The sequence below is a fragment of the Micromonospora sp. NPDC049139 genome (genome assembly GCF_055586845.1).
In genome coordinates, this window is record NZ_JBVJHK010000021.1 from 1 (window position 1) to 111857 (window position 111857).

A 111857-nucleotide genomic window follows, 5' to 3' on the forward strand; every position below is an offset into this window, starting at 1 on the left:
CCGAGGCCCTCGCCGACTGGATCGCCACCCGCGGCTACGCCGCCTGATCCCACCACCACCAACGACAAGGGCCGGCCCCGAACGGGGCCGGCCCTTGTCGTCGTCTCCGTACCGGGCACGCCGGGCACGATCGGCCTCGGCGCAGGCAAGCCGGGCGGCGCAGGCGAGCCGGGCGGCGCAGGCGAGCCGGGCGGCGCAGGCGAGCCGGGCGACGCCGTCCGGCCGCCCTGCCAGCCGCAGAGGCGAGCCGGGCGGCGCAGGCGAGCCGGGCGACGCCGTCCGGCCGCCCTGCCAGCCGCAGAGGCGAGCCGGGCGGCGCAGGCGAGCCGGGCGGCGCAGGCGAGCCGGGCGACGCCGTCCGGCCGCCCTGCCAGCCGCAGACCGGTGCCTCACCGCCGGCTTCGCAGCAACGCACACCGGACGTCGGGGGTGGTGGTGGAACGCTGTCGAGCTGCCCCGTCCATGAGACCAACCGGCGCCCTTCACTGCCCCGTCCGTGCGGGCAGCTCGACAGCGGAACACGGCCGGCAGGCCGGACCTTGTACGCCCAGGCAGACACGGCAGCGCGGTGCCTGACCAGCAGCAGAACTCAGCACAGCCACGACCAACCCTGCTCCGCCCGGTCCGATCAACCGCGCGACCTGGTCCGACCGACCCGATCAACCGCGCGACCTGGTCCGACCGACCCGATCAACCGCGCGACCTGGTCCGACCAGCCCGGCAAGCCGCGCGGCTTTGTCGTACCGGTCCGGTCAGCCGCCGGAGTCGGCCAGCTCGGCGCCCTCGGGCACGGTGTCGTCGTCGCGGCTGGCAAGCCAGCCGTTGGGCAGGAAGACCTTGCCGGGCGAGTTCGTGCGCCCGCGCGGCTGGCCGAGCGTGGCGACCGGGAAGGGCTCGGTCGGGTCGAGCTTGCCGAGCAGGTCGTCGAGCTGGGCCAGGCTCTCGATCATCGCCAGCTCGCGGCGCAGCTCGCTGCCCACCGGGAAGCCCTTGAGGTACCAGGCGACGTGCTTGCGGAAGTCGGTGCAGCCGTCCCGTTCGCCCCGCGCGGGGTTGCGTGCGCCCGCGGTGAACTGGTCGACCAGCAACTCGGCGTGGCGGCGCATGGTCTGCGCGACCTCGCCCAGGCTGGGCAGCCGGCGCTCGGGGCGTCCGTTGAACGCGGCCTCCAGATCGGCGAAGAGCCACGGGCGACCCAGGCAGCCCCGGCCGATCACCACCCCGTCAACGCCGGTGTGCGCCACCATCCGCAGCGCGTCGTCGGCCTCCCAGATGTCGCCGTTGCCGAGCACCGGCACGTCGAGCGCCTGCTTGAGCGTGGCGATGGCGTCCCAGTCGGCGGTGCCCGAGTAGCGCTGCGCCGCCGTACGCCCGTGCAGGGCGACCGCCGCCACGCCGGCGTCCTGCGCGGCGAGGCCCGCCTCGACGTACGTCAGGTGGTCGTCGTCGATGCCCTTGCGCATCTTGACCGTGACCGGCACCCCGGCGGGCGACGCGGCGGCCACCGCGGCCCTGACCAGGCGGGCGAAGAGCCGGCGCCGCCACGGCAGCGCGGATCCGCCGCCCTTGCGGGTGACCTTGGGCACGGGGCAGCCGAAGTTGAGGTCGATGTGGTCGGCGAGGTTCTTCTCGACCACGATCCGCACGGCGGCGGCGGTGATCTCGGGGTCGGTGCCGTAGAGCTGGAGGCTGCGGGGCCGCTCGTTCCCGCCGAAGGCGATCATGCGCAGCGTCTTCGGGTTCCGCTCCACCAGCGCGATGGTGGTGATCATCTCGCAGACGTAGATGCCGCCGCCCTGTTCCCGGCAGAGTTGCCGGAAGCCGACGTTGGTGATGCCCGCCATCGGGGCGAGCACCACCGGCGGCCACACCTGGTGCCGCCCGAGGGTCAGCGGGCGCAGTGCGGGAACGATCGGCGCGGTCACCGCACAAGTGTAAGGAAGGGCCCCCTCCTATCGTCTGGTGCAGAGGAGGGGTCCCCTGCTAACACGACGCATATCACAGTCGGGGCGACGTCGGGCGTTCTCCACAGCGGGCAGCGCCGTCCACAGACCGATCGATCGGGCGGGACACGGGATCGTCCTGCACCCATGCTGCGCCTCATGCGTGAGCAGCCACCCGAACTCGCCGACGCGGCGGAGCGACAGCAGCAGATCGTCACCCGGGCCCAACTGCTGGCCGCGGGCTTCGACGACATGTACCTGTACCGCCAGACCCGGCGCAGCCAGTGGCAGCGCGTGCTGCCCGGCACGTACGCCCTGGTCACCGGCACCCTGACCGACGAGCAGCGACGGATCGCGGCGGCGCTCTACGCCGGGCCGGAGGCACAGCTCACGGGGCTCGCCGCGCTGATCTGGTACGGCTTCCGGCAGAGCCCGCGCACCGACGACGTACACCTGATCGTGCCGCACCACGCACGGCGCAGCTCGGCGGGATTCGCCCGGGTCGCGCGGGCCCTCGCCCTGGACGCCAAGGCCCGGCAGGCGTCGGTCTACCGGGTGTGCTCGCCGGCGCGGGCGGTCGTGGACGCGGCCCGCGACCTGCGCCACCTACGTCCGGTACGCGCGATTGTCGCCGAGGCCGTGCAGCGTGGGTTCACCGATCTCGCCCGGCTGGACGAGGAGATCGGCCGGGCCCGGCGCAGCCGGACCGCGCTGGTCAGGAAGGCGTTCTCCGAGGTTGTCCACGGCGTCCGGTCGGCGCCGGAGGCGGAGTTGCGGGAGTGTCTGACCAGCAGTCCGGTGTTGCCGGAGATCCGGTGGAATCCGCGCCTGACCGCCGGCAACGGCACGTCGCTGCCGACCCCCGACGGATATCTCGCCGACTCGGCGGTGGCGCTGGAGGTCGACTCGCAGGAGTACCACTTCAGCCCCGGTGACTGGGCGCGAACGCTCGACCGGCACAACGAACTGAGCCGGCACGGCATCCTGATCCTGCATTTCACCCCGGCGCAGATCCGTCGCGACCCGGCGCGAGTCCGCCGCACCGTGGAGGATGCGTACGAATCCCGGCGCGGCCTCGGCGCCGCGAACCGGGTCCGCGTCCAGCCTGTTGACGTGCCAGGTAACGACGGGTGAGCGCTCCGGGATGTTAGGAAGGGGCCCCTCCTCTACTGAAAACGTTAAGAAGGGGCCCTTCCTTACACCTCAGCAGCCGGGGAGGCGCTCGATCAGGTAGCGCTCGACCTGGTCCAGGGAGATGCGCTCCTGGGCCATGGTGTCCCGGTTCCGCACGGTCACCGCGTTGTCGTCCAGGGTGTCGAAGTCGACCGTCACGCAGAACGGCGTGCCGATCTCGTCCTGGCGACGGTAGCGGCGGCCGATCGCCTGCGAGTCGTCGAACTCCACCACCCAGCGCTTGCGCAGGTCCGCGGCAAGGCCCTTCGCCTTGGGCGAGAGCGCCTCGTTGCGCGACAGCGGCAGCACCGCCACCTTGACCGGGGCCAGCCGCGGGTCGAACCGCATCACCGTGCGCTTGTCCACGCCGCCCTTGGTGTTCGGCGCCTCGTCCTCGTCGTACGCCTCGAGCAGGAAGGCCAGCACCGCCCGGGTGAGGCCGGCGGCCGGCTCGATGACGTACGGCACCCAGCGCTCCTGCTTCGTCTGGTCGAAGTAGGACAGGTCGACGCCGGAGTGCTTGCTGTGCGTGGACAGGTCGAAGTCGGTGCGGTTGGCGATGCCCTCCAACTCCGCGAACTCCGTGCCGCCGAACTGGAAGCGGTACTCGATGTCGACGGTGCGCTTCGAGTAGTGGGAGAGCTTCTCCTTGGGGTGCTCGTAGAAGCGCAGGTTGGCCTCCGACAGGCCCAGGTCGAGGTACCAGTTCCAGCGCTCCTGGAGCCAGTACTCGTGCCACTGCTCGTCGGAGCCCGGCTCGACGAAGAACTCCATCTCCATCTGCTCGAACTCGCGGGTGCGGAAGATGAAGTTGCCCGGGGTGATCTCGTTGCGGAACGACTTGCCGGTCTGCGCGATGCCGAACGGCGGCTTCTTGCGGGCGACCGTCTCGACGTTCTTGTAGTTGACGAAGATGCCCTGCGCGGTCTCCGGGCGCAGGTAGTGCATGCCCTCTTCGCTCTCCACCGGGCCCAGGAAGGTCTTCATCAGACCGTTGAACATCTTCGGCTCGGTGAAGGTGCCCTTGTTGCCGCAGTTCGGGCAGTTCAGCTCGGTCAGCGAGGCCGGCGGCTTGCCGTGCTTGGCCTCGTACGCCTCTTCGAGGTGGTCGGCCCGGAACCGCTTGTGGCAGGACTGACACTCGGTCAGCGGGTCGACGAAGGCGTCGAGGTGGCCGGAGGCGGCCCAGACGTCCCGGGCCAGGATGACGGCGGAGTCGAGGCCGACCACGTCGTCGCGCTGCTGGACCATGGTCTTCCACCACTGCCGGCGGACGTTCTCCTTCAGCTCCACGCCGAGCGGACCGTAGTCCCACGCCGACCGGGTGCCTCCGTAGATCTCGCTGGAGGGGAAGACGAAGCCTCGGCGCTTGGCGAGGCTGACGACGGCGTCGATACGGTCGGCTGGCATGTTTTTTCCTCCTACGCCGACTGGCGGTCGGCGGGGACGCGGTGAAGGACGGAACGAGCAGTTCGGGACAACGGTACGACCAGCACCAGCCCGAGCCCAGGAGAATACCGGGGGCGGGTCAGTTGACCCCGCACACCTCCATGCCGCCGGTCTGCCGGTCCTGCCCCAGGACGACCTCCTGCCGGTCCTGCCGGCCGCCGGTGTAGGTCACGTCCACCGGCACGGTCAGGGTGGTGGTGTCCACGTCGCCCACCCGGAAGGCGGCGATCTGCGGCTCGGCGGCGACCCGGCGCTCGAACTCCCGCCGCGACTCGCGCCGCTGCGCGTCGTCGCAGAGCTGGTCGTACGCGGCACCGTACTTCCGCTCGACCAGCGCCTGGTAGTAGTCGGTGGAGACGGTGCGCCCCTGCTCCCGCACGGCCTGCACCCCGGTCACCGCCAGGCCCACCACGGCAGCGCCGCCGCCACCGCAGCAGAGCAGCACGGCGAGCGCCCCGGCGCCCAGCCCGAGCCAGAGCCGGGTGTTGCGCCCCTCGGTGGGCGGCGCCGCGAACGGCGGGGCCACCCCGGGGCCGGGCGGCGGGGCGGGCACGCCCGGATCCGCCGGCGGGCCGGGCACGACGGGCGGCTGCGCCCCCTCCTGGCCGGGCAGCGAAGAGTACGGCGGTGGTGCCGCCGATCCGGGAGCGGTCATGAGAGCAATCTAGTGCCCGCGGGCTCAGCGGTACGGACCAGCGGCCCGATCGCTGGCCGCCACGACCACGTCCCCGCCCGGCGCCGCGGTGGCGAGCGCCTCGTACGCGGACGGCTCGTCGACCGACTCGGCGAGCAGCGGCACTGCCGTGACCTTGACGTCGAAGCCGCCCAGGGCACGCCGGTAGGTGCCGACGGACTCCCACTCGGTGACCAGGCACCAGTGGCGCGGGTCGTCCAGCGCCCGGACGAGCTGCCCGCGCAGGTAACCGGGACGGGCCGCGAGCGCGGCGAGGGCGGCGTGCGCCCGCTCGGTGAAGTCGTCGGCGACATCGACGTCCACCACGAACCGGTTCGTCACCAGCACGGGTTCCTCCTCGTAGAGTCTGTGGGATGCAGCGTACGCAGAGCCCCCTGCCGGCCCGGTTGGCGCGGGCGAACCCGACGACGGTGTTCCTGGTCACCCTGGTGCTGGCGCTGGTCGCGTTCTTCACCCCCGGGGTGGTGGGCGGGCTGCTCACCCTGCTGCTCGCCGCGGCCGTCGCCGCGCTGCTGGTCACCACCTGGTCGGTGCAGACGGCGCCGACCCGGGTGATCCGGCTGCTGGCGCTCACCCTGCTGGTCACCGCGGGCCTGGTGAAGCTGCTCTGACATGCAAGCATGCGTTTTTGACAATCATTGTCGTTGTCGCGGAGAGTTCATGTCATGAACATCCGCTCCGCCCCGCGCACCCTGGCCGCCGCCACCACCGCCCTGCTCGCCCTCGGTGGCGTCGCGGCCTGCTCCGACGACGCGGCCGGCACCGACCCGCAGCGGGTCGACGTGGTGGCCGCCTTCTACCCGCTGCAGTTCCTCGCCGAGCGGATCGGCGGCGACGCGGTGAAGGTGACCAACCTGGCCAAGCCCGGGGCCGAGCCGCACGACCTGGAGCTCAACCCGGGGCAGGTCGGCGACGTCAGCCAGGCGGAGCTGGTCGTCTACCTGAAGGGCTTCCAGCCGAACGTGGACGAGGCCGTCGAGCAGAACGCCGGGGAGCGCGCGTTCGACGTGGCCACCGTGCAGCCGCTGCGCGACGCGGCGGCCGGCGGGCACGACCACGACCACGGGCACGAGGGCGAGGCCGCCGGGGAGCCCCACGCCGAGGAGGAGGGCGGCGGCAAGGACCCGCACCTCTGGCTCGACCCGACCCGCCTGGCCACGGTGGGCGACAAGCTCGCCGAGCGGCTGGGCCAGGCCGACCCGGAGCGCGCCGCCGACTACACCGCCCGCGCCGCGACGCTGCGCACCGAGCTGGCGAAGCTGGACGCCGACTTCACCGCCGGCCTGAAGACCTGCCAGCGGCGGGAGATCGTGGTCAGCCACACCGCGTTCGGCTACCTGACCGAGCGCTACCAGCTCGAGCAGATCGGCATCACCGGGCTGAGCCCGGAGAACGAGCCGTCCCCGCAGCGCCTCGCCGAGGTGATCGAGGAGGCCCGGGAGCACAAGGCCACGACGATCTTCTTCGAGACGCTGGTGAGCCCGAAGGTGGCCCAGACCATCGCCGACCAGGTCGGCGCGAAGACCGCGGTACTGGACCCGCTGGAAGGGCTGTCGACCGACGGCGGCGACTACCTTTCGGTGATGCGCACCAACCTGCAGACCCTCAGGACGGCGTTGAGCTGCTCGTGACATCCCCAGTCATCACCGTCACGCACGGGGTGGTCGGCTACGACGGCCGCCCCGTGCTGCGTGACGTCTCCCTGACCGTGACCGCCGGCGAGGTGGTCGCGGTGCTCGGCGCCAACGGCTCCGGCAAGTCCACCCTGATCCGCGCCGTGCTCGGCCTGGTGCCGCTCAGCTCCGGGTCGGTCACCCTCTTCGACCGCCCGTTGCGCCGGTTCCGGCAGTGGCACCGCGTCGGGTACGTCCCGCAGCGCCTCGGTGCCGGCGGCGGCGTACCGGCCACCGTCCGTGAGGTGGTGGCCTCCGGCCGGCTGGCCCGCCGGGGCGTCCTGCGCCCGCCCGGGCGCGCCGACCGGGCCGCCGTCGACGCGGCGCTGGCGGCGGTCGGGCTCGCCGACCGGGCCCGCGACCCGGTCGCCACGCTCTCCGGCGGGCAGCAGCAGCGCACCCTGATCGCCCGGGCGCTGGCCGGCCAGCCGGAGCTGCTCGTCCTCGACGAGCCGACCGCCGGGGTGGACGCGGCCAGCCAGGAGGCGTTCGCCGGGGCGCTGCACGACTTCGTGGGCGGCGGCGGCACGGTGCTGCTGGTGGCCCACGAGCTCGGGCCGCTGCGGCCGCTGATCAGCCGGGCGGTCGTCGTACACCAGGGTGGGATCTGCCACGACGGCGTGGTGCCCGAACCCGCCGGCCACCACGCGGAGCCCGACCACGACCACGTGCACCCGCACGGTCCCGACGAGCCCGCCGGGCTGTGGAGCCGCTGAGATGGAACTCTTCCAGTACCCCTACATGCAGCGCGCCCTGATCGGCGCGCTGGTCATCGGCCTGGCGGCGCCGGCGCTCGGCATCTACCTGGTGCAGCGGCGGCTCGCGCTGATCGGCGACGGGGTCGGGCACGTGGCGCTCACCGGCGTCGGCGCGGGCCTGCTGCTCAACCGCTCCCCGGTGCTCGTCGCGGTGGTCGTGGCAACCGTCGGCGCGATCACCATCGAGCTGGTTCGCGCCCGGGGGCGCACCTCCGGCGACCTGGCCTTGGCCCTGCTCTTCTACGGCGGCATCGCCGGCGGCGTGATGCTGGTCGGGCTCTCCGACAGCACGAGCGCCAACCTCAACGCCTACCTGTTCGGGTCGCTGACCACGATCTCGCCGGGGGACCTGATCACCATCGCGGTGCTCGGCGCGGCGATCCTGGTCGCCATGCTGGCCCTGCGCCCGGCCCTGTTCGCGGTCTGCCACGACGAGGAGTACGCCCGGGTCTCCGGGCTGCCGGTGCGCACGCTCAACATGCTGCTCGCGGTGGCCACCGCGGTCACCGTGACGATCGCCATGCGGGCCGTCGGCGTGCTGCTGATCAGCGCGCTGATGGTGGTGCCGGTGGCCACCGCGCAGCAGGTGACCCGGGGGTTCCGCAGCACGATGGCGGCGGCGATGGCGCTCGGCCTCTTCGCCGCCGGCTCGGGGGTCTGGGTGGCGGCGAACGCCGACACCGCTCCCGGCGCGTCGGTGGTGCTGATGGCGATCGCCTCGTTCGGGGTGGTCGCGCTCCTCGGCGCGGCCTGGCGGGTGCTGCGCCGGCGGCGCACCCCGGCCGCCGCGCCCGCGCCCGAGCCGCACGAGGTCGTGCTCCGCTGAGCCTGGTCAACGACACGCCGATGGGATTGGTTACCGTTACGGGGTGACCAGCGGATCAGGCTACGATGCCTTCGAGGGGGCGAGCGAGCTGCTGCGTGCCCTGTCGGCACCGATCCGGCTGGCCATCGTCAGCGAGCTCGCCGAGGGCGAACGCTGCGTGCACGAGCTGGTGGACAAGCTCGGCGCCGCGCAGCCGTTGGTCTCCCAGCACCTGCGGGTGCTGCGGGGCGCCGGCGTGGTGCGCGGCTCGCGACGGGGGCGCGAGATCGCGTACGCCCTGGTCGACGAGCACGTCGCGCACATCGTGGCCGACGCGGTCAGCCACGCCGGGGAGGGGTCATGACGGGTTCGGCGGTCCGCAACACCCGGCAGCGCTCGGCGGTCAGCGCGCTGCTCGCCGAGATGGAGGGCTTCCACAGCGCGCAGGAGCTGCACGCGATGCTGCGCGAGCGCGGCGAGCGGGTCGGGCTGACCACGGTCTACCGCACCCTCCAGGGGCTCGCCGACACGGGCGAGATCGACGTGATGCGCCCGCCGGGCGGCGAGCACCTCTACCGCCGGTGCAGCGAGGGGCACCACCACCACCTGGTCTGCCGCAGCTGCGGCCGCACCGTGGAGGTGGCCGGGCCGACGGTGGAGAGCTGGGCGGAGCGGGTGGCCGCGCAGCACGGCTACGCCGACGTCAGCCACACCCTGGAGATCTTCGGCACCTGCCCGGCCTGCGCCCGCTGAGACCCGCCACGACGGGTCAGCCGGACACCAGGCGCAGCCCGGCCTGCCGGCGGCTGGTCAGACTGTCCAGGAACCGTGCGCGATCCGCACCGTCCGGGCCGTGCGCGAAGCGGTCGACTGGGCGAGGGAGAAGCCGTAGCGGGCCGGACGGGCACGGCGGTGCCGGCCGTCCGCGACAGATGCCCGGAGCGGTCGCGCGTGGCACGCTGTCCGGCGTGAAGATCTACGCCGATCGCTTCCCGACCGCCGTCCGACAGTTGATCACCGACCTGCTCGTCCTCGCCTGGGTGTACGGCGCGGTCCGCGGCGCGCTGTGGCTGCACGACCTCGTCCAGAAGCTCGCCGTACCCGGCCAAAAGCTGGAGGGGGCCGGCGGCGGCCTGGCTGACAACCTGGCCGAGGCGGGCGGCAAGGTCGGCCGGGTGCCGCTGGTGGGCGACGAGCTGACCGCGCCGTTCGAGCGGGCCGCCGGCGCCGCCCGGTCGCTGGCCGAGGCCGGACGGGACCAGCAGGAGCTGGTCGACCAGCTCGCCCTCGCGCTGGCCGTCGCCGTACTGGTCTTCCCGCTCGGCCTGGTGCTCTTCGGCTGGCTGCCGCTGCGGGTGCGCTGGATGCGCCGGGCCGCCTCGGCGGCCAGGCTGGCCGCCGTGCCCGCCGGCCGGGACCTGCTCGCCCTGCGGGCGTTGGCCACCCAGCCGCTCGGGCGGCTGACCCGGATCGCGCCCGACGTGGCCGAGGCGTGGCGGCGCGGCGACGACGCCACCGTCGACGCGCTCGCCGCACTGGAGCTGCGCCAACTCGGCCTGCGGGCCGGCCGCTAAGGCGGTGTCCACCAACCTTCGCAGGGTTCGTCGGCGGTGAGATTGTCGTACCGGTGGTGTTGGCTTTGATTCGTGCCTCGTCGTCGGGATCCCGCCGCGCTGCCAGTGGTGTATCGCACCGCTCGTGTTGCGGTGCGGGTGACGCCTGGGCAGCGGCGGCGGTGTTTCGGGTTGCTGCGCTCGGCTGGTGACGTGTGGGCGTGTGTGTTGGAGGTCAACGCCTGGCGGCGCCGCCACCACGCCCCACCGTTGACGGGCTATCAGGAGTTGTGTCGGGAGTTGTCGGCGTCCGGGCCGGGCACGTTCGCCGAGTTGGACACGACCGGGGCGCGGTCGGTGTTGCGGCGGTTCTCGGATGCGTGGTTCGCGGCGGCGAAACGCCGCAAGGCCGGTGACGCATCGGCGGGGTTCCCGCGTCGGCGGCGGGGGCTGGTGCCGGTGCGCTGGTACCACGGCACGTTCACCCTCGACGGCCACCGCGTGCGCATCCCCACCGCGAAGGGCACGCCGGGGTTGTGGGTGCGCCTGGCCCGTCAGGTGCCGTATCCGGTCGAGCAGGTCCGCTCGATCACCCTGCTGTGTGAGGGCGGCCGCCTGTTCCTCGACGTCACCGCCGAAGTCCCGATCACGGTGTATCCAGCGGGTGAGGGGCCGGACCCTGCCAGGGTGGCGGGCGTGGACGTGGGGATCATCCACCCGTACGCCGTCGCCGGCCCCGGCGGGGAGGCGCTGTTGGTGTCGGGGCGGGCGATCCGCGCCGAGCATCGCATGCACCTGGCCGACACCAAAGCCCGCCAACATGCCGTCGCCCGCCGGGCACCGAAACCGGGCCAGCGCGGGTCGCGGCGGTGGCGCCAGTACCGGGCCCGCACTCGGGTGGTGGAGGGTCGGCATCGGCGGCGGGTGCGACAGGCCCAACACGAGGCCGCCCGCACCGTCGTCGGCTGGGCGGTCGGTCAGCGGGTGGGGGTGTTGCACGTCGGTGATCCACGCGGGGTCCTGGACCTGCCGGCGGGGCGGCGACACAACCTGCGGCTACGGCAGTGGCAGATCGGGCGCCTCCTGCAGATCCTCACCGACAAGGCCACCCTCGCCGGCATCACCGTCCACCTCGTCAACGAACGCGGCACGTCCTCCACCTGCCCCACCTGCCACCGGATACCGAAGCCGCGTGGGCGGACCCTGACCTGCCTGCACTGCCAGTTCTCGGGCCACCGTGACCTCGTCGCGGCGGCCAGCATCGCCACCCGCACCCCGGGCGGCGGACCCACCACCCCCACATCACCTGTAGTGCTGCCCGGGGTGGTCACGCACCGTCGAGTCGGCCGGCACCTCCCCGGCGCCGGCCGGTCCCGGCGTGACCCCCGCCGCCCACCCGGGCGGCGCGAGGGCCCAGTTGGCCCGCGGTGGCCCGCCCCACCAACCAGTGGGGAGTCGCTCGCCCACACGGCGAGGATCCACAACACACCACCGGACTCCTGGTGAACGTTGGTGGACACCGCACTAAGGTCGTCGGGTGTTCTACTTCCTGGTCGTCATCGCCATCCTGCTGCTCGGCTACGCCGCCGTGCTGGTCAACTTCGTCCGCAAGGGCCGCAAGATCCCGCCGGCCGCGTACCTGGGGTTGGCCGTGCTCAACGGGCTGCTCCTCGCGGCGATCCTGGCCTGGGCCGTCGCGAGCTGACCCGCCGGCTGCCGGGCTGGTCGGACACCGGCCCGGCACCCGGGCGGGCCGGTGTCACGCCGAGGGCGGGATGCGGCGGCGGACGTCGGGGGCGGCGGACGGGCCGGGCGACCAGCGCGCCACCCAGGGCAGGTCGTCGGCCGGGGTGACCACCCCCTCCTCCAGGCCGGCGTAGCGCCCGGCCAGGATCCGCTTCGCGGCGGCCGTGTCAACCGAGTCGGTGTTGTCCCACAGGGCGGTGAAGAGCGCGTCGACCCGGACCCGGGCCTGCCGGCAGAACAGGTCGGCCAGCTCGACGTTCTCCGGCCGGGTGTCCCGCTCGGCGTAGGCGCGCACGCAGACGGCGGACATCGCGAACAGCTCCGCGCCGATGTCCACCACCCGGCCGAGGAACGCCTGCTTGCGCTCCATCTTCCCCTGCCACCGGGACATCGCGTAGAACGTCGACCGGGCCAGCTTGCGCGAGGCGCGCTCGACCTGCCGCAGGTGGCCGGCGAGCGGGCCGAACTCGCCGTACGCCGACGGGCGCTGGCCCTTGCCTACGGCCAGGGTGGGCAGCCACTTCGCGTAGAAGACGCCGGCCCGCGCGCCGGCCTTCGCCTTGCGGCCGAGCCCGGCGTCCGGGTCGATGATGTCGCCGGCGACGGACAGGTGCGCGTCGACCGCCTCGCGGGCGATCAGCAGGTGCATGATCTCGGTCGAGCCCTCGAAGATCCGGTTGATCCGCAGGTCGCGCAGCAGCTGCTCGACCGCGGCCGGGCGCTCGCCCCGCGCCGCCAGCGAGTCGGCCGTCTCGTAGCCGCGACCGCCCCGGATCTGGATCAGCTCGTCGGCGATCCTCCAGGCCATCTCGCTGGCGTAGAGCTTGACCAGCGCCGCCTCGATCCGGATGTCGTTGCGGTCGTCGTCGGCCAGCAGGCAGCACAGGTCGAGCATGGTCTCCATGCCGTACGTCGTCGCGGCGACGAAGGAGAGCTTCTGGGCCACCGCCTCGTGCTCGCCGACGGGCCGGCCCCACTGCACCCGGTCGGCGGCCCACTCCCGGGCCACGTTCAACGCCCACTTGCCGGCGCCCACACACATGGCCGGCAGCGACAGCCGCCCGGTGTTCAGGGTGGTCAGCGCGATCTTCAGGCCCTTGCCCTCGCCGCCGATGACGTTCTCGTTCGGCACGAAGACGTCGTGGAAGCGGGTGAGGCTGTTCTCCAGGCCGCGCAGGCCGATGAAGGCGTTGCGCCGCTCGATCGTGATGCCCTCGGCGTCGCCCTCGACGACGAAGGCGGTGATCCCGCCACGCCGCCCCTCGGCGGCGGGGACCCGGGCCATCACCACGAGCAGGGTGGCGACGGTGCCGTTGGTGGCCCAGAGCTTCACCCCGTTGAGCCGGTAGCCGGTGCCGTCGGGGGTCGGCTCGGCGGTGGTGGCCAGCCGGGCCGGGTCGGAGCCGACGTCCGGCTCGGTGAGCAGGAACGCGGACACCTCGCCGGCGGCGAGGCGGGGCAGGAAGCGCTGCTTCTGCTCGGCGGTGCCGAACATCTTCAGCGGCTGCGGCACCCCGATGGACTGGTGTGCCGACAGCAGCGCACCGATCGCCGGGCTGACCGAGCCGGCCAGCATGAGCGCGCGGCAGTAGTGCAGGTTGCTCAGCCCGAGCCCGCCGTACGACCGGTCGACCTTCATGCCGAACGCGCCGAGCCGGGCCAGACCGTGGAACACGTCGTCCGGGATGGACGCGTCCCGTTCGATTGCCGCCCCGTCCACCTCGGAGGTGAGGAACTCGCGGAACCGGCCGAGGAACTCGTCGGCCCGGGCGACGTCCGCCGCGTCCGGGCGCGGCCAGGGGTCGATCAGGTCGAGTCGGAGGCGGCCGAGGAAGAGTTCCTTGCCGAAGCTGGGTCGGTCCCACGAGGACTCGCGGGCCGCCTCGGCGACCTGGCGGGCCTCCTTCTCGGAGACCTGCCCCGCCTCCTTCGGCAGCGGCCCGGCCGCGCCGGCCGTCGGCACGCCTTCGGTGTCCTTCGCCGCGGGCTGGTCGGCGCCGGATCCGTCCGGCGTGGGTCGGCTGTTCTGCGTCGTGGTCACGGCTGCCCCCTCGAACCTCGGTCCGGCTGCGTCGACGTGCTCGACAAACAGCACGCTACCCCCGGGTGTTACCCAGGGGTAGCGTTCGGTGAAGATCGAGTTTCGTCGACCCGGGTCAGTCGCCGGGTAGGTGTCGGGGGTCGTCGTCCTCGTCGTCGATGTCGTCCTCGCCCCAGTTGCGCCGGGCGAACGGCAGGAACACCCAGAAGGTGAGGAACCAGATCGCCGTGGCGCCGCTGAGCAGCAGGGCGACGCCCCGGTCCAGCACGAAGTCGGTGATCAGCAGCACCGCGCTGACCATCGAGATCAGCATGAAGGCGAGGCCGGCGCTGGCCATCCGGTGGGCGAACCGGACCAGCTCCGGCTTGCGGCCCTGCCGGAACAGCGCGCGGTGGAACGCCACCGGGGAAATGATCATCGCGGTCGCGGCGGCGGCCGCGAGCAACGAGACGATGTAGACGTCCTTCTGGAAACCGCTCGTCCTGGTGAACCCGTTGCTGAACGGCAGGGTCAGCAGGAAGGCGAAGAGGATCTGCACGCCGGTCTGCGCGACCCGCAGCTCCTGCAACAGGTCGGCGAAGTTGCGCTGCCAGCGCTGCCGCTCGGTTTCCTTGGACACGGGCTACCTCCGGTCAGACGGTACTGCCGACGGGGTTCGCCCGTCGGCAGCAACGCTGATGCCCCACCGACGGAGCCGCGAAACCGTCTCACGTCGCCCGCGCGAGCCCGGCACACGCCGGCCCGCTCCGCTCAGGAGCCGCGGCGGATCCGGCCGGCGTACCGGGCCTCCAGGGCGTTGTTGTGCTCGTCGCCGCCGGCGATGTTGGCCGACAGGTAGACCGGAGGCCGCTCCCCCGCGGCGAGCAGCCGGGCCACCACCTCGACCGTGATCTGCTGCGCCAGCAGCGCCGCCGTGATCGACGAGACCGCGCCGACCGCACCGCCGCCGGGCAGCGGCAGCGTCGCGTCGCCGTACGGGGCGCCGTTGTCGAGCACCACGTCGGCGACGTCGGCGAGCTTGCGCCCCGACGGGTGGCGCGAGGTCATCTGCCCGGAGTGCTGCGCCGAGGTGATCGCGACCAGCCCGTGCCCCTTCTCCTTGACCAGGGACGCGAACTCCACCATCGCGCCGTTGACGCCGGAGTTGGAGGCCAGCACGAAGACGTCCCCGGGGCTGACGGGGGCCAGCTCGTAGAGGCGGTGCGCCACCGACGGATCGCGTTCGAGCAGCGGCCCGAGCACGTCGGCCGGCGCGCCGCCGACCAGCACCAGGTCCCGCAGGGCGATCCGGTTGGTGGGCACCAGCCCGCCGGCCCGGCCCGCGATCTCCATCGCCAGCGCCTCCGAGTGGCCCGTGCCGAACGCGTGGACCACCCCGTCGGCGCGCACCGCGTCGGCGATCAGGTCGGCGGCCCGCCCCACCGCCTCGCGCTGGCTCGTGGCCACCCGCTGCATCGTCTCGGTCACCACGGCCAGGTAGTCCTCGGCGCTCACCGTCATGTCTCTCCTCCGTCCATGTCGTACGTCCGTCGGGAACGCCCGGCCACTCCCGGCGGGGCGAGGCCGCACCGGTCAGGCCGGGCCCAGCACCCGGGCCAGGATCGCCTCGGCCAGCGGGGCGGGTGCCTCGTCGGGGATCCAGTGGCTCACCCCGGGCAGCTCGACGAAGCGGTAGTCGGCGCTCACGTGGCCGGCGCACGCCTCGGCCGCGGTCCGGCCGATCGCGATGTCGCGGTCGCTCCACACGAAGGTGGTCGGCACCGGCACCGGCCCGGTGGCCGCCATGTCCCGCCGGGACATCGCCCGGTACCAGTTCAGCGCCGCCGTCAGCGCGCCGGGTTCGCGCATCGGGTCCGCGTACGCGGCCACCCGCTCGTCGTCGCCGACCCCGTGCAGCATCCGGCGCAGCCCGGTCGCGCCCAGCGCCAGCAGCGCCCTCTCCGCCCTGCCCGGCTTGCGGAACAGCACGATGTACGCCGAGCGCGCCTTCTGCCCCGGGTCCTCGGCCAGCGCGTGCGCCATCGCGGCGGGGTGCGGCACGGAGACCGCGGTCAGCGTCCGGACCCGCTCCGGGTGGCGGGCGGCCAGGTCCCAGGCCACCACCGCGCCCCAGTCGTGCCCCACGAGGTGCGCCGCGTCGACGCCCAGCGCGTCCAGCACGGCCACCGCGTCGGCCACCAGCTCCGGCATCCGGTACGCCTCGACCGCCTCGGGCCGCGCGCCCGGCGAGTAGCCGCGCTGGTCCGGCGCGTAGGTGCGCAGGCCGGCGGCGTGCAGCGGCGGGACGACGTCGTCCCACTCCCCGCCGTGCTGTGGAAAGCCGTGCAGCAGCAGGACGGGCGCGCCGCCCTCGGGACCGCCGACGCGTACGTCGAACGTGAGCCCCCGCGCCTCGATCCGCATGATCGCCAGCCTACCCAGGGCGGGCGGGGTCACTCGTACTGGCGTTTGGGGGTGGGCACCTGCCGCCAGGACTCCACGTCGAGGTAGGGGATCTCGGCGTCGTTGACCGGGTCCCGGGCGATCCGGTCGCTGTAGCGGCCGGTCACCTCGATCCAGGTGTCGTCGGCGAGCCCTTCGGGGGCGGCGCCGGTCAGGCCCAGCTTGACCGGCCGCCCGTCGGCCGCGCAGCAGGAGAGCACCATCCGGGCCAGGAGCGGTCGGCCGTCGGGGCCGGTGGTGACGAAACCGGTCAGCCGGACCCGTCGCCCGCCGAGCGACGCGCCCCGGTCGAACAGCGCCCGCGAGGCGTAGTCGAGCACGCTGACCTGCGCCGGATCGCCGTCGGGCAGGGGCGGGTAGTCGGACGGCTGTTGCCGAGCGGAGAGCGCGGTGCCGGCCTGCCCGGCCGCGTACGAGCCGAGGGCGGGCGGGGCGACCAGGAGCAGACCCAGCGCCGGCAGGATCAGCAACCAGCCGATCCGCGGCTCGTGGTGGCCGTGCCCGTGGTCGGCGGCCTCGTCCCGGCCGGCGCGCTCGTGCTCGCCGTCGGCGCGCTCGTGGTCCCCGCCGGCGCGCTCGTGCTCGCCGTCGGCGGTCGGGGACGCGGCGGGGCGCCGGAGGGCGGGACGCAGCTCGTACCAGAGGGTCATGACCGCGGCGACGACCAGCAGCAGGCCCGCGGCGACCAAAAAGGGGCGCAGCCCCTCCTTGACGTAGCGCAGGTAGAGGTCGGTGAGGCTGGCCCGGACCACGGCGCCCCCGAGCAGCAGCAGGACGACGGCCTGCGCCTGCCGGTTCACAGCAGCACCGCCCCGGTCGCGGCGGCAACCGCGACGGCCACCGCGAAGGTGGCCGGGGCGAACCGCAGCGCGAACCGCCGGCCGAAGACGCCGGTCTGCATCGCGATGAGCTTGAGGTCGACCATCGGCCCCACCACCAGGAAGACCAGGCGGGCGGTCAGCGAGAACTGCGACAGCGAGGCGGCCACGAAGGCGTCGGCCTCCGAGCAGAGGGAGAGCAGCACCGCGAGCACGGCCAGCGCGAGCACCGAGAGCACCGGGTCCTCGGCGAGCGTCTGCAACCAGCGCTCGGGCACGACGACGTTGATGGTGGCGGCGGCCGCCGCGCCGACCACCAGGAACCCGCCGGCGTGGGTGACGTCGTGCCGGACCGCCGCCCAGAACGCCCGCCCGCGCGGGCCGTCGTCCAGCTCCGGCCGGCGCGGCAGCCGGATCCAGTCGGCCCGGCCGAGGCGCAGCCACAGCCACCCCATCACCATCGCGACGACCAGGCTCGCGACGCCGCGGCCGAGGACCATCTCCGGGTCGTCGGGGAAGGCCACCGCGGTGGCGGTGAGCACGATCGGGTTGATGGCCGGGGCGGCGAGCAGGAAGGCCAGCGCGGCGGCCGGGGTGACCCCGCGCCGGATCAGCGACCCGGCGATCGGCACGGACCCGCACTCGCAGCCGGGCAGCACCACGCCGGCCGCGCTCGCCACGGGCACCGCGAGCGCGGGGTGCCGGGGCAGCGCCCGGGCCCAGAACGACCGGGGCACGAAGACCGCGATCACGGCGGAGAGGACCACCCCGAAGACCAGGAACGGCACCGCCTGCACCATGACCGAGACGAAGACGGTGGTCCAGGTCTGCAGCCAGGGCGCGGACAGGGCCCCGGCGAGCGGCTCACGGAACACGACCAGCAGGACCAGCAGGACCGCGAGCGCCTCGACCGACCCGAACCGCCAGGCGCTCCCGCCGCCGCCCGCCGGCTCCTGCGGGGGCACGCCCGGCGCGGCCACACCGACCGACCCCGGGGCGCGCCCATCCGGCACGGAGCGGTCAACCTCGGATGTCACGTGGTTTCCTCCGCCGATTCCGCCAGTGGCCGCCCGAGCGTACCGGCCGGAACCGACGAGATCGAGCGAACTCGCTGGTGACCAGCGAAAAGATCACTTTGCCCGATGATCTTCAAAGGTGTTAGCGTCGGCGCGACAACTTCACATCCGACAGGGGAGCGCACAGCGCTGAGAGTGCGGGCACCGCCCGCAGACCCTCGAACCTGATCTGGGTAATGCCAGCGCAGGGAGTTCGGTCGACCTCCAGCCGCGCCGCCGTCCGGGCACACCGGGCGCGGCGTGCGTCTTCTCCTGGTTCGCGTTCAGGACTGGGAGCAATCATGCGAGACAACACGACCACCCGGTGGCGCACACTCGACGTCGTCATCGCCGCGGTGATCGCGGTGGCGTTCGGCGTCATCTTCTGGGCCTGGGGCCTGCTGTGGCGGGCCGTCGACCCGGCGTTCGCGTTCTTCCCGGCCGGCCAGGCGATCATGTACGGCGTCTGGCTGGTCCCGGCCGTACTCGGCGGCCTGGTGATCCGCAAGCCCGGCGCGGCGCTCTTCTGCGAGGCGGTGGCGGCGACGGTCTCCGCGCTGCTCGGCTCGGAGTGGGGCGGCATCACCATCGTCCAGGGCCTCATCCAGGGGCTCGGCGCCGAGGTGGCCTTCGCCGCGTTCCGGTACCGCTCGTTCCGGCTGCCCACCGCGCTGCTCGCCGGGGCGCTGACCGGCCTCGGCGCGGCGCTGTTCGACTTCTTCGTCTGGAACGTCGACTACGCGCTCGGCAGCTACCGGGTCCCGTACGCCCTGCTCACCGTCGTCAGCGCCGCCGCCGTCGCCGGCGCCGGCGGCTGGGCCCTCACCCGCGCCCTGGCGGGCACCGGCGTCCTGGACCGCTTCCCCGCCGGCCGCGAACGCGCCGCCGTCTGACCCGCACCACCGGAATCGGGGTTGATCATGAGGTGGACGGCGACGTGGATCTCCGTGGGTGCCGCCAACCTCATGGTCGACGCCCGCGCGCGGGCCGGAAGGGGGACGGCGTGGGGGCGGTGACACTGCGGGGGTTCGGGTGGCGGCACGCCGGGCGCCGGGCGTGGGCCGTGCGCGGGGTGGACCTGCGCGTCGAGGCCGGCGAGCGGGTGCTGCTGCTCGGGCCGTCGGGCGCCGGCAAGAGCACCCTGCTCGCCGCGCTGGCCGGGCTGCTGCCCGAGGACTCGGGCGAACAGGAGGGCACCGTCGAGGTCGACGGGCTCGACCCCCGCAAGGGCCGGGACCGGGTCGGCATCGTCTTCCAGGACCCGGAGACCCAGCTCGTGATGGCCCGCAGCGGCGACGACGTGGCGTTCGGGCTGGAGAACCGGGGGGTCCCCGCCGGGGAGATCTGGCCCCGCGTCGACGAGGCGCTGGCCCGGGTCGGCTTCCCGTACCACCGGGACCGGCCCACCGCGGCCCTCTCCGGCGGCGAGCAGCAACGCCTCGCCCTGGCGGGGGTGCTGGCCCTGCGGCCCGGGCTGCTGCTGCTCGACGAACCGACCGCCAACCTGGACCCGACCGGCGCCGCGCTCGTCCGCGCGGCGGTGGCCGGCGCGCTGGACGCCGACACCACCCTGATCCTGGTCGAGCACCGGGTCGCCGAGGCGCTGCCGCTGGTCGACCGGGTGGTGGTGCTCGAACCGGGCGGCGGCGTCCGCGCGGACGGCACGCCCCAGGCCGTCTTCGGCGCCCACGGCGACGCGCTCGCCGCCGCGGGCGTCTGGGTGCCCGGCCGGCCCGTGCCGCCCCGCCACGCCACCGCGCCGGCCGGCGACCTGCTGCTCACCGCCGACCGGCTCGGCCTGCCGCCCCGGCTGGCCGCCGTCGACCTGGCGGTACGCGCCGGCGAGGCGCTCGCCGTGCTCGGCCCGAACGGGGCCGGGAAGTCGACCCTCGCGCTGCTGCTCGGCGGGCTGCTCAAGCCGGGAGCCGGCCGGGTCGTGGCGACGGCGGCACTGGCCGGCTCCGACGCCCGCACTCCCCCGCACCGCTGGCGCGCCCCGGCGCTGGCCCGGCGGATCGGCTCGGTCTTCCAGGACCCGGAGCACCAGTTCGTCGCCACCACCGTCTTCGACGAGCTGGCCCTCGGCCCGCGCCGCACCGGCCAGCCCGAGACGGCGGTCCGGTCCACCGTGGACGACCTGCTGTCCCGGCTGCGGTTGACGAAGCTCGCCGCGGCCAACCCGTACACCCTGTCGGGTGGGGAGGCGCGGCGACTGAGCGTGGCGACGGCCCTGGCCACCGCGCCCCGCCTGCTCGTCTGCGACGAACCCACCTTCGGCCAGGACCGGCGGACCTGGCTGGAGCTGGTGAACCTCTTCGCCGAACTGCGCGACGCCGGGCACGGCCTGGTCGCCGTCACCCACGACCCGGAGTTCGTGGCCGCTCTGGCGGACCGGCGCGTCACCCTGGAGCGGCCGTGACCAGCTCGCACAACGCGCCGGCCGCGCACCCGCGGCGTCGCCGGACCATGACCGGTCCGGCGCCGGCCGCACGCCGCGCCCGTCCCGTCCCGGAGCGGCCGTGATCACCCTCGAACCGGTCGCCGCCCCCGACGCGCCGCTGGCCCGGCGCAACCCGGTGGCCAAGCTCGCCGCGGCGCTGGTGTTCTCGTTCATCCTCGTCGCCACCCTGGACCCGGTGGCCCCGGCGATCGCCATCGCCGTCGAGCTGGCCGTGCTGCCGCTGTTCGGGGTCCGCTTCCGGGTGCTGGCCCGGCGGGCCGGGCCGCTGCTGGTCGGCGCGGTCGGCATCGTGGTGACGCTGGTGCTCTTCGCGGCCGAGCGCTCCGGCCGGGTGCTGGTCGAGGCCGGCCCCGCGGTGGTCACCTCCGGGGTGCTGCTCACCGCGCTCGGCCTGGTGCTGCGCATGTTCGCCGTGGCACTGCCCGGCGTGATCGTGTTCGCCACCACCGACCCCACCGACCTGGCGGACGCCCTGATCCAGAACGCGAAGGCGCCAGCCCGGTTCGCCATCGGGGCGTTGGCGGCGTTCCGGCTGGTGCCGCTGCTCGGGCAGGAGTGGCAGATGATCGCCATGGCCCGCCGCGCCCGCGGGGTGGCGGCGGGACGCAACCCGCTGGCGAAGCTGCGACTGTTCGCCTCCACCGCCTTCGCGCTGCTGGTCGGGGCGATCCGCCGGGGCACCCGGTTGGCCGTGGCGATGGACGCCCGCGGCTTCGACGCCGGCACCCCGCGTACGGTCGCCCGACGGCAACGCTTCGTCGCCGCCGACGGGCTGCTGATCGCCGGGGCGGCGCTGCTGGCCGGCGCGGCGCTGGCGGTCAGCGTCCTGGCGGGAACCTTCCGGCCACTGATCGGCTGACCGCCACGGCGGCTGTCGGCGCCACGTCCGGCGGTCGCCGCCGCCACGATTGCGGCGGTCGCCGCCGCCACGAGTCCGGCGGCCGAGGCCCGGCGGTCGCCTCGCCCTACCGGCGCCGGAGCTGGGCCACGCCGGTCTGGTACGCCAGCACGACGGCCTGCACCCGGTCGCGCACCCCGAGCTTGGCGAAGATGCGGTTGACGTGCGTCTTCACCGTCGCCTCGCCGAGGAAGAGCTGGTGGGCGATCTCCCGGTTGGACAGGCCGTCCGCCATCATCCGCAGCACCTCCGTCTCCCGGGCGGTCAGTTCCGCCAGGCCTGGGCTGCCCGCGGTCGCCGCCGGCGCCGTCGCCGTGTAGTGGTCGATCAGCCTGCGGGTGATCGACGGGGACAGCAGCGCGTCGCCACGCGCGGCGGCCTGCAGGGCGCCCGCGAGATCCTTCGGCGGGGTGGTCTTGAGCATGAACCCGGACGCGCCGGCCCGCAGCGCCCGGTAGACGTACTCGTCGAGGTCGAAGGTGGTCAGCACGATGATCCGGATGTCGGCGCACTCCGCCAGGATCCGTTCCGTCGCGGCGATGCCGTCCAGCCGCGGCATGTGGATGTCCATCAGGACGACGTCGGGCTTGAGGCGTGCCGCGAGCAGCACGGCGTCCTCGCCGTCGGCCGCGTCGGCGACCACCTCGATGTCGGGCTGCGTGCCGAGGATCATCCGGAGTCCACCGCGGACGAGGGCCTCGTCGTCGGCGATGAGCACCCGGGTCACGCCGTCGTGCCCGTCGGGGAGAGCGCGGGCGCCGAGCCGTCGAGACCCAACGGAAGCTCCACGCGGACCTCGAAGCCGCCCTGCTCGCGCGGGCCCGTGGTGACCGTGCCGCCGAACAGACCGGCCCGTTCCCGGATGCCGGTCAACCCGTGGCCCGTGCCGACGCCACGGCGGGCGGTGCCGGGCCCGTCGTCCACGACGTGCAGCCGGAGGCGGGCGTCGGCCACGTCGACCGAGACGGCAACGGTAGCGCCCGGGGCGTGCCGGGCGGCGTTCGTCAGGGCCTCCTGGAGGATCCGGTAGGCGCTGACGTCGGCGGCGACCGGGACCAGGTCGAGGTCGCCCGTGACGGTGACCTCGACCCGGCCGCCGGTGACGCGTACCGCGGTGGTCAACGCGTCGAGCTGTCGCAGCGAGGGCAGCGCCTCCGGCGCCGGTTCCGAGCCGCGCAAAATGACCAGCAGCCGGCGCAGTTCGGTGACGACGTCGCGCCCCACCTCCTGCACCGCCTCCAGTGACTCGCGGGCCTGGCGCGGGTCCGAGTCGAGCACGGCCTCGGCCGCGCCGGCTTGCAGCACCATCGCGGAGACGCCGTGCGAGACGATGTCGTGCAGTTCCCGGGCCACCCGCAGCCGCTCGTCGGTCCGCGCGGCTGCCTCCCGCTCGGCGGCGAGGGCGACCAGGCGTACCGCCTGCGCGCGGCGCATCCGGACCGCGTAGCCGGGGCCCAGCACCGCGAGCCCCACGAACACGATGAACACCCAGTCCGAGTCGCCGGCGGCCGTGTTCTCGATGCCGAGTGCGGCGAAGTAGCTAACCGTGGCGACGGTCGGCGCGGCGCGTCCCCCGACGGCGATGCAGCCGAAGCAGGCGAGGACCAGCGCCAGCAGCGGCACGACCGGCCACTCCGGGAGGACGGGCGTGAAGCTCTGCGCGGTGAAGCAGGCGCCGGCGAGGACGGCCGCCGCTCGCGGGTACGTCGTACAGGCCGCGACCGCGAGGCCGTAGCCGACGAGCAGCACGGTGAGCGCGGCGAGCCAGCCGGCGGGCAGCGCCGCGAGGTCGGGACCCTCGCCTTCGACGTAGCCGGCGATCGGAACGTACAGCTCGGCCAGGCCGAACCCGAACAGCGCGAGACCGGCGACGGTGGCGACGACGAGACCCCGCGGGAGACGTCGGTTGTCGGGGACGGCGGCTGACATGGTGCGAAGGGTATCGGCGGCGAGCGTGGCCGGGCGTCCACCCACGGGTGTAGAAGGCCAGACGGAGGCTCCACCTTCGGCTCAACCCGTCGGCCGACGATCGGCCCCGGGGCCGGCTCCTAGCGTCCACCACACACTTCTCGATGGGAGACCACGATGGATGACAGGACCGGGCAACGGTACGGCCGGCGGCTGACGGCGGTCGCGCTGGCTGCGGCCGGCGTTCTCTACGGCGTCGCGAACGCGTTCTACTGGGTGATGTTCCCCGACGACGTGTCCGAGACCGCCGGCAACGTGGCGTTGGCCGCCGGGCACCTCGGCGCGTGGCGGGTGGAGACCGTCCTGTTCGCCCTGACGCACCTGCTGCTCGTACCGGCGATGGCCGGCCTGGCCGTGACGCTCGGGCGGCGCAAGCCGCTGGTCGCCACGATCGGCGGCGGCATCACCCTGCTCGGGCTCTACTTCTCCACCGTCCACCTCTGGCACTACAACGCCTTCTTCGGGGCCCTCGCCGGCGCCGGCGTCGACGCCGACGCCGCCCGACCGGTCGTCGACGCCCTCGACAACGACCCGTTCGTGATGGCGTCGTTCGCCACATGGCTGCTGGGCTGGATGATCGGTCTTCTGGTGCTGGCCTTCGGGACCTGGCGCGCGGGCATGGTGTCGCTGTGGGTGCCGCTCGTCCTCACCGGCGGGCAGGTCCTCGACTTCGTCAGCGAGGGCGCCCCGCTCAAGATCGTGGTGAGCGTGCTGATGGCGGCCGGGCTGTCCAGCCTGGCGGTCGGCGTGAACCGGGATCGTCCGGCCGAGGCGACGGACCGGACGGAGGCGCCGGTGGCCACGCGCTCCTGACCCGGGCCGGGGGCCGGGCGGGGTCGCGGCGTCAGCCGCGGCCCCGCCCTGGCGTCCCGGGCCCGCCCCTTCGTCGGGCCGCGCCAGCCTCGACAGCAGGGCCGGGCGCGACGCCTGCGGAGGTGCTGCCGGGTGGCCGCGGCCGACGCAGACTCCGCTTGCCGGTCCCTGGGCGACGGGCTGGCGGAGGTGCCGCCCGTCAGCTGCGCCGGAAGGCGTACCGGCGGGCCTGGGGTGCCTGCTGGCTCCGGCCCCCGGGGTTGCGGGCCCCGGAACCCCTGACGGGCGGACCGGCCTTCGTCGACGGCGCCGCCGCCGGCAACGCCGGGACCGACGCCGGGGCGAGGCCGATCGCGTCCACCTCGATCGGCGTCAGGTCCGCGACGGTCGGCTTCGGCGTGACGGTGGTACGGGACTTCTTCGGGTTGCGCTTGGCTGGCATCCGGGCCTCCTCGTTCTGCGGGCCGTCCCGTCGTCGGACGGGGCGGGCCGCCGGTCGGTGACCGTCGCGCGACGGTCGGGCGGAATCGGGACTGCTCCCCGGGTGCGACCACGAAGGACACCGCCGCCTCGGCGACAGGGTGGGAATGCGGACGCCCGGGAGCACGCGGACCCACGGCAGCAGGGCGGCGGGCCGGCTCGGAGATGGGGCGTCAGTTGCGCATGCCCACACGCTAACCCCACCGCAGGCCGCGCGCATCCGAATTACCGGCACGATCGGCATGGCCGACCGCGAGCGCACCGCGACCGGTGGAGACGGGCTGCCGAACACCACACCGCGCCCGCCACCCGCCGCGATACGGTCACAGCGGCAGGCGTGGACGGCGGAAGGCGGCGGACGGATGGCCGAGCAGGCGACGGCGCGGATCGGCGTGACCGGGCTGGCGGTGATGGGCCGCAACCTGGCCCGGAACCTGGCCCGCAACGGCTTCACCGTGGCGCTGCACAACCGCTCGCCGGAGCGCACCCGGAGCCTGGTCGCGGAGCACGGCGACGAGGGGACCTTCCTCCCCGCCGAGTCGATGGCGGACTTCGTCGCCTCGCTGGAGCGGCCGAGGGCGGTGATCGTGATGGTCAAGGCGGGCGGGCCCACCGACGCCGTGATCGACGAACTGGTGCCACTGCTCGACTCCGGCGACATCGTCGTGGACTGCGGCAACGCGCACTTCGCCGACACCCGCCGGCGGGAGGAGGCGCTGCGGGCCCACGGGCTGCACTTCGTCGGCACCGGCGTCTCCGGCGGCGAGGAGGGTGCGCTGCGCGGCCCGAGCATCATGCCCGGCGGGTCGGCGGAGTCCTACCGCACGCTCGGCCCGATCTTCGAGAGGATCGCCGCGCAGGTGGACGGGGTGCCGTGCTGCCGGCACATCGGGCCGGACGGCGCCGGGCACTTCGTCAAGATGGTGCACAACGGCATCGAGTACGCCGACATGCAGCTCATCGCCGAGGCGTACGACCTGCTGCGGGCGGGGCTGGGCGCGGAGCCGGCGGAGATCGCGGAGATCTTCCGCAACTGGAACTCCGGCGAGCTGGAGTCCTTCCTCATCGAGATCACCGGGGACGTGCTGGCGCACACCGACGCGGCCACCGGGCGGGCGTTCGTGGACGTCGTGCTGGACCGCGCCGAGCAGAAGGGCACCGGCCGCTGGACGGTGCAGAGCGCCCTCGACCTGGGCATCCCCATCACCGGCATCGCCGAGGCGACGTTCGCCCGGTCGCTGTCCGGGCACGCCGACCAGCGGGCGGCGGCGCGCGGGGCGTTCCCGGACGCGGGCGACACGTGGCAGGTCGGCGACCGGGAGACCTTCGTCGAGGACGTCCGCCGCGCGCTGCTCGCCTCCAAGATCGTCGCGTACGCGCAGGGCTTCGACCACATCCGGGCCGGCTCGCAGGAGTACGACTGGGGCATCGACCTGGGCGGCACTGCGACGATCTGGCGGGGCGGCTGCATCATCCGCGCCCGCTTCCTCGACCGCATCCGGCAGGCGTACGACGAGCGGCCGGAGCTGCCGACGCTGCTGGTCGCGCCGTGGTTCGCGGACACCGTCAACGACGGCGTGCCGAGCTGGCGCAGGGTGGTTGCCGACGCGGCCCGGGCCGGGGTGCCGGCGCCCGCGTTCGCCTCGTCGCTGGCGTACTTCGACGCGCTGCGCGCCGAGCGCCTCCCGGCGGCGCTGATCCAGGGGCTGCGGGACAACTTCGGCGCGCACACCTACCACCGGGTGGACCGCGACGGCACCTTCCACACCCTCTGGTCCGCCGACCGCTCCGAAATCCAGGCCTAACCCACCCCACCCCCCTCCCCCGCCCCCGAGCCCCCACCCCTCGACCCCGGCGATCTTGCACTTTCTGCCCAGGCGAATCATCCCGAAAGCCGCAATACGTGGGGCGAAACTGCAAGATCGCCGAATGTGAGGCGGGAACCTCGGGGGCTGGCGGGTCAGGCGATGGTGGCGTGCATCTCCCAGACGAGGATCTCGGCCGGCTCGGTGGCGGTGACCCGTCGCCCGCCCGTCATGGTGAGCCGGGCGGCGTCGCCGGTGCCGAGCAGGCCGCTGCCCTCCAGGGTGACCGCGCCGGTCGGCACGTAGAGGTGGACGAAGGGCGCGTCCGGGAGATCGACCTCGTCGCCGGGGCGGAGCCGGGCGGCGTGCAGGGCGGCGAAGCGGTTCCGGATCCGGATCGCCGCCGCACCGTCGTGGCGGTCCATCCCGGAGGCGACGGGCACCAGGCCGCCGCGCAGGAGCTCGTCGTGGATCTCGAGCTGTTCGTAGCCGGGGTCGATGCCCTGCTCGTCCGGCAGCACCCACATCTGCACGAAGTGGACGGGATCGGTGTGCGGGTCGCGGCCGTCGAGCCGCCAGGAGTCGTTCTTCTCCGAGTGCAGGATGCCGGTGCCGGCGCTCATCCGCTGCGCCAGCCCGGGGTAGATCACGCCGGAGTGACCGGTGGAGTCCTGGTGCACCAGCGACCCGCGCAACACCCAGGTGACGATCTCCATGTCCTGGTGCGGGTGGGTCTCGAAGCCGGCGCCCGGCCGGACCACGTCGTCGTTGTTGACCAGCAGCAGACCGTGGTGGGTGTTGGCCGGGTCGTAGTGCCGGGAGAACGAGAACGAGTGCTTCGAGTCGAGCCAGGAGATCCGGGTGGCGAAGCGGTCGTCGGCCCGCCGGACGTCGACGGCCGGAGCGGGGGCGGTCACCGCGTCACCGGTCGGCGGCCCGACGCCGCCCCGGAATCGACTGGCGCGGCCGGTGGGTCGGCGGGAGGCGTCACCAGGCACGCTGCCCGGTCTCGGTCGGCGCCCAGGTGAGCGCCGGTTCACCCGTGGCCAGCTCGCCGATCTCGCCGGAGCGCGGCTGCGGTGCGTGGCCGAGCTCCTGGCAGTGCTGCTCGGCGATCTCGGCGCAGATCTCGGCCACCTGCGCGCAGATCGGGTCACCGAGGTCGGCGGCGTTCAGCGCCATGATCATCTTGTACCGGAGATCCCGCATCCCCACCCCCGAGGCTCGACGCGGTCCGGGGCACCCACCCCGCCCCCGATCCTAGGCGCCCCCACCCCCCACCCACCCCGAAACCCCGAACCCCGCCCCGCCCCGCCAGCGGCGCATGCGATTCCGGTGGCTGCCTCCACGGCGAACGCGAGGCTCGCACCCAGGCGACGGGCCCGGTGGGACGCTTTCGCGAGGCACCACAACCGCATGGTCGTCGGGCGGGGTGGCGACGGGGACGGGGTGGACGGGGAGGGGAGGTCAGCGTCGCCGGGGGGGCGACACTGACCGGCGGGGTCAGAAGAAGCGGCGGCGCTTCGCCTTCCGCGGGCGGAGCATGTCGGCACCCTTGGTGAGCAGGCGGCTCACCCCGGACGGGCCGCGGCGGGCCTCCAGCGTGTGGCTGAGCCGACGGGCGCCGGCCGCCGCCAGCGGCACCGCGACCGCCATCAACGCCCACTGGGCAATACGCTTCTGGATCATGTGGGTTCACCTCCGTCAGTGGCTGCTGACCGGAGAAATACCCCGCGCGGCGGAGCGGTAAGCCTCAGGACGGCGGGGCGACCGGGTTGGGCAGCGCGCCGCCGAAGCGGCGGTCCCGCTGGGCGTACAGCTCGCAGGCGTACCAGAGGTGCCGGCGGTCGAAGTCGGGCCACAGCGTGTCGAGGAACACCAGTTCGGCGTACGCGGTCTGCCAGAGCAGGTAGTTGGAGATCCGCTGCTCGCCGGAGGGGCGGAGGAAGAGGTCCACCTCGGGGACCTCCGGGTGGTAGAGGTACTTCGCCACCGTCTTCTCGGTGACCTTCGCCGGGTCTAGCCTGCCCGCGGCCGCGTCCCGGGCGATCGCGGCGGCGGCGTCGGCGATCTCGGCCTGCCCGCCGTAGTTGACGCAGAACTGGAGGGTCAGGGTGGAGTTGCCCCGGGACATCTCCTCCGCCGTCTGCAGCTCGGAGATGACGCTCTTCCAGAGCCGGCCGGCCCGGCCGGACCAGACCACCCGCACCCCCAGGTCGACCAGCTGGTCGCGGCGGCGGCGGATGACGTCCCGGTTGAAGCCCATCAGGAACCGGACCTCGTCCGGCGAGCGCCGCCAGTTCTCGGTGGAGAAGGCGTACGCCGACAGGTAGGGGATGCCCAGCTCGATGGCGCCCTCGATGGTGTCGAACAGGGAGAACTCCCCCGCCTCGTGGCCCTTGGTGCGAGGCAGCCCGCGCTCCTTGGCCCACCGGCCGTTGCCGTCCATCACCACGGCGACGTGCCGGGGCACCGCCTCGGCGGGCAACGCCGGCGGCCGGGCGCCCGAGGGGTGCGGTGTCGGCGGCACCGGCTCGCGCCGGCCGGCCCTCATCGATCGGATCACTCGGCTCTCTCCCTGCTCACGCCATCCGCTCCGGCCCCCACGCCCCGCGGCGGCGGGACCGGGCCGGCCGCCGGGGCACCCCGGTCGACCAGCGGCAGCGAGCGTAGCGCGCGCTCCAGGTGCCACTGCAGGTGCGCCGCGACGAGGCCGCTGCACTCCCGGCGTACGCCGGTCTCGGTGGCGTCGGCGACCCGCCAGTCGCCGCTGGTCAGCGCCGACATCAGGTCGATGGTGGCCGGGGCGGGATGGGCCGCGCCGGGGGGCCGGCAGTCCGGGCAGACCGCGCCCCCGGCCGGTACGGAGAACGCCCGGTGCCGCCCGGGCGTGCCGCAGACGGCGCAGGCGGTCAGCGCCGGCGCCCAGCCCGCATGGGCCATCCCGCGCAGGAGGTAGGCGTCGAGCACCAGGGTGGTGTCGTGGCTGCCCTCGGCGAGCGCCCGCAGCGCGCCGAGGGTGAGCTGGAACAGCCGCAGCGACGGCTCCCGCTCCACCGGGGTGAGCCGCTCGGCGGTCTCGGCGATCGCGCTGGCGGCCGTGTAGCGGGGATAGTCGCCGAGGAACCGCTTGCCGTAGAGGTCGATGCCCTCGACCTGGCTGACCGTGTGCAGTGAGCTGCCCTGGTTGCCCTTCGGGTCGCCGGCGAGCTGGAGGTCGACGTGCCCGAACGGCTCCAGCCGGGCGCCGAACTTGCTGGTGGTGCGGCGGATCCCGCGCGCCACCGCCCGCAGCCGGCCGTGCCGGCGGGTGAGCAGGGTGATGATCCGGTCGGACTCGCCGAGCTTCTGCACGCGCAGGACCACCGCGTCGTCGCGGTAGAGCTGTCGGCGGTACCCGGCCATCGGACCATTCTCCCTCGGGGTGCGAAATCAGGGTCGGCTCGGGGTGGACGCGTGAAGAACCCCGATGCGCGGCGCGCGCCGTGCCTCGTAGCGTGCTCGCATGGCTCTCCACCGGACCGCCGCGGCGCTCGCCGCGGCCGCCACCCTGATCGTCGTCGCCGGGTGCGACAACCTGGCCTCCCGTCGGCTCGACTACGACAACACCGAAGCGGCCCGGATCACCGCCATCCGGGTGCTTCCGGGGGCCGGCGACGTGACCGTCCGCACCACCAGCACGGACGACGAGGTGCGGATCAAGCGGGTGGTGCGCTACCACGGCGGCCAGCCCGACACCACGTACGAGATCAACGGCGCCGAACTGGTGCTGGACACCGACTGCGGCAAGGACTGCAGCGTCTCCTACGACGTCACCGCCCCGGAGGGGGTGAGCGTGACGGGCGAGACCGGCTCCGGTGACGTCCACCTGACCAGGGTCGGCGCGGTGGAGATCCGGCTCGGTTCCGGCAACGTCCGGGTGACCGGCGCCGACGGCCCCGTCGTGGCGGAGACCGGCTCGGGTGACGTCAGGGTGACCGGCGCCGCCGGCGCGGTCACCGTCACGACCGGCTCCGGCAACATCGACGTGGACGACGCCCCGGCCGCCGTGACCCTGCGCGCCGGCTCCGGCGACATCACGGGGCGCCGCCTCGGCGCCGGGGTGGACGCCGAGGCGGGCTCCGGCAACATCACCGTCGACCTGGCCGCGCCCGCCTCGGCGCGTACGCACACCTCCAGCGGCGACATCAAGCTCGTCGTGCCCGCGGGCCGCTACCAGGTCCGTTCCACGGCCGGCGGCGGCGACACCCGGCTGGGCGTGACCCACGATCCGACCGCCTCGCTGGTGCTCGACATCTCCACCGGCGGCGGCAACCAGACGGTCACCCAGCGCTGATCTCGACGGTCTGCGGCTCCCGCGCGGCGCGCGGCGACGGCACGCCGGCCCGCCCGGTGGCCGGACCGGACCGCGCGGCGGGGGCCGGGGCGGGCGGTGGCCCGGCGCCGGTCGGGGCGGGTGAACCGGGGCCGGTCGGGGCGGTTGGCCCGGTGCGGGCCGGTGCGGGGCGGGAGCCACCGGGAACCAGCTCCGGCGGCCGACGGGCCGCCACGTCCTCCACCCAGCCGACCAGGGCGGTCACCACCGCGACCAGGGCGAAGACCAGGGCCACCCGGATCGCCAGGCCGAGCGGATCCTGGTGCGACCAGCCCACCACGTCCACCAGTGGGGTGAGCGCCGCCACGAACGGCATGTGCCACAGGTAGACGGTGAGCGCCCGCCGGTTGAACACGGTCACGACCCGGCCGGACACGGCGCTGCGGTCCACCCAGCGCGCGCCCGCCGGCGCCCGCCCGAGCAGGACGAGGACGAAGGCCGCCGACCAGAGGGCGTTGCCCAGGGGGTTGTCGTTCAGGTCGTACCCGCGGGGTCCGGGGTGGGTGACGATCCAGGCGGCCCCGGCGGCGGCGAGGGCCAGCGCGACGGGCACCAGCACCCGGGTGGCCAGGCGGCGCAGCATGCCGGCCTGGTGGGCGAAGCCGAGCAGCCAGGCGCCGAAGTAGAGCCCGAAGTGGTGCAGCGCCCCCGGCAGCGCCGGCAGCAGGCCCAGCTCGGCCGCGGCGAGCATGGCGTACGGGGCGACCAGTGTGGGCACCGGGGCGCGCCGGAACAGCCAGAGGGCGACCGGGGAGGCGAGCACGAACCAGAGGTAGTCCCGCAGATACCAGATCACGCTCAGCGCGATCGCACCCCAGCCGTTGGCCGGCGGATCGGCGACGGGGAAGAGCCAGAGCAGCACCTTCGGGCTCAGCGGCAGCCCGGTGAGCAGCATGGCGGGTACGAAGACCGCGGCGACCACCCAGAGCGACGGCAGCAGGCGACGCAACCGGCGTACGACCGCTCCCGGCCCCCACCGTTGCAGCGAGGCGGCCATCAGCGAGCCGGCGAGCGCGAACATCACCGACATCGCCGGGAAGACGAGGGTCAGGGTGGCCCATCCGGTGACGTGGTAGACCACGACTCGAACGATGGCCAGGAAGCGGAGCAGGTCAAGGTATCGGTTTCGCATCAGCCTGCATCTATGTCCGGGGGCACGGGGGCTGGTCCTTCCCCTACCCTCCGGAGCGGCCCCGGCAAACCGCCGGCACCCCACGCGAACGTGACATCTTCCACCCGGCCGACCGACATCGATCATGCCCCGGTTGCCGGGCCGGGCGCACCCGGCCCGGCAACCGGTCAGAACCCCAGCTTGCGCAGCTGCTTCGGGTCCCGCTGCCAGTCCTTCGCCACCCGGACGTGCAGGTCGAGGTAGACCCGGGTGCCGAGCAGCTCCTCGATCTGCCGCCGCGCCGTCGTGCCGACCGCCTTGAGCCGGCTGGCCCGGTGGCCGATCACGATCGCCTTCTGGCTGGGCCGCTCGACGTACACGTCGGCGTAGATCTTCATGAGCTTGCCCTCGGGGACCATCTCCTCGACGACCACCGCGATGGAGTGCGGCAGCTCGTCCCGGACGCCCTCCAGGGCCGCCTCCCGGATCAGCTCGGCGACCAGCACCTGCTCCGGGTCGTCGGTGAGCATGTCGTCCGGGTAGAGCTGCGGCGACTCGGGCAGGTAGCGGGTCATCACCTCGACGAGCGTGTCCACCTGGTGCCCGGAGACCGCGCTGACCGGCACCACCTCGGCGAACTCGCCCAGCTCGCTGACGGCGAGCAACTGCTCGGCCAGCCGCCTGCGGTCCACCAGGTCGGTCTTGGTGACCACCGCCAGCACCGTGGCCTTCAGCTCGGCCAGCTCGCCGGTGATGAACCGGTCGCCGCGCCCGATCGGCTCGTCCGCCGGGATGCAGAGGCCGATCACGTCGACCTCGCTCCAGGTCTGTCGGACCAGGTCGTTGAGGCGCTCGCCGAGCAGCGTGCGGGGGCGGTGCAGGCCCGGGGTGTCGACCAGCACGAGCTGGGAGTCCGGGCGGTGCAGGACGGCCCGGATGACGTGCCGGGTGGTCTGCGGCTTGTTCGAGGTGATGGCGATCTTCTGCCCGACGATCGCGTTGGTCAGCGTCGACTTCCCGGCGTTCGGGCGGCCGACGAAACAGGCGAAACCGGCCCGGTAGGGGCGCTGCTCCAGGTCGCTCACGCCGCGACCCCGCCCCGCTCGCCGGCAGCCGTCCGCCCGCTCACTCGACCACCGTGCCCAGGACGGTGCCGTCCGGCGCGGCCACGTGGATCGGCGCGTCGACCGCGAGGTCCCGCACCGCCGCGTGCCCGGCGCCGTCCAGCGTCGACGCCTCGGTCACCACCACGGCGGCCTCCAGCCGGCTCGCGCCGGCCGCCGCCGCCGAGGCCACCGCGAGCTGGAGCGCGGTGATCGTCAGCGAGGGCAGCGAGACGCTGGCCGCGGCGTACGTCCGCCCGTCCTGGTCGCGTACCGCCGCGCCCTCCACGGCGCCCACCCGGCCGCGCGCGCCCCGGGCCAGGACGACCAGCTTGCCGTCCTCGGCGCTCAGCTCGATCGGGTCGGACGGGGTGGGCCGGGCGGCCGGTACGGCGGGTGACTCAGGCATCGGCGGGTTGCCTCTCCTCGGATCGGTTCGTGTCGCCCCGGGGCTCGGCGTGCTCGCCGCGGCCCGGGCCGTCCTGCGTGTCGGTCGACTCCACCCGGTTCACCAGCACGGTGTCGATCCGGTTGCGTCGGCCGGTGGTGCCCTCGGCGACCAGCCGGAGCCCGGCGACCTCGACCTGCGCCCCCGGGATCGGGACGCGGCCCAGGGACTGGGCGAGCAGGCCGCCGACGGTCTCCACCTCGTCGGCGGGCAGCTCGGTGTCGAACAGCTCGCCCAGGTCCTCCACCGGGAGCCGCGCGGTGACCCGCACCGCCCCGTCGTCGAGGTGCTCGACCGGCGGGCGCTCGACATCGTACTCGTCGGTGATCTCTCCGACGATCTCCTCCAGGATGTCCTCGATGGTGACCAGCCCGCCGGTGCCGCCGTACTCGTCGACGACGATGACCAGGTGGTTGCGGGCGGCCTGCATCTCCGAGAGCAGGTCGTCGACCGGCTTGGACTCCGGCACGAAGGTGGCGGGGCGCATCAGCTCGGCGACCGGGAGCCGGCGGTCCTCCGGCGCGCCGCCCTGGGTGCGCCGGATCAGGTCCTTGAGGTAGAGCACGCCGAGCACGTCGTCGACGCTCTCGCCGATGACCGGGATCCGGGAGAACCCGGAGCGCAGGAAGAGCGCCAGCGCCTGGGAGAGCGTCTTGCGCTCCTCGATCCACACCATCTCGGTGCGCGGCACCATCACCTCGCGGGCGATCGTGTCGCCGAGCGCGAAGACGGAGTGGATCATCTGGCGCTCGCCGTGCTCCACGACACCGCGCTGCTCGGCCAGGTCGACCAGCTCGCGCAGCTCCACCTGGGTGGCGAACGGCCCCTCCCGGAAGCCGCGCCCCGGGGTTACCGCGTTGCCGATCAGGATCAGCAGCGAGGCGAGCGGGTTCAGCGCCCGGCCCAGCCAGCGGACCAGGGGCGCGACGGACCGCCCGACCACGTACGCGTGCTGCCGGCCGAGGGTGCGCGGAGCGACCCCGACCACCACGAAACTGATCACGGTCATCGCGCCGGCGGTGACCAGCGCCGCGCGCCAGCCCGCGCCGAAGGTGTCCACCGCGACGAGCGCCACCAGCGTGGTGGCGGTCAGCTCGGCGAGCAGCCGCAGCAGCAGGAGCAGGTTGAGGTGGCGGACCACGTCCCCGGCGACGGCCTGGAGCGTGCGCGCGCCCCGTACGCCGTCGCGGGCCAGCTCGGCGGCGCGGGCGGGCGAGACCGCGGCGAGGGCCGCCTCGGTCATCGCGATCAGGCCGGCCAGCACCACCAGGCCGGCCGCGGAGACCAGCAGTTGCAGGTCGGGCAGGCCGGTGGCGCCGGCCGCCAGTGTCGGGGTGTCCATCACCGGGACCGGGTCGACCGCCAGCTCGCCAGCAGTCGGGCCTGGAGCGCGAACATCTCCCGCTCCTCCTCCGGCTCGGCGTGGTCGTAGCCGAGCAGGTGCAGCACGCCATGCACGGTGAGCAGGTGCAGCTCGTCGGCGGCGGAGTGGCCGGCGGTGGCCGCCTGCTTGGCCGCCACCTCCGGGCAGAGCACGATGTCGCCGAGCAGCGCCGGCTCGCCGGCGGCGGTCGACTCGCCGGGCCCGTGGTCGACGCTGCCCTCGTCCATGGGGAAGGCGAGCACGTCGGTCGGGCCGTCGCCGCCCATCCACCGGTGGTTCAGCTCGGTCATGTAGTCGATGTCGACCAGCAGCACGGACAGCTCGGCGAGGGGGTTGACCCCCATCTCGTCGAGGGCGTGCCGGGCGACGGCGAGCACGGCGTCGGTGTCGACGTCGACGCCGGACTCGTTGGCGATCTCGATGGACAACAGTCTTCCCTCGATGGTCTAGCGGCGCCGGCCGGCCCGGCCGCCCTGGGCTGTCCGCCCGGGCACGGCGTGCACGCTCTGCGCCTGCTGGTTCTCCCGCTCGGCGTCCCAGCGGGCGTACGCGTCGACGATCTCCCCGACCAGCCGGTGGCGGACCACGTCCGAGCTGGAGAGCTGGGCGAAGTGCACGTCCTCGACGTTCTCCAGGATCTCCCGGACCACCCGCAGGCCGCTGGTCGTGCCGCCGGGGAGGTCGACCTGGGTGACGTCACCGGTGACGACGATCTTGGAACCGAAGCCGAGCCGGGTCAGGAACATCTTCATCTGCTCGGGCGTGGTGTTCTGCGCCTCGTCGAGGATGATGAACGCGTCATTGAGGGTACGCCCCCGCATGTACGCCAGCGGCGCGACCTCGATCGTGCCCGCCGCCATCAGCTTGGGGATGGAGTCCGGGTCGAGCATGTCGTGCAGCGCGTCGTAGAGCGGGCGCAGGTAGGGGTCGATCTTCTCGTTGAGCGTGCCGGGCAGGAAGCCGAGCCGCTCCCCCGCCTCGACCGCCGGCCGGGTGAGGATGATCCGGTTGACCTGCTTGGCCTGCAACGCCTGGACGGCCTTGGCCATGGCCAGGTAGGTCTTGCCGGTGCCGGCGGGGCCGATGCCGAAGACGATGGTGTGCGCGTCGATCGCGTCGACGTAGCGCTTCTGACCCAGCGTCTTGGGGCGGATGGTGCGGCCGCGCCGGGAGAGGATGTTGAGCGTCAGGACCTCGGCGGGCCGCTCGGCGCCGCCCTGCTCGAGCATGCCGACGGTACGCCGGACGGCGTCAGTGGTCAGGGTCTCGCCTTTCTCGATGAGTTCGAGCAGCTCGCTGAAGATCCGCTCGGCGAGGGCATTGTCGGCGGGGGCGCCGGTGATGGTGATCTCGTTGCCCCGGACGTGCACGTCACTGTTGACCGAGCGCTCGACCAGTCGCAGGATCTCGTCACCCGCGCCGAGCAGGTTGACCATGATCTTGGAATCCGGAACGGTGATCCTGGTCTGCACCCGGGGCGGGCCGGGAGGTGGGGTGCCGGTCATAGGTCGGGCCGAGGGGCCCTGCGCCACCTGCTCTCGATCTCGGCGCCGGGCCTGCTGGCGCGGCGCGCTGACGTTGCCCCCATCGTATCTGCTCAACAGCGGCGGCACCGCGCCCATTTCCGCGCGTGCGGGACGGCACGGACGGGACGCGGCCCGCGCCGGCCCCGCCCCGCCCGTACGCGCCCGTCAGGAGCCGGCGCGGAAGTCGTACCGGTCGAAGGTCTCCTGGGTACGGGTGAACCGGTAGGTCGCCCAGTGCATCCGGACCACCGCGCCGCGCTCGTCCCGGGTGAGCCGCAGCAGCTCGCCCACCTCACGCCCGGAGACCGTGCGGTACACGTCCGGCTGGTCGGGCAGTGGCGCGAAGACCGCCGGCGGCTTCCCCGCCGGGTCGTCGGCGCCCCGGGCCCGCAGCGCGCCGTCGTGCCACGAGAAGACGTACTCGAAGCCCTCGCCCCACCAGCGGCCCAGCAGCCCGCGTACGCCCTCGGGGGCGGGTGGGCCCGGCCGCCACGGCGCGACGTCGGCCGGGTCGTGCTCGACGGCGGCGGCCAGCAGCCGGTGTGGCAGGTCGAGGACCTCGCCGGCGGTGCCGGAGGAGCCGAGCACGGCGACGCCCATCGCGCCGGGCGTCCCCTCGCCGCCGCGCCGGCCGTAGACGCCGGCCAGGAAGCCGGGCATCGCGCCGTCGTGCCCGACGTGCATGGTCCGCTTGCCCTGCGGCACCAGGATCAGCCCGAGCCCGAAGCCGCCGGCCCAGAGCGTCTCGTCGGTGACCGTCGCCGGCCAGCGCATCTCCTCCAGCGTGGCCGGGGTGAGCACCGCGCCCGCCGGGTCCAGCGCCGCCGGGTCGGCGAGGAAGGCCGCCCAGCGGGCCATGTCGGTGGCGGTGCTCCAGAGCTGCGCCGCCGGCCCCACCGCGCCGAAGTCCGTGGGCGGCTCCGGGTGCGCCTCGTCGGAGTACGCGTCGACCAGGAAACCGGTCGCGGCGTGCGGGCCCGGCGTCACCGAGGTGTCGGCCAGCCCCAGCGGGGTCAGCACCCGCTCGGCGAGCACCTCCGCCCAGGTGCCGCCCCGCAGGTGGCCGACGAGCCGGCCGAGCAGCGCCATACCGAGGTTGGAGTAGTGGTAGCGGCGGCCCGGCGGCAGCACCCGCTCGGCCCGGGCGAGGTCGGCGACCAGCTCGTCGACGTCGGGCGCGCGCAGGCTGTCCCAGACGTCGCCGTACGGCTCCCGTTGCAGGCCGGCGGTGTGCGACAGCAGCCGGCGCACGGTCAGCTCGCCGTGGGCCGGCAGGTCCAGGTGGCGGCCCAGCGGGTCGTCCAGGTCGAGCAGGCCGTCGTCGCGGCACTGGAGCGTCAGCACGGCGGTGAACGTCTTCGTGACCGAGCCGATCCGGAACCGGGTGCCCGGCCCCAGCTCGGTGTCGTTGCCGGTGCCGCCGACCGTGCACGTCCACAGCGGGCGGTCGGCCCGGTGCAGGGCCGCCGACACGGCCGGTACGCGAGCCTGCGCCTGGACCTGGCGCACCAGCCGGGCCAGGCGGTCGTCGACCGCCGTCACGCGAGGTCCCGGGCCAGCATCGGCCCGAGCGGCGCCCCACCGAGCACGTGCGCGTGCGCGTGGAAGACCTCCTGGCCGCCGTACGCGCCGGTGTTGAACATCAGCCGGAAGCCGTCGCCGAGCAGCCCCTCGTCCTCGGCCACCGCGGCTGCCGTGGCGAGCACCTCGCCGGCCAGCGCCGGGTCGCCCTGGGCGAGCGTCGCCACGTCGGCGTAGTGCTCCTTCGGGATGACCAGCACGTGCACCGGCGCCTTCGGGCCGATGTCGCGGAAGGCGAGCGTGGTGGCGGTTTCCCGCACGACGGTGGCCGGGATCTCCCCGGCGACGATGCGGCAGAACAGGCAGTCGGTTCCCATCGGGGCAGTGTAAGGAAGGGCACCTTGTTATCGCTTTCGGTAGAGGAAGGGCCCCTTCCTTACACCTGGGGGCCGACCGGGCATGATGGCCGGCGTGACTTCACGGGCGGTACTGGTGACGGGGGCCTCGCGCGGCATCGGGCGGGCGGTGGCGACGGCGTTCGCGGCGAGCGGGGACCGGGTGGCGATCCACCACCGCGACTCGGCGGAGGCGGCCGGGCGGCTGCGCGCCGAACTGCCCGGCGAGGGCCACGTGGTGGTCCGCGCCGACCTGACCGACCCGGACGCCGTACGGGCCATGGTGGACGAGGCGGCCGGCCTGCTGGGCGGGCTGGACGTGCTGGTCAACAACGCCGGGGTGTACGGCGACCGGGACGCCCCGCACCCGGTCTTCGGCGCCTCCTACGCGCAGTGGCGCGCGCAGTGGCGGCAGGTGGTGGAGACCAACCTGACCGGCGCGGGCAACGTCATCTGGTGCGCCGCCCAGCACATGCGCGACCGGGGCGGCCGGATCGTCAACGTCTCCTCCCGGGGCGCCTTCCGGGGCGAGCCGGACCAGCCGGCGTACGGGGCGAGCAAGGCGGGGCTGAACGCGCTGGGGCAGTCGCTGGCGGTGGCCCTGGCCCCGTACGGCATCAGCGTCGCCACGGTGGCCCCGGGCTTCGTCGAGACCGACATGACCACGGAGCACCTGCGCGGGGAGCGGGGCGCCGCCATCCGGGCGCAGAGCCCGTTCAACCGGGTGGCCCGCCCCGAGGAGATCGCCGCCGCCGTGCACTGGCTCGCCTCCCCGCAGGCGGAGTGGGCCTCCGGCACCATCGTCGACCTGAACGGCGCCTCCTACCTGCGTAGCTGAGCGTCACCAGCGGGCGAGGCGGGTGGCGAGCACCGCGAGGGCGGCCACGCCGGCCGTCGAGGTGCGCAGCACCGACGGGCCCAGGCGGACGGCGCGGGCCCCGGCCCCGGTGAAGGTGTCCAGCTCGCTGTCGGCGATCCCGCCCTCCGGCCCGACGACCAGGACGATCTCGCCCGTGGCGGGCAGCTCGGCGGTGGTCAGCCGCTCCTGTGCCTCCTCGTGCAGCACGAACGCCGCGGCGGCCCCGCCGATGCGGCGCGCGACCTGGGCGGTGGACTCGTCCGGCGTCCCCGCCACCACGGGCAGCCAGGCGCGCCGGGCCTGCTTGGCCGCCTCCCGGGCGGTCGCCGCCCACTTCTCCCGCGCCCGTACGCCCCGGTCGCCGCGCCACTGGGTGACCGAGCGGGCCGCCGCCCAGGGAACGATCTCGTCCACCCCGACCTCGGTCATCGCCTGTACGGCCAGCTCGCCCCGGTCGCCCTTGGCGATGCCCTGCACCACGACCAGGCGCGGGACGGAGGCGTCGACGAACCCCCGGGAGGTGATCTCCAGGTCGAGGGTGCCGCGGCCGACGGCGGTCACCACGGCGGCGGCGGTGCCGCCCCGCCCGTCGGCGAGCAGCAGTTCCTCGCCGACGCGGAGCCGCTGCACGGTGGCGGCGTGGTGCCCCTCGGGGCCGTCGAGGGTCAGCCGGTCGGCGGTGGGCAGCGACTCGACCAGGAACAGCGGCGCGGACACGACGATCAGGCTAGCCGCCCCGGCGGCCGCCGGGGCGCCGAGGGCGGTGGAGCCGCCGGGCCGCCGCGGAGCGCGGCGGCCCGGGGCGTGCGGGTCAGGCGTGGCCGTTGAAGGCGTCGCGCATCCGGGAGAAGAAGCCGCCCTGCTTGGTCAGCTCGGCGACCTCCTCGCCCCGGGTCTTGGCGAAGTCGCGCAGCATCCGCTCCTGGTCGGCGTCGAGCTTCGTCGGGGTGCGCACGTCGAGGTGGACGTAGAGGTCACCCCGGCCGGTGCCGCGCAGGTGCGGCACGCCCCGGGCGCGCAGCCGCAGCGTGCTGCCCGGCTGGGTGCCGGCCTTGACGTCGACCGTCTCCTCGCTGTCCAGCGTCTTGATGGTCAGCCGGGTGCCGAGGGCGGCGGCGGTCATCGGCACGGTGACCCGGCAGTGCAGGTCGTCGCCCTTGCGGGAGTAGACGTCGTGCGGCCGCTCGTGGATCTCGACGTATAGGTCGCCGGCGGTGCCGCCGCCCGGGCCGACCTCGCCCTGCTGGGCCAGCCGGATGCGCATGCCGTCCTCGACCCCGGCGGGGATCTTGACGGTCAGCGAACGCCGGGTGCGGACGCGGCCGTCGCCGGCGCACGTCGGGCAGGGGTGCGGGATGGTGGTGCCGTAGCCCTGGCAGACGGTGCAGGGGCGGGCGGAGACCACCTGACCGAGGAAGGTGCGCTGCACCGACTGCACCTCGCCCCGGCCGCCGCACGCCTCGCAGGTGGCCAGGTGGGTGCCGGCCGCGGTGCCGGCGCCGGAGCAGGTGGTGCAGAGTACGGCGGTGTCGACGGTGATCGGCGCCTCGACGCCGAACGCGGTCTCGTTCAGGTCCAGCTCCAGCCGCAGGATCGCGTCGGCGCCCGGCCGGGTCCGCGGTCGCGGGCCCCGCGACCCGCCGGCCGCGCCGCCGAAGAACGCGTCCATGATGTCCTGGAAGCCGACGAACGGGCCGGCGCCGCCGGGACCGCCCGGGCCGCCCGCGCCCCCGCCGCCCGGGGCGAGCGGGTCGCCGCCCAGGTCGACGATCTGCCGTTTCCGGTCGTCCGAGAGGACCTCGTACGCGGCGTTGATGTCCTTGAACTTCTCCTGTGCCTCCGGGTCCGGATTGACGTCCGGATGGAACTGCCGCGCCAGCTTTCGGTAGGCACGCTTGATCTCGTCGTCGGAGGCTTCCCGGCTCACCCCGAGAATGCCGTAGTAGTCCCTGGCCACTGCGTTCCGTGTCCTCATGTTCGTCTCGCGTTGCGCCGGTCGTCGGCCGGAGCCGGCCGTCGGCCCTGACTGGTCAGTTCTGGGCCAGCAGCTCGCCCACGTAGCGTGCCACGGCCCTCACCGTGGCGATGGTGCCGGGGTAGTCCATCCGGGTCGGCCCGAGCACGCCGAGCCCGCCCACGATCGTCGCGCCCGGCCCGTAGCCGGTGCTGACCACCGAGGCGGCGCGCAGGTTGTCGATCTCGTTCTCGTCGCCGATCAGCACCCGGGTCGTGCTCGGCTCCGCCTCGCCGATGAGCTTGAGCAGCACGACCTCCTCCTCCAGCGCCTCCAGGATGGGGCGCAGCGAGCCCTGGAAGTCGAGCAGGCCGCCGCGGGTGAGGTTGGCCGTGCCGGCCAGCGCGATCCGCTCCTCGTGCCGCTCGACCAGCGTCTCCAGCAGCACGGTGGAGAGGGTGGTCATGGCCGGCCGCAGGTGCGGCACCGACTCCTCGACCAGCGCCTGCACCAGCGGCGGGGTCTCGGACAGCCGGGTGCCGACCAGCTTCTCGTTGACCAGCCGGCGCAGGTCCGTGACGTCGTCGGCGGGGATCGGCCCGGGCAGCTCGACCAGCCGCTGCTCGACCCGGCCGGTGTCGGCGATCATGACCAGCATCAGCCGGGTCGTGGAGATCGGCACCAGCTCCAGGTGGCGGACGGAGGAGCGGGCCAGGCTCGGGTACTGCACCACGGCGACCTGCCGGGTCAGCTGCGCCAGCAGCCGTACGGTGCGGTGCACCACGTCGTCGAGGTCGACCGCGCCGACCAGGAAGCGCTCGATCGCGCGGCGCTCGGCCGGGCTGAGCGGCTTGACCCTGGACAGCCGGTCCACGAAGAGCCGGTAGCCGCGGTCGGTGGGCACCCGGCCGGCGCTGGTGTGCGGCTGGCGGATGTAGCCTTCCTCCTCCAGCACGGCCATGTCGTTGCGGACGGTCGCCGGGGAGACCCCGAGCTGGTGCCGCTCGACCAGCGCCTTGCTGCCGACGGGCTCCTGCGTGGCGACGTAGTCCTCGACGATCGCGCGCAGCACGGCGAGCTTGCGGTCGTCGAGACCCATCGTTCCCCACCTCCTGTCGCACGTCGGACCCCCGCGCCCCGAGGGGCGGGCGGGTTGCTGGCACTCGCTGCGGACGAGTGCCAGTCTACGTCGGCGCGCCCGCCGACGCGATGATCAACCTGGGACGGCGATCCGACCGGCGCCACCCGGCCCGTGGCGGCGGCGCCAGAGCCGATCATCCGGACATCCCGGTCGGAGTCGCCCTGGTGCGGCCTTGCCCACGGCCCCTACCGTGACGTCCATGACTGAACCACCTCGCCCTCCCGGAGCGGGGGACCCCGGCGACCGGCCGGACCCGGCCGCTCCGTCGGGGGTTCCCGGGCCGGCCGGCTCCGACGAACCCACCGCACCACTGTCCGGGGCACCGGGCCCGGGCGGCTATCCCCCGCCCGGTGGCTATCCGCCGCCCACCGGTGACCAACCGCCGTCGGGCGGCTACCCTCCGCCGGGTGGCTACCCGCCGCCCGGTGGCTATCCCCCGCCGGGCGGCTACCCCCCGCCGGGGGCCGGCTATCCGACCGGCGGCGGCTACGGCGCGCCCACCGGCGGCTACGCCAACAACGAGGACAAGAACTGGGCCCTGATCGCCCACTTCGGCGGCGCGGCCGGGGTGATCGTCGGCGGTGGCCTGCTCGGCTGGGTCGCACCGCTCATCGCGCTGATGGCCAGGGGACAACAGTCGCCGACCGTCCGGGCGCACGCCGTCGCGGCGCTGAACTTCCAGATCACCTGGGCGATCGTGGGCGTGCTGAGCTGGGTGCTCACCCTGATCACCTGCGGGATCCTGTTCTTCGTCCCGATGCTCGTCTGGCTGGTGCCGCTGATCTTCGGGATCGTCGCCGGGGTCAAGGCCAACGAGGGCGTGCTCTACCGCTACCCGATGGCCTACAGCTTCACCAGGTGAGCCGGGCCGGCCGCTCCCCCGGCCGGACCGGCCACGCGCCGCCACACGGCGTGGGCCTCTCCGGCCGCGCCGCCGCACGGCGGGGCCTCAGGGCAGCAGGTCGCGGACGACCGCGTCGGCGAGCAGCCGCCCCCGCAGGGTCAGCACGGCCCGGCCCGCCGCGTGGTCGGGGCCGGCCAGCAGGCCGTCGGCGAGCGCCCGCTCGGCGCCGGCCCGGCCCGCGTCGTCGAGGGCGTCCAGCGGCAGCCCGGAGGCGAGCCGCAGCCGGAGCATGACGTCCTCCATGTGCGCCTCGTCGGCGGTGAGCACCTCCCGGGCCAGGCCGGGCGACTCGCCGCCGGCCAGCCGCTTCGCGTACGTCGTGGGATGCTTCACGTTCCACCAGCGCACGCCGCCGACGTGGCTGTGCGCCCCCGGGCCGAGGCCCCACCAGTCGGCGCCGGTCCAGTAGAGCAGGTTGTGCCGGCACCGGGCCGCGTCGCCGCGGGCCCAGTTCGACACCTCGTACCAGGAGAAACCGGCCGCGTCGAGGGCGGCCTCCGCGGCCAGGTAGCGGTCCGCGGCGACGTCGTCGGAGGGGTACGCCAGCTCGCCGCGCCGCATCCGGGCGGCGAGCCGGGTGCCGTCCTCCACGATCAGGGCGTACGCGCTGACGTGGTCCACCCCGGCGGCGACGACCTGGTCGAGGGAGGCGGCGAAGTCGTCCTCGCTCTCCCCCGGCGTGCCGTAGATGAGGTCGAGGTTGACGTGCTCGAACCCGGCGTCGCGGGCCTCCCTGGCGGCGGCGGTGGCCCGGCCGGCGCTGTGCGTGCGGTCGAGGATCGCCAGCACCCCCGGCGCGGCGGACTGCATGCCCAGCGAGATCCGGGTGTAGCCGGCTGCCCGCAGGGCCCGCAGGGACTCCGGGGTCACCGACTCCGGGTTGGCCTCGGTGGTCACCTCGGCGTCGGGCGCGAGCCCCCAGGTGCGGTCGATGCCGTCGAGGATCCGGGCCAGGTCGTCGGCGGGAAGCAGGGTCGGGGTGCCGCCGCCGACGAAGACCGTGTCGACCCGGGGCGGCGGGGCGTCGCCCAGCACCCGGCCGGCGAGCGCCAGCTCGGCCAGCACGGTGTCGGCGTACCCCTCCCGGCTCGCCCCGCCGCCCAGCTCGGCCGCGGTGTACGTGTTGAAGTCGCAGTAGCCGCAACGGCTGGCGCAGAACGGGACGTGCACGTACACGCCGAAGCCGCGCGCGCCGACCGCGCGGGTGGCGGCGGCGGGCAGCGAGCCGTCGACGGGGACGGTTTCGCCTTCTGGAAGGACGCCGGGCATGGCCACTAGTGTGCCCGGCATGACCTCTCCCGACGTGCTCGTGCGGGCCGCCACGGCCCGTGGGGTGACCACCCTCACCCTGGACAGCCCGCACAACCGCAACGCGCTCTCCACACCGCTGATGACCCAGCTGCTGGCCGGCCTGGCCGAGGCGGTCGCCGACGAGGCCGTCCGCGTGGTCGTGCTGGACCACACCGGGCCGGTCTTCTGCTCGGGCGCGGATCTCAAGGAGACCGCCGCCGCGTACGCCAGCGGGAGCGTGCCGGCCGGGATGCTGGGTGACGTGCTCGCGGCGGTCTGGGAGTGCCCGAAGCCGGTGGTGGCGAGGGTGGCCGGCCCGGCGCGGGCCGGCGGGCTGGGCCTGATCGCGGCGGCCGACCTGGCGGTGTGCGCGCAGGAGGCGACGTTCGCCTTCACCGAGGTGCGGCTCGGGGTGATCCCGGCGGTGATCTCCGCGACCGTGCTGCCCCGGCTGCACCCCCGCGCGGCGGCCGAGCTCTACCTGACCGGGGACACCTTCGACGGCCGGCGCGCCGCGGAGATCGGCCTGGTCACCGCCGCCGTGCCGGCCGACGGGCTGGACGCCGCCGTCGCCACCTACTGCGACTCGCTGGTCCGGGGTGCGCCGGGCGCGCTGGCCGGGGCGAAGCAACTGCTGCGCCGGCCGCCCGCGACCGACCTGCGGGAGGAGATCGCCGGGCTGTCCACCCTCTCGACCGGGTACTTCCTCTCGGAGGAGGGCCGCGAGGGCGTGCTGGCGTTCCGGGAGAAGCGACCGGCCCGCTGGGTTCCCGCCGCCGAAGGGGACGCCGTCGACCGGTAGGCAGGCGGGGACGCCGTCGACCGACAGGCGGTAGGGGACGCCGTCGACCGCGTCCGTCGGGAGAGGTGAGGCCGCGCGGGAAACGGGAACATCCGGGCCCGCCCCCCCGGGGCCGTTCGGCGCTCTCGGGCGGGCGCCGCAGGCCGGTGCCAACCTCGGCGGGCCGGCCGGAACCGGTCGGACGACCCCGGCGGGCACCACGGGGGACGTACGCTTGTCGGACTGTCGAACAGGGGGTGTGGGTGCGAACTCGGGCAGTCGTGGCGGGCGGCGTCGTCCTCGTCCTCGTCGCCGTGGTCGGAATCTGGCTCGTCATCCGGCAGGTGGGTGGGCAGCTGCGCCTGCCGCTGTCCAGCCGGACGTGCACGGTGCAGGCGGACGGCCGGGTGGCCCTGGACGCCGACCAGATGGCCAACGCGGCGACGATCGCGGCGATCGGCATCCAGCGGAAGATGCCCGAGCGGGCCGTCGTGGTGGCGCTGGCCACCGCGTACCAGGAATCCGGCCTGCGCAACCTCGCCGGGGGCGACCGCGACTCCGTGGGGCTGTTCCAGCAGCGCCCGAGCCAGGGCTGGGGCAGCCCGGAGGAGATCCGCGACCCCCGGTACGCGGCGAACCGGTTCTACGCCGCGCTGAAGAAGGTGCGCGGCTGGGAGCGGATGCGGGTCACCGACGCGGCGCAGAAGGTGCAGCGCTCCGCCTTCCCAGAGGCGTACCAGAAGTGGGCGGACGAGTCGGAGGTGCTGACGCGGGCCCTGCTCGGGCACGCCACCGGCGCGGTGGCCTGCACGGTGGGCCGCGACCCGGCGATGCGCGGGGCAGCCGCGGCGACCGCGCTGACCCGCGGGCTGTCGCTGGACTGGGGCCTGGCCGCCGCCACCACCGCGGCGGACCTGACCGGCCTCACGGTCCCCGCCGCCGACGAGCGTCGGGGCTGGCGGTACGCGCACTGGCTCGTCTCCCACGCGCACGACCACGGGGTGAAGCGGGTGCGCTTCGGCGGCCTGGAGTGGACGGCCCGCGACGGCACCTGGAACCAGGTCGGTGACGACGCGGCCGGCGACCGGGTGGTCGCCGAGGTCTTCGCCGAGGCGTAGGGACTCCCATCTCCTTACCGGCAGTCACCGCACAATCCGTCATTCCCGGACATAAGCCTCGGTGACCGCTTGCGGGGCTACGGATTGTAGCGGTTCAACTCCCCACAGTTCGGGCAACGGTCGTATATCACGCGGGGTAGTACCCCGCACCGGAACCAGCGCGTTACGATCGGCGGCCTGTGCCAGCAATGGTTTTCGCCCGATGGGGAGGGGACGTCGAGGTGTTCGACTACGGCGACCGGACCGGTTACGAACCGATCAGTGACACCGACCGCAAGGAGTTCCACGAGCAGGGCTTCCTCCTGCTGCGCAACGTCCTGACGGAGGACCACCGGGCGGCGCTGGAGGCGGCGGTCGACCGCGTCTACGCCGAGGAGAAGGCCAAGGGCAACACCACCAAGGACGGCACCCTGCACCTGCTGGGCTTCCTGGAGCGGGACGAGCTCTTCGGCGACCTGCTGACCCACCCGATCGCCTTCCCGTACATGTGGGGCCTCGCCGGCTGGAACATCTACACCCACCACAACCACCTGGACGTCACCCCGCCGGCGCTGGAGCCGGAGAAGCCGTACTGGGGCTGGCACCAGGACGGGTACCGGCAGAACTCCGACCCGGAGACGATGGACCCGAACCTTCCCCGGCCGATGTTCTCCCTCAAGGTGGCCTACGTGCTCTCCGACCTGTCGGAGAACGGCCGGGGCGCCACCAAGGTGATCCCGGGCAGCCACCTGTGGAACTCGCTGCCGCGCCCGGAGGACACCTCCGTGCACAACCCGGACCCGGAGGGCACGGTGGAGATCACCGCGAACCCCGGTGACGCCTTCATCTTCGACCGCCGCCAGTGGCACTCCCGGTCGACCAACCTGTCGACCATCACGCGCAAGATGCTCTTCGTCGGCTACACCTACCGGTGGATCCGCCCGCTGGACGAGCTACACATCGACAAGGACGGCGAGTGGTGGGCCAACCGCACGCCGGTGCAGCGCCAGCTCTGCGGCGAGGGCACCCACACCGCCAACTACTGGGGCATCAACTGGGACGGCTACATCGACGACGAGATCCCGCTGCGCAAGGAGCTCAAGCAGCGCGGCCTGCTCGACCGCAGCATCCCCTGGCTCCGCTGAGCCGGTAACCCGGCTCCCGCCGAGGCGACACCGAACGGGCCCCCTCCCCCACGGGACGGGGCCCGTTCCGCGTTCCCACGCCTCCGGCACCCGTACCGCCGACGAGGCGGCAGGTCAGCCGACGAGGCGGCGGGTCAGCCGCGGCGGGCGAGGCGGCGGCGCACCTTCTCCTGGATCGGCTCGGGCAGTTCCGGCGCGTCGAGCAGCCGGGGCAGCAGGTCGGGCTCCAAATTCAACGCCCGGAACACCTCGCCGATCGTCACCCCGTGCGCGGGCCGGTCGACCACCTCGACCGGGTCACCCGGGCCGACCTCGCCCTCGCGCAGCACCCGCAGGTACGCCCCGGGCTTCGCCCGCACCGTGAACCGCTTGATCAGGTCCGGTACGCCCCAGAAGCCGGCGAAGGTGGTGCACGGCGTCCGGGGCTTGGTCACCTGGAGCAGCGCCGACCCGATCGCCCACTGCTCGCCGATCACCGCTCCGGTCACGTCGACCGCGTACGTGGTCAGGTTCTCGCCGAACCCGCCGGGACTGATGGCGCGGCCCAGCTCGGTCGCCCACCAGCCGGCGTCCTCCTCGGCGTACGCGTAGACCGCCTGGTCCGGGCCGCCGTGGTGGGCGCGCTCGCCGATGAAGTCGCCGGCCACCCCGTCGGCGCGCAACAGCACGGGGCCGTCCACCGGCCGCTTGTCGATGCCGGTGCGCCCGCTCGCGTCGCCCGCCCACTCCGCCTCGGTCACACCGCCGAGGTTCACCGCTGCCAGCCTGCCCGTCATGGCGGTCAGCCTAGCCCGCCCCGCGGACGCGCCCGGAGGGGGCAAAAGAAGGGTCCCTGGTCAACGCGGTGCGTCGACCAGGGACCCTTCCTCACGCGGGCGTCAGCCCTTGACGGCGCCGGCCACCAGGCCCGAGACCATCCGCCGCTGCACCAGCAGGAAGAAGATGATCACCGGCAGGGTGAACAGCGTGGAGGCGGCCATCACGGGGCCCCAGGCGGTGTCGTCGCGGCCGAAGAAGAACGTCATCGCGACCGGCAGGGTGTAGCTCTCCTGGTCGTTGATGAAGGTCAGGGCGAAGATCAGCTCGTTCCAGGCGGTGATGAACGAGAAGATGCTCGTCGCCACCAGGCCGGGGGCCACCAGCGGGAAGAGGACCTTCCGGAAGGTCTGCGCCCGGCTCGCCCCGTCGATGGCGGCGGCCTCCTCCAGCTCCTTCGGCACGGCGGCGACGAAGCCCCGCAGCATCCAGACCGCGAACGGCAGCGAGAAGCCGAGGTAGGTGAGGATCAGGCTGGGCAGGGTGTTGTAGAGCCCCAGCCGCTGGATCATCAGGAACAGCGGGATGACCAGCGCCTCCAGCGGGATCATCTGCACCACCAGCAGCATGATCAGGAAGGTGGTCCGCAGCTTGAACCGGAACCGGGCCACGGCGGTCGCGGCGAGCAGCGCGACCAGGCCGCTGAGCAGCACCGTGGAGACCGCGACCAGCGCGCTGTTGAGGAAGAAGTCGGCGAAGGTCACGCCCGGGATCAGGTTGCCGGTGAGGATCTGCCGGTAGTGCTCCAGCGTCGGCTCGGACGGCACCGGCCGGGGCGTGGACGAGAAGATCTCCGAACTCGGCTTCAGCGAGGTGGCGATCATCCAGTAGACCGGGAACGCGGCGAAGAGCGCGACCAGCAGCCCCGCGCCGTTGAGGGCGATCCTCTTCACGCCTGCACCGCCTCCGCGTCGCGTCACGCGTCCTCCTCCTGCTTGAGCACCATGCGGACGTAGAGGCCGGTCACCACCAGCAGGATCAGGGTGAGGATCACCGCGATCGCCGCGCCGAGGCCGTACTTGGGCGGGGGCGAGAACGCCTCCGCGTACGAGTAGATGGAGAGCATGAACGTCGGCCGGTCCTGCGTGCCGCCGGCCAGCACGAACTGCTGGGTGAAGACCTTGAAGTCCCAGATGGTGGAGAGCACGATCAGGATCCCGAACACCGGCCGCAGCAGCGGGAAGGTGATCTTCCAGAACACCCTCCACGGCCCGGCGCCGTCGACCCGCGCCGCCTCGTGCAGCTCGCTCGGCACGCTCTTCAGCCCGGCCAGCACGCTGACCGCGATGAACGGGAACGAGTGCCAGACCACCACCAGGGTCAGGATCGAGAAGAACAACAGGGGCGAGTTGAACCAGCCGTACCCGGTCCAGTCGCTGCGCCCGAAGAGGCTCTGCGAAAGCCCGTCGGGCAGCGCGTTGAACAGCCAGGTGACCAGGCCACTGGTGTCGTCGAAGATCCACTTCCAGACGATCGTGCCGGTCAGCGCCGGGGTGGCCCAGGCGAGCATCACGCAACTGGCGACGAAGGTGGCCATCCGCTTGCCGAGCCGGTTGAGCAGCAGCCCGACCAGGGTGCCCAGGATCATGGTGAGCACGACGTTGGCGGCGGCGAAGAGGACGGTGTTGCGCAGCACCGTCAGGAAGAACGGGTCGCCGAGGATCTCGGCGTAGTTGCCGAACCCCACCCACGGCCACTCGCGGTCACCGCGTAGCTGGCGGACGTTGTTGAGCTGGTGGAAGGACATCACCACCACCTGGCCGAGCGGCCAGAGCAGCAGCACGCCGATGATCACCAGGCAGGGCAGGAGCAGCAGGTAGGGCAGGCGGTCCACCCGGCGGCGCCGCCGCGCGGGGGTCTCCCGCGCGGCGGCCGCCTCCGGCGCCTCGGTCAGCGTGGTCACTTGGCGTTGAGGATGCTTTCCATCTCCGCGGCCGCGTCGGCGGTAGCCTTCTCGACCGTCTTCTGACCCTTCATGACCGAGCTGTTCATCGCCTGGGTCACCGTCTTGGTGCGGCTGACCTCCACCCACTTCGGGGTGAGCGGCGTGAGCTTGGTGTTCTGCATCGTGGTGGCGAACGCCGCCATGATCTTGTCGCTGGCGTACTTGTCGCCACCGACCAGGTCCTTGTAGACCGGGAAGAAGCCGAGGCTGTCGGCGAAGGCCTGGTCGTTCTTCTTGCTCAGCAGCACGGTCAGGTAGTCCCACGCGAGGCTCTGCCGCTCGCTGTCCTTCCAGATCGCGATGTCGGAGCCGCCGGCGAAGCCGGGCGCGGCCTTGCCGTCCGGGCCGGGGATCGGGAACGTGCCCCAGACCTTCTCGATCTCCGGGTTGTCCTTCTTGATGGCGCCCTGCTGCCAGCTGCCGCCGAAGGCCATCGCCGCGTTGCCGGTGGCGAACTGGGTCCGGGCGTCGATCTCGTTCCAGCCCGCGGCGGCCGGCGGCGCCACCTTGTGCACCGTCACCAGGTCGGTCCAGAACTTGACGGCCTTCTGCGCCTCCGGCGTGGTGTAGCCGGACTTCCAGGTGTCGCCCTGCTGGGTGGCGATCTCGGCGCCCGCGCCCCAGAGGAACGAGTAGAACGGCAGCTCGGAGTTGCCCGGCAGGGCGATGCCGTACTTGCCCGGCTTCTTGGCCTGCACGGCCTTGGCGGCGGCCACCAGCTCGTCCCAGTTCGTCGGCGGCTTCACGCCCGCCTCGGCGAACCAGTCGGTGCGGTAGTACATCGCCCGGACGCCGGCGTACCACGGCACGCCGTACTGCTTGCCGTCGAGCTGCGCGTTCTTCACCAGGTCGGGGAGGATGTCCTTGCCCTCGGCCCAGCCGTTCATCTTGTCGGTGACGTCGGCCAGCGCCTCCTGCGCCGCCCAGCCCTGGGTCTCGGTGTTGCCCAGCTCGGTGACGTCCGGCCCCTCACCGCCGGCGAGGGCGGCCTGGAACTTCTTCGGCGCCTCGAGCCAGGGGATGTACTGGACCACGACGTCGGTGTCCGGGTGCTTCTGCCGGAACTCGGCCTCGACACCGTCGAGGAACTTGGTCTGGGCCTCGCTTCCCTCGCCCATCATCCAGACCGTCAGCTTGCTGTTGTCTGCGGCCTTCTCGTCATCGGAGCCACCGCAGCCGGCCAGCACCATCGCGGCCGAGGCCACGACGGCGGTGACCGGGGCCAGCCGCTTCCACCTGTTCACGCCATATCTCCCTCGCGCCACTTGGCACTAACCTTCTCCGCCGCACCTTAGTAGGAAAAAATCCTTTACGACAGTGGGCGGTTCGGCGGAAGAGAGGCGACGGTACCGCAGGGCAGGATCCTGCGGGGGTCGGCACCGGGGCGAATCCGGTCGTACCCACGCGAACGGGCGCCCGACCTGCCGGTCGGACGCCCGTCGAGTTCAGGCTGTGATTGTTACCGGTGGGTGACGCTGCGGCGACGGCCCACGCCGGCGACCAGCGCCACGGCGATGGCGGCCAGCACGACCTGGACCAGCAGCTCCCCCCAGTCGATACCGGCGGTCTCGGTGGCGATGCCCATCGCCCGAGCCAGGACGGTGCCCAGCAGCGCGGCGCCGACACCGATCAGCATGTGCAGCCACATCGGCATGTTCTGGCGGCCCGGCACGAGCAGGCGACCCAGAGCGCCGACGATCAGACCAACGATGAGCGCAGTGATGATGCCCCAAACGGTGAGCTCCACGTCGCCCTCCTTCGGATGAAAGAAATGAGTTCCACGATCTGTGGTGTTCCTGTCGTGACCGATAGGTTCCCTGCCCGCCACAGCCCCAAACCGGCTTTTCCGGGACACCGGGTGGCCCGCTCGCCCAGACGGGACGCCGACCGCGAAAAAGGGCCGGGCGGCGTCCCACCCCGGAATGCGGAGTCCGGACACGCTCACGCGGGCCGCGCCCCCGCCGGTCGGCCCGCCCGGGGGCGTCCGGGAGGCCGACCGGACCGTCGGCGGACGCGAAACGGGCGCCCGACCCGGTGGTCGGACGCCCGTCGAACGCGGTGCGGGGGTTACCGGTGGGTGACGCTGCGGCGACGGCCCACGCCGGCGACCAGCGCCACGGCGATGGCGGCCAGCACGACCTGGACCAGCAGCTCCCCCCAGTCGATACCGGCGGTCTCGGTGGCGATGCCCATCGCCCGAGCCAGGACGGTGCCCAGCAGCGCGGCGCCGACACCGATCAGCATGTGCAGCCACATCGGCATGTTCTGGCGGCCCGGCACGAGCAGGCGACCCAGAGCGCCGACGATCAGACCAACGATGAGCGCAGTGATGATGCCCCAAACGGTGAGCTCCACGTCGCCCTCCTTCTGCGAATAATCAATTCCACGGTCTGTGGTGTTCCTGTCGTGACCGCAATGTGCCCGAGTCGTGGAAAAGCCAAACCGGTTCGCACCCGGACAGGCGGCGTCGGCCGTCAATGGCGCGCCGCGGCGAATACCGCCGCGGAACCGTCCGCGCAGGTGGCGGCCCGTCCCGTCGCGGGCCGGCCCGTCCTCGGGGCGGGCCGCAGAAATTCTTCGGACGCGAACGGCCGACGCCCCGGCCCGGGCGGGACCACCGAGGTCCGCTGCCCGGCCGGGGCGCCGGCCGTCGTACGTCGTCATCCGCCGGCGGGCCGGCGGCGTGTCACTTCTTGCCGGGGGCCTTGCCGTCCCCGGAGTCGGACGAGAGCGCGGCGATGAAGGCCTCCTGGGGGACCTCCACGCGGCCCACCATCTTCATCCGCTTCTTGCCCTCCTTCTGCTTCTCCAGCAGCTTGCGCTTGCGGCTGATGTCACCGCCGTAGCACTTGGCGAGCACGTCCTTGCGGATCGCGCGGATGGTCTCCCGGGCGATCACGCGGCTGCCGATGGCCGCCTGGATCGGCACCTCGAACTGCTGGCGCGGGATCAGGTTGCGCAGCTTCGCCGCGATGGTGACCCCGTAGTTGTACGCCTTGTCCTTGTGCACGATCGCGCTGAACGCGTCCACCGGCTCGCCGTGCAGCAGGATGTCGACCTTGACCAGGTCGGACGACTGCTCGCCCGAGGGCTCGTAGTCCAGCGAGGCGTAGCCCTTGGTGCGGCTCTTCAACTGGTCGAAGAAGTCGAAGATGATCTCCGCGAGGGGCAGCGTGTAGCGCAGCTCCACCCGGTCGGCGGAGAGGTAGTCCATGCCGAGCAGGCTCCCCCGGCGGCCCTGGCAGAGCTCCATCACCGCGCCGACGTAGTCGTTCGGGGTGAGCACGGTGGCGCGCACGACCGGCTCGTACACCTCGGCGATCTTGCCCGTGGGGTACTCGCTCGGGTTCGTCACGACGATCTCCTGGCCGTCCTCCGTGATGGCCCGGTAGACCACGTTCGGCGCGGTCGAGATCAGGTCGAGGTTGTACTCGCGCTCCAGCCGCTCCCGGATGATCTCCAGGTGCAGCAGGCCGAGGAAGCCGCAGCGGAAGCCGAAGCCGAGCGCACCCGACGTCTCCGGCTCGTAGTCGAGCGCGGCGTCGTTGAGCTTGAGCTTGTCGAGCGCCTCGCGCAGGTTGGGGTAGTCGGAGCCGTCGATCGGGTAGAGGCCCGAGTAGACCATCGGCTTGGGGTCCTTGTAGCCGCCCAGGGCCTCGGTGGCCGGCCGGGAGTTGATGGTGACCGTGTCACCCACCCGGGATTGGCGGACGTCCTTCACGCCGGTGATCAGGTAACCCACCTCGCCGACGCCGAGCGCGTCGGCCTTCACCATCTCCGGCGAGATGACGCCGATCTCCAGCAGCTCATGCACGGCGGCGGTGGACATCATCTTGATCCGGTCGCGCGCGCTGATCCGCCCGTCGATGACCCGGACGTAGGTGACCACGCCCCGGTAGACGTCGTAGACCGAGTCGAAGATCATCGCGCGGGCGGGCGCCTCGGCGTCGCCGACCGGGGGCTTGAACTGCCGGACGATCTCGTCGAGCAGGTACGGCACGCCCTCGCCGGTCTTGCCGGAGACCCTGATGCAGTCCGCCGGGTCGCCGCCGATCAGGCGCGCCAGCTCCTCGGCGTACTTCTCCGGCTGGGCGGCCGGCAGGTCGATCTTGTTGAGCACCGGGATGATGTGCAGGTCGTTCTCGAGCGCCAGGTAGAGGTTCGCCAGGGTCTGCGCCTCGATGCCCTGGGCGGCGTCGACCAGCAGGATCGCGCCCTCGCAGGCGGCCAGCGACCGGGAAACCTCGTAGGTGAAGTCGACGTGGCCCGGAGTGTCGATCATGTTGAGCACGGCGGTCTCGCCGGCCCGGTCGCCCTCCCGGACGGTCCAGGGCATCCGGACGGCCTGGCTCTTGATCGTGATGCCGCGCTCGCGCTCGATGTCCATCCGGTCGAGGTACTGCGCACGCATCTGCCGGGGGTCGACCACGCCGGTGAGCTGCAGCATCCGGTCGGCCAGGGTCGACTTCCCGTGGTCGATGTGGGCGATGATGCAGAAGTTCCTGATGCGCGCCGGGTCGGTGGCACCAGGAGCGTTCGCGCCGGAATCGAGCGTCGGTGGCACAGCGGTCCGTTCTGGTCGGCTGACGTGAGCGGGCCGGCGCGACGCCGGCCCCCTCTATGCTCCCACGTCGCCGCCGCGCGCCCGCTGCGCGGGCGATCCCCGCCGCCGAGGATCACCCGCGGACCCCACGCCGGGCACGCCGGCGCACGGCGTCACCGCGCCGAGGCCCCGGCCGGCGTCACTCGGCGGGCGGCTCGACGAAGAGGGCGGCGAGCCGGGGCAACCGCCGCCTGGCCTCCTCCTCGTCGTCGAAGTCCCAGAAGTCGTTGAGGTCCGGCACCGGCGCCGGCTCCCGGTCCGCCGGCAGCTCGGTGGCGGTGGCCCTGCGGTAGGCGTCCCACGGCACCGCCAGCATCCCCTCTGCCGAGAACTCCTCGCCGCTGAGCGACGCCGCCCGCACCTGCGGCAGCCCGGCCAGCGAGTCCGGGTCGCCGACGGCGCGGGCGAAGACCTCGCGCCCCTGGGTCATCAGCCAGCCCCGGAAGTGGTGGAAGCCCTCGTCGGACACCCCGCCGTTGATCAGGTAGGCCGCACCCCAGAGGTCGGCCTTGTGCGAGGCCGACAGCACCCGGGCCTGGTGGCGGGCGTACCCGACGATGTCGTCCGGGTCGCGCTCGGCGAGCAGGGCGACGGCCCGCGCGGCGACCGCGTGCGGCTCTCCCCCGCCGCCCGCCCGGGCCCGGTCGATCAACTGCCAGAAGTCGTCGGTCCTCATGGCCTGGCAGTCTGGCAGACCGCGCCGCCCGTCCCGCCGCAGCGGGAACACCCCGACGGGTCGCGGCCCGCGTCACGGTTCACCGTGCCTCGTGCAGCATGGTGGCGTGCCCCCGACGTTCCCGCCCCCGGTGCCGTACCACGCCACCGCCCGCCGACCGGCGTGGGAGACGCTGCCCGCGGCCCTGCGCACCGCGATCGCCGTCCGGATCGGCGCCCCGGTGGTCGCCGCCCGCGTGGCCGGCGCCGGCTTCACCCGGGGCTTCGCCGCCGTCCTCACCACCGCCGCCGGGGACCGGGCCTTCGTCAAGGCCGCGTCCGCCGCCGAGCAACCGCGCCTGGTCGACTGGTACGCCCGGGAGGCCGCGATCCTCGACCGGCTCCCGGACGGCCTGCCGGCTCCCCGCCCCCGCTGGACGCTGTACGAGGCCGGCTGGTTCGCGCTCTGCCTGGACGCCGTCGACGGCCACACGCCCCGGCTGCCCTGGGAGCCGGCCGAGCTGACCGCCACCCTCGCCGGGTACGCCGAGGTCGCCGCCGCGCTGGCCGCGCCCCCGGCCCCGCTGGCGGCGCTCGGGCTGCCCCACCTCGCCGACCTGGCCCGCGAGGACATCCTCTGGTGGGGCGAGGTGGCCGCCGGCCGGGAGCCGTCGCCGCCGCTGCCCGAGCGGGTGCGCGACCGCCTGCCCGACCTGGTCGCGCTGGAGTCCCGCCTCCCCGGGTACGCCGCCGGGGCGAGTGGCCTGATCCACGGCGACCTCCGGCTGGACAACGTGCTGATCGACGGGACCGGCCGGGCCTGGCTCTGCGACTGGACCTGGCTCTGCCACGGTCCGGCCTGGTTCGACCTGGCCAGCCTGCTCCTCACCGCGTACGCCGGCGGCCTGGACGCCGACGCGCTCTTCGCCCGGCATCCGGCGGCGGCGGGCGCGCCCCCGGACGCGCTGGACGTCACGCTGGCCGCCCTGTCCGGCTACTTTCTCACCACGGCCGCCTCGGCGCCCGCGACGGCGTCGCCGCACCTGCCGGCGCACCAGCGGTGGAGCGGCGAGCAGTCACTCGCCTGGCTCGCCCGCCGGCAGGGCTGGGCCTGACCCCCTGTGCCCCCGGCCGGCACCGGGGCCTCTCCGCACGCGCCGGCCGACTCCCCGCCCTGGTGGGGCGTGCCCGACCGGCCCGTGCCCGACCGGCCCGTGCCCGACCGGGCACGCCCCACCAGGGCCTGGGCGGAGCCGTTTTGGCTCGTCCCGGGCGACCTGGTAACCTGGCTTTTCGCGCAGCGATGACGCATGCTCGTCGCGCGCAGAAGCAGACCAACCCGAGCTATCAAGACGAGGCTGTCGCGTGGCGAACATCAAGTCCCAGATCAAGCGCAACCGGCAGAACGAGAAGCGCCGGCTGCGTAACAAGTCGGTCAAGTCGTCGCTGAAGACCGCCGTCCGGAAGTTCCACGAGGCTGCGGAGGCTGGTGACGTCGAGAAGGCCACCATCCTCATGCGCGACGCCTCGCGCAAGCTGGACAAGGCAGTCAGCAAGGGCGTGATCCACTCGAACCAGGCCGCGAACCGCAAGTCCGCGATCGCCAAGCGCGTGGTGTCGCTCTCCGCCTGACGCGGCGACCTCAGACCTGACCGGAAGCCCCGGGCACTCCCCGGGGCTTCCGGCTGTCTGCCCCTTCTGCGTTCCGCACCACCACCCGGCCGGGAGAACCCGGCCGGGCTTCCGGCATGCCGAGGATCACGGCCGAGCGGACCGACCGGGCTCCGTCCCGTCACCGGCCGCCCGCGCCACCGGCTCGGCCGTGACGACCACGCCGGGCACGCTGTGCGTGATCCAGTCGACCCTGGCCCGCCCGACCACGGGCTGCATCTGCTGGCGGAAGCGGTCCCGCTCCTGCTCCGGCACGAGGGCCGCGGAGCGGACCACCCTGGCGGCCACCATGTCGTTGAGCTTCACCATCACCGCCACCGTCGCGGGCAGGATCAGCACCGCCCACCAGGTGACCAGCTCGGCGAGGGCGAGCAGCGCGGCGAGCGCGACGGCGCCCTCGAAGAAGAGGAAGCAGAGCACCCCGCCGGGGTTGACGACGCGCAGCCCGAGGACCCGGGCGTAGAGCGGCCGGTAGCGTTCCTCGTCGGCGGGGATCGTGGCCCACGAGCCGCGGAGGGCTCCGCTCACCGGGCGCCACCCTGCCGGGCGGCCGCGACCGAGAAGACGGCCCGCTCCAGCGCGTACGCCCGGTCGTCCGCCCCGCCCTTGACGGCCGCGTTGCACTCGGCGGCGGCCCGCATCGCCTCGACCAGGCCCTCGGGCGTCCATCCGCGCCCCTGGCGCTGCGCCCGCTCGATCTTCCACGCCGGCATGCCCAGGCTGCTCGCCAACTGGTAGGGGCTGCCCCGACCGGCGGACGCCACCCGGGCCACGGTGCGTACGCCGTCGGCGATCGCGTCGGCGATCGGCACGGGGTCGACCCCGACGTGCAGCGCCCAGCGCAGCGCCTCCAGGGCGGCCGGCACGTCGCCGACCATGGTGGCGTCGGCGACCGTGAAGCCGCTCACCTCGACCCGACCCCGGTAGTAGCGGGCGACCGTGTCGGCGCCGATCCGGCCGTCGGTGTCGGCCATCAGCTGGGAACAGGCGGCGGCCAGCTCGCGCAGGTCGTTGCCGACCGCCGCGATGAGCGCCTCGGCGGCGTCGTCGGTGCACTTCCCGCCGGCGCGGCGAATCTCGTCGCGGACGAACGCCACCCGGTCGCGGTGCCCCTTGAGCTTGGCCGCCGGCACGACCGTCGCGCCGGCCGCCTTCAGCCCGTCGGCGAACGCCTTGCCCTTGGCCCCGCCGAGGTGCAGCACGACGAGCTGCACCTCGGGGTCGGGGTTCTTCGCGTACGCCAGCAGGGCCGCCACCAGGTCCTTGCGGGCGTCCTGGCCGGCGCGGAGCACCAGCACCCGCCGCCCGCCGAAGAGGGAGGGGCTGAGCATCTCGGCGATCTCGCCGACGGTCAGGGCGCCGGCCTGGTACTCGCGGACGTCCACGTCGGGGTCGACACCGCGGGCCCGGGCGACGGCTTCGGTGACCGCGCGCGTGGCGAGCAGCTCCTCGTCGCCGAGGACGAGCAGAATGGGAGCGAGGCTGGCGGCGGTCACGCCGCCCATATTCGCACGGCCGGCGGCCCGATCCAGCCTGCTCATCGGCACTGTGACGGCAGAGCCCGCACTCAGTGCAAATCCAGACATTTATCTCAATACGTTGCCAAAGCCGAGAATCGACATCGACTCCTAGGGCTGCCGGCCCGGTGGGGTGCCGCGCGTCACGACCGCGAGGCCCGACCGGCCGAGCACCGCCGCCACGTCCCCGTCGGTGTCGGTACGCAGCACCCGCGCCCCGGCCCGGGCCAGCCGCCCCAGCACCGCCGGGTGCGGATGCCCGTACGTGTTGCCGGCCCCGACCGGCACCAGGGCGACCGCCGGGCGGACCGCGTCCAGGAAGGCCGGATCCTGGTAGGCGGACGCATGAGCGCGGCGGGTACCGACATAAAGCGAGCCCGGCAGGTGCGCCAACACCTGTGATCCGGGCTCTTGACGGACACCGGAGGTCCGCCCGCTGTGAGTGTAGAAGCTGTCTCCTGGGCGCTGAACGACGCGCCCGACGTACCCCCTCAGTGCATGACCGTTCTGATCGGTCTCGCCAACCACGCCCACGCCAACGGCCGAGCCGCGTACCCGTCTCAGGAACGGCTCGCCCACTACGCCCGCAAGTCGGTCCGCTCGGTGCAGCGGGACCTGAGCGAGCTTGCCCGGCTCGGCATCATCCGCCGTGGCGATCAGCGGCACGTCGCCTACATCCCCGTTGACCGTCGCCCCGTTGTCTGGGATCTCGCGATGGAGCGTCGGCGCACCGTGCCTACCTCGCTCGACCCGTTCGCCGAGCCGCAGTCTGGTCGACCGGCCGAGGTGTCCGAGCCTGTGGAAAACCGGGGCGACGCACACGTCATCCCGGTCCAGCGGGGCGACGTACACGACCGACCGGGGCGACGTACACGACCGAGCGGCACGACGCAGGCGTCGTACAAACCGTCCTTGAACCATCAAGAACCGTCCTACCGCGCAAGCGCGGGAGAGTCCTCTCGGAAGATCAACGGCAAGAGGACCTTCACCCCTCGCGCTCTCACCGGTGCTGCCCTGCCCGTTCAGCGGGACGTGGAGCAGTGCCCGAGGCATCGGGGTAGCTCGGCTACCAACTGCGGCCCGTGCCGTTCCGAGGCGCTGGCGGGTGGCCGATGAACACCACTGCCTACGCGCTCGCCCTGGTCCTGATCGGCGGACCGCTCGCCATGCTCGCCCCGTTCGTGATCGCTCGCCGGGTAGCTGAGCGGCACGCCGAGCAGGTCGCCGACGACATCGCCCACCTCTCGGACGTCCCCAACGTCCCCGCCCGCTTCTGAGGAGCCTCGCCGTGTCCCGTACTGCCATCACCTCTCGGCTCACCACCGGCCTGGTTGCCCTGGTCGCCGGCTACGCATCGTTCTCCCACATCTACAAGGTCGCCCGGCAGGCTGGCGAGCACGTCTCGGTTGCGTCGGTGCTCCCGCTGTCCATCGACGGTCTGATCCTGGTTGGCACGCTGGCGATGCTCGACGACAAGCGCAGCGGCCGGAAGCCTCGCCTGTCCGCTCGGCTGGCTGTCGCGTTCGGCATCGTCGCCACGCTGGCTGCCAACATCGCATCGGCTCAGCCGACGTGGACTGCCCGAGCGGTTGCCGCCGTTCCGCCGATCGCCTTCCTGCTCGCCGTCGAGGTGCTGTCTCGCCGAGGCAAGCTGATCCGGCCTGAGCCGGTCGACCAGGTCGAGCCGGTCAAGGTAGCCGAGCCGGTCGCCGTCGAGCCTGAGCCGATCCGTGAGCCGGTCGCCGTCGAGCCGGTCAACGCTCAGCCGGTCAAGCGGACCAGTGAGCCGAGCCGCAAGCCTGTCCCCCGTTCGCTCACGTCGGCTGACCGGATCATGTCGGCTCACCTCGCCGAGCCCGAGGCGACGCATGCCCGGATCGCTGAGCTTGCCGGGGTCTCGCTGGCGACGGTGAAGCGTTACCGGCCTACCCGCTCGGCTGGCTCGCCGTCCCCGGCGCAGCCTGCGGAACCTGCCGTCAACGGTCGCACCCCTGAGCTTGCCGGGGTGGCGGCGTGACTGAGCTTGAGCGTGCGATCCGCCGGCTACGGCGCAAGCACACCGTGTCGCGGGTGGCCTACCGGTACGTCTCCGGTAGGCCGCTCAGCGGCAAGACCGGCTACCCGTACCTGAGCCGGGGTGCTGGTCGGCTCACCGGCTGGCAGCGTCAGGTGATCCGGCTCGGTGCGCCGGCTGCGGCTGTGCTGGCAGCGGCTCACCCTGAGCAGGTCGGCTCACTGGCTGGCTCGGCTGCGCTGGTCGTGAGCTACCGGCTCAGGCGCAAGCTGACCATGCGCCGGTTCAGCCGCGAGTACATCGCGCCGACGCTGGCTGCGCTCACGCCCGCTCTCGGCATGCAGAGCGGCGTACGCTTGCACGTTGACCCGTCGTTGGGCAACCTCACCCCTCGGCTTGCCAAGCCTCTGTCGCCGGCTGAGATGGCCGTGCGTGCCTGGTACGGCGAGCGGGTAGAGCCGGTCATCCGGTGGCTGCCTGAGCGTGCTCAACGGGCAGCCTGGTCGGTGCAGCGCGTCGCCCAGCCGATCAGCTCTCGACTGGCTGTGTTCCGCCGGCCGGTCGACGGCGACCAGGGTCCGCGTATCGAGCTGGTCGCCGACACCCCGTACCTGACCAGGGAACAGCGGCAGTTGGTCTCTTCGATCATCGGCAGCAAGATCCCGGTTGCTGACCTGGTCGAGACCTGGCACCAGGTTGGCCCGCGTGTGCGGGCAACGTGGACGGTCCGCAAGCGTCCCCCTGCCCGGGTCGGTGTCGACCAGGTGGCCGCGCACCTGCCCCGGCTGGCTGAGTGGGAGTTCTACATCGGGCAGGGTGCAGGCGACCAGCCGGTGACCCTGTCGCTGCGGGACGACTCCCCGCACATCGCCGTGTCTGCCGGTACGGGTGCGGGCAAGAGCGTGCTTGCCGAGCTGGTCGCCGTGCAGGTGCTCGCCCGGGGTGGGCGGGTGGTCATCCTCGACCGGAAGGGCTCGCACCGTTGGGCTCTCGGTCTCGATGGGGTGGACTACTGCACCAAGCCGGCGCAGATGCATGACGCGCTGGTCAGGCTGGCTGCGCTCGCCGATGAGCGGAACACTCTCGCCCTGCACGAGCCGGAAGACTGGGACTGCGGTCCCCGCGTGCTGGTCATCGCCGAGGAGCTGAAGGCCACCATCGGGCAACTGGTCAACTTCTGGGCCGAGGTGCGCGGCAAGGGCGATCCCAAGCGATCCCCTGCCGTGTCCGGTCTGGCTGACCTGCTCTTCATGGGCCGCAGCGCCAAGGTCAACGTGCTGGCCATCGCGCAGATGCTGACCGCACGGGCGATCGGCGGACCCGAGGCACGCGAGAACTTCGGCATCCGGTGCCTCGCCCGGTACACCGCCAACAACTGGAAGATGCTGGTTCCCGAGGCAGCCATGCCCCGGGCATCCCGCACCCTCGGCCGGTGGCAGGTGGTCATCGGCGGACAGGCCACCGAGGTACAGGTGGCGTACCTGTCTGCGAGCGAGGCTCGGCAGCTTGCATGTCCCCGGTCCTCGGAGACATCGCAGGTCAGCGGCCCATCAAGCCCTGCCGGGGACTTCCTGACGCTGCGCGAGGCTGTCGACTGCGGCGTGATCCCGTGGAAGTTGGACGCAGCCAAGAAGCGCCTACAGCGCAAGGTGGGCAAGGTGCCTACGCCGAGGGGCAAGAGCGGGAACGCCGACCTGTACGCCCGCGCCGAGCTGCTCGCGTGGGTGGGCAGCGAGTAGCCCGACGTTGCCGGCTGCCCGTCGCCCTGGTCCTCGGGGTGGCGGGCAGCTTCCTTGCGTGAGCCCGGTCATACATGCGCAACAAACGCCGGTCTGCTGGCGATATATCTACGTGAGGGTTCCTCGCCGAGCCCTCGGGCTGGCCGGTCCCGTGAGCCCGGTCACGAGTCCCGGTAAAACTCCAAGATCATCCCGAATTACTAGTAGAGGGTTCGCACCGAGCAACCCGCCCGGCCACCTCGCCGCGAGACTGGCTCGCGTGAGCCCGGTCACGACTGTGCATGAAACGCCGGTCTGAGCCCGTCTTAACTACGTGAGGGTTTCCCGCCGAGCAGGTCGACCAGGTGAGCCCGGTCATACATGCGCAACAAACGCCGGTCTGCTGGCGACTCTTACGTAGAAGGTTGCTCGCGGAGCAGGTCGACCAGGTGAGCCCGGTCACAAGTCCCGACAGAACGCCGGTCTGCTGGCGATATCTACATGTGAGGGTTGCTCGCCCGAGCACCCGTCGAGCCGGCTGCCGTGAGCCCGGTCACGACTGCTCACATAACGCCGGTCTGAGCCCGACTTACCTGTAGAGGGTTCGTCACCGACGCCGGCTCGACCGGCTCGACGTGTGCCCGGTCACGATGGCCGACGAGACGCCAAGATCAACCCGTCTTACTTGTAGAGGGTTCATCGCCAGCCACCCGCTCGACCAGCCCGCCGGGTGTGATCCTGTGAGCCCGGACACAAGTCCCGGTAAAACGCCGGCCTGCTGGCGATATCTACATGTGAGGGTTGCTCACCGAGCACCCGCCAGCACCACACGCACGCCGTGTCCCACCAGGGATGCGGCGTTTTTTCATGGCCCGACACAGAGAAGAAGAACCCCCCGCCCACCAAGGAGGTATTCACCGTGGAACACACCATCGACGGCGTCGCATACGTCGAGCCGGCCGAGGCGGCACGTCGGCTCGGGCTGAGCCTGCGGACCCTCGCCAACCAGCGGCACGAGGACCGCTCCCGCATGCGGTACATCAAGCTTGCCGGTCGCGTGCTGTACCCCGTGACCGAGGTCGAGCGGTACGCCCGAGAGCTTGGCCGTTGAGCGAGGAGCTGCGGCGCATCGCCGAACGGATCGCCAGCGAGGCACCACCCCTCACCCCCGAGCAGCGAGCCCGGCTGCGTGGCTTGCTCAGCGGCGAGTGACAGATGAACACCACGACCAGGAGGTGACTGAAGTGAAGCGAAGGAAGCAGCGGCAGGCAGGGTCGAGCGGACCCGTGGCGGCTGTCTCGCTCTGGCAGCTTGCCGCCGATGCAGGGCTCAGCATCGAGCAGGCATCCCACGACATGGCGGCGCTGATCGAGGCTGGCTGGATCAAGCCTGTCGGCATCAACCGCTGGGCGATCACGCCACCGAAGCGGGTGACCTGATGGGCGGCAAGTTCGACGTGCTCGGCACGATGCGAGCCGTCCGAGAGGATGACTGCCTGACTGCCTCTCAGAAGGCGTTGCTTGTGTTCGCTGCCCTCCGGGCCAACAACAGCGACGGCAAGGTGAGAGCGAGTCTGGAGATGATCGCCGAGGATGCCGGGCTGTCCCGACGGACGGCTGAGCGGGCTCTCGCCGAGGACCAGGCCGAGGCACTGAAGTACTTCAACCGGGTCGAGCGCAGCCGGCGACGGGTCGATCTCTGGTTCAACATGGACCCGAGTGCGACACCATGTCGTACTCGCGAGAGCGACAGAGAGTCGGACTCGCCCGGCCTGATCTCCCCGAGTGCGACACAGAGTCGTACTCGCAAGCCTCGCCGGCAGCCCCCTCCCGAGCCGAGTGCGACACCATGTCCGCCGAGTGCGACACCATGTAGTACTGAGTGCGACACAGAGTCGCACCATCTACCTCCATCTACCACTACATCTACAACTACAGAGATCCCCTCTCTCGGGATCTTCACCAGGCCAAGCGAGGTTGCCGAGCCTGTCCCCTCAGTCTGGGACGACGTCGAGCCGTTGACGCCGGCTACGCCGGCCAAGCCGGTCAAGGTCGAGACCAAGCCGACCGAGGATGTCTGGGCTCTGGTACTCGCCGAGAGGCAGTAGCCCTGCGGCGCTGTGCGCTACGCGCGCCGTGCCACGGTGCTCCCGGGGTGACTGGCAGCGGCGAGAGCATGAGCGGCCGGAGGCCGCATCAGCCGGGAGACCTGGTCAGCCAGGATGGGCCGCGTACGCGGCCACCATCGGGAAGCTTCCTGCCGCCGCTCCCTCTGCCCCGAGGTACCCGGGCACTCTGCTCCGCGCTCGCCACTGCACCGCGAGAGCAACCCCCATCACTTCCCCCTGCCGGCGGATCGCTCTGCCGGTGATCAACCCTGCCCACCAACAAGGAGACCCCACCCCGTGACCAGCAAGACCAGCAAGGCTGAGCGGCGCAAGGCTGCCGACCTTGCCGAACAGCGATACGCGATGGCGCATGACTGCAAGCGCCTTGCCGCCGAGCAGCTTGCCCGAGTGCAGGCCGATCCCGACTCCACTGCCGCCGAGATCATCGAGGCGACGGAAGCACTAAGCAGGGCGACCAGCCTCTACCGCGAGGCTCAGGCTGCCGCCGGCCATGCTCGGGGTGGTCAGTGGTGAGTTGCGCCCGTACCCGTACCCGCTACCGGCGCACCCCCGAGACTCACCGGCTGCCACCCGCTCGGCGCTGGGATGAGTCGAGCATGATCCTGCCGACCCTTGTGACGCAGGTTCTCCGCAACGCCTGCGGTGACCTGATCGACGTTCAGGCCAACCCGCTGCGCCGAGCGGACACGCCGGCCGACACCCTCCCCGCGATCCGGGTACGCCCGAGCGGCAACCCGTGGGCCGAGGGTGACCGGATGGCCGGTCGCCTGGTTGTCGTGTCGTTCAGTCAGGATGGCGACCCGCTGACCATCAACCCGCTCGCCCTGATCGACCGAGCTACCGGCGATGTCCTGCCCGAGTACATGGCCGGCCTCCCTGGCGTCTCGATGAAGCTGCGCACCGTTGCCCCGTCGATCCTCCGCAACACTCACCCCGAGCTTCCCTCCTACGTGGCTGCCTACTGGTCCGCTGCCGTCACCCTCGGGAGTGCCGCGTGATCCGCTACGACTTCCCCGAGCGGGTGTGGGATCTCGCCGAACGCCTCGCCGATCACCGGGTGGACGGCGAGACCATGCGCCCGAGCAACCTGCCCGAGGGGATCGCCGACGGCTACACCCGAGCTGAGGTTGAGCAGGCGATCAGGGCAAGCAAGGTTGCGCTTGCCATCCGCCGCAGTGAGGCGACCCTCGCCCGGATCAACAACCGCTCGACCGACGACGGCGACCAAGGCGACACCGAGCCGGACAACTTCGATCCCGTCGCCACTGCCCGCGCTGCTCGGCGACGCTGACCACCACAACCAACCAGCACCACCCATCCCCTCGGGCCGGCTACCTGCCGGCCTTTTTTCATGCCCCGACATGGGGCGCCTATTGAAGGAGACCCACCCCGTGGCTACCGCCAAGAAGAACACCACCCGCACCGCCACCGAGCAGGCCGCCGAGAAGCTGACCGAGGTGCTTGCCCTGGTCGACCAGCGGCAGGCCGAACACGAGCAGGCCGAGGAGACCTACGCCGAGCTGGTTGCCCGGCTGACCCGTGGCGACGCCAGCGTGAGCGCGCTCGACCTGGTCACTGCGGAAGCTGAGATCACCCGTCTCGGCTACCTGATCGAGGCTGCCCGCAAGGCGGTCAAGCCGGCTGAGCGTGCTCTCGACGCTGCCTCGGCGATCGACTCGCCGACGCTCGCCCGGTTCATCGCTGAGCGGATCGAGGCTGACCCGTTCGCGTTCGGCGTGTACGGCATGCCCGTGGTCATCAACGCCGACGACCGCAGCAAGCCGGGCGTGTACGTCAACCAGGCCAACGCCACCAAGACTGAGCCCGCCACCGGCATCATGTCCGGTCAGGTCGGCATCACCGTGGTCACGCCCAACGGCACGCCGGTTGACGGTGCCGCCATGCTGGCCGGTCTCGCCCGCATCGAGTCGACCGGCGCTGCCCTGGTGAGCGCCAACGCCAGCCCGAGCCCGCAGGGTGCGACGGTCGATGTTCGGCTGTCCAACGTCAAGCCGGATGTGCCGGCCCTGCCGGCCGAGGTCGACGGCAACGCTCTGCGGAACTTCGCCCTGGACCTGATCGACAGCATCACCAACCAGGGCGGCCGGACCAACCAGCGCACCAGCGACCCGTACGGCGGCGGCATGTACGGCGGCAACGGTCTCTGGGACCAGGCCGCGAACGTCAAGCGGATCGGCTCGGCGCTCGACACCGTGACCGTCACCAGTCAGGGGCGGGACGGCGACCAGGAGCGGCGCACCGTGCGGGTTGTGTTCGACCTGACCTCCCGCGAGTTCGGCTCTCGCCGGCTCGGCGAGTTCACCCGCAACAGCGTCGGCAACCTGGCCGGCGAGATCGCGGCCGGCATCGGCCGGGTCAAGGCTGCCCGTGTGGTGAGCGAGCAGACGACCACCGAGCAGCCGACCCCGGGCATGGAGTTCAGCCGGTCGCCCAAGGTTGGCGTGCGCGTGGTTGTCGAGGTCGACGCCGTCGCTCGGGTCGCCGGCTGACCGACTGACCACGTCGACCAGGGCGAGGGGTCCGCCATCCGCGCGGACTCCCGCCCGTTCTTCCCCCAACCCTCCCCAGCAACAACCCAAACCCAAGGAGTTCCAACAGTGTCTATCGCTCAGTACGTCGCCGACACCATCGACGCCAACAGCCTGCCTCTCGCTGTGCACGGCTTCGCCGTCGAGGTCAGCAAGGCCGAGCCGGTCTCCCCGGCTGTGCACGTCGTCCCCGTGCCGCAATGGGAGGTCATCGACGGCAAGCTGACCGGCCCGGCCCGGGTGGTTATCGCCTACCCCACCGGTCAGGTGTTCCCGCTCGACCACTTCCGCGCCGAGCTGGAGCGCGTCATCGGCAAGCCGAACGCGGGGCCGAACGGCTACAACGGCGACCAGCGCACCCCGTACGTGATCAGTCGCGTAGTCGAGCAGGCCGATGGCCGGATCGAGCTGACCCTGTCGCTGGGCTGCATCGCCTGACCGAGGGATGACCGGCAGGGCAGGGAGGTCCGCCCCTGCTCTGCCCTTCCCTCCGTGGACACGATATGACGAACACCAACCACACCACCGATCCCGGCTGCTTGGTCGACGGCTGCGAGCAACCCCACCACGGGCACGGCTACTGCGACCGGCATCGTCGGCGCATCCGGCGGAACGGGGACCTGGTCCTACGCATCGGCCGAGAGCGAGAGAACCCCGGACTGTGCGAGGAGTGCGGGAAGCCGATCCGGCCGAGCATCCAACGGGCTCCCCGGTTCTGCTCCCACACCTGCCGACAACGCGACGTGCGACGCAGGCAGAGGCAGCGAGCAGCCCGCTCAGCAGCTCTCTGACAGCCGATCACACCCCACCCGAGGGGTACGGGGCACCCCGTTGATCTCAGGCGCTCTCAGCGGCCCTGAGGGCCGATCCGCGGTGACCCGTACCCCTTCCCTGACCTGCGATAACGCAACCACCTACAGGAGACAGAGACAGTGAACATCGAGACCACCGAGCCGGCCTGCCCGCAGTGTGGCGAGCCGATCCCGCCCAAGCCTGCCGGCAAGCGTGGCCCTGCCCCGAAGTACTGCGGGCAGACCTGCCAGAGCAGGGCCAAGCATCAACGGACCTACGTCCCGACCCCTCGGGCTGCGACCGTGCCGAGCCGGCGCAAGCACGTCCCCGGCAACGTGTACAACTCCCTGACCCTGGTCGAGCGGATCGAGGGCAGCGGCGAGCCTCGGGCTCTGTTCCGCTGCGAGTGCGGGAATGTCAAGGCGTTGCAGATCAACAACGTTGCCCGAGGCATCACCACCACCTGCGCCGACCGAGCCAACCACCCTGACTCCCGACGGCAGGAGCTACTGACCTACGACGGCGCGCACAACCGAGTGAAGGGGCAGCGCGGCAGCGCCTCTCTCTACCTCTGCCGTTGCGGCGAGCAGGCCGAGCAGTGGGCGTACTCCCACGCCGACCATGACGAACGGGCGATGATCAGGGGCCGCGAGGCTCGCAAGCCGTACAGCCTCAACCCTGACCACTACTCGCCGATGTGCCGCCCCTGCCACACCCGACACGACAACGCGCATCGACGGTTGGTCGGCAACGGGATCTCGCTCGTTCACCTCGCCTACTGGACGGCGAGCCACGACCAGGCCGAGGAGGTTGCTGCGTGAGCTTGCCGACGGATGAACAGCGTCACGAGCGATGGGCGGCGAACCTGTGTGGCTGGTGCGAGCAGCCGATGCCCGAGGATGCCGCGTACCTGCGGGAGTTCTGCTCGGACCGTTGCCGGCAGGCCAACCACCGGGCGATGAAGCGGGCAGGGCTGCGGTAGCCCGGTCGATGTCACGTCGACCCCCCGGGGTGCTCCCGTATTTTTCGGCACCTCACACCTCGGGGGTTGGCATGGCCGGCGATCGTTCCCGGCGAGCTGCGTGCATAACCATGCAGCACACCCGCGCCACCCACCCTGCTCCCGGCCGTCACGGCGACTTGGGGACGGTGGCGATCAGGGAGCGCCTAAGACCCGGCGGTAGGGAGATCCCGGCTCAGAGGGTCACACCCCCACCCCCTGGCCGACATCCACGCCGACACCACTGCATGACCATGCATTGGCCGAGCCTCGCAGCGAGAGCGCGCTGTGCCCTGGTCTGCTTCAATGGCGACCATGACGCGGGCGGAGTTCGAGCCACCCTCACTGACCGTTGTTGTCGACCTGGGTACCCTGCCCACGCTCGCGACGGTCGCCGACTGCATCGGGAACCTCAACGCCATCTGGTCGTACACAATGCAGATGGAGCTTCTTGCGAGTCCGGGCGAGCAGGGGGCACGCGCGCGGCATCTGCTGTCCGAGGTGCACAAGGCCGCCCGTAGTTGGGGCTGGGACTCAGAACAGACCGATGCGGAACTCCGAACGTTCAGGAGGACTACAGGCGCGCTCTCGGCCAAGCCAGGCGTGCAACGCCTCAAGATCGCGAGCCCTCTTGAAGCTGTCTTGGCAGCGGTCGTGAGCGAGGTCAAGCCGTTGGGCTACGTCTTGACTGGCGTCTACGGCATCGAGCGCGTTCTCAGGCTTGTAATGGAGTGGCAGGCACACCGCGCGAACCTTGCGGACAGGTCACGAGAGACCATGTCTGAGAGCGCCGCTCGGACACAAGATGCCGTCGAGAGAGGGAAGCTTGCGACCGCCATCGCGGAACGGCTCTCCCGCCACGGCGACAACGGCATCCCGCTCCGCTCTGATCAAGATGAGGCAGTCAGCGCACTTGCTGCACTGTCTGTGCACCGCATCGTTGAGGTCCGAGTGACGTCCAGCGGGGAACCTGAGAACGCTCAGGACTGACGCCACCGGAACACCACCGAGGCGGGGTCGATCTCCTCGCCCTTCTTCGGTCGACCAGTCTTGACCGGCATCAACACCACCTCGACCAGTGCGGCGAGCACTGCCCGTCGCCACGGCATGTCATCCGAGGCGAGCCAGCGTTGCCCTGTCACCCCGGCCAGTACGTGGCTACCGCCCGCCTCGGTCAACCTCGCCTCAACCTCGGCAAGCCTGTCTTCCGCGCGCCGCTTGGCTCTCTTGTACTCATCGCGCGTCATGTCGCCGTCGCCGAGCATGTCGAGCAGTACGCCGAGCCGTCCCCGCAACTCGCCTGCCTCTCGCCGCAGCGAGACAAGGTCGGCTCTGTTCGCCTGGTTGACGGCGACCAGGTCGGCAACGTCGCCACGGTCGAGCCGGGCTGCCACCACCGCACCCACGAACGCATCGACGGGATCGGCTCGCCTGCTCATGTGGCAGCGTCGGCACTTGTAGATCCGGTGCCCGCGCTCGCCGTCCCGTCTCGGGTTGGTGTAGTTGATCCCCATCACCGGCTCGCCGTTCCGCTTGGCGTCAGCCTCGGTGCCTGCCTCTGCCTCGCACCGCCCGCAGGGGAACAGGTTGCTTCCGAGGTGCCGCACGCTCGACAGGTTCTCAGCGTTGGTGAGCCGGGCAGGGTCGCGCAGTACGGCTACCGATGCGCGCCACACGTCCTCTGTGATCAGTGCTTCCCACGTACCCGGGATCAACTTCCGTTGCTCGACCGGCGGACGGGAACGGGCGGACTGTTTCGACCCGAGCGGCGGCATCTCAGCGTAGGCACGCAGACCGGCGTACAGCGGGTTGAGCAGCATCACCCGCACGTTGTTGTGCCGCCATTCGTTGCCGAGGCTGGTCCGGGCACCCGCCCGGTTGAGCATGCGGGTAACCGAGTTGAGCGAGGCACCCGAGGTGATCAGGTCGAACGCCTGCCGCACCAACTCAGCCTCGGTCGGATGCGGAACCAGGGTGCCGCCGGTCCGCTCGTATCCGAACGGGCGAGGTCCGGTCATCCACGGCTTCCCCTTCTCGGCTGCCTGCCGGTTGGCTCGCCGCTGCCGGTCGCTCTTGTTCTCCACCTCGGCCCATGCCATCTCGCCGAGCATGCCGGCGACCATGCGACCGTTCGGGGTGGTCATGTCGATGCCCGTTCCGCGTACCGGGTGGAGCGATACCCCGTGCTGCCGGCATGCCTCGACCACCCGCAGCCGGTCAGCCGGTGTGCGGTACAGCCGGTCAGCGTTCCACGGCACGATCACGTCAACGGCTCGCCGCTCGACGGCGGACATCAACGCCTCAAACCCTGGTCGACGGCGACCCGAGGTGGCCGAGGTGTCGTTGTCGGTGTACGTCTCGACCAGCGTCCAACCCTTGGCATCGATCAGGGCTCGGCAGTCCTGCTCTTGGCGCTCGACCCCCTCGGCATCGCCGGTCCGATCCTTGGAAATGCGCAGGTAGAGTGCCGCCCGCATGACCCACCTTCTACTGTTCGCCCGCTTGCACCGAAGTACGGTATTCTGGCACAGCACGCCGAGCCGTGGTGCGCCACCTTCAGCACGTCGGCCCGCAGCCCGCCCGGCACGGCGCTGTCGAGCAGCGCCCGCTGCTCCTCGGTCTCGGCGTCGCCGGCGAGGAGGATCCGCACCCCGGCGACCGTGGCGAGCAGCACCAGCGAGTTGTTGTTCGGGTCCGACCGGGTGCCCCGAAGCGGGTGTGGCGGACCGACGACGACCAGGTCGAGCACGCCCTCCCGGTACCGCCAACCGGCCCGGCCGGCGACCACCTCGGTGGAGTGCGCCGCCGCCTCGGCGCGGACGAGGTCCCGCCCGGCCGCCGGCTCCGCCCACTGCGGAGCGAGCACGGCGTCCACCGGCCTTCCCCGGAACACGCCCGCCACACCGCCCACGTGGTCGACATGGAAGTGGCTGAGCACCAGCAGCGCGACCTCGCGTACGCCGAGCCGGCGCAGACAGCCGTCCGCCGCCGCAGGATCCGGCCCGGCGTCGACCACCACCGCCCGGCCCGGGGCGACCGGCAGCACGACGGTGTCGCCCTGGCCGACCGCGCAGGCGGCGACCACCCAGTTCGCCGGGGGCCAGCCGGGGGCCGCCAGCCGCACCGGCAGCGCGCCGGCCACCACCGCGACGACGACCACCGCCACCAGCCGGCGGACCACCGGGCGTCGGGCGGCCACCAGCAGCGCGACGGTCAGCCCGGCCAGCAGGAAGGCCCCGGGAACCCCGCCCGGCCACGGCAGCGTCCCGGCCGGCAGCCGCGCCCCGTGCCGCGCCACCGTGACCAGCCACCAGGCCGGCCAACTGGCCAGCCAGGCGAGGAACTCCGCCCCCACGGGCCAGACGGGCGACACCGCCGCCGCCAGCACGCCGAGCACCGTGGCGGGCGCGATCGCCGGCACCGCGAGCAGGTTCGCCGGCACGGCGACCAGGCTCACCGTGCCCGAGATCCCGGCCACCACCGGGGCGCAGGCGAGCTGTGCGGCGGCCGGCACCGCCAGTGCCTCGGCGAACCCGGCCGGCACACCACGGCGGCGCAGCCCGTCGCGCCACCTCGGAGCGAGCAGCAGCAGGCCGCCGGTGGCCAGCACGGAGAGCGCGAAGCCGGCGTCACCGGCCAGTTCCGGGTCGAACAGCAACAGCACGGCCACGCCGGCGGAGAGCGCGGGCAGGGCCGCCCGGGGACGCCCGGCCGCCAGCGCGGCCAGCCCGATCGCGCCCATCGTGGCGGCCCGCACCACGCTCGGCGAGGGGCGGACCAGGATGACGAACCCCACCAGGGCCAGCCCGCAGAGCCCGGCGGCCAGCCAGGGGCCGGCCCGCGCCCAACGGGCCAGCAGCAGCACGGCGCCGACGACGATGGCCACGTTGGAGCCGGAGACGGCGTTCAGGTGGGTCATGCCGGTGGCGAGGAAGTCCTCCTCCACCGTGGGCGGCAACCTGCTCGTGTCGCCGACGACCAGGCCGGGCAGCAGGCCGCCCTGCTCGTCGGGGAGCGGCGCGCAGGCGCGTTGCAGGCCGCCGCGGAGCGCCCCGGCCGCCCGCTGCGACGTCGGCGGCGCACCGTGCCGCTCCGGCGGGCCCGCCGCGCTCAGCACGGCGGCCGTCAGGTCCCCGCCGCGCGGGACGGCCAGTCTCCCCTCGGCGGTCAGCCGCTGCCCGGGCAGCAACCCCTTCCAGCCCGGGTCGGCGGCGAGGACCAGCACGCGGACCGGCGCGACGACCCGCCGCCCGTCCGGGCCGGTGACCCCGGTCAGCTCGCTCGGCACGAGCAGGGTGGCCGGCCGTCCGGCGACACCGCGCACGGGGCGGGGGTCGTCGCGGACGACCAGTTCGGCGGTGACGACGGCACGCTCCTCGACCAGTGCGCGTACCGGCCCGGCGTCGCGGAGGGACACCCGGGCGGCGGTCGCCGTCGCGCCGCAGACCACGCCGATCAGCACCGCGACGGCGATCCAGCCGTACCGCCGGACGGGGGCGGACGGCCGGCCGAGGACGCCGACGAGGTGGAGCCCGGCCAGGCCCGCCACCCCGGCGGTCACCGCCGCCAGCAACAGCGTCACGCCGGCAGTCAGGTGCAGCCCGGCCAGCGCGGCGAGCCAGGCCGCCACGGCCAGGCCGGCCAGCCGCAGGTCCGGCTCCTCCGCCGGCCGGTGCCCCGCAGCACCCGGCGTGCCGCCGGCGGCAGCCGTCACCGGCGACGGTCGCTCGGCCCGCGCCGGCGGTCCGCCCGCCGTCACACCGTCACCAGGTCCTTGAGCTGCTCGTACCGGGCGTCGCCGATGCCGTCGACCTGGCGCAGGTCGCCGACCGAACGGAAGCCGCCCTGCTGGTCGCGGTGGGCGAGGATGCGCTGGGCGAGCACGGGACCCACTCCGGGCAGGGCGTCGAGCTGCGCGAGCGTCGCGGTGTTCAGGTTGAGCCGGCCGCCCGCGCCGGGCGCCGCTCCCGGCGCCCCGCCGGGCGGCCCGCCGGGCGGTGGTGCCGCGCCCGGCGCGGCGGCGACGCCGACCAGGATCAGCTCCCCGTCGGTGACCTTGCGGGCAGGGTTGAGCAGGGCCACGTCCACCCCGGGCAGCGCCCCGCCGGCCGCCTCGACCGCATCGGCGACCCGAGCGCCGGCCGGCACCCGGACCAGCCCGGGACGGCGTACCTTGCCGGCGACCGCGACCACCAGCTCGCCGGCGGGGGACGCCCCCGGCTCCACCGGCCCGGTCGCCGACACCACGGGCGGCTCGGCGGTGGCCACCGGCCGGACCGGCTCGGCCTGCGGTCGGGACCGCCAGGCCCAGAAGCCGGCCCCGAGCACCACCAGCACGGCGACGACGGCCAACGCCCGCACACCCCGCCGCCCGGGGTCGAACGCGCCCGGCCCCGGCAACCGGGAGGACGTCGCCGCCTCGGCCGTGGCCGCCGTGGCCTCGGGCGGCGGAGCGGGATCCGGCGGCGCCGTCCGCCCGGCCGGGGCCGGGGCGAGGGCCGGCGCCGACCGGACCGCCGCAGCGGTGCCGGGACCCGACCCCGGCCACGACTCCGGGTCGGTCCCGGCCGGTGCCGGCGGCGACCATCCGGTGTGCTCGGCGAACCGGGCCTCGCGCGCCGGCGTACCCGCCGAGGGCGGGCCCGTCACCAACCGGCGCAGCCGTTCCCGGACCACCGTCTCCTCGTCGTCTGACACGACGCGAGGCTAGGACCGCGATGGCCGCCCGGAGGGGGTCGCGAGGCCGGCTGTGGACGGCACGGCCCCCTGTGGACAACCGCCTGATCATGCCCAAGCTGTGCTAGGCCCCGGAAAGCCGCGGGTCAGCGCGCCTCCGGATCCGGACCGAAGACCGACCGTCCCCCGTCGACCGGCAGGGTCACCCCGTTGATGAAGCCCGCCACCGGCGACAGCAGGTACGCGACGGCCTCCGCCACCTCCTCCGGCCGGCCGATCCGCCCGACCGGGTGCAGCCGGATCAGCTCGGCGTCGATCCACTCCGCCGCGGCCGGCTCCTGCCCGGCCAGGAAGGCGGCGTGCCGTTCGGTGGCGACCGAGCCCAACGCCACGGTGTTGGTCCGGATGCCCCGTGGGCCGTACTCGACGGCCAGCGACCGGGTCAGCCCCTCGACGGCGGCCTTCGCGGTCGCGTACGGCAGGCAGCCGGGCACCGGCCGCCGAGCCTGGTGGGAGGAGACGTTCACGATTGCCCCGCCCGTGCCGGCCGCCAGGTAACGGCGCACCGCCGTCGCCGCACCGACCACGGCGGGACGCAGGTTGCACCCGATCAGGTCGAGCACCTCGTCGACCGGATCGGCGTGCAGCGAGGCGTCCCGGAACACCGCCGCGTTGTTGACCCAGCCGGTCAGCGGCCCGGTCTCCTCGGCGAGGTCGGCGGCCCGGGCGGCGACCCGCTCATCGCCGGCGTCACCGACGACCGCCGCCAGCCGGTCGGCGGCCGGGTGCGCGGTCAGCCAGGCCACCGCGTCGGGCTCGTGCTCCACGACCACGACCGCGTTCCCCGCGCCGAGGAGCCGCTCCACGACGGCCCGGCCGACCCCGCGCCCGCCACCGGTCACCACACAGGACATCGCATCCTCCCCGATTCCGGCGGCGGCGCCGCCGGGCGCGCGTCGGGCCCCCCGCTGCCCCGTCCGGTGGGGCAGCTCGACAGCGTCAGCGGGGCATGACCGTCGCGGGATCGACGTTAGTCGGTGGCGGGCCGGCGGTGCACGACCACGCAGGCCAGGCCCGGCCCGGCGTGCGCGGCGACCACCGCGCCCGCCTCCGAGACGTACGCGTGGTGCAGGCGGTCGCCCATCCGGGCGGTCAGTGTCTCCAGCAGCGCCTCGGCCCGCTGTGGCGCGGCCAGGTGGTGCACGGCCAGGTCGACGTCGTCGTCGCCGGCCGCCTCGACGGCCAGGTCGACGAGCCGGGCCACGCCCCGGCTGGCGGTGCGCACCTTGTCCCTGACGACGATCGCCCCGTCCGGCATGTGCATGATCGGCTTGACCGACAGCGCGGTGCCGAGCAGCGCCTCCGCGGCGCCGATCCGGCCGCCCCGGCGCAGGAACTCCAGCGTGTCGACGTAGAACCAGATGCTGGTGCGGTCGACCGCCGCCAGCGCGGCGTCGCGTACGCCCGCAAGGTTCCCGCCCCGCTCGGCCGCCGTGGCGGCGGCGACGGCCGGGAAGCCCAGGCCCATGCCGGTCGAGCGGCTGTCGACCACGGCGACCCGGTCGTCGAACTCGGCGGCGGCCAGCCGAGCGGCCTCCACCGTGCCGGAGAGCTCGGCCGACAGGTGCACCGAGACGATCCCGTCGGCGCCGGCGTCGAACAGGTCCCGGTACGTCCGCGCGAACTGCTCGGGGGCGGGGCGGGAGGTGGTCACCGAGACCCGCCGCCCGCCGAGCGCCCGGGTGGCGTCGGCCGGGGTGACCTCCACCCCCTCCAGCCCTTCCGCGCCGTTGAGCACGACGGTCAACGGCACCACTGTCAGCCGGCGGGCGTGCGGCAGCTCGGGCGGGAGGTAGGCGGTGGAGTCGGTGACGACCGCGACGGGCATGCCCGGCACGCTAGCCGATCGCGGCGGGGAACGCCGGGGTCAGACGGCCTCGGTGGTGGCCGGCACAGTGATCAGGCCGACGTTGTGGGCACGCAGGTGCCAGCCTCGGGCGTCGTCGTGCCGCAGCTCCGTCCAGTGGCAGTTGGACAGCGACCCCACGGTGCGCAGCACCGCGTGCTCCCAGCCGAGCAGCTGGCCGACGCCCTGCCGGGCGCCGCCGCCGTGGGTAGTCACCACGACGGTGCCGCCGGGGGCCAGGTCGGCGGCGTCCTGGAACGCCGCGCCGATCCGCTTGCCGAGGTCGTCGAGGGTCTCGATGCCGGCGCCCGGATCCGGGTCACCGGCCCGCCAGCGGGCGAACTCGGCGGGGTGTCGCTCGGCCGCCTCGGTGAGCACGAGCCCCTGCCAGAGCCCGAAGTGCCGCTCCCGCAGCCGCGGGTCGGTGCGCACCGGCAACCCGGTCAGCGCCGCGAGCGCGGCGGCGGTGTCCGCCGCGCGACTCAGGTCGCTGGCGACGATGGCGTCCGGCCGCAGCGCGGCAAGCAGGGGCGCGGCGGTGCGGGCCTGCTCGCGGCCGAGGTCGTTCAGCGGCACGTCGGTCTGCCCCTGGACCCGGCTGGCGGCGTTCCAGTCCGTGTTGCCGTGCCGCCAGATGATCAGGCGGGTCATTCCGCGGCGGCGGAGCCGGTGCCGGACTCGGCGTCGACCAGGTCCCGGTCGACGAACGGGATCGTCGGGCAGTCCTTCCAGAGCCGGTCGAGGGCGTAGAACTCGCGCTCCTCGGTGTGCTGGACGTGCACCACGATGTCGACGTAGTCCAGCAGCACCCACCGGCCGCCGCGCTCGCCCTCGCGCCGGACCGGCTTGGCCTTCTCCGGAAGCTGGAGCAGCCGCTCCTCGATGGCGTCGACGATGGCGAGCACCTGACGCTCGTTCGGGGCGGCGGCGAGCAGGAACGCGTCGGTGATGGCGAGCTGGTCGCCCACGTCGATGATGACGATGTCCTGCGCCTTCTTGTCGGCCGCGGCCTGGGCGGCGGCGATCGCCAACTCGTGAGCGCGTTCGGAAACTGTCACCGTTCTCCTTCGATCAACCGTGCGATCCTCCAAGCGTCTCACACACGGCGGAATCCCGACTCGCCAGTTCTGACGCGTTACCCGGCCGAACCACCCGATACCGGGTCGAATCACTGCTGGTAGAGGCGCCGTTTGGCGATGTACTGCACCACACCGTCCGGCACGAGATACCAGACCGGCTCCCCGCGGGCGACCCGCGCGCGGCAGTTCGTGGACGAGATGGCCATCGCCGGGACCTGCACCAGGCTCACCGTGTCGGCGGGCAGGTGCGCGTCGGTGAGCTCGAAACCGGGCCGGGTCACCCCGATGAAGTGGGCCAGCTCGAAGATCTCGTCCAGGTCCTTCCAGGAGAGGATCCGCTCCAGCGCGTCGGCACCGGTGATGAAGAAGAGCTGCACCTTCGGGCCGTACTCGGCGTGCAGGTCACGCAGCGTGTCGACCGTGTAGGTGGGCCCGCCCCGGTCGATGTCGACCCGGCTGACCTGGAAACGGGGGTTGGAGGCGGTGGCGATCACCGTCATCAGGTAGCGGTCCTCGGCCGGGCTGACCGGCTGGTCCTCCTTCTGCCACGGCTGGCCGGTGGGGACGAAGACCACCTCGTCCAGGCCGAACCGGTCCGCCACCTCGCTGGCCGCGACGAGGTGCCCGTGGTGGATCGGATCGAAGGTGCCGCCCATGATGCCGACCCGCCGGATGTCCTCCTCCATCCGATGATCGTAGGCCGGGCACGGCCGACGGCGACCCGGGGCCGCCGGCCGTCCCGGCCACCGGTCCGCTCAGGCCGACGCGGCGGCCGTCGCCGTCCGGACCACCAGCGCCCGGCGCAGGTCGTCGTCCAGGTCGGTGACCCAGCGCCGCAGGCCGGGCGTGAGGTCGTCCCGGGCCAGCAGGGCCGCGGCCAACTCCTGGGTGGGCTGCGCCACGGCGTACCGGGGGAAGGCCCGCACGGTGACCGCGTCGGCCACCCAGGGGGTACGCAGCTTCGCCGCCGCCGGCATGTCGGCGAAGTACCGCTCGACGTACGGGGCGGTCAGCTCGGCCTGCTCCGGCTGCCAGAAGCCCTCGGCGGTCGCCTCCACGAGGCGGTTGGACAGCTCGGTGTTGCGCACCACGATCTCCCACGCGGCCCGCTTGGCCTCCCCGTCCGGCAGCGCCGCCCGGCAGCAGGCGGCCCGCTCCGCCCCGGTGGCGCTACGGTCCGCGGCCGCCTCGGCGGCGATCTCCGCCTCGCCGGCCGCACCCAGCACCACCAGGCGCAGCAGCAGCGCCCAGCGCAGGTCGGCGTCGACGGCCAAGCCCTCCGGCACGCCGTCACCGGCCAGCCACCCGGCGAGCAGCCTGGTGTCGGTGGTGGCCGCGATCAGGCCGCGGGCGGCGGCGAGCTGCAACGAGCCCCCGGCCGGCGCCCCGGCGAGCAGCGCCGCGCACGCCCCGGCGACCCGGAGCAGGGCGGCGTCCCGGGCGAGCGGGTCCAGGTAGCGGTCGATCAGCCGGCGGCTCAGGGTGAGCACCTCCTCGGCGATCGTCACCTCCGTCTCGGCGGGCAGCGCCGCGGCGACCAGGGCGACCAGCGAGGTGACCGGGCGCTCCCCGTCGGTGGCCGCGTCGAGCGCCTCGCCCCAGAGCAGGGCCCGGGCCAGCGGGTCGGCGAGCCCCGGCAGCACCATGGGCACCGCGTCGGCCGAAGCCGGATCGAGGCGGATCTTGGCGAAGGTCAGGTCGCCGTCGTTCGGCAGCAGCAGCCCGGTGGCCGGCTCGCCGAGCAGCGGCGTCAGCGTGGTCCGCCCGCCGTCGGCGTCCGGGTCCAGGTCGACCTCGAAGCGGCTCGCCGTGCCGTCGGCGTACCGACCCACGCCGACGCGGTGCGGGCGCAGCACCGGGTGCGACGCGGGGGCGGTCTGCACGATCGCCGCGTCCCGCCAGCGCCCGTCGGCGTCGACCGAGGTCTCGATGCGCAGGGTGTTGACCTGCGCGCTACGCAGCCACCGGTCGGCCCAGGCGCCCAGGTCCCGCCCGCCGGCGTCGCCGAGGGCGGCCAGCAGGTCCGTCAGCGTGGCGTTGCCGAACCGGTGCTTCGCGAAGTGCGCGTTCAGCCCGGCGAGGAACGCCTCGTCGCCCAGCCAGGCGACCAGCTGCCGCAGCACGCTGGCCCCCTTGGCGTACGAGATGCCGTCGAAGTTGAGCAGGGCCTCGGCGGCGTCGGCGACCTCGGCCGGGGCGACGGGGTGGGTCGACGGCCGCTGGTCGGCGGTGTAGCCCCAGGACTTGCGGCGGATCGCGAAGGTCGTCCAGGCCCGGTCGAAGCGGGTCGCCTCGGCGGTCACCCGGGTGCCCAGGTACTCGGCGAAGGACTCGTTCAGCCAGAGGTCGTCCCACCAGCGCATGGTGACCAGGTCACCGAACCACATGTGCGCCATCTCGTGCGCGATGGTGGTGGCGCGCACCTCGCGCTGGCTGTCGGTGACCGCCGAGCGGAACACGTAGTCGTCCCGGAAGGTGACCAGGCCGGGGTTCTCCATCGCGCCGGCGTTGAACTCGGGCACGAACGCCTGGTCGTACTTGCCGAACGGGTAGCGATCGGCGAAGAGTTGGTGGAAGCGGTCGAGGCACTGCTTCGTGACGGTGAGGATCTCGTCGAGGTCGGCGTCCAGGTGGGCGGCGAGGGAACGGCGGCAGTACACGCCGAGCGGGATGCCGTCGTGGGAGTCGCGGCGGACGTGCCAGGGGCCGGCGACCACCGAGAAGAAGTACGTGGCCAGCGGGGCGGTGGGGGCGAACTCCCAGCGCCCCGGCCAGGGGTTCGCGGCGAGCGCCCCGTTGGCGGCGACCGTCCACTCCGCCGGGGCGGTGACCGAGAGCGTCACCGGGGCCTTCAGGTCCGGCTGGTCGAAGGCGGCGAAGATGCGCGGCGCCTCGTCCAGGAAGGACATCGCATACAGGTACGTCTCGCCGTCGGCCGGGTCGACGAAGCGGTGCATCCCCTCGCCGGTGTTCGAGTACGCCATCTCGGCGGTGACGGTGAGCGTGTTCTCCGCCGCCAGGTCGGCCAGCGGGAACCGGCCGTCGGCCAGCGCGGCCGGGTCGAGGTCCCGGTCGTTGAGGCGTACCGTCAGCAGCTTCGCGGGCTTGACCTCGACGAAGGTCTGCGCCCCGGCGGCGGCCCGGAACCGGATGGTGGCGGTCGAGCGGAACCGCTCACCGTCGCCGGTCAGGTCGAGGTCCACCTGGTAGGACTCGACGGTGATCGCCGCGCCACGCGCGGTCGCCTCTACACGGGTCAGGCTCGGCATCCGCTTATCCTGCCCGATGGGGATCCGCACGTGTTTCCCCATGACCCCGTGGCACTGGAGGACTGAACCATGGCTTCGCACCCCAAGGGCGACTTCGACCTCTCCCGGGCGGTCTGGCAGCGGGCCGAAGGCGACACCTCCGAGAGCGCCGTCGAGGTGGCCTTCGTCGACGACCTGATCGGCATGCGCAACTCCGCCGAGCCGGACGGCCCGGTGCTGGTCTTCACCCAGGCCGAGTGGGACGCCTTCGTCGCCGGTGCCCAGGACGGCGAGTTCGACCTGGACTGAGCCCGAGGACGCCGGTCGGGTCGGTCGGCGGCACCGCCGTCGGCACCCGGCCCGCCCGACCCGCGGCGGGGCGGGGCGGGGCGGGGCCTGACATCCCGGGGCCGCGCACCCCTAGTCGCCGTCGCCCCAGCCCAGTCCGCCGGGGCCGGGAGCGTGGTGGAAGCCGGGGTGGCCGGCCACGTCGACGCAGCGCTCGCCGTCCGGCCCGGACGCGCCGCAGAACAGCCGCTCGGCGTGCTGCCACGCCTCGGCCGGCGACAACGCCGACGCGCCCAGGGCCAGCTCGGGTCGCAGCAGGCTCAGCGCCTCCGCGTATCCGACGGCGACCTCCCGGGCCGATTCCAGGTCGGGCGCGGTGAAACCAAGGTGCACGGTGAAGAACCGGCCCGGCCGGGCCGGGCGGCGGGACGGCGCGATCAACGGGGCGCCGGCCGCGTCCCGTGCCGCGCCGAGCACCCCCAGCGCCTGCCGCTGCCGCCAGTACGGCGGTCTGTTGTCCCGCATGGGTCCTCCCGTGGCGATCGTGGGCGCGGCCCTCCCCCAGGTGACCCGCCCGGGTTCCGGCCCGGCTGCCGGCCGTCGGCACGCCGTCGGCGGCCCGACCGGACCGCTCCCCCGAGCCAACCAGCTTTCCGCTCCCCTGGGAGGGGCCAGCGGGCGCGCCGTGCGCTGGCCCCCTCCCCTCACGTTCCGCCATCCGGCCGGACGTGGCCGGCGACCGGGAATCGCGTGCGAGTCCCGGTCGGCACCGGGTGCGGACAGGGTTCCCGACCGCCCGCCGCCCGGCGCCGGCCGCACGCCGGCCTGCCGCGGGATTGCGCCACGCCGGCCTGGGTAGACGCATAGGCATCGACGAGACCGGCCGGCCGGCAACGGCCGCCGCCCGCGGCAGGAGGCCCGATGGCGACCATCCCGACGGAGCGCAGCCCGGAGAGCTCGGTGGCGTTCCTGCGCGACGGCTACCGCTTCGTCGGCCGGCGCTGCGACCGCCACGGCAGCGACATCTTCCAGGCCCGGCTGCTGCTGCAGCGCACCATCTGCCTGCGCGGCCGCCCGGCGGCCGAGCTGTTCTACGACACCGAGCGGTTTGTCCGCGCGGGTGCGACGCCGATGCGGGCGCAGCGCACCCTGACCGGCCGGGGCGGCGTGCAGGGCCTGGACGGCGCCGACCACCGCGACCGCAAGGCCATGTTCATGTCGATCATGACGCCGACCGCGGTCCGGCACCTCGGCCAACTCTTCGACGACGAGTGGCGGGCCCGCGTCCCGGCCTGGGAGACGGGCGGGCCCGTCGTGCTGTACGACGAGGTCGGCCGGATGCTGACGCGCGCGGTCTGCGCCTGGGCGGGCGTACCGCTGGCGGCCTCCGAGGTCGACCGGCGCACCGCCGACCTGCACGCGATGATCGAGGGACCGGCGGCGCTCGGCCCCCGGCACTGGCGGGGCCTGCTGGGCCGCCGCCGGGGCGAGCGCTGGATCGGCGGCGTCATCGACCGCGCGCGCGTCGGCACGCTCCCGGCGCCCGCGGGCAGCGCGCTGCGGGTGGTCGCCGAGCACCGCGACGCCCACGGACGGCTGCTCCCCCGCCGGATCGCCGCCGTCGAACTGCTCAACGTGCTGCGCCCCACCGTCGCCGTGGACCGTTTCGTCGTGTTCGCCGCGCTCGCGCTGCACGACCACCCGTCCTGGCGGCAGCGGGCCCGCGAGAGCGAGGAGGCCACCGAGAGCTTCGTGCAGGAGGTACGCCGCTTCTACCCCTTCTTCCCGGTGGCCGCCGCCCGGGTCCGTCGCTCCTTCGACTGGCAGGGTTACCACTTCCCGCGTGGCCGGCGGGTGCTGCTCGACCTGTACGGCACCGACCACCACCCGGAGCTCTGGCCCGAGCCGGAGCGGTTCCGCCCGGAGCGCTTCACCGGCTGGCGGGGCGACCCGTTCCGCTTCGTCCCCCAGGGCGGCGGGAACCATCTGTCCGGCCACCGCTGCGCCGGTGAGTGGATCACCATCGAGCTGATGAGGCGGGCGGTGACGAACCTGACCACGGCCATGCGCTACGACGTGCCGCCGCAGGACCTGGCGCTGAGCCTGAGCCGGATGCCCGCACTGCCGCCCAGCGGCTTCGTGCTCACGAACGTCCGCCGCACCGCCTGAGCGCACCACCCCCGGCCGGTCCGGTCGGTCGGCAACCGGTGCCCGGGGACGGGCCGCCCGCTACCGGCGCACCGCCCGTGACGCCCGACGGAATCGGCGAACCGGTTTGACCGGCCGATATGCGGGCACCTGCTGCGGGCACCCACCGTCACCGGGAGACACCGTTGTCCTTCGACGCCAGCGCGTACGGCCGGCACGTGGCCGAGGTCTACGACGAGACGTACGCCCACCTCGCACCGGACGCCGCGGTGGAGCGGCTGGCCGCGCTGGCGGACGGCGGCCCCGTGTGCGAGTTCGGCGTCGGCACCGGCCGGCTCGCGCTGCCGCTGGTCGCCCGGGGGCTGACCGTCGCCGGCATCGAGGGCTCTCCCGAGATGGTCGCGGGGTTGCGGGCGAAGCCGGGCGGCGACGCGGTCGAGATGGCCGTCGGCGACTTCGCGCAGACCCGGGTGCCCGGCGAGTTCGCCGTGGTGGTGCTGGCGTTCAACACGATCTTCGCGCTGCCGGACCAGGCCGCCCAGGTGGCCTGCTTCCGCAACGCCGCCGCCCACCTGCGCCCCGGCGGCCGGTTCGTGGTCGAGGCCTGGGTGCCCGATCCCGGGGCCTTCCGGGCCGGCGGCGCGCTGCGCCCGGTGCGGGTGGCCGAGGACGCGGTGCTGCTGGAGGCGGCCCTGCTGCACCCGGCCGAGCAGCGGATGACCACGACGAAGGTCCGGTTCAGCAACGCCGGGGTGCGGTTGCTGCCGGCCAACCACCGCTACGCCTGGCCGGCCGAGCTGGACCTGATGGCCGAGCTGGCCGGGATGCGCCGGGAACACCGGTGGGAGGACTGGACCGGGCGGCCGTTCACCGACGACAGTCGCGACCACGTGTCGGTCTACCGCCGCCCGGAGCGGCCGTGACCGCCCCCGCCCGCCCGGCGGGCGACGCGCCCGGCCCGGACCACCACCGCGCGGCCGGGACCACCGACGACCACCGCGCCACGCCGACGGCCGGGGCCGCCGGTGACCACCGCGCCACACCGACGCCGACGGCCGGGGCCGCCGACGACCGTGGGCTGCCGATCGCGTACGTCCTGCCGCTGCGCTGGACCGACGACGCCGGGCTGCCCGAGCTGACCGGCTACCTGCGCTGGCTCAGCTCGCGGGTCGACGTGACCGTGGTGGACGGGTCGCCGCCGGAGCTGTTCGCCCGGCACCGGGTGGCCTGGCGGGGGCTGGTCCGGCACCTGCCACCCGATCCCGCCGTACGAGGCGTCAACGGGAAGGTGACCGGCGTGCTCACCGGCGTCGCCGCGGCCCGGCACGAGCACGTGGTGATCGCCGACGACGACGTCCGGTACGACGAGACGGGGTTGCGCGCCGTGCACCGGCTGCTCGACCGGGTGGACCTGGTCCGGCCGCAGAACTACTTCGACCCGCTGCCCTGGCACGCGTGGTGGGACACCGGCCGGACCCTGCTCAACCGGGCGCTCGGCGCGGACTACCCCGGCACCCTGGCGGTGCGCCGGAGCACCTTCCTCGCCATGGGCGGCTACGACCCGGACGTGCTCTTCGAGAACCTGGAGCTGATCCGCACCGTGCGCGCGTACGGGGGCACCGAGGCGGCACCCGCCTGGCTGCACGTACGCCGGCTGCCGCCCGACACCGCCCACTTCCTGGGCCAGCGGGTGCGCCAGGCGTACGACGACCTGGCCCAGCCGGCCCGTCTGGTGGCCGCGCTCGCGGTCCTGCCGGCGCTGGCCGCGGCGGTCGCGGCCCGGCGACCGGGGCTGCTGTTCGGGGCGGCCGGGACCGCCGTGGTGCTGGCCGAGGCGGGTCGACGCCGGGCCGGCGGCAGCGCGGTCTTCCCGCCGACCGCCGCCCTGGCGGCCCCGCTCTGGGTGCTGGAACGCGGCGCGTGCAGCTGGCTCGCCCTCGGCCGGCGGCTCCTCTTCGGCGGGGTCCGCTACGCCGGCGGCCGGGTCCGGCGCGCCGCCCACTTCGACCGCACCCTCCGCCGCCGCCTCCGCTGACCCGCCCCACGCCTCTCCCGCCCCACGCCCACGCTTACGCCCACGCGATCTTGCACCTCCTGCCCGGATAATCCGGTCACAAGCCGCAGAAGGTTGGCACAAACTGCAAGATCGCGGCGGGCGGCAGGGCGGCGCGGGGGCGGGGCGCACACGACAGCTCGCGGCCACTCTCCGGAACGCGCCCGGGAGTGGCCGCGAGCTGCGGCGTGCGGTGGCCGGGGTCGGTCAGTACCGCACCTGTTCGCGCGACTGCTGCGCCTGGTCCTTCACGTCCTGCGCGGCGGAGCGGGTGTCGTCCCTGACGGCGTGCACGGCCTCCTGCGCGGTGGACTTCACCGACTCGGTGGCGTGCTGCGCCGGCTCACGCAGTTCCTCCTTCAGCTCGCTGGCGACCTCGCCCAGCTTCTCCTTCACCACCCCGGCGTGCTCGCCGGCCTTCTCCTTGACCTGCGTCGCCACCTGCTGCTCACGACGGGTGGCCGGGATCAGCGAGGAGGCGAGCCAGCCGACGCCGAAGGCGATCAGGCCGGCGGCCAGCGGGTTGCCCTCGGACTTCTGCCGGATCGCGTGCGGGGCCCGGTGCGCGGCGTCGCTGACCGTCGAGGCGGCCGAGTGCGCCCGGCCGCCGACCGTCGAGGCGGCCGAGTGCGCCCGGTCGCTGACGGCGGACGCCGCCGACGAGGCGCGGTCGCCCACCGAGTGGGCGCCGTGCTTGGTGCTGTGACCCAGGTCGGAAGCGGTTCCCATCACCTTGTCCCTCACATTCTGCAGTGCGTTGCGGGCCCGCTGCTTGCGGTCGTCGACGATGCGGGCGGGGCTGACCTTGTACGCCAGCGCGTCCACGTCGGAGCTCAGGTTGCTCCGGGTGGCTTCGATCTCCCGGCGGATCTGGTCCGGGTCGGTGCTCATCGGGTGACCTCCTGCGGGTGGGGCTTGAGCGCGTCGGGAATCCGCTGCACGCTCTCGTTGGTCTGCTTGAGGCCGCGAATCCGCTCGGCGTTCCTCTTGGCCATGGAGTAGAGGACCGCGGCGATCGCGCCCCAGACGACGGCCACGATCAGCGCCGCCCAGCCGGCGTCCATCACGTTGGACAGCCCGGCCCAGAGGGCCAGCGACAGGAACAGGGCCACCATGTAACCGCCGAAGCCGGCGCCGCCGAAGAAGCCGGCGGCCTTGCCCGCCTTCTTGCCCTCCTGGCGGATCTCGGCCTTGGCGAGTTCGACCTCCTGCCGCATCAGGGTGGACAGGTCGGTGGTGACCTGACGCATCAGCTCACCGAACGAGCTGCCCCGGACCTCGTCCGCGTCGTGGGGGTGGTGACCGGAGTTCAGCCCCGACCCCTGCGTCGGCATGCTCATGCCGCCGCCTCCCTTCGGATGACTCGTGGGCTCACGGACGGGTGGTCCCGCTCGACGGCACGCCCGGCAGCGGGTCGGTCCGGGTCACCGGCGGCAGCGGCTGACCGACGCCACCCGCCGGGTCGGCGTAGCCGGTGGTGGTCTGCGGATCGGCGTACCCGCCCGGGGTCGGGTCCAGGTAGCCGCCCGGCGGCACGGCGTCCGGCACCGCACGCTGGGCCGGCGTCGGCGGGATGACCGCCGTCCGGTCCGGGTCGTAGCCGGCACCCGAGCCGTACAGGGAGCGGCCGTTGTCGTCGCCGGCGGCGGAGATGTTCCTGGTCAGCCGGCCGGCGAGCACGCCCAGCACGGCGGCGCCGACGAGGAAGGTGCCCGGGTTGCGGCGGGCGTAGTCACGCACCTCGGCGATGATGTCGCCGGGCTCCCGCTGCTCCAGCCAGCCGGCCACGCCGTGCACCCGGTCGGCGGCCTGGCGGGCGATCTCGCTCACCGGCCCGGCCTGACCGCCCTGCTCGGCCATCGAGCGCATCTCGTCGGCCAGCGAGCGGAGCCCACCAGCGGCGCGCCGCTGCTGCTCACCGGCCTGGCTGGCCACCTGGCTGCGGGCCTCGCCGTAGAGGTTGCGCGCCTGGCGGGTCGCCTCGCCGACGACCTCCCTGCCCTGCTCCTTGGCCGTCCCGGCGACGGCGCCGCCGGCCTGCTTCGCCTCCGACCCGACCTGGCGGGCCTGCTCGCGGACGCCGCCGTTCGTCGACTCCTGCCCGTACGTGGAAGTCGTGGGTGACAGATCGTAAGTCATGATGTCCCTTCCGCTCGGAAAGTCGTCGCGGTTGTGCTGGGGGGATGCGACCGGCCGTTGCTGCCGCCGCCTCCTCTGACCTACCCTCCGTCGCCGCTTCCATACCTCGTTCGTGACTTCTCCTGCGGCCCGTCGGGTGCGGACTACAAAATGGAGGATCGTCGGGCCGGATGCCGATGCCATCACGGACAGTGACGGCCGGTAGCCGCGACCCGCGCCGCGGGCAGGGCGTTCCGCGGGTCCACGGAGGTGACATCGATGGCACGGAACGCTCGCGGCGCCCCGCCGGGACGGAAGCCCGGGGTGCAGTTCGCCGCGGTGGCCGCGGCCGGGATCTTCGCCCTGGTCGGGGTGCTCGGGTTCATCCCCGGCGTCACCACCGACTACGGCGACATGACGTTCGCCGGTCACCACTCCGAGGCCCGACTGCTCGGCCTGTTCCAGGTGTCGATCCTGCACAACGCGCTGCACCTGGGCTTCGGACTGGCCGGGCTGGTGCTGGCCCGCACCGTCGCCGGGGCCCGGATCTTCCTCGCCGGCGGCGGCGCGCTCTACCTCGGCCTGTGGCTGTACGGCTTCGCGATCGACCGGGAGACCGCGTTGAACTTCATCCCGGTCAACGACGCCGACAACTATCTGCACCTGGCCCTCGGCTTCGGCATGCTCGCCCTGGGGCTGCTGCTGTCCAACCAGGTCGGCACCGGCACCCGCCCGGACAGGCCCTTCGACCGCCCCTGACCGCAGCGGCCCGGGATCGCGACAAGGAGGTCGTCGTGCTCCGCCGGCTACGGGACCACGCGCTGACGATCTCGATGTTCGGGGCCTTCCTCGTCTTCCTCGCGTTGCAGATCGTGTTCGGCTGGCACGCCCGCAACGAGGAGTTGACCGATCTCGGCGCGATGCCCGTGGCCTGGCCGGCGTACCTGCGCAGCGGGCACTTCGCCGAGGCCGTCTTCGAGAACTGGGAGTCGGAGTTCCTCCAGATGGGCGGCTACGTCCTGCTCACCGCGTACCTGGTGCAGCGGGGCTCGGCCGAGTCGAAGCCCGCCGGGCAGACCGACCGCCCCGAGGACGACGAGCGACGCGCCACCCCCGACTCACCCTGGCCGGTGCGCGTCACCGGCCTGCCGCTGGTGCTCTACCGGAACAGTCTCTCGATCGCGCTGCTGCTGATCTTCGCCGGCTCGTTCCTCGGCCACCTGGTCGGCGGCACGGCCAGCTACAACGAGGAGCAGGCGCTGCTGGCCGGCGCGCCACCGATCGGCGTCCGGGAGTTCCTCGGCACCAGCGAGTTCTGGTACCAGTCGATGCAGAACTGGCAGAGCGAGTTCCTCGCGGTCGGGATGCTGATCGTGCTGAGCGTCTTCCTGCGTCAGCACGCGTCGCCGGAGTCGAAGCCGGTCACGGCCGCGCACTCGCACACCGGCGACTGACCGGCCGGCCGGCGCCGGGCGCGGGCGCCGTCAGGCCGGCACGCGCAGCCGCTTGGCGAAGCAGACGCTGTACGGGTTGCTCACGTACTCGCCGTACACCGGGATCGGCTCGTACCCACAGGAGGTGTAGAGCCCGATCGCGGCCGGCAGATACGTGCCGGTCTCCAGGCAGACCACCGCGTGCCCCTGCCGGAAGGCCAACTCCTCCAGCGCGGCCAGCAACTGCCGGGCGATGCCCCGCCCCCGGTACGCCGGACGGACGTACATCCGCTTCAGCTCGCCGGTGCCGTCGTCGAGCGCCTGGATCCCGCCGCAGGCGATCGCCCGCCCGTCGGCCACCACCACGAGGTAGCGGATGTCGTCGTGGGTCACGGTCGCCTGGCCGTCCAACCCGCCGTCCGCCTCGCGCAGCTCGCGCTGCTGGGCGGTGACCAGGGCGTCGATCTCCGGATCCGTGGCGGGGCGGGACTCGATCAGCATCAGGCCACGCTAGGCGGCGCGGATTTCGGGCAGGTTTCCGGCAGTCGACCCGCTCACGGAGCGCGACGAGCTATTCGGCGTCGCCCTCCCCGACCCCGTCGTACGGGCCGACCTCGTCCGACGGGCCGGCCTCGACCTCGTCGGCCGGGCGCTGCCGGCGGGCCTTGCGGGCCGCCAGCCGCTCCGCCGCGGAGGCGCGGGTCGACTTCTCCTCCAGCCGGACGTCCGTGCCCCGGTTGCCCGGGACGAAGTCGGCGCCGGCGTAGAGGGTCGGCTGCCAGTCGAACTCGCGGTCGCCGATCCGGACGAGGTCGCCCGGCTCCGCGCCGGCCTTCCCGAGCTTCTCCTCGACACCCAGGCGCGCCAGCCGGTCGGCCAGGTAGCCCACCGCCTCGTCGTTGTCGAAGTTCGTCTGCCGCACCCACCGCTCGGGACGGACGCCGCGCACGAGCCAGCCGCCGTCCGGCGCGGCCTCGATCGTGAAGCCGGCGTCGTCGACCGCCCTCGGCCGGATCACGATCCGGGTCGGCTCGGCCGGCGGCGCGGCGCTGCGCGCCTGCTCCACCAGCTCCGCCATGGCGTACGTCAGCTCCTTCAGCCCCTCCCGGGTGGCCGCCGAGACCTCGAACACCCGGAAGCCGCGCTCCTCCAGGTCGGGGCGGACGATCTCGGCCAGGTCCCGGCCGTCCGGCACGTCGACCTTGTTCAGCGCCACCAGCCGGGGCCGGTCGGCAAGGCCGCCGTACTCGGTCAGCTCGGCCTCGATGGTGTCGATGTCGGCCACCGGGTCCCGGCCGGGCTCCAGGGTGGCGGTGTCGATGACGTGCACCAGCACCGAGCAGCGCTCGATGTGTCGGAGGAACTCCAGGCCGAGGCCCTTGCCGGTGGCCGCCCCCGGGATCAGGCCCGGCACGTCGGCGACCGTGAAGGTGTGGTTGTCCACCCGGACCACGCCCAGGTTGGGCACCAGGGTGGTGAACGGGTAGTCGGCGATCTTCGGCTTGGCGGCGGAGATCACCGAGATCAGCGACGACTTGCCGGCCGACGGGAAGCCGACCAGGCCGACGTCGGCGACGCTCTTGAGCTCCAGCACCACGTCGAGCTGCTCGCCGGGCTCGCCCAGCTCGGCGAAGCCGGGGGCCTTGCGCCGGGCGTTGGCCAGCGACGCGTTGCCCCGGCCGCCGCGCCCGCCCCGGGCGACCTCGAAGGTCGTGCCGGCGCCGACCATGTCGGCCAGCACGGTGCCGTCGAGGGCGTGCACGACGGTGCCGTTCGGCACCTTCAGCACGAGGTTGTGGCCGTTCGCGCCGTCCCGGTTCGACCCGGCGCCGCCCTTGCCGTTCTCGGCCTTGACGTGCGGGCGGAAGTGGAAGTCGAGCAGCGTCGTCACCTGCGGGTCGACCACGAGGGACACGCTGCCGCCGTGCCCGCCGTTGCCGCCGTCGGGGCCCCCGAAGGGCTTGAACTTCTCCCGGTGGATCGAGACACAACCGTGCCCGCCATCGCCGGCCTGCAGGTGCAGGACGACCCGGTCAACGAACGTCGCCACGGGCGTCAATCCTTCCAGCGAGGTCGACGCCCCGCACGAGAAAAGGCGCAGCGGGCCGGGACACGAGGTCCGCGGCCCGCTGCGCCGGAGAAACTACTGCTGCGGCACGATGCTGACGGTCTTGCGACCGCGCTTGGTGCCGAACTGGACCGAACCGGCGGCCAGCGCGAAGAGCGTGTCGTCTCCGCCACGGCCGACCAGGTCACCGGGGTGGAACTTGGTGCCACGCTGACGGATGAGGATCTCACCCGCGCTGACGACCTGACCACCGAAGCGCTTCACGCCGAGCCGCTGGGCCGCGGAGTCACGGCCGTTACGCGAGCTGGACGCACCCTTTTTGTGAGCCATCTGAGGACGACCTACTTCCCGCTGGAGATGCCGGTCACCTTGACCTGGGTCAGCGGCTGACGGTGACCCTGGCGCTTGTGGTAGCCGGTCTTGTTCTTGAACTTGTGGATCCGGATCTTCGGGCCCTTGGTGTGCGCGGCGATCTCGCCGGACACCGCGACCTCGGCAAGCTTCGCCGCGTCGGTCACCAGGTCGTCACCGTCGACGAGGAGCACCGCGGTGAGCTTCACCGCGTCGCCGGGGGCACCGGCGAGCTTCTCGACCTCGATCACGTCGCCCTCGGCGACCTTGTACTGCTTGCCGCCGGTCTTGACGATCGCGTACATCGGAGGCGGACTCCCTGTCGTTGAGGCTGCTGGCGGGTGTTCCCACGGCGGCTCGCCGGGTAGCAGAGGCACGGCGGCGCGGGCGCGCGGGGACTCGGCACACCAAAGTGCGCCGCAGGCAAGCGTACGCCATGGGAGGGCCGACGCCCAAACCGGCCCCGCAGGTCAGCGGGCGCAGAGCTGGTCGAGCCGCTGCCGGAGCCGGTCCAGCTCGGTCTCGTCGATCGCGTCGACGTCGGTGCCCAGCGTGCCGACCTCGGCCGCCATGTCCGCGAGCAGCGTCTTGAGCTGGGCGTCCTCGGCCCGGCCCGACTCCCGCCGCAGGGCGGCCCGCCAGTCGGTCAGCGCCGCGGAGATGCGCTTGCGGGCGGTTTCGGCGGCGGTGCCGTCGTTCGCCCCGACCGCCGCGACCATCTTGCCGAGCTCCTCGACGTACGTCCGCACGGCGGTGTCCCCGGCCGCCTGTGCGGCGGCGCACACCTCGGGGGCGTTGCCGCCCGCCGCCCCGCTGCCGGCCCCCGGCCCGCCAACCGGCCCGGAGCCCGTCGCCCCGCCGCCCGGACCGCCGGTGGGCCCGCTCGACGCGGCGCCCGAGGCGGCCGGCTCCGGCCGCTCGGCCGCGCACCCGGCGCCGGTGAGCAGGACAGCGGTGACCGTGGTGACGGCGAGCAGACGGCGCATCGTTCTTCTCCTGACCGGGTTGGCCGATCGTGGCCGGGGATCGACCATACGACAAGGCCCCCTCCCCGGGACATTGCCGGGGAAGGGGCCCTGCCAAACGCCGGGCTGGTCAGCCGGTCACGGCCGGGTGCGCCGCCGCGCGCCGCTGCGCCGGGACCGGCGCCGGCCGGAGCCGCCCTCCGGCTCGTCGCCGTCGGTGTCGGCCAGCGCGTCCGGGTCGTCCGGGGCGGCCAGCCGGGCGGACTCGCCCGTCTGGCTGTCGGCGACCACAGGCGCGGCGGGGGTGTCCGCCTCGTAGCGGGACAGGTCGTAGCCCATGGTGTCGTGGTAGTCGGCGTCCGGGCTGGTCGCGGTGTCGGGCTCGGTGACCTCGGCCACGGTCCGCTCGGCCGGCGCGCTCTTGCGGGCCCGCTTCCGGGACGCGCCGCCGCCCTGCTCGGCCGCCGGGGCGGCGACGGCCGAGGCGACCGCCTTGACCTTCTCCCCCGCGCCGCCGCCGGAGCGCGGCTTCTCCGGCACCGGCTCGGTGTGGATGATCAGGCCCCGGCCCTTGCAGCACTCGCAGGTCTCGCTGAACGCCTCCAGCAGGCCCGCACCGATCCGCTTGCGGGTCATCTGCACGAGGCCGAGCGAGGTGATCTCGGTGACCTGGTGCTTGGTGCGGTCCCGCCCCAGGCACTCGGTCAGCCGGCGCAGCACCAGCTCGCGGTTCGACTCCAGCACCATGTCGATGAAGTCGATCACCACGATGCCGCCGATGTCGCGCAGCCGGAGCTGGCGGACGATCTCCTCGGCGGCCTCGAGGTTGTTCCGGGTGACCGTCTCCTCCAGGTTGCCCCCGGAGCCGGTGTACTTGCCGGTGTTGACGTCGATGACCGTCATCGCCTCGGTCCGGTCGATCACCAGCGAACCGCCCGAGGGGAGGAAGACCTTGCGGTCCAGCCCCTTGATGATCTGCTCGTCGATCCGGTACTCGGCGAAGACGTCGGTGGTGCCGACGTGCCGGCGCAGCCGGGGGACCAGGTCGGGCGAGACGTGCGACAGGTACGACTCGACCACGTCGTACGACTGCTCGCCCTCGATCACCAGCTCGCGGAAGTCCTCGTTGAACAGGTCCCGGACGACCCGGATGACCAGGTCCGGCTCCTCGTAGAGCAGCACCGGGGCGCCGCCCTCGGCCGCCTTCGCCTGGATGTCCTCCCACTGCGCCTGCAACCGCTTGACGTCGCGGGCCAGCTCGTCCTCGCTGGCGCCCTCGGCGGCGGTCCGGACGATCACGCCCGCGCCGTCCGGCACCAGCTTCTTCAGCACGTCCCGCAGCCGCTTGCGCTCGGTGTCGGGCAGCTTCCGGCTGATGCCGGAGGCGTTGCCGTTGGGCACGTAGACCAGGTGCCGGCCGGAGAGCGCGATGTGGCTGGTCAGCCGGGCGCCCTTGTGGCCGATCGGGTCCTTGGTGACCTGCACGAGCACCGAGTCGCCGGACCGGAGCGCCTGCTCGATCGAGCGGGCCCGACCCTCCAGGCCGGTGGTGTCCCAGTTCACCTCGCCGGCGTACAGCACGGCGTTGCGGCCGCGCCCGACGTCGACGAAGGCCGCCTCCATGCTGGGCAGGACGTTCTGCACCTTGCCGAGGTAGACGTTGCCGGCCATGGTGCCGGAGGAGTTGCGGGTGACGTAGTGCTCGACCAGCACCCCGTCCTCGAGGACGGCGATCTGGGTCCGGTCGCCGCGCTGGCGTACCGCCATCACCCGGTCGACGGCCTCCCGGCGGGCCAGGAACTCCGACTCGCTGAGGATCGGCGGCCGGGTCCGGCGCTGCTCGCGGCCGTCGCGGCGGCGCTGGCGCTTGGCCTCCAGGCGGGTCGAGCCGGAGACGCCCTGCACCTCGTCGACGGTCTTGCGCGGCTCGCGGATCTTGACGACGGTCGGCACGCCGTCGTCGGCACCGGCCTCGACGTCGCCGGCACCCCGGCGACGGCGCCGCCGGCGACGGCGGGTCAGCGCGTCGCCGCCCTCGGCCTCCTCGTCCTCCTCGCCTTCGGCCTCTTCCGCCTCGGCCTGCGTGGCCTCCTCGGCCTCCTCGTCCTCGATGTCCTCCGCGCCGCCCTTGCCCCGGCCGCGGCCCCGGCGGCCCCGGCGGCGACGACGGCGGGCGGCGGTGTCGTCCTCGTCCTCTTCCTCGTCCTCGGCGGCCTCCTCGGCCTCCTCGGTCGGCTCCTCCTCGGCCTCGACGGCCTCGGCCACCTCGACGTCGCGGCGGCCACGCCGGCGGCGGCGGGCCGGCTCGGCCGGCTCCTCCTCGGCGGCGGGCTCCACGGCGGCCGGGGCGGGCGTGACGACCCGGGCCAGCGGGATCTCCTCCGGCTGCGGGGCCATGAAGAGCACGGTGGGCGCGGAGAGCGCGGCCCGCCGGCGGCGGGTGCGCGGCTCCGGCTCCGCGGCGGGCTCCTCCTGGGCGGCCGGTTCCGCTGCGGGCGCGGCGCCCGGCGGTACCTCGCCGGCGCGGGTCTCCGCAGCGGGCGGGGCGGCGGCGCCGAACTCGGTGCCGGCCTGCGGCTCGGCCCGGCCGGGCTGCTCGGCCTCGCCGGGCCCGGCCTGGGCGGCCTCGTCACCGGCGGCCGGCTCGGCGGTGCCGGCCGGGGTCTCCGCGGCCGGCTCGGCCGCCGCGGGGGCGGCCTTCTTCCGCCGGGCACGGGTGGCCTTGACCGGCTTCTCCGCCTCGGCGGGGGCCTCCTCCACCGCGGCCGACGGCTCCCCGGCGGCCTGCGCCGTGGGCTCCTCGGCCGGCGCCGCGGACTCCCCGGCGGCCTTGGCGGTGGTGGCCTTGCGGCGGCGGCGCGTCGCCTTCGGGGCGGCCTCGAGGTCGCCGGTGACCGGGGCGAGCACCTCGGCCTGGGGCGCCTCGGCGCTGCCCGGCACGGCCTCGGTCGACGCCTGCACCGGCGCGTCGGTCTGCTCGGGCTGGTTCAGGGGCGCGGCGCGCCGCCGGGTGGTACGGCGTCGGGCGGGCGCGACCGGGGCCTGTCCCGCCTCGGTGGCTCCGGCGTCCGCCATGCCGACGGCGGCGTTCTCCGCCCCGGCGGTGCTCCCCGCCTCGGTGGCGCTGCTCGCGCCGGTGGCGTTCTCGGTGGTGCCGTTGTTAGCGGTCTCGTCGGCCGGCTGTGAACCGGTCCGTTCGCCGCCCTCGGGCTCGTTCTCGAGCATGGACGTTCTCCAGTTCTGGCTGCCCCGGGCGCGGGTGAGCGCTGCCACGCAGGGTTGCCGCAAAAGTGTTTCCGCCGGGCGCGCAGGGTGCGCGACCGCCGAAGTCTGCCTGCCTGAACGCCGACCGTCGGTCAGCGTTCACCGATGGTTGCCCCGTCGCGGTCCGCGTCCAACGGATCCGCGATCGCGCCCTGCGCGGTCAGCGTGCCCTGTGCCAGCCGGATCACCCTCGGGGAGACCGGCGGCTCCAGGTCGGCCACCACGCGGAGGCCGGAAAGGACGTCATCGGGCCGCACGGCGGGGGTGACCTGCCGCACGACCAGTTCGAGTATCGCACACGGTACGGCCGGGACCCCGGAAGGCGTCTCCGTCGACGCCGCGACATCGATGTGAATCACTGCTGATCGGGCGTCGAAGGTGCGCCGGCCCTGTTTGGTCATCCGCTCGACGAGCACCTCGTCGGCGGCCGTGAAGGCGGAAACCGCCCGTTCCAGGACGGCGGGGTCGACCTCGGGCAGCTCGATCCGCCAGTGCGACGCCTCGATCCGGTCGGCAAGACTCCCGCCGCCGGCCACGACGGCGTCGAGCACGTCGAGCCCCGGCGAGAGCGCGGCGTCCAGCGCGGCGCGCAGCTCCTGCGGGTCGACCGGCTCGCGGAGGCCGATCTCCAGGTATTCCGCCTCGCTCGCGACGCCGGTGGGGGCGGCGCTGGCGTACGAGATCTTGGGGTGCGGGGTGAAGCCCTGGGAGAAGGCGATCGGCACGCCGGCCCGGCGCAGCGCGCGCTCGAACGCCCGGGCGAAGTCCCGGTGCGACGTGAAGCGCAGCGGACCGCGCTTGGCGTACCGGATCCGGACGCGCTGGACGACCGGGGCCTGGCCGCCCTCTGGCTGTGGTTTCCTACTGATCGTCGTGCTCCTCGGTGTCAGAGACCGGCTGATCGTGAAGGCACCCGCGCGACAACGCGCGTGCCGCTGACGACAGCCGCATGATCGACCCGGTGCGCGGCGGGCGGCGCGCGGGCGCCACCCGCCGTGCGGCGGGCTACTGCTGGGCGCCGGTGGGGAGCTTCAGGCCGTTGATCGGGGTGAGCGGGAGAAGTTTCTTCCCGGTCGGGCCGATCTGGATCTCGGTGTCCATGGCGGGGCAGACGCCGCAGTCGAAACACGGGGTCCACCGGCAGTCGTCCTGCTCGTACTCGCTGAGCGAATCCTGCCAGTCCTGCCAGAGCCAGTCCTTGTCCAGGCCCGAGTCCAGGTGGTCCCAGGGCAGGACCTCCAACTCGTCGCGTTCGCGGGTGGTGTACCAGTCGAGGTCGACCCCGAACTGCGGCAGCACCTCGGCGGCGGCCTCCACCCAGCGCTGGTAGGAGAAGTGCTCGCTCCAGCCGTCGAACCGGCCGCCGTTCTCCCAGACCTTGCGGATCACCGCGCCGACCCGGCGGTCGCCCCGGCTGAGCAGGCCCTCGATCAACGAGGGCTCGCCGTCGTGGTAGCGGAAGCCGATCGCCCGGCCCAGCGAGCGGTCCGAGTTGATCGCCTGCTTGAGCAGCTTGAGCCGGCCGTCGATGACCTCCGGCCGGGCCATGGACGCCCACTGGAACGGGGTGTGCGGCTTCGGCACGAAACCGCCGATGGAGACGGTGCAGCGGATGTCCTTGGACCCGGTGGCCGCCCGACCCGCCCTGATCACCTCGTGCGCCATGTCCGCGATCTCGAGGACGTCCTCGTCGGTCTCCGTGGGCAGGCCGCACATGAAGTAGAGCTTCACCTGCCGCCAGCCGTTCGTGTACGCGGTGACGACGGTACGGATCAGGTCTTCCTTCGACACCATCTTGTTGATGACCTTGCGGATCCGCTCCGACCCGCCCTCCGGCGCGAAGGTCAGGCCGGTGCGCCGCCCGTTGCGGGACAGCTCCTGCGCGAGGTCGATGTTGAACGCGTCGACCCTGGTCGACGGCAGCGAGAGCGAGACGTTGGTGCCCTCGTACTGCTGGGCGAGGCCCGAGCACATGTCGCCGATCTCGGAGTGGTCGGCGGACGACAGCGACAGCAGGCCCACCTCGTGGAAGCCGGAGAACTCCAGCCCCTGCTGCACCATCTGCCCCACCGTGGTGATGGAGCGCTCGCGCACCGGCCGGGTGATCATGCCGGCCTGGCAGAACCGGCAGCCCCGGGTGCAGCCCCGGAAGATCTCCACCGCGTACCGCTCGTGCACCGTCTCGGCGAGCGGCACCAGGGGCTTCTTCGGGTACGGCCAGGCGTCCAGGTCCATGGTCGTGCGCTTGTGCACCCGGAACGGCACGTCCGCCCGGTTCGGCACGACCCGCTGGATCCGGCCGTCGGGCAGGTAGTCCACGTCGTAGAAGCGCGGCACGTAGACGCTCTCGGTGCGGGCCAGGCGCAGCAGCAGTTCGTCGCGCCCGCCCGGGGAGCCCTCCGCCTTCCACTCCCGGACGATCGCGGTGATCTCCAGGACGGCCTCCTCGCCGTCGCCGAGCACGGCGGCGTCGACGAAGTCGGCGATGGGTTCCGGGTTGAACGCGGCGTGACCGCCGGCCACGATCACCGGGTCGGCGTCGGTGCGGTCGGCGGCGAGCATGGGGATGCCGGCCAGGTCGATCGCGGTGAGCAGGTTGGTGTAGCCCAGCTCGGTGGAGAAGGAGATGCCGAACACGTCGAAGTCGCGCACCGAGCGGTGCGCGTCGACCGTGAACTGCGGCACGCCGTGGGCGCGCATCAGCTTCTCCAGGTCCGGCCAGACCGCGTACGTCCGCTCGGCGAGCACGTCGGGCAGCTCGTTGAGCACCTCGTAGAGGATCTGCACGCCCTGGTTGGGCAGGCCGACCTCGTAGGCGTCGGGATACATCAGCGCCCAGCGCACGGTCGCGGTGTCCCAGTCCTTGACCACCGCACCCAGCTCGCCACCGACGTACTGGATGGGCTTGGTCACCTGGGGCAGCAGCGGCTCCAGCCGGGGCCAGACGGAATTGGCCGCGACGGGACGCGGCGTGGTGGACGGGACGCTCATGATGCCCAAGGGTACGCGCCCCGTCGGCGGCGACCGCGCGGACGCCACGGCGCCGGCCGGTCGCCGCGGTTCCCCGACCGGACGTCCGGCCGGCCCTGTCCCCGGGCGGTGGCCGGGATCGCCGCGCTGGCGCGTCGGTACTAACCTCGGACCGGCGCGAGAGGAGATTGCCGCGATGCCGCAGCCGGGACCGGACCGGCCGGCCGACGGGAGCATCCCGGGCCCGGACCAGGGCCGGGATCCGGCGGTCACCGAGGAGCACACGTCCTCCCCCGCAGCCGCCGCCCCCGCCGGCCCCACGGGCCCGGAGGGCACCCGTGAGCTGCCCGTCGAGGGGACGGAGGCGGCCGCGACCGACCGCGCCGAGGGCGCCGAGGGCGCCGGCGCCGACGTGACCGCCCCGCCGGACGCCGCCATCGCTCCGCCGGACGCTGACGCTCCCCGGGGCACCGCCGCCGCCCCGGACGGCGCCCTCGGCAGCGGTCCGGAGGGGTCCGACGCCGCCGGAGCGGAGGGCACCGCCGCCGCCGGTCCGGAGGGCACCCGCCCGCTCCCCGCCGACCGGCCCGCGACGGACCGCCCGGCGGCCGGGCCGCAGGGCACCCGCATGCTCCCCGCCGACGAACCGCCGACCGACCGCCCGGCGGCCGGGCCGCAGGGCACCCGCATGCTCCCCGCCGACGAGCAGCCGCCCGCGCCGCCCGCACCCCGGTGGAGCGGCTCCGCGCCCGTCCCTCCCCCGCCGCCGCGCAAGCGGGCCTGGGGCGAGTCGGCCGAGCCCACGCCGGTGCCGCCGAGCCCGGCGGAGCCGCCCGAGCACCGCACCCCGGTGGACCCGTGGGCCGGCGCGGACACCGGCGGGTGGGACCTGCCGGCGGCCGAGCTGCCGCCGCTGCCACCGACAATGCCGTACCCGGCCGCGCCGCCGGCCCGGTCACACCCCGTGCCGCCGGCACCGCCCGTCCGATCCCCCGCGCCGCGTCCCGCCCCACCGCCGGTCGCCTACCCGGTGTCGCCGCCGCCGGTCGTGTATCCGGCCCCGCCGCCGGTCTCCCGGGCACCCGTCCCGGTGCGGCCGGCGCCTGCCCCGCCCCCGCCGCCCGCGCCGCCGAGGCAGCGGCGGACGAAGACGCCGCCGGCCGGGCCGCCGCCCGGCTTCCAGGCCCCCAAGGGGTACGTCCCGGTCGCCGTCCGCAAGCGTCGCCGCTGGCCGTGGGTGCTGTTGCTCACCCTGGCCTGCTGCTGCGGCTGCCCGGCCTACTACGGGACGCCGATGGTCACGCAGTACCCGGCCAGCGCCGCCCTGCCCGCCGAGGTGGCCGACCTGCGGCTGCGCGACGACAGCCGCAGCAAGGAGACCGCCAGGCAACTGGAGGCGGAGGTACGCAAGGCGCACTGGCTGGCCGAGGACACCTTCGCCGGCGTCTACGGCACGCCCGGCGGCAAGCGGGTGACGGTCTTCGGCGGCACCGGTTTCCGGTTCACCCCCGAGTCGGACGCGCAGGACGAGATCACCCGGCTCACCGAGCAGTACTCCCTCGGCGAGGCGCAGGAGGTCGACACCGGCGTACGCGGCCGGCACGAGCGCTGCGCGGTGGGCCGCGTCGACGGCGACGACGTGGTGGTCTGCACCTCCGTCGACCACGGCAGCATCGCCACCGCGGTCTTCACCCGGCTCTCCGTCGACGACAGCGCCGCCCTGCTCGGCACCCTGCGGGACCAGATCGTTACCGCCAAGCAGGGCTGAGCTGGCGGATGGCCCGCGCCGTCGCCCAGCTCGGCGACGTGGACGACGTCGTCCGCCAGGAGAAGCGGCGCGGCGACGCCGCACCGTGACAGCTCAGCCGGCGGGCGGCGGCTGAGCGCGGGGCGGGGCGTAGCGGGGCACGTACTCCTGGCCGGTGAGCTTCTGGATCTCGGTCATGATCTCGTCGGTGATCTCCCGCAGCGACGTGCGGTCGTCCGGCCGGCCGGTGAAGTCCAGCGGCTTGCCGAACCGTACCGTGATCTTGGCGCGGCCGGGGCGGGGCACCCGGGTGCCGATGGGCTGGGCCTTGTCGGTACCGATCATGCCGACCGGGATGACCGGCACGCCGGCCGCCACCGCCAGCCGGGCCGCGCCGGTGCGCCCCCGGTAGAGCCGGCCGTCCGGCGAGCGGGTCCCCTCGGGATAGACGGCGACCAGGTCGCCGGCCTTGAGCACCGGGATGGCGGCGTCGAACGCGGCCAGCGCCGCCCGGCCGCCGGCCCGCTCGACCGGGATGGCCCCCAGGCCGGTGAGCACGAACTTGGAGAAGGCGCCCTTCGGGCCGGTGCCCTTGAAGTACTCCGACTTGGCCCAGAACGCCAGGTGTCGGGGCACGACCGTGCCGAGGAAGAGCTCGTCGGCGACGGAGAGGTGGTTGCCCGCGAAGATCGCACCACCGGTCTCCGGGATGTGCTCCAACCCCTCCACGGTCGGACGGAAGGCCAACCGGAGCGCGGGCGCCACGGTGAGCTTGCCGATGGTGTAGAGCAGGGGCACTGGTCCTCCGGCGGATCGTGTGCGGGCAGGCGGTGTCACGGTAGCGGACGGGTCCACGTGGTCCCGCGGGGGTGGCGGTGCCGGCCGGCTGGTGAGCGGGCCTGTCGGGCGCGGGCGGGGCCGGTGGTGGCGGCCCGGCGGAGCACGCCGGACCGCCACCGTCTCAATGCCTCATACCCGCCGGACGGCGACCGTCACCCGGTCGCCCTCGCCGACCTCGCCCGTGAAGCCCGCCACCCCGTCGGCGAAGTCGACGGAGTCGGCCAGCACCTCCCGGGCGACGAAGTCCGTGTACCCGGCCACCGCCGCGCGCACCTCCTCGGAGGCCGACAGCAGCAGCGCGATCCGGTCGGAGACGTCCAGGTCGGCGTCCCGCCGGGCCTGCTGCACCACCCGGACGACGTCCCGCGCCAGCCCCTCGGCGGCCAGCTCGGGGGTGACCTCCGTGTCCAGCACGACCACGCCCTCGCCGCCGGGCAGCGGCGCGGAGTGCTCGGCGTCGGCGGCGACCAGGCGCAGCTCGTACTCGCCCTCGGCGAGGGTGACGCCGGCGGCCACCGGGGCTCCGTCGACCAGCTCCCACTCGCCCGCCTTGACCGCCTTGATGACCTGCTGGACCTGCTTGCCGACCCGGGGGCCGAGCGCGCGCGGCACCACCGTCAGCACCTGCTGGCAGTACGCGGACACCTCGCCGGTGAACTCCACCGCCTTCACGTTGACCTCGTCGGCGACCAGGTCGGCGAAGGGCCGCAGCTGCTCCGCCGCCGGGGAGGCGACGGTCAGCTTCGACAGCGGCAGCCGCACCCGCAGCCCCTTGGCCTTGCGCAGCGACAGCGCCGCCGAGGCGACCGCCCGGGTGGCGTCCATCGCGGCGACCAGCTCGTGGTCGGCCGGGAACTGCGCCGCGTCCGGCCAGTCGGCCAGGTGCACCGACCGCTCGCCGGTCAGCCCGCGCCAGATCTCCTCCGCGGTCAGCGGAGCCAGCGGCGCCACCACCCGGCACAGCGTCTCCAGCACCGTCCAGAGCGTGTCGAACGCGTCCGCGTCACCCGACCAGAACCGGTCCCGGGAGCGCCGGACGTACCAGTTGGTCAGCGCGTCCAGGTAGGACCGCACGGTGGCGCAGGCGCCGGAGATGTCGTACGCGTCCAGCTGCGCACCGACGGTCGACACCAGCTCGTTCGTCTTCGCCAGCACGTACCGGTCGAGCAGGTGGGTGGAGTCCACCCGCCGCTTGGCCGTGTAGCCGTCGGCGTTGGCGTAGAGCGAGAAGAAGTACCAGACGTTCCACAGCGGCAGCAGCACCTGCCGGACTGCGTCCCGGATGCCCGACTCGGTGACCGCCATGTCACCGCCGCGCAGCACCGGCGAGGACATCAGCATCCAGCGCATCGCGTCCGAGCCGTACGAGTCGAACACGTGGTAGACGTCCGGGTAGTTGCGCAGGCTCTTGGACATCTTGCGCCCGTCGGAGCCGAGCAGGATGCCGTGGCTGAGGCAGTTGCGGAACGCCGGCCGGTCGAACAGCGCGGTGGCCAGCACGTGCATCGTGTAGAACCAGCCGCGGGTCTGCCCGATGTACTCGACGATGAAGTCGCCCGGGTAGTGGTGCTCGAACCAGTCGCGGTTCTCGAACGGGTAGTGCACCTGGGCGAACGGCATCGAGCCGGACTCGAACCAGCAGTCCAGCACCTCCGGCACCCGGCGCATCACGGACTTCCCCGTCGGGTCGTCCGGGTTGGGGCGGACCAGCTCGTCCACCGCCGGCCGGTGCAGGTCGGTGAGGCGTACGCCGAAGTCCCGCTCGATCTCCTCCAGCGAGCCGTAGACGTCCAGCCGCGGGTAGTTCGGGTCGTCGGACTTCCACACCGGGATCGGCGAGCCCCAGAACCGGTTCCGGCTGATCGACCAGTCGCGGGCGTTGGCCAGCCACTTGCCGAACGAGCCGTCCTTGATGTGCCCCGGGGTCCAGTTGATCTGCTGGTTCAGCTCGACCATCCGGTCCTTGAACTGGGTCACCGCGACGAACCACGACGACACCGCCTTGTAGACCAGCGGGGTGTCGCAGCGCCAGCAGTGCGGGTAGGAGTGGGTGTAGGTGTCCTGCTTGAGCACCACCCCCCGCTCCTTCAGCTCCCGGATCACCGGCTTGTTGACGTCGAAGACCTGCTCGCCCTGGTACGGCGGGACCAGCGCGGTGAACCGGGTGTGGTCGTCCACCGTGACGATGGTCGGGATGCCGGCGGCGTTGCAGGTGTTCTGGTCGTCCTCGCCGAAGGCCGGGGCCAGGTGCACGATCCCGGTGCCGTCCTCGGTCGTGACGAACTCCGCGCCGAGCACCTGGTAGGCGTTCGGGCCCGCCTGCTCGACGAGGAAGTCGAACAGCGGGGTGTAGCGGCGGCCGACGAGATCGCGGCCGGAGACGGCGCCGACCTGCTCGTACCCCTCCAGCTCCTTGGCGTACGCGGCCAGCCGGGCCGCCCCGACGACGTACCGCGCGCCGTCGCGCTCCAGCACCGCGTACTCGATGTCGGGGCCGACGGCGAGCGCAAGGTTGGACGGCAGGGTCCACGGCGTGGTGGTCCAGACGCCGAGCCGCACCGGCCCGCGCACCAGCTCCGGCGCGCTCTCGTCGGGGGTCAACTCGAACCACACCGACAACGTCGGGTCGTGCCGGTCCCGGTAGACGTCGTCCATCCGGGTCTCGGTGTTCGACAGCGGCGTCTCGCAGCGCCAGCAGTACGCCAGCACCCGGAAGCCCTCGTAGACCAGACCCTTGTCGTGCAGGGTCTTGAAGGCCCACATGACGCTTTCCATGTAGTCCAGGTCGAGGGTCTTGTAGTCGTTGGCGAAGTCGACCCAGCGGGCCTGCCGCGTGACGTAGCGCTCCCAGTCCTGGGTGAACTCCAGCACCGAGGTGCGGCACGCCTCGTTGAACCGGGCCACGCCCAGGTCGAGGATCTCCGCCTTGCTGGTGATGCCGAGCTGCTTCTCGGCGACCACCTCGGCGGGCAGGCCGTGGCAGTCCCAGCCGAAGCGCCGCTCCACCCGGCGCCCGCGCATGGTCTGGTAGCGCGGCACCACGTCCTTGACGTAGCCGGTGAAGAGGTGGCCGTAGTGCGGCAGGCCGTTGGCGAACGGCGGGCCGTCGTAGAAGACGTACTCGTTCTTCCCGTCGGTGCCGGCGGGACGGGCCTCGACGCTGGCCTCGAAGGTCTTGTCGGCCGTCCAGTGCTCCAGGACCCGGCGTTCGACCGCGGGCAGGTCCGGGCTCGCCGGGACGGCGGCGGTCGGGTCGTGCAACGGATAGGCCATCGGGGGTCGCTCTCCTCGCGCAGCTCACGGTCATGTGGGTCTGCGAGGACGAGCCGATCCGGTACGCCGTGCCGGCGCCCCGGGTGGCCCGCGGTACCACCCCGCTTGGCGGTCAGGATCGACCGCCCGCTCGTTGGCCGGCTGTGACGGGCCGGACCCGTCCGGTTCTACTGGGCCGGTCACCCGGCTGTTCTTCCGGAGGCTCGCCGGTGATGGCCGGGTCATCGCCTTACGGCCGTCAAGGTTACCCGACCGCCCGCCGAGATCGCCGCCGAGTAACGGCGGCCGCTCCTCGACACCCGCTGATCCCGCCCGCGTCGACCATGAGGCTGTCGCGGTACCCCCCGGCGGGTGGTGGCGACCGCCTCATGGTCGACCGGCGGACGGCGAGGTCAGCGGGTCGGGGCGGGCAGGGTGGTCGTCCAGAGGGAGGCTCCGTCGCGGTCGCGCAGGTGGACGGTGAAGGCGCCGGACGCGCCGTCGACGGCGACCTCGCCGAAATGCTGGAAGCCCTCGGCCGGGGAGGTGTTGGCCCGCGGCGGGGCGTTGACGAAGACCGCCTTCGGGCCGAACGTGCCGTCCAGGGCGTTCGGGCCGAACGCGCCGGCGTGCGCCGGCCCCGAGACGAACTCCCAGAACGGGGTGAACTCGGCGACCGACGCCCGGGCCGGGTCGTAGTGGTGCGCGGCGGTGTAGTGCACGTCGGCGGTGAGGAAGACGATCCCGGTCACCCCGGCCCGGTGCGCCGCGCCGAGCACCTGCGCGAACTCCAGTTCCCGCCCGGCCGGCGCGCCCGGGTCGCCCTGCGCGACGCCCTCCTGGGCGGCGGCGCCGTCCGGCACCACCAGCCCGATCGGCAGGTCGGCGGCGATCACCTTCCAGGTGGCCCGGGACCGGGTCAGTTCCCGGATCAACCACTCCCGCTGTTCCCGGCCGAGCAGGCCACGCGCCGGGTCGGCGTAGGTGTTGCCGTCGTTGGGATCCTTCCAGGTCCGCATGTCCAGCACGAAGACGTCCAGCCGCGACCCGTACGACATCCGCCGGTACCGCGGCCCGTCGACCGGCGCCGGCAGCCACTCGTCGAACGCCTGCCGGGCCCGGGCGGCGAGCACGTCGACGCGGCGCTCGGTGTACCGCGCGTCGGTCAGGATCTCCCCCGGGTACCAGTTGTTGGTCACCTCGTGGTCGTCCCACTGGTTGATCTGCGGCACCTCCGCCACGAACGCGCGCAGGTGCTCGTCGAGCAGGTTGTACGCGAACTGCCCCCGGTACTCGGCCAGCGTCTCGGCGACCTTGCTCTTCTCCGGGGTGACCAGGTTGCGCCAGACCCGCCCGTCGGGCAGGGTCACCGTCTCGGCGAGCGGGCCGTCGGCGTAGACGGTGTCGCCGCTACACAGGAAGAAGTCGGGCCGGGTGGCCCGCATGGCCCGGAAGATCGACATGCCGCCGAAGTCCGGGGCGATACCCCAGCCCTGCCCGGCGATGTCACCGGTCCAGACGAACCGGACGTCCCGGCGATCGCGCCGGTCGGGGGCGGTGGTCAGCGCGCCGGTCACCGGTTCGCTGGCCAGCCCCGGCCGGTCCAGGCTCTCCACCCGGACCCGGTAGTGCAGCCGCTCGCCACCGGGCAACCCGCGCAGCCGCACCTTGCCGGTGAGGTCGCCGGTCGGGTCGAGCACCGGTCCGCGTACCCGCCGGGCGCCGCGGAAGTCCGGCCGGCGGCTCACCTCCACCAGCATCCGGCCGGGACGGTCGGCGCGGGTCCAGACCAGCGCCGATTCCACGGTCACGTCACCGCTCTGCACGCCGTGGGTGAGCACCGGTCGGCCGGTCGGCCGCCAGGCCGGTGCGGCGGGCGCGGCGGGCGCGCCGAGCAGGGCGCCGCCCGCGACACCGGCACCTGCGATCAGGCCGGCGCGCAGCAACGTACGTCGGTCAAGTTCGGTCATCGTTCCTCCCGGATCGGGGACTGCCCCCGTGGGTCTACCGGGCGGAGATGACCGGCGTCGGCGTGCCGGGTGACCGGGGCCGGAACTCCGGTGGTCCGGGGCGGTCCAGGGCGGGGCGGGGCGGTCCAGGGCGGCCCGGCCGGCATGACCGGCGTCACAGTCCGGACCGTCACGCCGAGCCCCCGTCGCGTCGTCGTGTCGGTGTCACCACCACGGATCAGGGAGGTTGTCATGCAGCGGATCAACGCGGCCGAGGTGGCGCCGGAGGCGTACCACGCCGTGCTGGGGCTGGAGAAGTACGTCCGGGCCAACGTCGACCACACCGTGCTCCACCTGGTGAAGCTCCGGGCGTCGATGCTGAACGGTTGCGCGTTCTGCGTCGACATGCACAGCCGGGACGCGCTCGCCGAGGGCGAGTCGAGCCGGCGGCTCTTCGCGGTCTCCACCTGGCGGGAGGCGCCCTTCTTCGACGAGCGGGAGCGGACCGCGCTGGCGCTCACCGACGCGGTGACCCGCCTCGGCGAGCACGGGGTGCCCGACGAGGTCTGGGACGCGGCGGCGAAGGTGTGGCCCGAGAAGGAGCTGGTCGACCTGCTGATGGCCATCGCGACAATCAACGTGTGGAACCGCATCGCCGTGACCTGCCGGACCGATCTCCCGACGGACGTGTGACGGTCACCGACGCGACGCAGGCGGCCGGTGCGCTCGAGGCGCACCGGCCGATGCTGCTCGGTCTGGCGTACCGCCTGCTCGGCAGCCGGCACGACGCGGAGGACGTGCTCCAGGAGGCGTACCTGCGCTGGCTGGGGGCGGACCGGGCGGCGGTCGCCGAGCCGCGCCGCTACCTGTCCCGGGTGGTCACCCACCTGGCGCTGGACCGGCTGCGCGCCCGGCGGGCCGCCCGGGAGACGTACGTCGGGCCGTGGCTGCCCGAGCCGGTGCCGACCGCGCCGTCACCGTTCGGGCCGCTGGACTCCGTCGAGCTGCGCGACTCGCTCTCCACCGCCCTGCTGCACCTGCTGGAACGCCTCACCCCGCCGGAGCGCGCGGTCTACGTGCTGCACACCGCCTTCGACCTGCCGTACGCCGAGATCGCGGAGATCCTGGACCGGTCGGTGGCGGACTGCCGGCAGCTGCACCACCGGGCGGTGGCCCGGATCGGGCAGGACCGGCGGCGGTTCACCGCCGGCCGGGCCGAGCAGGAACGGCTGTTGGACGCCTTCCTCGCCGCCGCCCGCGACGGTGACCTGGCCGCGTTGACCGGGCTGGTGGGCGAGGGACGCCACCGCCTGGACCGACGGCGGCGGCCGGGTCAAGGCGGCGCGCAACCCCGTCACCGGCGCGGACCGGGTCGCCCGCTTCTTCGCCGGCCTGTACGGCCCGGGCCGACACTTCACCGCGCGCCGGCTGGAACTCAACGGCCAGCCGGCCGTCCTGATCATCCGCCCCGACGGCGGCAGGTACGCGCTGACCCTGGGCGCGGCCGGCGGCCGGATCACCGGGTTCTACGTGGTCGGCAACCCAAACAAGCTGCCGTGGACGCCCTGACCGGACGGTCGTGCCGGTCGACGGCCTGGACGCGTTGCGGCGGACGCCCCGACCGGACGGTCGTGCCGGATCCGGCACGACCGCTGCTCGCGGCGTCGGCGGCCGTCAGCCCAGCTCGGGGAACCAGAGCGCGATCTCCCGCTTCGCGCTGTCCGGCGAGTCGGAGGCGTGCACCAGGTTCTCGCGGTTGGACAGCGAGAGGTCGCCGCGGATCGTGCCGGCCGCCGCCTTGCGCCCGTCGGTCGACCCGACCAGCCCCCGCACCACGTCGATGACCTGGTCGCCGGAGAGCACCAGCGCCACCAGCGGGCCGCCGGTCATGAAGTCCTTCAGCGGCGGGTAGAACGGCTTGTCCACGTGCTCGGCGTAGTGCTCGTCGGCCAGCGCGGCGTCCATCGTCCGGGACACCATCGCGTCGATCCGCAACCCCTTGCGCTCGAAGCGGGAGATCACCTCGCCGACCAGCCCGCGGCGGACCGCGTCGGGCTTGATCAGTACGAGGGTGCGCTCATCGGGGCTGCTGCTGGACACGCTGGGTTCCTCCTGTGCGCGGAAGGCGGCCGGGCTGGGTACGGTCAGCCTAGCGACCCGGTCCCGGCGCCGGCGCGGCGGCCGGTCTTTCCCCCGGCGGCCGATCCGGCCTAGCCTGGCCCTTGACCCCCGGGAGGTCCACAGTGGCGAATGGCGGGAACCGGCCCATCGCGCCGGTACGCAAGCTGATCGCCGCGGTGCTCGGCACCGTGGCCACCTTCGTGATCCTCTTCGGGCTGGGCATGACCAGCTGGGCGATCGTGGCGCTCGGGGTCGCCCTGCTGGTGCTGGCCATCGCGCTGGCCACCGTGCGCGGCGGCGGGCGCACCTGGGTGGTCGGCGTGGGCCACGTGCACAGCGCCTCCGAGCCACCCACCCAGTACGCCTTCGGCCGCTGCGAGCTGCAACTGGTGATCGACGCGCCCGGCTTGCCGCCGCGGTCGAAGAAAATCATCGAGCCGCGGGTGCCGGTGGCGAAGTGGCCGTCGCTGGGGCAGACGCTGCCGATCCGGGTGGCCCTGGACGACCAGCGGCACGTCCGGGTGCTCTGGGACGAGGTGCCCACCCACGCCGAGTCCGCCGCCACCGTCGCCGCCGACCTCCCGCCGGAGTACGCGGGCCCGGATCCGCTGGACGACGTGCTGCTCCAGCAGGAGGCGCCGCCGTGGGCCGACCGTGCGCCGGACGACGACTTCCGGGACGACTTCCGCGAGCCGCTGGTCGACCCGCTGGGCGATCCACTCGGCGATCCGCTCGGCGGGGAGCCCGCCAGGCGCCCGGAGGAGCGCGAGCCCGTCGTGGTGCACCAGCGCCCCGGCGGGCCAGTCGTGCTGGAGGGCACCCTCGTCGAGCAGTCCACGACCGGCACCCTGCCACGCCGGGCCACCCCGACGCCCCGCCCGCCGGCCGAGGAGCGGTTCGACCCGCCCGCCCCGGCCGGCGGGCGCACCGACCCGCCCGCGCCGGCGGAGCCGCTCGACCCGCTCGACCTGCCCCTGGACGACCCGATCCCGCCCCGGGACCGGGCGCGCGAGGGGCGGATCAGCCCGGAGGAGCTGGACGAGGCGATCTTCGGCCGCGAGGCGACCACCGGCGCCGACGACGGGACCGCCGGGGTCGTGGAGGACGAGGACGACCTCGGCGCGCCGATCGCCGGGGTGGGCCTGACGCTGCTGGTCACCGACCTGCCGCGCTCGCTGGCCTTCTACCGGGACCTGGGCTTCACCGAGGTCGACCGGGGCTCCGGCAACGCCGTCCTCGCCTCCGGGACGACCCGGCTGGTGCTGCGGGAGGTGACCGAGGCGGCGCCGATCAGCCGCCGCCTGGTGCACGTCAACCTCGAGGTGGACGACATCGACTCCGCGTACGAGCGGCTGCGCGGGTCCGGCGTCCGGTTCACGTACGCCCCCCGGGTGGTCAACCGGGGCACGAAGCTGGAGGTGTGGGCGGCCGCGTTCCGCGACCCGGACGGCCACGGCATCGCCCTCACCCAGTGGCGCGAACGCGCCGAGGCCTGACCCCGCCGACGGGCTGACGGTGGCGGGTCAGCCCGTCAGCCCGTCAGCCCGTCAGCCCGTCAGCCGAGGATGACCCGGCGGACGTGCAGGGCGTAGGCCCAGACCAGGGCGAAGACGACGCCCAGCGCGAGCAGCGACCAGTGCAGCAGGCCGGCCAGCATCAGCAGTCCCTGCAGGGCGGTGCCGGCGTGCCAGGCCCACGGCCGGCGCATCATGCCGGCCAGCAGCACCGCCGCCACGGCCAGCGCCAGGACCGCACCGATCGCCGCGCCCCCCAGGTCGCCGCCGACCATGCGGATCGGCTGGATGGCCAGGACCAGCACCAGCGCCTCCAGGATCAGCGTCCCGGCCCCCAGCCCGCGCACCGCCCGCTCCGGGTTCCGCAGCCCGGACCGTCGCGGCCCACCCGCCGACGGACGGCCCGGGTCGCCCCCGGCGGCCGTGCCCTCCGGGCGGTCGTCGCCCGCGGTGCCCCGCACCGGGCCGGTCATCGCTTCAGCAGCCGGCGGGCGTCGGCCACGGTCACCACCGATCCGGTGACCAGCACCCCGACCCCGCTCAGCTCCCCCGGTACGTCCTCCTCGGCCATCGCCACCGCCGTCTCGATCGCGTCCGGCATCTCCTCGGCGACCTCGACCCGGTCGGGGCCGAAGACCTCGGCGGCCAGCGCGGCGAGTTCCCGGGCCGGCATCGCCCGGGGCGAGCTGTTCCGGGTCACCACGACCTGGTCGACCACCGGCTCCAGCAGTTCCAGCAGGCTGGCCGCGTCCTTGTCGCCGAGGACGCCGACGACCGCCACCAGCTTGCTGAACGCGAACTCCTCCTGCAGCGCGGTCACCGTGGCGGCCATGCCGTGCGGGTTGTGGGCGCCGTCGAGCAGAATGGTCGGCGCGCTGCGTACCCGCTCCAGGCGGCCGGGCGAGGTGGCCGTGGCGAACCCCTCCCGGACGGTCTCGACGTCGAGCTGGCGCTTCGCGCCGGCGCCGAGGAACGCCTCCACCGCCGCCAACGCCACCGCCGCGTTCTGCGCCTGGTGGGCGCCGTGCAGCGGGATGAAGACCTCCTCGTAGACGCCGCCGAGGCCCTGCAGGGTGAGCACCTGCCCGCCGACGGCGACCGCCCGCCGGAGCACCCCGAACTCGGAGCCCTCCCGGGCGATGGTCGCGCCGACCTCGGCGCAGCGTTCCAGGATCGGCCGGGCCGCCTCCTCCTCCTGCGCGGCGGAGATGACCGTCGCGCCGGCGTGGACGATGCCCGCCTTGGCCAGCGCGATGTCCTGGATGGTGTCGCCCAGCCACTCGGTGTGGTCCAGCCCGATCGGGGTGAGCACGCACACCCCGGCCTGGATCACGTTGGTCGCGTCCTCGGCGCCGCCCAGGCCCACCTCGACCACCGCCACGTCCACCGGGGCGTCGGCGAACGTCGCGAACGCCAGCGCGGTGGTCATGTCGAAGTACGTCAGCGGCTCCGCCGAACGCTCGTCCACCAGCCGGGCCAGCGGCTCGACCTCCCGGTACGTGGCGGTGAACCGCTCCTCGCCCACCGGCTCGCCATCCAGGCTGATCCGCTCCCGGACGGTCTCCAGGTGCGGGCTGGTGTAGCGGCCGGTGTGCAGCCCGAACGCCCGCAGCAGCGAGTCGATCATCCGGGCCGTCGAGGTCTTGCCGTTGGTGCCGGTCAGGTGGATCGACGGGTACGCGCGCTGCGGGCTGCCGAGCAGGTCCAGCAGCGACTCGATCTTGTCCAGCTCGAAGGCCATGCGGGTAAACCCGCGGCCCGCCAGCTCGGCCTCGACGGCGGCGAAATCGGTGCGGTCGGTCACGAGGACAGCGCCTCCAGAGCGGCGTCGATGCGGACCAGGTCGGCCTC

At 73.3% G+C, this 111857-nt stretch carries 112 protein-coding genes, 3 pseudogenes and 1 riboswitch (1 of these 116 running past the window's edge); of the genes and pseudogenes, 46 read left to right on the forward strand and 69 right to left on the reverse strand.

Annotation, left to right across the window (positions count from 1 at the left end):
* Window positions 1-752: 752 nt before the first annotated feature.
* Window positions 753-1925 (reverse strand): tRNA dihydrouridine synthase DusB, encoded by a 1173-nt coding sequence (gene dusB, locus ACZ6Q9_RS27975; RefSeq protein ID WP_396830330.1) that lies wholly within the window; start codon window positions 1923-1925, stop codon window positions 753-755.
* Between the two features lie 177 nt (window positions 1926-2102).
* Here dusB and ACZ6Q9_RS27980 point away from each other — a divergent pair, with 177 nt between their 5' ends.
* Window positions 2103-3077 (forward strand): type IV toxin-antitoxin system AbiEi family antitoxin domain-containing protein, encoded by a 975-nt coding sequence (locus tag ACZ6Q9_RS27980; protein ID WP_393460902.1) that lies wholly within the window; start codon window positions 2103-2105, stop codon window positions 3075-3077.
* 69 nt (window positions 3078-3146) lie between these two features.
* On the opposite strand, the gene ACZ6Q9_RS27985 is transcribed toward ACZ6Q9_RS27980, so the two are convergent.
* From ACZ6Q9_RS27985 to ACZ6Q9_RS27995, 3 genes are all read right to left on the reverse strand, one after another.
* Entirely contained in the window at window positions 3147-4526 is a 1380-nt protein-coding gene (locus ACZ6Q9_RS27985) for a glycine--tRNA ligase (RefSeq protein WP_393269426.1), read from the reverse strand.
* A 118-nt stretch (window positions 4527-4644) separates the two neighbouring features.
* Complete coding sequence (locus tag ACZ6Q9_RS27990) at window positions 4645-5118, reverse strand: Rv0361 family membrane protein (RefSeq protein WP_393460927.1); 474 nt, start codon at window positions 5116-5118, stop codon at window positions 4645-4647.
* A 126-nt stretch (window positions 5119-5244) separates the two neighbouring features.
* Entirely contained in the window at window positions 5245-5586 is a 342-nt protein-coding gene (locus tag ACZ6Q9_RS27995; RefSeq protein WP_350710738.1) for an antibiotic biosynthesis monooxygenase family protein, read from the reverse strand.
* A gap of 26 nt (window positions 5587-5612) precedes the next feature.
* Between ACZ6Q9_RS27995 and ACZ6Q9_RS28000 the strand changes: the two genes are divergently transcribed.
* The 9 genes from ACZ6Q9_RS28000 (at window position 5613) to ACZ6Q9_RS28040 (ending at window position 11753) form a co-directional block, all read left to right on the forward strand.
* Window positions 5613-5870 carry a hypothetical protein gene (locus tag ACZ6Q9_RS28000; protein ID WP_393269423.1) on the forward strand — a complete coding sequence of 86 codons (258 nt, stop codon included), beginning with the start codon at window positions 5613-5615 and terminating at the stop codon, window positions 5868-5870.
* A 54-nt stretch (window positions 5871-5924) separates the two neighbouring features.
* Window positions 5925-6890: a metal ABC transporter substrate-binding protein gene (locus ACZ6Q9_RS28005; RefSeq protein WP_393269420.1), complete on the forward strand. Its 966-nt coding sequence runs from the start codon at window positions 5925-5927 to the stop codon at window positions 6888-6890.
* Window positions 6887-7648 carry a metal ABC transporter ATP-binding protein gene (locus tag ACZ6Q9_RS28010; RefSeq protein ID WP_393269418.1) on the forward strand — a complete coding sequence of 254 codons (762 nt, stop codon included), beginning with the start codon at window positions 6887-6889 and terminating at the stop codon, window positions 7646-7648. The genes ACZ6Q9_RS28005 and ACZ6Q9_RS28010 overlap by 4 nt, the downstream gene beginning before the upstream one ends.
* A 1-nt stretch (window position 7649) precedes the next feature.
* Window positions 7650-8516: a metal ABC transporter permease gene (locus tag ACZ6Q9_RS28015; protein ID WP_393269415.1), complete on the forward strand. Its 867-nt coding sequence runs from the start codon at window positions 7650-7652 to the stop codon at window positions 8514-8516.
* 43 nt (window positions 8517-8559) lie between these two features.
* On the forward strand, window positions 8560-8859 hold the full coding sequence (locus ACZ6Q9_RS28020; RefSeq protein ID WP_350710747.1) for an ArsR/SmtB family transcription factor: 300 nt from the start codon (window positions 8560-8562) through the stop codon (window positions 8857-8859).
* Window positions 8856-9248, forward strand: coding sequence for a Fur family transcriptional regulator (locus tag ACZ6Q9_RS28025; protein WP_393269413.1), 393 nt, complete (start codon window positions 8856-8858; stop codon window positions 9246-9248). The genes ACZ6Q9_RS28020 and ACZ6Q9_RS28025 overlap by 4 nt, the downstream gene beginning before the upstream one ends.
* Window positions 9249-9463: 215 nt before the next feature.
* A complete protein-coding gene (locus tag ACZ6Q9_RS28030; protein ID WP_393269410.1) occupies window positions 9464-10069 on the forward strand; it encodes a hypothetical protein in 606 nt (201 codons plus the stop codon).
* A gap of 138 nt (window positions 10070-10207) precedes the next feature.
* A complete protein-coding gene (locus ACZ6Q9_RS28035) occupies window positions 10208-11554 on the forward strand; it encodes an RNA-guided endonuclease InsQ/TnpB family protein (RefSeq protein ID WP_396830372.1) in 1347 nt (448 codons plus the stop codon).
* A 31-nt stretch (window positions 11555-11585) separates the two neighbouring features.
* Entirely contained in the window at window positions 11586-11753 is a 168-nt protein-coding gene (locus ACZ6Q9_RS28040) for a hypothetical protein (RefSeq protein WP_357702753.1), read from the forward strand.
* Window positions 11754-11807: 54 nt separating this feature from the next.
* On the opposite strand, the gene ACZ6Q9_RS28045 is transcribed toward ACZ6Q9_RS28040, so the two are convergent.
* The 6 genes from ACZ6Q9_RS28045 to ACZ6Q9_RS28070 form a co-directional block, all read right to left on the reverse strand.
* Window positions 11808-13835, reverse strand: coding sequence for an acyl-CoA dehydrogenase family protein (locus ACZ6Q9_RS28045; protein WP_393269404.1), 2028 nt, complete (start codon window positions 13833-13835; stop codon window positions 11808-11810).
* A 115-nt stretch (window positions 13836-13950) separates the two neighbouring features.
* The gene (locus ACZ6Q9_RS28050) at window positions 13951-14454 is read right to left on the reverse strand and encodes a DUF6328 family protein (RefSeq protein WP_350710755.1); all 504 of its coding nucleotides are present in this window, start codon (window positions 14452-14454) and stop codon (window positions 13951-13953) included.
* A 131-nt stretch (window positions 14455-14585) separates the two neighbouring features.
* Entirely contained in the window at window positions 14586-15335 is a 750-nt protein-coding gene (locus ACZ6Q9_RS28055) for a sugar isomerase domain-containing protein (protein ID WP_393269401.1), read from the reverse strand.
* Between the two features lie 72 nt (window positions 15336-15407).
* On the reverse strand, window positions 15408-16238 hold the full coding sequence (locus tag ACZ6Q9_RS28060) for an alpha/beta fold hydrolase (protein WP_393269399.1): 831 nt from the start codon (window positions 16236-16238) through the stop codon (window positions 15408-15410).
* A 29-nt stretch (window positions 16239-16267) separates the two neighbouring features.
* Window positions 16268-17077, reverse strand: a complete 810-nt coding sequence (locus ACZ6Q9_RS28065; RefSeq protein WP_393460915.1) for a TIGR03943 family putative permease subunit — start codon at window positions 17075-17077, stop codon at window positions 16268-16270.
* Window positions 17074-18075, reverse strand: a complete 1002-nt coding sequence (locus ACZ6Q9_RS28070; protein ID WP_393269451.1) for a permease — start codon at window positions 18073-18075, stop codon at window positions 17074-17076. Before ACZ6Q9_RS28070 ends, ACZ6Q9_RS28065 begins: the two co-directional genes overlap by 4 nt.
* Window positions 18076-18274: 199 nt before the next feature.
* Window positions 18275-18380: riboswitch (TPP riboswitch) on the forward strand.
* A gap of 72 nt (window positions 18381-18452) precedes the next feature.
* Between ACZ6Q9_RS28070 and ACZ6Q9_RS28075 the strand changes: the two genes are divergently transcribed.
* The 3 genes from ACZ6Q9_RS28075 to ACZ6Q9_RS28085 all read left to right on the forward strand — a co-directional run bounded on the left by ACZ6Q9_RS28075 (window position 18453) and on the right by ACZ6Q9_RS28085 (window position 21470).
* A complete protein-coding gene (locus tag ACZ6Q9_RS28075) occupies window positions 18453-19043 on the forward strand; it encodes an ECF transporter S component (RefSeq protein ID WP_350710764.1) in 591 nt (196 codons plus the stop codon).
* A gap of 110 nt (window positions 19044-19153) precedes the next feature.
* The gene (locus tag ACZ6Q9_RS28080; protein ID WP_393269393.1) at window positions 19154-20569 is read left to right on the forward strand and encodes an ABC transporter ATP-binding protein; all 1416 of its coding nucleotides are present in this window, start codon (window positions 19154-19156) and stop codon (window positions 20567-20569) included.
* 100 nt (window positions 20570-20669) lie between these two features.
* A complete protein-coding gene (locus ACZ6Q9_RS28085; protein ID WP_393460921.1) occupies window positions 20670-21470 on the forward strand; it encodes an energy-coupling factor transporter transmembrane component T family protein in 801 nt (266 codons plus the stop codon).
* Window positions 21471-21576: 106 nt separating this feature from the next.
* Here the strand turns inward: ACZ6Q9_RS28085 and ACZ6Q9_RS28090 are convergent, their stop codons facing one another.
* Entirely contained in the window at window positions 21577-22236 is a 660-nt protein-coding gene (locus tag ACZ6Q9_RS28090; RefSeq protein ID WP_393269387.1) for a response regulator, read from the reverse strand.
* Window positions 22233-23438, reverse strand: a complete 1206-nt coding sequence (locus ACZ6Q9_RS28095; protein ID WP_393269385.1) for a sensor histidine kinase — start codon at window positions 23436-23438, stop codon at window positions 22233-22235. The genes ACZ6Q9_RS28090 and ACZ6Q9_RS28095 overlap by 4 nt, the downstream gene beginning before the upstream one ends.
* Window positions 23439-23594: 156 nt before the next feature.
* Between ACZ6Q9_RS28095 and ACZ6Q9_RS28100 the strand changes: the two genes are divergently transcribed.
* The gene (locus ACZ6Q9_RS28100; RefSeq protein ID WP_393269383.1) at window positions 23595-24290 is read left to right on the forward strand and encodes a hypothetical protein; all 696 of its coding nucleotides are present in this window, start codon (window positions 23595-23597) and stop codon (window positions 24288-24290) included.
* A 199-nt stretch (window positions 24291-24489) separates the two neighbouring features.
* Here the strand turns inward: ACZ6Q9_RS28100 and ACZ6Q9_RS28105 are convergent, their stop codons facing one another.
* The gene (locus tag ACZ6Q9_RS28105) at window positions 24490-24732 is read right to left on the reverse strand and encodes a hypothetical protein (protein ID WP_393269381.1); all 243 of its coding nucleotides are present in this window, start codon (window positions 24730-24732) and stop codon (window positions 24490-24492) included.
* Between the two features lie 400 nt (window positions 24733-25132).
* On the opposite strand from ACZ6Q9_RS28105, the gene gndA reads away from it, so the two are divergent.
* Entirely contained in the window at window positions 25133-26575 is a 1443-nt protein-coding gene (gene gndA, locus ACZ6Q9_RS28110; RefSeq protein WP_396830331.1) for an NADP-dependent phosphogluconate dehydrogenase, read from the forward strand.
* Between the two features lie 155 nt (window positions 26576-26730).
* Here gndA and ACZ6Q9_RS28115 read toward each other — a convergent pair whose 3' ends face one another.
* The 5 genes from ACZ6Q9_RS28115 to recO all read right to left on the reverse strand — a co-directional run bounded on the left by ACZ6Q9_RS28115 (window position 26731) and on the right by recO (window position 29980).
* Complete coding sequence (locus tag ACZ6Q9_RS28115; protein ID WP_393269375.1) at window positions 26731-27492, reverse strand: pirin family protein; 762 nt, start codon at window positions 27490-27492, stop codon at window positions 26731-26733.
* Window positions 27493-27562: 70 nt separating this feature from the next.
* Window positions 27563-27784 (reverse strand): thioredoxin reductase, encoded by a 222-nt coding sequence (locus tag ACZ6Q9_RS28120; protein ID WP_393269373.1) that lies wholly within the window; start codon window positions 27782-27784, stop codon window positions 27563-27565.
* Between the two features lie 294 nt (window positions 27785-28078).
* Entirely contained in the window at window positions 28079-28264 is a 186-nt protein-coding gene (locus ACZ6Q9_RS28125) for a hypothetical protein (protein ID WP_350710782.1), read from the reverse strand.
* Window positions 28265-28328: 64 nt separating this feature from the next.
* A complete protein-coding gene (locus ACZ6Q9_RS28130; RefSeq protein ID WP_357460517.1) occupies window positions 28329-29129 on the reverse strand; it encodes an isoprenyl transferase in 801 nt (266 codons plus the stop codon).
* Window positions 29130-29137: 8 nt separating this feature from the next.
* The gene (gene recO / locus ACZ6Q9_RS28135; protein WP_393269371.1) at window positions 29138-29980 is read right to left on the reverse strand and encodes a DNA repair protein RecO; all 843 of its coding nucleotides are present in this window, start codon (window positions 29978-29980) and stop codon (window positions 29138-29140) included.
* A 100-nt stretch (window positions 29981-30080) separates the two neighbouring features.
* Between recO and ACZ6Q9_RS28140 the strand changes: the two genes are divergently transcribed.
* Window positions 30081-30911, forward strand: coding sequence for a DUF4097 family beta strand repeat-containing protein (locus tag ACZ6Q9_RS28140; protein ID WP_393269368.1), 831 nt, complete (start codon window positions 30081-30083; stop codon window positions 30909-30911).
* On the opposite strand, the gene ACZ6Q9_RS28145 is transcribed toward ACZ6Q9_RS28140, so the two are convergent.
* From ACZ6Q9_RS28145 to ACZ6Q9_RS28180, 8 genes are all read right to left on the reverse strand, one after another.
* Window positions 30898-32082, reverse strand: coding sequence for an acyltransferase (locus ACZ6Q9_RS28145; protein ID WP_396830332.1), 1185 nt, complete (start codon window positions 32080-32082; stop codon window positions 30898-30900). The two genes, ACZ6Q9_RS28140 and ACZ6Q9_RS28145, sit on opposite strands and share 14 nt — an antisense overlap.
* 167 nt (window positions 32083-32249) lie before the next feature.
* Entirely contained in the window at window positions 32250-33146 is an 897-nt protein-coding gene (era, locus tag ACZ6Q9_RS28150; protein ID WP_393269364.1) for a GTPase Era, read from the reverse strand.
* A 40-nt stretch (window positions 33147-33186) separates the two neighbouring features.
* Window positions 33187-33573, reverse strand: coding sequence for a cytidine deaminase (locus ACZ6Q9_RS28155; RefSeq protein WP_350710790.1), 387 nt, complete (start codon window positions 33571-33573; stop codon window positions 33187-33189).
* Window positions 33566-34978, reverse strand: coding sequence for a hemolysin family protein (locus ACZ6Q9_RS28160; RefSeq protein ID WP_396830374.1), 1413 nt, complete (start codon window positions 34976-34978; stop codon window positions 33566-33568). The genes ACZ6Q9_RS28155 and ACZ6Q9_RS28160 overlap by 8 nt, the downstream gene beginning before the upstream one ends.
* Entirely contained in the window at window positions 34954-35424 is a 471-nt protein-coding gene (ybeY, locus tag ACZ6Q9_RS28165; protein WP_350684821.1) for an rRNA maturation RNase YbeY, read from the reverse strand. The genes ACZ6Q9_RS28160 and ybeY overlap by 25 nt, the downstream gene beginning before the upstream one ends.
* Before the next feature lie 18 nt (window positions 35425-35442).
* The gene (locus ACZ6Q9_RS28170) at window positions 35443-36501 is read right to left on the reverse strand and encodes a PhoH family protein (RefSeq protein WP_393269360.1); all 1059 of its coding nucleotides are present in this window, start codon (window positions 36499-36501) and stop codon (window positions 35443-35445) included.
* A gap of 186 nt (window positions 36502-36687) precedes the next feature.
* The gene (locus ACZ6Q9_RS28175; protein WP_393460302.1) at window positions 36688-38064 is read right to left on the reverse strand and encodes a serine hydrolase domain-containing protein; all 1377 of its coding nucleotides are present in this window, start codon (window positions 38062-38064) and stop codon (window positions 36688-36690) included.
* Window positions 38061-38420, reverse strand: a complete 360-nt coding sequence (locus ACZ6Q9_RS28180; protein ID WP_357702713.1) for a histidine triad nucleotide-binding protein — start codon at window positions 38418-38420, stop codon at window positions 38061-38063. Before ACZ6Q9_RS28180 ends, ACZ6Q9_RS28175 begins: the two co-directional genes overlap by 4 nt.
* A gap of 94 nt (window positions 38421-38514) precedes the next feature.
* Between ACZ6Q9_RS28180 and ACZ6Q9_RS28185 the strand changes: the two genes are divergently transcribed.
* Entirely contained in the window at window positions 38515-39276 is a 762-nt protein-coding gene (locus tag ACZ6Q9_RS28185; protein ID WP_393269354.1) for an SDR family NAD(P)-dependent oxidoreductase, read from the forward strand.
* Between the two features lie 3 nt (window positions 39277-39279).
* Here ACZ6Q9_RS28185 and ACZ6Q9_RS28190 read toward each other — a convergent pair whose 3' ends face one another.
* The 3 genes from ACZ6Q9_RS28190 to hrcA form a co-directional block, all read right to left on the reverse strand.
* The gene (locus ACZ6Q9_RS28190) at window positions 39280-40014 is read right to left on the reverse strand and encodes a 16S rRNA (uracil(1498)-N(3))-methyltransferase (RefSeq protein ID WP_393269352.1); all 735 of its coding nucleotides are present in this window, start codon (window positions 40012-40014) and stop codon (window positions 39280-39282) included.
* 94 nt (window positions 40015-40108) lie between these two features.
* A complete protein-coding gene (gene dnaJ / locus ACZ6Q9_RS28195; protein WP_350710901.1) occupies window positions 40109-41254 on the reverse strand; it encodes a molecular chaperone DnaJ in 1146 nt (381 codons plus the stop codon).
* Window positions 41255-41327: 73 nt separating this feature from the next.
* Complete coding sequence (hrcA, locus tag ACZ6Q9_RS28200; protein WP_393269349.1) at window positions 41328-42350, reverse strand: heat-inducible transcriptional repressor HrcA; 1023 nt, start codon at window positions 42348-42350, stop codon at window positions 41328-41330.
* Between the two features lie 241 nt (window positions 42351-42591).
* Here hrcA and ACZ6Q9_RS28205 point away from each other — a divergent pair, with 241 nt between their 5' ends.
* Window positions 42592-43254, forward strand: coding sequence for a DUF4870 domain-containing protein (locus tag ACZ6Q9_RS28205; RefSeq protein WP_396830333.1), 663 nt, complete (start codon window positions 42592-42594; stop codon window positions 43252-43254).
* A gap of 87 nt (window positions 43255-43341) precedes the next feature.
* Here ACZ6Q9_RS28205 and hemW read toward each other — a convergent pair whose 3' ends face one another.
* Window positions 43342-44565: a radical SAM family heme chaperone HemW gene (gene hemW / locus ACZ6Q9_RS28210; RefSeq protein WP_393269442.1), complete on the reverse strand. Its 1224-nt coding sequence runs from the start codon at window positions 44563-44565 to the stop codon at window positions 43342-43344.
* Between the two features lie 19 nt (window positions 44566-44584).
* On the opposite strand from hemW, the gene ACZ6Q9_RS28215 reads away from it, so the two are divergent.
* From ACZ6Q9_RS28215 to ACZ6Q9_RS28225, 3 genes are all read left to right on the forward strand, one after another.
* Window positions 44585-45388, forward strand: a complete 804-nt coding sequence (locus tag ACZ6Q9_RS28215) for an enoyl-CoA hydratase-related protein (RefSeq protein ID WP_396830334.1) — start codon at window positions 44585-44587, stop codon at window positions 45386-45388.
* A 236-nt stretch (window positions 45389-45624) separates the two neighbouring features.
* Window positions 45625-46485 carry a hypothetical protein gene (locus tag ACZ6Q9_RS28220; protein ID WP_393269340.1) on the forward strand — a complete coding sequence of 287 codons (861 nt, stop codon included), beginning with the start codon at window positions 45625-45627 and terminating at the stop codon, window positions 46483-46485.
* Between the two features lie 188 nt (window positions 46486-46673).
* Window positions 46674-47609: a phytanoyl-CoA dioxygenase family protein gene (locus ACZ6Q9_RS28225; protein ID WP_350710905.1), complete on the forward strand. Its 936-nt coding sequence runs from the start codon at window positions 46674-46676 to the stop codon at window positions 47607-47609.
* A gap of 134 nt (window positions 47610-47743) precedes the next feature.
* Here ACZ6Q9_RS28225 and ACZ6Q9_RS28230 read toward each other — a convergent pair whose 3' ends face one another.
* The 8 genes from ACZ6Q9_RS28230 to ACZ6Q9_RS28265 form a co-directional block, all read right to left on the reverse strand.
* Window positions 47744-48385: an MOSC domain-containing protein gene (locus ACZ6Q9_RS28230; protein ID WP_396830335.1), complete on the reverse strand. Its 642-nt coding sequence runs from the start codon at window positions 48383-48385 to the stop codon at window positions 47744-47746.
* 102 nt (window positions 48386-48487) lie between these two features.
* The gene (locus tag ACZ6Q9_RS28235; protein ID WP_357704552.1) at window positions 48488-49318 is read right to left on the reverse strand and encodes a carbohydrate ABC transporter permease; all 831 of its coding nucleotides are present in this window, start codon (window positions 49316-49318) and stop codon (window positions 48488-48490) included.
* A 23-nt stretch (window positions 49319-49341) separates the two neighbouring features.
* Window positions 49342-50328 (reverse strand): carbohydrate ABC transporter permease, encoded by a 987-nt coding sequence (locus ACZ6Q9_RS28240; protein WP_393269334.1) that lies wholly within the window; start codon window positions 50326-50328, stop codon window positions 49342-49344.
* Window positions 50325-51614, reverse strand: a complete 1290-nt coding sequence (locus ACZ6Q9_RS28245; RefSeq protein ID WP_393269331.1) for a sugar ABC transporter substrate-binding protein — start codon at window positions 51612-51614, stop codon at window positions 50325-50327. The genes ACZ6Q9_RS28240 and ACZ6Q9_RS28245 overlap by 4 nt, the downstream gene beginning before the upstream one ends.
* Before the next feature lie 215 nt (window positions 51615-51829).
* Window positions 51830-52117, reverse strand: coding sequence for a GlsB/YeaQ/YmgE family stress response membrane protein (locus ACZ6Q9_RS28250; protein WP_091104043.1), 288 nt, complete (start codon window positions 52115-52117; stop codon window positions 51830-51832).
* 320 nt (window positions 52118-52437) lie between these two features.
* Complete coding sequence (locus ACZ6Q9_RS28255; RefSeq protein WP_091104043.1) at window positions 52438-52725, reverse strand: GlsB/YeaQ/YmgE family stress response membrane protein; 288 nt, start codon at window positions 52723-52725, stop codon at window positions 52438-52440.
* A gap of 331 nt (window positions 52726-53056) precedes the next feature.
* The gene (gene lepA, locus ACZ6Q9_RS28260; protein WP_393269325.1) at window positions 53057-54934 is read right to left on the reverse strand and encodes a translation elongation factor 4; all 1878 of its coding nucleotides are present in this window, start codon (window positions 54932-54934) and stop codon (window positions 53057-53059) included.
* Between the two features lie 178 nt (window positions 54935-55112).
* Window positions 55113-55649: a DUF4240 domain-containing protein gene (locus ACZ6Q9_RS28265; protein WP_393269322.1), complete on the reverse strand. Its 537-nt coding sequence runs from the start codon at window positions 55647-55649 to the stop codon at window positions 55113-55115.
* A 91-nt stretch (window positions 55650-55740) separates the two neighbouring features.
* On the opposite strand from ACZ6Q9_RS28265, the gene ACZ6Q9_RS28270 reads away from it, so the two are divergent.
* Together ACZ6Q9_RS28270 and rpsT are read left to right on the forward strand one after the other, a co-directional pair.
* Complete coding sequence (locus ACZ6Q9_RS28270; protein WP_393269319.1) at window positions 55741-56742, forward strand: phosphotransferase family protein; 1002 nt, start codon at window positions 55741-55743, stop codon at window positions 56740-56742.
* Between the two features lie 250 nt (window positions 56743-56992).
* Window positions 56993-57259 (forward strand): 30S ribosomal protein S20, encoded by a 267-nt coding sequence (gene rpsT / locus ACZ6Q9_RS28275; RefSeq protein WP_091104033.1) that lies wholly within the window; start codon window positions 56993-56995, stop codon window positions 57257-57259.
* Between the two features lie 126 nt (window positions 57260-57385).
* Here the strand turns inward: rpsT and ACZ6Q9_RS28280 are convergent, their stop codons facing one another.
* From ACZ6Q9_RS28280 to ACZ6Q9_RS28290, 3 genes and pseudogenes are all read right to left on the reverse strand, one after another.
* Window positions 57386-57826, reverse strand: coding sequence for a hypothetical protein (locus ACZ6Q9_RS28280; RefSeq protein WP_393269316.1), 441 nt, complete (start codon window positions 57824-57826; stop codon window positions 57386-57388).
* Window positions 57823-58803: a DNA polymerase III subunit delta gene (gene holA, locus ACZ6Q9_RS28285; protein ID WP_396830377.1), complete on the reverse strand. Its 981-nt coding sequence runs from the start codon at window positions 58801-58803 to the stop codon at window positions 57823-57825. The genes ACZ6Q9_RS28280 and holA overlap by 4 nt, the downstream gene beginning before the upstream one ends.
* Before the next feature lie 123 nt (window positions 58804-58926).
* A pseudogene (locus ACZ6Q9_RS28290) lies at window positions 58927-59163 on the reverse strand (hypothetical protein); the annotation flags it as partial.
* Window positions 59164-59313: 150 nt separating this feature from the next.
* On the opposite strand from ACZ6Q9_RS28290, the gene ACZ6Q9_RS28295 reads away from it, so the two are divergent.
* From ACZ6Q9_RS28295 to ACZ6Q9_RS28355, 13 genes are all read left to right on the forward strand, one after another.
* Window positions 59314-59931, forward strand: coding sequence for a helix-turn-helix domain-containing protein (locus ACZ6Q9_RS28295; protein WP_396830337.1), 618 nt, complete (start codon window positions 59314-59316; stop codon window positions 59929-59931).
* Window positions 59928-60092: a hypothetical protein gene (locus ACZ6Q9_RS28300; protein WP_396830338.1), complete on the forward strand. Its 165-nt coding sequence runs from the start codon at window positions 59928-59930 to the stop codon at window positions 60090-60092. The genes ACZ6Q9_RS28295 and ACZ6Q9_RS28300 overlap by 4 nt, the downstream gene beginning before the upstream one ends.
* A gap of 11 nt (window positions 60093-60103) precedes the next feature.
* Window positions 60104-60832, forward strand: a complete 729-nt coding sequence (locus ACZ6Q9_RS28305; RefSeq protein ID WP_396830339.1) for a DUF2637 domain-containing protein — start codon at window positions 60104-60106, stop codon at window positions 60830-60832.
* Window positions 60829-62568, forward strand: a complete 1740-nt coding sequence (locus ACZ6Q9_RS28310) for a helicase HerA domain-containing protein (protein WP_396830340.1) — start codon at window positions 60829-60831, stop codon at window positions 62566-62568. Before ACZ6Q9_RS28305 ends, ACZ6Q9_RS28310 begins: the two co-directional genes overlap by 4 nt.
* An 898-nt stretch (window positions 62569-63466) precedes the next feature.
* Window positions 63467-63658 (forward strand): hypothetical protein, encoded by a 192-nt coding sequence (locus ACZ6Q9_RS28315; RefSeq protein WP_396830341.1) that lies wholly within the window; start codon window positions 63467-63469, stop codon window positions 63656-63658.
* A gap of 124 nt (window positions 63659-63782) precedes the next feature.
* Window positions 63783-63986 (forward strand): hypothetical protein, encoded by a 204-nt coding sequence (locus tag ACZ6Q9_RS28320; protein WP_396830342.1) that lies wholly within the window; start codon window positions 63783-63785, stop codon window positions 63984-63986.
* Window positions 63987-64951: 965 nt separating this feature from the next.
* Window positions 64952-65188 carry a hypothetical protein gene (locus ACZ6Q9_RS28325; protein WP_396830343.1) on the forward strand — a complete coding sequence of 79 codons (237 nt, stop codon included), beginning with the start codon at window positions 64952-64954 and terminating at the stop codon, window positions 65186-65188.
* 83 nt (window positions 65189-65271) lie between these two features.
* Window positions 65272-65673 carry a hypothetical protein gene (locus ACZ6Q9_RS28330; protein WP_396830344.1) on the forward strand — a complete coding sequence of 134 codons (402 nt, stop codon included), beginning with the start codon at window positions 65272-65274 and terminating at the stop codon, window positions 65671-65673.
* Window positions 65670-65966: a hypothetical protein gene (locus ACZ6Q9_RS28335; RefSeq protein WP_396830345.1), complete on the forward strand. Its 297-nt coding sequence runs from the start codon at window positions 65670-65672 to the stop codon at window positions 65964-65966. The genes ACZ6Q9_RS28330 and ACZ6Q9_RS28335 overlap by 4 nt, the downstream gene beginning before the upstream one ends.
* Before the next feature lie 100 nt (window positions 65967-66066).
* On the forward strand, window positions 66067-67185 hold the full coding sequence (locus ACZ6Q9_RS28340; RefSeq protein ID WP_396830346.1) for a hypothetical protein: 1119 nt from the start codon (window positions 66067-66069) through the stop codon (window positions 67183-67185).
* 108 nt (window positions 67186-67293) lie between these two features.
* Window positions 67294-67662 (forward strand): hypothetical protein, encoded by a 369-nt coding sequence (locus tag ACZ6Q9_RS28345; RefSeq protein WP_396830347.1) that lies wholly within the window; start codon window positions 67294-67296, stop codon window positions 67660-67662.
* 494 nt (window positions 67663-68156) lie between these two features.
* On the forward strand, window positions 68157-68837 hold the full coding sequence (locus ACZ6Q9_RS28350; RefSeq protein ID WP_396830348.1) for a hypothetical protein: 681 nt from the start codon (window positions 68157-68159) through the stop codon (window positions 68835-68837).
* Between the two features lie 494 nt (window positions 68838-69331).
* Window positions 69332-70006 carry a hypothetical protein gene (locus tag ACZ6Q9_RS28355; RefSeq protein ID WP_396830349.1) on the forward strand — a complete coding sequence of 225 codons (675 nt, stop codon included), beginning with the start codon at window positions 69332-69334 and terminating at the stop codon, window positions 70004-70006.
* On the opposite strand, the gene ACZ6Q9_RS28360 is transcribed toward ACZ6Q9_RS28355, so the two are convergent.
* The 9 genes and pseudogenes from ACZ6Q9_RS28360 to pepN all read right to left on the reverse strand — a co-directional run bounded on the left by ACZ6Q9_RS28360 (window position 69997) and on the right by pepN (window position 80946).
* Entirely contained in the window at window positions 69997-71493 is a 1497-nt protein-coding gene (locus ACZ6Q9_RS28360) for a recombinase family protein (protein ID WP_396830350.1), read from the reverse strand. The genes ACZ6Q9_RS28355 and ACZ6Q9_RS28360 overlap by 10 nt on opposite strands.
* Before the next feature lie 56 nt (window positions 71494-71549).
* Window positions 71550-73730, reverse strand: a pseudogene (locus ACZ6Q9_RS28365) (ComEC/Rec2 family competence protein); the annotation flags it as partial.
* A gap of 41 nt (window positions 73731-73771) precedes the next feature.
* Entirely contained in the window at window positions 73772-74713 is a 942-nt protein-coding gene (locus tag ACZ6Q9_RS28370; protein ID WP_396830351.1) for a ComEA family DNA-binding protein, read from the reverse strand.
* A gap of 125 nt (window positions 74714-74838) precedes the next feature.
* A complete protein-coding gene (locus tag ACZ6Q9_RS28375) occupies window positions 74839-75606 on the reverse strand; it encodes an SDR family NAD(P)-dependent oxidoreductase (protein WP_396830352.1) in 768 nt (255 codons plus the stop codon).
* Window positions 75607-75722: 116 nt separating this feature from the next.
* Window positions 75723-76580 (reverse strand): DegV family protein, encoded by an 858-nt coding sequence (locus tag ACZ6Q9_RS28380; RefSeq protein ID WP_396830353.1) that lies wholly within the window; start codon window positions 76578-76580, stop codon window positions 75723-75725.
* Between the two features lie 39 nt (window positions 76581-76619).
* Window positions 76620-77249, reverse strand: a complete 630-nt coding sequence (locus ACZ6Q9_RS28385; RefSeq protein WP_357460383.1) for a histidine phosphatase family protein — start codon at window positions 77247-77249, stop codon at window positions 76620-76622.
* Entirely contained in the window at window positions 77246-77656 is a 411-nt protein-coding gene (rsfS, locus tag ACZ6Q9_RS28390) for a ribosome silencing factor (RefSeq protein ID WP_350710838.1), read from the reverse strand. Before rsfS ends, ACZ6Q9_RS28385 begins: the two co-directional genes overlap by 4 nt.
* 110 nt (window positions 77657-77766) lie before the next feature.
* Complete coding sequence (gene nadD, locus ACZ6Q9_RS28395; protein WP_393269303.1) at window positions 77767-78363, reverse strand: nicotinate-nucleotide adenylyltransferase; 597 nt, start codon at window positions 78361-78363, stop codon at window positions 77767-77769.
* Between the two features lie 69 nt (window positions 78364-78432).
* Window positions 78433-80946 (reverse strand): aminopeptidase N, encoded by a 2514-nt coding sequence (gene pepN, locus ACZ6Q9_RS28400; protein ID WP_396830354.1) that lies wholly within the window; start codon window positions 80944-80946, stop codon window positions 78433-78435.
* A 69-nt stretch (window positions 80947-81015) separates the two neighbouring features.
* Between pepN and ACZ6Q9_RS28405 the strand changes: the two genes are divergently transcribed.
* Complete coding sequence (locus ACZ6Q9_RS28405; protein ID WP_088992395.1) at window positions 81016-81234, forward strand: DUF397 domain-containing protein; 219 nt, start codon at window positions 81016-81018, stop codon at window positions 81232-81234.
* 111 nt (window positions 81235-81345) lie between these two features.
* Here ACZ6Q9_RS28405 and ACZ6Q9_RS28410 read toward each other — a convergent pair whose 3' ends face one another.
* Complete coding sequence (locus ACZ6Q9_RS28410; RefSeq protein WP_396830355.1) at window positions 81346-81738, reverse strand: hypothetical protein; 393 nt, start codon at window positions 81736-81738, stop codon at window positions 81346-81348.
* Between the two features lie 396 nt (window positions 81739-82134).
* On the opposite strand from ACZ6Q9_RS28410, the gene ACZ6Q9_RS28415 reads away from it, so the two are divergent.
* The 3 genes from ACZ6Q9_RS28415 to ACZ6Q9_RS28425 all read left to right on the forward strand — a co-directional run bounded on the left by ACZ6Q9_RS28415 (window position 82135) and on the right by ACZ6Q9_RS28425 (window position 85396).
* The gene (locus tag ACZ6Q9_RS28415; protein ID WP_396830356.1) at window positions 82135-83382 is read left to right on the forward strand and encodes a cytochrome P450; all 1248 of its coding nucleotides are present in this window, start codon (window positions 82135-82137) and stop codon (window positions 83380-83382) included.
* Between the two features lie 164 nt (window positions 83383-83546).
* Complete coding sequence (locus ACZ6Q9_RS28420) at window positions 83547-84284, forward strand: class I SAM-dependent DNA methyltransferase (RefSeq protein ID WP_396830357.1); 738 nt, start codon at window positions 83547-83549, stop codon at window positions 84282-84284.
* Window positions 84281-85396 (forward strand): glycosyltransferase, encoded by a 1116-nt coding sequence (locus tag ACZ6Q9_RS28425; protein ID WP_396830358.1) that lies wholly within the window; start codon window positions 84281-84283, stop codon window positions 85394-85396. Before ACZ6Q9_RS28420 ends, ACZ6Q9_RS28425 begins: the two co-directional genes overlap by 4 nt.
* Before the next feature lie 225 nt (window positions 85397-85621).
* Here ACZ6Q9_RS28425 and ACZ6Q9_RS28430 read toward each other — a convergent pair whose 3' ends face one another.
* Genes ACZ6Q9_RS28430 through ACZ6Q9_RS28440 form a run of 3 tightly spaced genes read right to left on the reverse strand, consistent with a single transcriptional unit; the run spans window position 85622 to window position 87553 of the window.
* A complete protein-coding gene (locus ACZ6Q9_RS28430) occupies window positions 85622-86305 on the reverse strand; it encodes a DUF3618 domain-containing protein (RefSeq protein WP_396830359.1) in 684 nt (227 codons plus the stop codon).
* A complete protein-coding gene (locus ACZ6Q9_RS28435; protein ID WP_393269285.1) occupies window positions 86302-86754 on the reverse strand; it encodes a phage holin family protein in 453 nt (150 codons plus the stop codon). The genes ACZ6Q9_RS28430 and ACZ6Q9_RS28435 overlap by 4 nt, the downstream gene beginning before the upstream one ends.
* 31 nt (window positions 86755-86785) lie before the next feature.
* Window positions 86786-87553 carry a hypothetical protein gene (locus ACZ6Q9_RS28440; protein ID WP_396830360.1) on the reverse strand — a complete coding sequence of 256 codons (768 nt, stop codon included), beginning with the start codon at window positions 87551-87553 and terminating at the stop codon, window positions 86786-86788.
* Window positions 87554-87811: 258 nt separating this feature from the next.
* On the opposite strand from ACZ6Q9_RS28440, the gene ACZ6Q9_RS28445 reads away from it, so the two are divergent.
* Both ACZ6Q9_RS28445 and ACZ6Q9_RS28450 read left to right on the forward strand, forming a co-directional pair.
* On the forward strand, window positions 87812-88291 hold the full coding sequence (locus ACZ6Q9_RS28445) for a DUF4383 domain-containing protein (protein WP_396830362.1): 480 nt from the start codon (window positions 87812-87814) through the stop codon (window positions 88289-88291).
* Window positions 88292-88326: 35 nt separating this feature from the next.
* On the forward strand, window positions 88327-88986 hold the full coding sequence (locus tag ACZ6Q9_RS28450) for a DUF6766 family protein (RefSeq protein ID WP_396830364.1): 660 nt from the start codon (window positions 88327-88329) through the stop codon (window positions 88984-88986).
* Window positions 88987-89016: 30 nt separating this feature from the next.
* Here the strand turns inward: ACZ6Q9_RS28450 and ACZ6Q9_RS28455 are convergent, their stop codons facing one another.
* From ACZ6Q9_RS28455 to ACZ6Q9_RS28490, 8 genes are all read right to left on the reverse strand, one after another.
* Window positions 89017-89466: a GNAT family N-acetyltransferase gene (locus ACZ6Q9_RS28455; RefSeq protein ID WP_350710860.1), complete on the reverse strand. Its 450-nt coding sequence runs from the start codon at window positions 89464-89466 to the stop codon at window positions 89017-89019.
* A 70-nt stretch (window positions 89467-89536) separates the two neighbouring features.
* Complete coding sequence (gene obgE, locus ACZ6Q9_RS28460) at window positions 89537-91015, reverse strand: GTPase ObgE (RefSeq protein ID WP_393460349.1); 1479 nt, start codon at window positions 91013-91015, stop codon at window positions 89537-89539.
* A gap of 93 nt (window positions 91016-91108) precedes the next feature.
* Window positions 91109-91363, reverse strand: coding sequence for a 50S ribosomal protein L27 (rpmA, locus tag ACZ6Q9_RS28465; protein ID WP_013288010.1), 255 nt, complete (start codon window positions 91361-91363; stop codon window positions 91109-91111).
* Between the two features lie 11 nt (window positions 91364-91374).
* The gene (gene rplU, locus ACZ6Q9_RS28470) at window positions 91375-91689 is read right to left on the reverse strand and encodes a 50S ribosomal protein L21 (protein ID WP_088982529.1); all 315 of its coding nucleotides are present in this window, start codon (window positions 91687-91689) and stop codon (window positions 91375-91377) included.
* 165 nt (window positions 91690-91854) lie between these two features.
* On the reverse strand, window positions 91855-92370 hold the full coding sequence (locus tag ACZ6Q9_RS28475) for a hypothetical protein (RefSeq protein ID WP_393269274.1): 516 nt from the start codon (window positions 92368-92370) through the stop codon (window positions 91855-91857).
* A gap of 117 nt (window positions 92371-92487) precedes the next feature.
* Window positions 92488-95574, reverse strand: coding sequence for an Rne/Rng family ribonuclease (locus tag ACZ6Q9_RS28480; RefSeq protein WP_393460352.1), 3087 nt, complete (start codon window positions 95572-95574; stop codon window positions 92488-92490).
* A gap of 131 nt (window positions 95575-95705) precedes the next feature.
* Window positions 95706-96425, reverse strand: a complete 720-nt coding sequence (locus ACZ6Q9_RS28485; RefSeq protein ID WP_350710910.1) for a TIGR03936 family radical SAM-associated protein — start codon at window positions 96423-96425, stop codon at window positions 95706-95708.
* A gap of 193 nt (window positions 96426-96618) precedes the next feature.
* Complete coding sequence (locus tag ACZ6Q9_RS28490) at window positions 96619-98604, reverse strand: TIGR03960 family B12-binding radical SAM protein (RefSeq protein ID WP_393269269.1); 1986 nt, start codon at window positions 98602-98604, stop codon at window positions 96619-96621.
* Between the two features lie 667 nt (window positions 98605-99271).
* Between ACZ6Q9_RS28490 and ACZ6Q9_RS28495 the strand changes: the two genes are divergently transcribed.
* Window positions 99272-100351: a hypothetical protein gene (locus tag ACZ6Q9_RS28495; protein ID WP_466021445.1), complete on the forward strand. Its 1080-nt coding sequence runs from the start codon at window positions 99272-99274 to the stop codon at window positions 100349-100351.
* Between the two features lie 93 nt (window positions 100352-100444).
* Here ACZ6Q9_RS28495 and ACZ6Q9_RS28500 read toward each other — a convergent pair whose 3' ends face one another.
* The 3 genes from ACZ6Q9_RS28500 to ACZ6Q9_RS28510 form a co-directional block, all read right to left on the reverse strand.
* Window positions 100445-101128 carry a lysophospholipid acyltransferase family protein gene (locus ACZ6Q9_RS28500; protein WP_393269267.1) on the reverse strand — a complete coding sequence of 228 codons (684 nt, stop codon included), beginning with the start codon at window positions 101126-101128 and terminating at the stop codon, window positions 100445-100447.
* Window positions 101129-101299: 171 nt separating this feature from the next.
* Window positions 101300-104443 carry an isoleucine--tRNA ligase gene (ileS, locus tag ACZ6Q9_RS28505; RefSeq protein ID WP_396830366.1) on the reverse strand — a complete coding sequence of 1048 codons (3144 nt, stop codon included), beginning with the start codon at window positions 104441-104443 and terminating at the stop codon, window positions 101300-101302.
* A gap of 392 nt (window positions 104444-104835) precedes the next feature.
* A complete protein-coding gene (locus ACZ6Q9_RS28510; RefSeq protein WP_396830368.1) occupies window positions 104836-106392 on the reverse strand; it encodes an alkaline phosphatase D family protein in 1557 nt (518 codons plus the stop codon).
* 231 nt (window positions 106393-106623) lie between these two features.
* Here ACZ6Q9_RS28510 and ACZ6Q9_RS28515 point away from each other — a divergent pair, with 231 nt between their 5' ends.
* Together ACZ6Q9_RS28515 and ACZ6Q9_RS28520 are read left to right on the forward strand one after the other, a co-directional pair.
* Entirely contained in the window at window positions 106624-107064 is a 441-nt protein-coding gene (locus ACZ6Q9_RS28515) for a carboxymuconolactone decarboxylase family protein (RefSeq protein ID WP_393460358.1), read from the forward strand.
* A 50-nt stretch (window positions 107065-107114) separates the two neighbouring features.
* Window positions 107115-107492: pseudogene (locus ACZ6Q9_RS28520) on the forward strand (sigma factor); the annotation flags it as partial.
* A 553-nt stretch (window positions 107493-108045) separates the two neighbouring features.
* On the opposite strand, the gene ndk reads toward ACZ6Q9_RS28520, so the two are convergent.
* Window positions 108046-108471, reverse strand: a complete 426-nt coding sequence (gene ndk, locus ACZ6Q9_RS28525; protein ID WP_350684456.1) for a nucleoside-diphosphate kinase — start codon at window positions 108469-108471, stop codon at window positions 108046-108048.
* Between the two features lie 143 nt (window positions 108472-108614).
* Between ndk and ACZ6Q9_RS28530 the strand changes: the two genes are divergently transcribed.
* A complete protein-coding gene (locus ACZ6Q9_RS28530) occupies window positions 108615-109988 on the forward strand; it encodes a VOC family protein (RefSeq protein WP_393460364.1) in 1374 nt (457 codons plus the stop codon).
* A 59-nt stretch (window positions 109989-110047) separates the two neighbouring features.
* Here the strand turns inward: ACZ6Q9_RS28530 and ACZ6Q9_RS28535 are convergent, their stop codons facing one another.
* The 3 genes in view from ACZ6Q9_RS28535 to ACZ6Q9_RS28545 are tightly spaced (each overlapping or abutting the next) and all read right to left on the reverse strand, a layout consistent with a single transcriptional unit that may run on beyond the window.
* The gene (locus ACZ6Q9_RS28535) at window positions 110048-110479 is read right to left on the reverse strand and encodes a DUF4233 domain-containing protein (RefSeq protein ID WP_393269253.1); all 432 of its coding nucleotides are present in this window, start codon (window positions 110477-110479) and stop codon (window positions 110048-110050) included.
* Window positions 110476-111810, reverse strand: coding sequence for a bifunctional folylpolyglutamate synthase/dihydrofolate synthase (locus tag ACZ6Q9_RS28540; RefSeq protein WP_393269251.1), 1335 nt, complete (start codon window positions 111808-111810; stop codon window positions 110476-110478). The genes ACZ6Q9_RS28535 and ACZ6Q9_RS28540 overlap by 4 nt, the downstream gene beginning before the upstream one ends.
* Window positions 111807-111857, reverse strand: partial view of a valine--tRNA ligase gene (locus tag ACZ6Q9_RS28545; protein ID WP_393269249.1) — the 3' end only. 2568 nt of this gene lie beyond the right edge of the window; the window shows 51 of its 2619 coding nt (coding positions 2569-2619); the start codon falls outside the window, past its right edge; the stop codon is at window positions 111807-111809. The genes ACZ6Q9_RS28540 and ACZ6Q9_RS28545 overlap by 4 nt, the downstream gene beginning before the upstream one ends.

Excerpts from the sequence above, each read along its gene's own strand:
- ACZ6Q9_RS28205 (WP_396830333.1), top strand. The coding sequence starts at position 42,592 with ATGACTGAACCACCTCGCCCTCCCGGAGCGGGGGACCCCGGCGACCGG.
- ACZ6Q9_RS28000 (WP_393269423.1), top strand. The coding sequence starts at position 5,613 with ATGCAGCGTACGCAGAGCCCCCTGCCGGCCCGGTTGGCGCGGGCGAAC.
- pepN (WP_396830354.1), bottom strand. The coding sequence starts at position 80,946 with ATGCCGAGCCTGACCCGTGTAGAGGCGACCGCGCGTGGCGCGGCGATC.
- ACZ6Q9_RS28405 (WP_088992395.1), top strand. The coding sequence starts at position 81,016 with ATGGCTTCGCACCCCAAGGGCGACTTCGACCTCTCCCGGGCGGTCTGG.
- gndA (WP_396830331.1), top strand. The coding sequence starts at position 25,133 with ATGGCCGAGCAGGCGACGGCGCGGATCGGCGTGACCGGGCTGGCGGTG.
- ACZ6Q9_RS28265 (WP_393269322.1), bottom strand. The coding sequence starts at position 55,649 with ATGAGGACCGACGACTTCTGGCAGTTGATCGACCGGGCCCGGGCGGGC.
- recO (WP_393269371.1), bottom strand. The coding sequence starts at position 29,980 with ATGGCCGGGTACCGCCGACAGCTCTACCGCGACGACGCGGTGGTCCTG.
- ACZ6Q9_RS28300 (WP_396830338.1), top strand. The coding sequence starts at position 59,928 with ATGAACACCACTGCCTACGCGCTCGCCCTGGTCCTGATCGGCGGACCG.
- ACZ6Q9_RS28125 (WP_350710782.1), bottom strand. The coding sequence starts at position 28,264 with ATGATCCAGAAGCGTATTGCCCAGTGGGCGTTGATGGCGGTCGCGGTG.
- rplU (WP_088982529.1), bottom strand. The coding sequence starts at position 91,689 with ATGTACGCGATCGTCAAGACCGGCGGCAAGCAGTACAAGGTCGCCGAG.
- ACZ6Q9_RS28170 (WP_393269360.1), bottom strand. The coding sequence starts at position 36,501 with ATGACCGGCACCCCACCTCCCGGCCCGCCCCGGGTGCAGACCAGGATC.
- ACZ6Q9_RS28025 (WP_393269413.1), top strand. The coding sequence starts at position 8,856 with ATGACGGGTTCGGCGGTCCGCAACACCCGGCAGCGCTCGGCGGTCAGC.
- ACZ6Q9_RS28055 (WP_393269401.1), bottom strand. The coding sequence starts at position 15,335 with ATGACGGTGAGCGCCGAGGACTACCTGGCCGTGGTGACCGAGACGATG.
- ACZ6Q9_RS28130 (WP_357460517.1), bottom strand. The coding sequence starts at position 29,129 with ATGAGGGCCGGCCGGCGCGAGCCGGTGCCGCCGACACCGCACCCCTCG.
- ACZ6Q9_RS28095 (WP_393269385.1), bottom strand. The coding sequence starts at position 23,438 with ATGTCAGCCGCCGTCCCCGACAACCGACGTCTCCCGCGGGGTCTCGTC.
- ACZ6Q9_RS28155 (WP_350710790.1), bottom strand. The coding sequence starts at position 33,573 with ATGCCTGAGTCACCCGCCGTACCGGCCGCCCGGCCCACCCCGTCCGAC.
- ACZ6Q9_RS27985 (WP_393269426.1), bottom strand. The coding sequence starts at position 4,526 with ATGCCAGCCGACCGTATCGACGCCGTCGTCAGCCTCGCCAAGCGCCGA.
- ACZ6Q9_RS28510 (WP_396830368.1), bottom strand. The coding sequence starts at position 106,392 with ATGACCGAACTTGACCGACGTACGTTGCTGCGCGCCGGCCTGATCGCA.
- ACZ6Q9_RS28355 (WP_396830349.1), top strand. The coding sequence starts at position 69,332 with ATGACGCGGGCGGAGTTCGAGCCACCCTCACTGACCGTTGTTGTCGAC.
- ACZ6Q9_RS28075 (WP_350710764.1), top strand. The coding sequence starts at position 18,453 with ATGCGAGACAACACGACCACCCGGTGGCGCACACTCGACGTCGTCATC.
- ACZ6Q9_RS28215 (WP_396830334.1), top strand. The coding sequence starts at position 44,585 with ATGACCTCTCCCGACGTGCTCGTGCGGGCCGCCACGGCCCGTGGGGTG.
- ACZ6Q9_RS28480 (WP_393460352.1), bottom strand. The coding sequence starts at position 95,574 with ATGCTCGAGAACGAGCCCGAGGGCGGCGAACGGACCGGTTCACAGCCG.
- ACZ6Q9_RS28360 (WP_396830350.1), bottom strand. The coding sequence starts at position 71,493 with ATGCGGGCGGCACTCTACCTGCGCATTTCCAAGGATCGGACCGGCGAT.
- ACZ6Q9_RS28410 (WP_396830355.1), bottom strand. The coding sequence starts at position 81,738 with ATGCGGGACAACAGACCGCCGTACTGGCGGCAGCGGCAGGCGCTGGGG.
- ACZ6Q9_RS28455 (WP_350710860.1), bottom strand. The coding sequence starts at position 89,466 with ATGCTGATCGAGTCCCGCCCCGCCACGGATCCGGAGATCGACGCCCTG.
- ACZ6Q9_RS28105 (WP_393269381.1), bottom strand. The coding sequence starts at position 24,732 with ATGCCAGCCAAGCGCAACCCGAAGAAGTCCCGTACCACCGTCACGCCG.
- ACZ6Q9_RS28440 (WP_396830360.1), bottom strand. The coding sequence starts at position 87,553 with ATGACTTACGATCTGTCACCCACGACTTCCACGTACGGGCAGGAGTCG.
- ACZ6Q9_RS28120 (WP_393269373.1), bottom strand. The coding sequence starts at position 27,784 with ATGCGGGATCTCCGGTACAAGATGATCATGGCGCTGAACGCCGCCGAC.
- ACZ6Q9_RS28230 (WP_396830335.1), bottom strand. The coding sequence starts at position 48,385 with ATGACGGGCAGGCTGGCAGCGGTGAACCTCGGCGGTGTGACCGAGGCG.
- ACZ6Q9_RS28535 (WP_393269253.1), bottom strand. The coding sequence starts at position 110,479 with ATGACCGGCCCGGTGCGGGGCACCGCGGGCGACGACCGCCCGGAGGGC.
- ACZ6Q9_RS28145 (WP_396830332.1), bottom strand. The coding sequence starts at position 32,082 with ATGCGAAACCGATACCTTGACCTGCTCCGCTTCCTGGCCATCGTTCGA.
- ACZ6Q9_RS28295 (WP_396830337.1), top strand. The coding sequence starts at position 59,314 with ATGACCGTTCTGATCGGTCTCGCCAACCACGCCCACGCCAACGGCCGA.
- ACZ6Q9_RS28445 (WP_396830362.1), top strand. The coding sequence starts at position 87,812 with ATGGCACGGAACGCTCGCGGCGCCCCGCCGGGACGGAAGCCCGGGGTG.
- ACZ6Q9_RS28435 (WP_393269285.1), bottom strand. The coding sequence starts at position 86,754 with ATGAGCATGCCGACGCAGGGGTCGGGGCTGAACTCCGGTCACCACCCC.
- ACZ6Q9_RS28415 (WP_396830356.1), top strand. The coding sequence starts at position 82,135 with ATGGCGACCATCCCGACGGAGCGCAGCCCGGAGAGCTCGGTGGCGTTC.
- ACZ6Q9_RS28385 (WP_357460383.1), bottom strand. The coding sequence starts at position 77,249 with ATGACCCGCCTGATCATCTGGCGGCACGGCAACACGGACTGGAACGCC.
- ACZ6Q9_RS28140 (WP_393269368.1), top strand. The coding sequence starts at position 30,081 with ATGGCTCTCCACCGGACCGCCGCGGCGCTCGCCGCGGCCGCCACCCTG.
- ACZ6Q9_RS28380 (WP_396830353.1), bottom strand. The coding sequence starts at position 76,580 with ATGCCCGTCGCGGTCGTCACCGACTCCACCGCCTACCTCCCGCCCGAG.
- ACZ6Q9_RS28475 (WP_393269274.1), bottom strand. The coding sequence starts at position 92,370 with ATGCGCCGTCTGCTCGCCGTCACCACGGTCACCGCTGTCCTGCTCACC.
- ACZ6Q9_RS28060 (WP_393269399.1), bottom strand. The coding sequence starts at position 16,238 with ATGCGGATCGAGGCGCGGGGGCTCACGTTCGACGTACGCGTCGGCGGT.
- ACZ6Q9_RS28225 (WP_350710905.1), top strand. The coding sequence starts at position 46,674 with ATGGTTTTCGCCCGATGGGGAGGGGACGTCGAGGTGTTCGACTACGGC.
- ACZ6Q9_RS28375 (WP_396830352.1), bottom strand. The coding sequence starts at position 75,606 with ATGTCCTGTGTGGTGACCGGTGGCGGGCGCGGGGTCGGCCGGGCCGTC.
- ACZ6Q9_RS28490 (WP_393269269.1), bottom strand. The coding sequence starts at position 98,604 with ATGAGCGTCCCGTCCACCACGCCGCGTCCCGTCGCGGCCAATTCCGTC.
- ACZ6Q9_RS28430 (WP_396830359.1), bottom strand. The coding sequence starts at position 86,305 with ATGAGCACCGACCCGGACCAGATCCGCCGGGAGATCGAAGCCACCCGG.
- ACZ6Q9_RS28330 (WP_396830344.1), top strand. The coding sequence starts at position 65,272 with ATGATCCTGCCGACCCTTGTGACGCAGGTTCTCCGCAACGCCTGCGGT.
- rpmA (WP_013288010.1), bottom strand. The coding sequence starts at position 91,363 with ATGGCTCACAAAAAGGGTGCGTCCAGCTCGCGTAACGGCCGTGACTCC.
- hrcA (WP_393269349.1), bottom strand. The coding sequence starts at position 42,350 with ATGGGTCTCGACGACCGCAAGCTCGCCGTGCTGCGCGCGATCGTCGAG.
- nadD (WP_393269303.1), bottom strand. The coding sequence starts at position 78,363 with ATGGAGGAGGACATCCGGCGGGTCGGCATCATGGGCGGCACCTTCGAT.
- ACZ6Q9_RS28015 (WP_393269415.1), top strand. The coding sequence starts at position 7,650 with ATGGAACTCTTCCAGTACCCCTACATGCAGCGCGCCCTGATCGGCGCG.
- ACZ6Q9_RS28100 (WP_393269383.1), top strand. The coding sequence starts at position 23,595 with ATGGATGACAGGACCGGGCAACGGTACGGCCGGCGGCTGACGGCGGTC.
- ACZ6Q9_RS28005 (WP_393269420.1), top strand. The coding sequence starts at position 5,925 with ATGAACATCCGCTCCGCCCCGCGCACCCTGGCCGCCGCCACCACCGCC.
- ACZ6Q9_RS27980 (WP_393460902.1), top strand. The coding sequence starts at position 2,103 with ATGCGTGAGCAGCCACCCGAACTCGCCGACGCGGCGGAGCGACAGCAG.
- ACZ6Q9_RS28180 (WP_357702713.1), bottom strand. The coding sequence starts at position 38,420 with ATGGGAACCGACTGCCTGTTCTGCCGCATCGTCGCCGGGGAGATCCCG.
- ileS (WP_396830366.1), bottom strand. The coding sequence starts at position 104,443 with ATGGCCTATCCGTTGCACGACCCGACCGCCGCCGTCCCGGCGAGCCCG.
- holA (WP_396830377.1), bottom strand. The coding sequence starts at position 58,803 with ATGGGCGGCGTGACCGCCGCCAGCCTCGCTCCCATTCTGCTCGTCCTC.
- hemW (WP_393269442.1), bottom strand. The coding sequence starts at position 44,565 with ATGCCCGGCGTCCTTCCAGAAGGCGAAACCGTCCCCGTCGACGGCTCG.
- ACZ6Q9_RS28515 (WP_393460358.1), top strand. The coding sequence starts at position 106,624 with ATGCAGCGGATCAACGCGGCCGAGGTGGCGCCGGAGGCGTACCACGCC.
- ACZ6Q9_RS28495 (WP_466021445.1), top strand. The coding sequence starts at position 99,272 with ATGCTCCCCGCCGACGAGCAGCCGCCCGCGCCGCCCGCACCCCGGTGG.